This is a genomic window from Tsukamurella strandjordii (genome assembly GCF_039525985.1).
GTDB lineage: Bacteria > Actinomycetota > Actinomycetes > Mycobacteriales > Mycobacteriaceae > Tsukamurella > Tsukamurella strandjordii.
The window spans coordinates 641,075-750,718 of record NZ_BAAAII010000002.1 but is presented as its reverse complement, the minus strand read 5'-3'; the positions used below and the strand labels follow the sequence as shown (position 1 = coordinate 750,718).

At 69.9% G+C, this 109,644-nt stretch carries 118 protein-coding genes and 4 tRNA genes (2 of these 122 only partly in view); 76 read left to right on the top strand and 46 right to left on the bottom strand.

Annotation, left to right across the window (positions count from 1 at the left end):
• On the bottom strand, positions 1-306 hold the beginning of the coding sequence (locus tag ABD108_RS04435; RefSeq protein WP_220656569.1) for a saccharopine dehydrogenase family protein. 960 nt of this gene lie to the left of the window's left edge; the window shows 306 of its 1,266 coding nt (coding positions 1-306); its start codon is at positions 304-306; its stop codon lies off the left edge, out of view.
• A gap of 84 nt (positions 307-390) precedes the next feature.
• On the opposite strand from ABD108_RS04435, the gene menD reads away from it, so the two are divergent.
• The 7 genes from menD to ABD108_RS04400 all read left to right on the top strand — a co-directional run bounded on the left by menD (position 391) and on the right by ABD108_RS04400 (position 7,406).
• Entirely contained in the window at positions 391-2,037 is a 1,647-nt protein-coding gene (menD, locus tag ABD108_RS04430) for a 2-succinyl-5-enolpyruvyl-6-hydroxy-3-cyclohexene-1-carboxylic-acid synthase (RefSeq protein WP_305110143.1), read from the top strand.
• Positions 2,034-2,516, top strand: coding sequence for a DUF3592 domain-containing protein (locus ABD108_RS04425; protein WP_220656567.1), 483 nt, complete (start codon positions 2,034-2,036; stop codon positions 2,514-2,516). The genes menD and ABD108_RS04425 overlap by 4 nt, the downstream gene beginning before the upstream one ends.
• Positions 2,517-2,553: 37 nt before the next feature.
• Entirely contained in the window at positions 2,554-3,705 is a 1,152-nt protein-coding gene (locus ABD108_RS04420) for a glycosyltransferase family 4 protein (RefSeq protein WP_343929512.1), read from the top strand.
• A 20-nt stretch (positions 3,706-3,725) separates the two neighbouring features.
• Positions 3,726-4,415 carry a demethylmenaquinone methyltransferase gene (locus ABD108_RS04415; RefSeq protein ID WP_343929510.1) on the top strand — a complete coding sequence of 230 codons (690 nt, stop codon included), beginning with the start codon at positions 3,726-3,728 and terminating at the stop codon, positions 4,413-4,415.
• A gap of 4 nt (positions 4,416-4,419) precedes the next feature.
• Positions 4,420-5,412 (top strand): polyprenyl synthetase family protein, encoded by a 993-nt coding sequence (locus ABD108_RS04410; protein ID WP_220656564.1) that lies wholly within the window; start codon positions 4,420-4,422, stop codon positions 5,410-5,412.
• A 55-nt stretch (positions 5,413-5,467) separates the two neighbouring features.
• Positions 5,468-6,277: a M48 family metalloprotease gene (locus tag ABD108_RS04405; protein WP_255585722.1), complete on the top strand. Its 810-nt coding sequence runs from the start codon at positions 5,468-5,470 to the stop codon at positions 6,275-6,277.
• 214 nt (positions 6,278-6,491) lie between these two features.
• Complete coding sequence (locus ABD108_RS04400) at positions 6,492-7,406, top strand: type IV toxin-antitoxin system AbiEi family antitoxin domain-containing protein (RefSeq protein WP_220656562.1); 915 nt, start codon at positions 6,492-6,494, stop codon at positions 7,404-7,406.
• 123 nt (positions 7,407-7,529) lie between these two features.
• Here ABD108_RS04400 and ABD108_RS04395 read toward each other — a convergent pair whose 3' ends face one another.
• The gene (locus ABD108_RS04395) at positions 7,530-8,021 is read right to left on the bottom strand and encodes a YajQ family cyclic di-GMP-binding protein (RefSeq protein ID WP_220656561.1); all 492 of its coding nucleotides are present in this window, start codon (positions 8,019-8,021) and stop codon (positions 7,530-7,532) included.
• 93 nt (positions 8,022-8,114) lie between these two features.
• Between ABD108_RS04395 and ABD108_RS04390 the strand changes: the two genes are divergently transcribed.
• The 11 genes from ABD108_RS04390 to rplA all read left to right on the top strand — a co-directional run bounded on the left by ABD108_RS04390 (position 8,115) and on the right by rplA (position 12,596).
• Positions 8,115-8,197 (top strand) — tRNA-Tyr (locus tag ABD108_RS04390).
• 135 nt (positions 8,198-8,332) lie between these two features.
• Positions 8,333-8,405: transfer RNA gene (locus tag ABD108_RS04385), tRNA-Thr, on the top strand.
• Between the two features lie 32 nt (positions 8,406-8,437).
• Positions 8,438-8,511 (top strand) — tRNA-Met (locus ABD108_RS04380).
• A 32-nt stretch (positions 8,512-8,543) separates the two neighbouring features.
• Positions 8,544-8,711: a 50S ribosomal protein L33 gene (gene rpmG, locus ABD108_RS04375; protein WP_013125415.1), complete on the top strand. Its 168-nt coding sequence runs from the start codon at positions 8,544-8,546 to the stop codon at positions 8,709-8,711.
• Between the two features lie 89 nt (positions 8,712-8,800).
• Positions 8,801-9,367, top strand: a complete 567-nt coding sequence (gene hadA, locus ABD108_RS04370) for a (3R)-hydroxyacyl-ACP dehydratase subunit HadA (protein ID WP_220656560.1) — start codon at positions 8,801-8,803, stop codon at positions 9,365-9,367.
• Positions 9,354-9,779, top strand: a complete 426-nt coding sequence (gene hadB, locus ABD108_RS04365; protein ID WP_220656559.1) for a (3R)-hydroxyacyl-ACP dehydratase subunit HadB — start codon at positions 9,354-9,356, stop codon at positions 9,777-9,779. The genes hadA and hadB overlap by 14 nt, the downstream gene beginning before the upstream one ends.
• A 115-nt stretch (positions 9,780-9,894) precedes the next feature.
• Positions 9,895-9,967 (top strand) — tRNA-Trp (locus ABD108_RS04360).
• Between the two features lie 47 nt (positions 9,968-10,014).
• Positions 10,015-10,392 carry a preprotein translocase subunit SecE gene (gene secE / locus ABD108_RS04355; protein ID WP_220656558.1) on the top strand — a complete coding sequence of 126 codons (378 nt, stop codon included), beginning with the start codon at positions 10,015-10,017 and terminating at the stop codon, positions 10,390-10,392.
• Between the two features lie 43 nt (positions 10,393-10,435).
• Positions 10,436-11,293 (top strand): transcription termination/antitermination protein NusG, encoded by an 858-nt coding sequence (gene nusG / locus ABD108_RS04350; RefSeq protein ID WP_343929508.1) that lies wholly within the window; start codon positions 10,436-10,438, stop codon positions 11,291-11,293.
• A 61-nt stretch (positions 11,294-11,354) separates the two neighbouring features.
• Complete coding sequence (rplK, locus tag ABD108_RS04345) at positions 11,355-11,786, top strand: 50S ribosomal protein L11 (protein ID WP_068523954.1); 432 nt, start codon at positions 11,355-11,357, stop codon at positions 11,784-11,786.
• Between the two features lie 96 nt (positions 11,787-11,882).
• Positions 11,883-12,596, top strand: coding sequence for a 50S ribosomal protein L1 (gene rplA, locus ABD108_RS04340; RefSeq protein WP_220656556.1), 714 nt, complete (start codon positions 11,883-11,885; stop codon positions 12,594-12,596).
• Between the two features lie 93 nt (positions 12,597-12,689).
• Here rplA and ABD108_RS04335 read toward each other — a convergent pair whose 3' ends face one another.
• Positions 12,690-13,028: a DUF4190 domain-containing protein gene (locus ABD108_RS04335; protein WP_220656555.1), complete on the bottom strand. Its 339-nt coding sequence runs from the start codon at positions 13,026-13,028 to the stop codon at positions 12,690-12,692.
• Between the two features lie 130 nt (positions 13,029-13,158).
• On the opposite strand from ABD108_RS04335, the gene ABD108_RS04330 reads away from it, so the two are divergent.
• The 9 genes from ABD108_RS04330 to ABD108_RS04290 all read left to right on the top strand — a co-directional run bounded on the left by ABD108_RS04330 (position 13,159) and on the right by ABD108_RS04290 (position 26,824).
• Positions 13,159-13,980 (top strand): DUF2786 domain-containing protein, encoded by an 822-nt coding sequence (locus tag ABD108_RS04330; protein WP_220656554.1) that lies wholly within the window; start codon positions 13,159-13,161, stop codon positions 13,978-13,980.
• Positions 13,977-14,804: a hypothetical protein gene (locus ABD108_RS04325; protein ID WP_343929506.1), complete on the top strand. Its 828-nt coding sequence runs from the start codon at positions 13,977-13,979 to the stop codon at positions 14,802-14,804. Before ABD108_RS04330 ends, ABD108_RS04325 begins: the two co-directional genes overlap by 4 nt.
• The gene (locus ABD108_RS04320; RefSeq protein ID WP_220656552.1) at positions 14,801-15,706 is read left to right on the top strand and encodes a hypothetical protein; all 906 of its coding nucleotides are present in this window, start codon (positions 14,801-14,803) and stop codon (positions 15,704-15,706) included. Before ABD108_RS04325 ends, ABD108_RS04320 begins: the two co-directional genes overlap by 4 nt.
• On the top strand, positions 15,703-16,185 hold the full coding sequence (locus tag ABD108_RS04315; RefSeq protein ID WP_343929504.1) for a TIGR04338 family metallohydrolase: 483 nt from the start codon (positions 15,703-15,705) through the stop codon (positions 16,183-16,185). The genes ABD108_RS04320 and ABD108_RS04315 overlap by 4 nt, the downstream gene beginning before the upstream one ends.
• Before the next feature lie 272 nt (positions 16,186-16,457).
• Positions 16,458-16,988: a 50S ribosomal protein L10 gene (gene rplJ / locus ABD108_RS04310; protein ID WP_220656550.1), complete on the top strand. Its 531-nt coding sequence runs from the start codon at positions 16,458-16,460 to the stop codon at positions 16,986-16,988.
• Between the two features lie 96 nt (positions 16,989-17,084).
• Positions 17,085-17,480 (top strand): 50S ribosomal protein L7/L12, encoded by a 396-nt coding sequence (gene rplL / locus ABD108_RS04305; RefSeq protein ID WP_220656549.1) that lies wholly within the window; start codon positions 17,085-17,087, stop codon positions 17,478-17,480.
• Between the two features lie 226 nt (positions 17,481-17,706).
• On the top strand, positions 17,707-18,897 hold the full coding sequence (locus ABD108_RS04300) for an ABC transporter ATP-binding protein (RefSeq protein WP_220656548.1): 1,191 nt from the start codon (positions 17,707-17,709) through the stop codon (positions 18,895-18,897).
• 427 nt (positions 18,898-19,324) lie between these two features.
• Positions 19,325-22,837, top strand: a complete 3,513-nt coding sequence (gene rpoB / locus ABD108_RS04295; protein WP_220656547.1) for a DNA-directed RNA polymerase subunit beta — start codon at positions 19,325-19,327, stop codon at positions 22,835-22,837.
• Positions 22,838-22,867: 30 nt separating this feature from the next.
• The gene (locus tag ABD108_RS04290; RefSeq protein WP_343929503.1) at positions 22,868-26,824 is read left to right on the top strand and encodes a DNA-directed RNA polymerase subunit beta'; all 3,957 of its coding nucleotides are present in this window, start codon (positions 22,868-22,870) and stop codon (positions 26,822-26,824) included.
• 421 nt (positions 26,825-27,245) lie between these two features.
• Here ABD108_RS04290 and ABD108_RS04285 read toward each other — a convergent pair whose 3' ends face one another.
• Complete coding sequence (locus tag ABD108_RS04285) at positions 27,246-27,839, bottom strand: DJ-1/PfpI family protein (protein ID WP_343929501.1); 594 nt, start codon at positions 27,837-27,839, stop codon at positions 27,246-27,248.
• A 183-nt stretch (positions 27,840-28,022) separates the two neighbouring features.
• Between ABD108_RS04285 and ABD108_RS04280 the strand changes: the two genes are divergently transcribed.
• Positions 28,023-28,448: a DoxX family protein gene (locus tag ABD108_RS04280; RefSeq protein WP_220656544.1), complete on the top strand. Its 426-nt coding sequence runs from the start codon at positions 28,023-28,025 to the stop codon at positions 28,446-28,448.
• An 84-nt stretch (positions 28,449-28,532) separates the two neighbouring features.
• Here the strand turns inward: ABD108_RS04280 and ABD108_RS04275 are convergent, their stop codons facing one another.
• From ABD108_RS04275 to ABD108_RS04265, 3 genes are read right to left on the bottom strand one after another with little or no spacing between them, the layout of a single operon-like run.
• Entirely contained in the window at positions 28,533-29,351 is an 819-nt protein-coding gene (locus ABD108_RS04275) for an amidohydrolase family protein (RefSeq protein ID WP_343929499.1), read from the bottom strand.
• The gene (locus ABD108_RS04270; protein ID WP_343929497.1) at positions 29,348-29,671 is read right to left on the bottom strand and encodes an L-rhamnose mutarotase; all 324 of its coding nucleotides are present in this window, start codon (positions 29,669-29,671) and stop codon (positions 29,348-29,350) included. The genes ABD108_RS04275 and ABD108_RS04270 overlap by 4 nt, the downstream gene beginning before the upstream one ends.
• Entirely contained in the window at positions 29,668-30,945 is a 1,278-nt protein-coding gene (locus ABD108_RS04265) for an alpha-hydroxy acid oxidase (protein ID WP_343929495.1), read from the bottom strand. The genes ABD108_RS04270 and ABD108_RS04265 overlap by 4 nt, the downstream gene beginning before the upstream one ends.
• 104 nt (positions 30,946-31,049) lie before the next feature.
• Between ABD108_RS04265 and ABD108_RS04260 the strand changes: the two genes are divergently transcribed.
• From ABD108_RS04260 to ABD108_RS04235, 6 genes are read left to right on the top strand one after another with little or no spacing between them, the layout of a single operon-like run.
• Positions 31,050-32,423, top strand: coding sequence for a sugar porter family MFS transporter (locus ABD108_RS04260; RefSeq protein WP_343929493.1), 1,374 nt, complete (start codon positions 31,050-31,052; stop codon positions 32,421-32,423).
• On the top strand, positions 32,420-33,271 hold the full coding sequence (locus ABD108_RS04255; protein ID WP_220656539.1) for a fumarylacetoacetate hydrolase family protein: 852 nt from the start codon (positions 32,420-32,422) through the stop codon (positions 33,269-33,271). Before ABD108_RS04260 ends, ABD108_RS04255 begins: the two co-directional genes overlap by 4 nt.
• A 1-nt stretch (position 33,272) precedes the next feature.
• Positions 33,273-34,577 (top strand): enolase C-terminal domain-like protein, encoded by a 1,305-nt coding sequence (locus ABD108_RS04250; protein WP_343929491.1) that lies wholly within the window; start codon positions 33,273-33,275, stop codon positions 34,575-34,577.
• Positions 34,577-35,338, top strand: a complete 762-nt coding sequence (locus ABD108_RS04245) for an SDR family NAD(P)-dependent oxidoreductase (protein ID WP_343929489.1) — start codon at positions 34,577-34,579, stop codon at positions 35,336-35,338. Before ABD108_RS04250 ends, ABD108_RS04245 begins: the two co-directional genes overlap by 1 nt.
• Positions 35,335-36,312 (top strand): aldo/keto reductase, encoded by a 978-nt coding sequence (locus tag ABD108_RS04240; RefSeq protein ID WP_343929487.1) that lies wholly within the window; start codon positions 35,335-35,337, stop codon positions 36,310-36,312. The genes ABD108_RS04245 and ABD108_RS04240 overlap by 4 nt, the downstream gene beginning before the upstream one ends.
• 35 nt (positions 36,313-36,347) lie before the next feature.
• Entirely contained in the window at positions 36,348-37,067 is a 720-nt protein-coding gene (locus tag ABD108_RS04235; protein ID WP_220656535.1) for a FadR/GntR family transcriptional regulator, read from the top strand.
• Here ABD108_RS04235 and ABD108_RS04230 read toward each other — a convergent pair.
• The gene (locus ABD108_RS04230; RefSeq protein WP_220656534.1) at positions 37,064-37,435 is read right to left on the bottom strand and encodes a YccF domain-containing protein; all 372 of its coding nucleotides are present in this window, start codon (positions 37,433-37,435) and stop codon (positions 37,064-37,066) included. The genes ABD108_RS04235 and ABD108_RS04230 overlap by 4 nt on opposite strands.
• Before the next feature lie 68 nt (positions 37,436-37,503).
• On the opposite strand from ABD108_RS04230, the gene ABD108_RS04225 reads away from it, so the two are divergent.
• Both ABD108_RS04225 and ABD108_RS04220 read left to right on the top strand, forming a co-directional pair.
• Positions 37,504-37,845 carry a PNPOx family protein gene (locus ABD108_RS04225; RefSeq protein ID WP_220656533.1) on the top strand — a complete coding sequence of 114 codons (342 nt, stop codon included), beginning with the start codon at positions 37,504-37,506 and terminating at the stop codon, positions 37,843-37,845.
• Between the two features lie 19 nt (positions 37,846-37,864).
• Positions 37,865-38,581 carry a hypothetical protein gene (locus ABD108_RS04220; RefSeq protein ID WP_343929485.1) on the top strand — a complete coding sequence of 239 codons (717 nt, stop codon included), beginning with the start codon at positions 37,865-37,867 and terminating at the stop codon, positions 38,579-38,581.
• Positions 38,582-38,584: 3 nt separating this feature from the next.
• Here the strand turns inward: ABD108_RS04220 and ABD108_RS04215 are convergent, their stop codons facing one another.
• Positions 38,585-39,496, bottom strand: a complete 912-nt coding sequence (locus ABD108_RS04215; RefSeq protein ID WP_343929483.1) for a helix-turn-helix transcriptional regulator — start codon at positions 39,494-39,496, stop codon at positions 38,585-38,587.
• Between the two features lie 62 nt (positions 39,497-39,558).
• Between ABD108_RS04215 and ABD108_RS04210 the strand changes: the two genes are divergently transcribed.
• The 3 genes from ABD108_RS04210 (at position 39,559) to ABD108_RS04200 (ending at position 41,218) form a co-directional block, all read left to right on the top strand.
• Positions 39,559-40,143, top strand: a complete 585-nt coding sequence (locus ABD108_RS04210) for a TIGR03086 family metal-binding protein (protein ID WP_220656530.1) — start codon at positions 39,559-39,561, stop codon at positions 40,141-40,143.
• Between the two features lie 67 nt (positions 40,144-40,210).
• Positions 40,211-40,810 carry a TIGR03086 family metal-binding protein gene (locus ABD108_RS04205; protein ID WP_343929481.1) on the top strand — a complete coding sequence of 200 codons (600 nt, stop codon included), beginning with the start codon at positions 40,211-40,213 and terminating at the stop codon, positions 40,808-40,810.
• Between the two features lie 33 nt (positions 40,811-40,843).
• Positions 40,844-41,218, top strand: coding sequence for a VOC family protein (locus tag ABD108_RS04200; protein ID WP_343929479.1), 375 nt, complete (start codon positions 40,844-40,846; stop codon positions 41,216-41,218).
• A gap of 134 nt (positions 41,219-41,352) precedes the next feature.
• Here the strand turns inward: ABD108_RS04200 and ABD108_RS04195 are convergent, their stop codons facing one another.
• Positions 41,353-44,595 (bottom strand): DEAD/DEAH box helicase, encoded by a 3,243-nt coding sequence (locus tag ABD108_RS04195; protein WP_343929477.1) that lies wholly within the window; start codon positions 44,593-44,595, stop codon positions 41,353-41,355.
• A 133-nt stretch (positions 44,596-44,728) separates the two neighbouring features.
• A complete protein-coding gene (locus ABD108_RS04190) occupies positions 44,729-45,628 on the bottom strand; it encodes a LysR family transcriptional regulator (protein WP_255585510.1) in 900 nt (299 codons plus the stop codon).
• A 138-nt stretch (positions 45,629-45,766) separates the two neighbouring features.
• On the opposite strand from ABD108_RS04190, the gene ABD108_RS04185 reads away from it, so the two are divergent.
• From ABD108_RS04185 to ABD108_RS04175, 3 genes are all read left to right on the top strand, one after another.
• A complete protein-coding gene (locus tag ABD108_RS04185) occupies positions 45,767-47,128 on the top strand; it encodes an MFS transporter (protein WP_305110120.1) in 1,362 nt (453 codons plus the stop codon).
• Positions 47,129-47,133: 5 nt separating this feature from the next.
• Positions 47,134-47,853 (top strand): SDR family oxidoreductase, encoded by a 720-nt coding sequence (locus ABD108_RS04180; protein WP_343929703.1) that lies wholly within the window; start codon positions 47,134-47,136, stop codon positions 47,851-47,853.
• Between the two features lie 138 nt (positions 47,854-47,991).
• A complete protein-coding gene (locus tag ABD108_RS04175) occupies positions 47,992-49,419 on the top strand; it encodes an acyltransferase (protein WP_220656524.1) in 1,428 nt (475 codons plus the stop codon).
• Positions 49,420-49,491: 72 nt separating this feature from the next.
• On the opposite strand, the gene ABD108_RS04170 is transcribed toward ABD108_RS04175, so the two are convergent.
• The 7 genes from ABD108_RS04170 to ABD108_RS04140 all read right to left on the bottom strand — a co-directional run bounded on the left by ABD108_RS04170 (position 49,492) and on the right by ABD108_RS04140 (position 55,526).
• Positions 49,492-50,670 (bottom strand): thiolase family protein, encoded by a 1,179-nt coding sequence (locus ABD108_RS04170; RefSeq protein WP_220656523.1) that lies wholly within the window; start codon positions 50,668-50,670, stop codon positions 49,492-49,494.
• A 143-nt stretch (positions 50,671-50,813) separates the two neighbouring features.
• Positions 50,814-52,454: a dihydroxyacetone kinase family protein gene (locus ABD108_RS04165; protein WP_220656522.1), complete on the bottom strand. Its 1,641-nt coding sequence runs from the start codon at positions 52,452-52,454 to the stop codon at positions 50,814-50,816.
• Between the two features lie 31 nt (positions 52,455-52,485).
• Positions 52,486-52,944 (bottom strand): Rv0361 family membrane protein, encoded by a 459-nt coding sequence (locus ABD108_RS04160; protein ID WP_220656521.1) that lies wholly within the window; start codon positions 52,942-52,944, stop codon positions 52,486-52,488.
• Entirely contained in the window at positions 52,944-53,639 is a 696-nt protein-coding gene (locus ABD108_RS04155; protein WP_220656520.1) for a hypothetical protein, read from the bottom strand. Before ABD108_RS04155 ends, ABD108_RS04160 begins: the two co-directional genes overlap by 1 nt.
• Before the next feature lie 4 nt (positions 53,640-53,643).
• A complete protein-coding gene (locus ABD108_RS04150) occupies positions 53,644-54,525 on the bottom strand; it encodes a hypothetical protein (protein ID WP_220656519.1) in 882 nt (293 codons plus the stop codon).
• 106 nt (positions 54,526-54,631) lie between these two features.
• Positions 54,632-55,063 (bottom strand): SixA phosphatase family protein, encoded by a 432-nt coding sequence (locus ABD108_RS04145; RefSeq protein WP_220656518.1) that lies wholly within the window; start codon positions 55,061-55,063, stop codon positions 54,632-54,634.
• Between the two features lie 10 nt (positions 55,064-55,073).
• Positions 55,074-55,526: a SixA phosphatase family protein gene (locus ABD108_RS04140; RefSeq protein WP_220656517.1), complete on the bottom strand. Its 453-nt coding sequence runs from the start codon at positions 55,524-55,526 to the stop codon at positions 55,074-55,076.
• Between the two features lie 39 nt (positions 55,527-55,565).
• On the opposite strand from ABD108_RS04140, the gene ABD108_RS04135 reads away from it, so the two are divergent.
• The 4 genes from ABD108_RS04135 to ABD108_RS04120 all read left to right on the top strand — a co-directional run bounded on the left by ABD108_RS04135 (position 55,566) and on the right by ABD108_RS04120 (position 57,816).
• A complete protein-coding gene (locus tag ABD108_RS04135) occupies positions 55,566-55,775 on the top strand; it encodes a hypothetical protein (protein WP_220656516.1) in 210 nt (69 codons plus the stop codon).
• 4 nt (positions 55,776-55,779) lie between these two features.
• Complete coding sequence (locus tag ABD108_RS04130) at positions 55,780-56,133, top strand: RNA-binding S4 domain-containing protein (RefSeq protein ID WP_305110118.1); 354 nt, start codon at positions 55,780-55,782, stop codon at positions 56,131-56,133.
• A 73-nt stretch (positions 56,134-56,206) separates the two neighbouring features.
• Positions 56,207-57,235, top strand: coding sequence for an MBL fold metallo-hydrolase (locus ABD108_RS04125; RefSeq protein WP_343929475.1), 1,029 nt, complete (start codon positions 56,207-56,209; stop codon positions 57,233-57,235).
• A 50-nt stretch (positions 57,236-57,285) separates the two neighbouring features.
• Entirely contained in the window at positions 57,286-57,816 is a 531-nt protein-coding gene (locus ABD108_RS04120; protein WP_220656513.1) for a GNAT family N-acetyltransferase, read from the top strand.
• Here ABD108_RS04120 and ABD108_RS04115 read toward each other — a convergent pair.
• The 3 genes from ABD108_RS04115 to ABD108_RS04105 are packed head-to-tail and all read right to left on the bottom strand — an operon-like array spanning position 57,717 to position 60,242.
• Positions 57,717-59,336: an adenylate/guanylate cyclase domain-containing protein gene (locus tag ABD108_RS04115; RefSeq protein WP_220656512.1), complete on the bottom strand. Its 1,620-nt coding sequence runs from the start codon at positions 59,334-59,336 to the stop codon at positions 57,717-57,719. The genes ABD108_RS04120 and ABD108_RS04115 overlap by 100 nt on opposite strands.
• Before the next feature lie 10 nt (positions 59,337-59,346).
• Complete coding sequence (locus tag ABD108_RS04110) at positions 59,347-59,844, bottom strand: SRPBCC family protein (protein WP_220656511.1); 498 nt, start codon at positions 59,842-59,844, stop codon at positions 59,347-59,349.
• Positions 59,841-60,242 carry an ArsR/SmtB family transcription factor gene (locus ABD108_RS04105; RefSeq protein WP_255585509.1) on the bottom strand — a complete coding sequence of 134 codons (402 nt, stop codon included), beginning with the start codon at positions 60,240-60,242 and terminating at the stop codon, positions 59,841-59,843. Before ABD108_RS04105 ends, ABD108_RS04110 begins: the two co-directional genes overlap by 4 nt.
• 101 nt (positions 60,243-60,343) lie before the next feature.
• On the opposite strand from ABD108_RS04105, the gene ABD108_RS04100 reads away from it, so the two are divergent.
• The 5 genes from ABD108_RS04100 to ABD108_RS04080 are packed head-to-tail and all read left to right on the top strand — an operon-like array spanning position 60,344 to position 65,461.
• On the top strand, positions 60,344-61,747 hold the full coding sequence (locus ABD108_RS04100; RefSeq protein ID WP_220656510.1) for an amidase: 1,404 nt from the start codon (positions 60,344-60,346) through the stop codon (positions 61,745-61,747).
• A 2-nt stretch (positions 61,748-61,749) separates the two neighbouring features.
• Complete coding sequence (locus tag ABD108_RS04095; protein ID WP_220656509.1) at positions 61,750-63,198, top strand: ABC transporter substrate-binding protein/permease; 1,449 nt, start codon at positions 61,750-61,752, stop codon at positions 63,196-63,198.
• Complete coding sequence (locus ABD108_RS04090) at positions 63,195-63,950, top strand: amino acid ABC transporter ATP-binding protein (RefSeq protein ID WP_220656508.1); 756 nt, start codon at positions 63,195-63,197, stop codon at positions 63,948-63,950. The genes ABD108_RS04095 and ABD108_RS04090 overlap by 4 nt, the downstream gene beginning before the upstream one ends.
• Before the next feature lie 43 nt (positions 63,951-63,993).
• Positions 63,994-64,629, top strand: a complete 636-nt coding sequence (locus tag ABD108_RS04085) for an MSMEG_1061 family FMN-dependent PPOX-type flavoprotein (protein ID WP_305110111.1) — start codon at positions 63,994-63,996, stop codon at positions 64,627-64,629.
• A gap of 1 nt (position 64,630) precedes the next feature.
• On the top strand, positions 64,631-65,461 hold the full coding sequence (locus ABD108_RS04080) for a PhzF family phenazine biosynthesis protein (RefSeq protein WP_343929473.1): 831 nt from the start codon (positions 64,631-64,633) through the stop codon (positions 65,459-65,461).
• Positions 65,462-65,505: 44 nt separating this feature from the next.
• On the opposite strand, the gene ABD108_RS04075 is transcribed toward ABD108_RS04080, so the two are convergent.
• Both ABD108_RS04075 and ABD108_RS04070 read right to left on the bottom strand, forming a co-directional pair.
• Positions 65,506-66,654 carry an N-acetylglucosamine-6-phosphate deacetylase gene (locus tag ABD108_RS04075; protein ID WP_425579766.1) on the bottom strand — a complete coding sequence of 383 codons (1,149 nt, stop codon included), beginning with the start codon at positions 66,652-66,654 and terminating at the stop codon, positions 65,506-65,508.
• 5 nt (positions 66,655-66,659) lie between these two features.
• Complete coding sequence (locus tag ABD108_RS04070; RefSeq protein ID WP_343929469.1) at positions 66,660-67,892, bottom strand: PTS transporter subunit EIIC; 1,233 nt, start codon at positions 67,890-67,892, stop codon at positions 66,660-66,662.
• A gap of 106 nt (positions 67,893-67,998) precedes the next feature.
• Between ABD108_RS04070 and ABD108_RS04065 the strand changes: the two genes are divergently transcribed.
• The 4 genes from ABD108_RS04065 (at position 67,999) to ABD108_RS04050 (ending at position 70,993) form a co-directional block, all read left to right on the top strand.
• Positions 67,999-68,226, top strand: coding sequence for a PTS sugar transporter subunit IIB (locus ABD108_RS04065; protein ID WP_304941241.1), 228 nt, complete (start codon positions 67,999-68,001; stop codon positions 68,224-68,226).
• A complete protein-coding gene (locus ABD108_RS04060) occupies positions 68,223-68,675 on the top strand; it encodes a PTS sugar transporter subunit IIA (protein ID WP_343929467.1) in 453 nt (150 codons plus the stop codon). The genes ABD108_RS04065 and ABD108_RS04060 overlap by 4 nt, the downstream gene beginning before the upstream one ends.
• Positions 68,676-68,909: 234 nt before the next feature.
• A complete protein-coding gene (locus tag ABD108_RS04055) occupies positions 68,910-70,184 on the top strand; it encodes a DUF445 domain-containing protein (protein ID WP_220656503.1) in 1,275 nt (424 codons plus the stop codon).
• Positions 70,185-70,189: 5 nt separating this feature from the next.
• Positions 70,190-70,993 (top strand): Abi-alpha family protein, encoded by an 804-nt coding sequence (locus tag ABD108_RS04050; RefSeq protein ID WP_343929465.1) that lies wholly within the window; start codon positions 70,190-70,192, stop codon positions 70,991-70,993.
• Between the two features lie 3 nt (positions 70,994-70,996).
• On the opposite strand, the gene ABD108_RS04045 is transcribed toward ABD108_RS04050, so the two are convergent.
• The gene (locus tag ABD108_RS04045) at positions 70,997-71,743 is read right to left on the bottom strand and encodes a GntR family transcriptional regulator (RefSeq protein ID WP_305110106.1); all 747 of its coding nucleotides are present in this window, start codon (positions 71,741-71,743) and stop codon (positions 70,997-70,999) included.
• A 55-nt stretch (positions 71,744-71,798) separates the two neighbouring features.
• On the bottom strand, positions 71,799-72,380 hold the full coding sequence (locus ABD108_RS04040) for an alpha-ketoglutarate-dependent dioxygenase AlkB (protein WP_343929463.1): 582 nt from the start codon (positions 72,378-72,380) through the stop codon (positions 71,799-71,801).
• Between the two features lie 58 nt (positions 72,381-72,438).
• Between ABD108_RS04040 and ABD108_RS04035 the strand changes: the two genes are divergently transcribed.
• A complete protein-coding gene (locus tag ABD108_RS04035) occupies positions 72,439-73,425 on the top strand; it encodes an LLM class F420-dependent oxidoreductase (RefSeq protein WP_305110104.1) in 987 nt (328 codons plus the stop codon).
• On the opposite strand, the gene ABD108_RS04030 is transcribed toward ABD108_RS04035, so the two are convergent.
• Positions 73,418-74,587, bottom strand: coding sequence for a pyridoxal phosphate-dependent aminotransferase (locus ABD108_RS04030; RefSeq protein WP_343929461.1), 1,170 nt, complete (start codon positions 74,585-74,587; stop codon positions 73,418-73,420). The two genes, ABD108_RS04035 and ABD108_RS04030, sit on opposite strands and share 8 nt — an antisense overlap.
• 37 nt (positions 74,588-74,624) lie before the next feature.
• On the opposite strand from ABD108_RS04030, the gene ABD108_RS04025 reads away from it, so the two are divergent.
• Positions 74,625-75,923: a phytoene desaturase family protein gene (locus tag ABD108_RS04025; protein ID WP_343929459.1), complete on the top strand. Its 1,299-nt coding sequence runs from the start codon at positions 74,625-74,627 to the stop codon at positions 75,921-75,923.
• Positions 75,924-75,927: 4 nt separating this feature from the next.
• On the opposite strand, the gene ABD108_RS04020 is transcribed toward ABD108_RS04025, so the two are convergent.
• Together ABD108_RS04020 and ABD108_RS04015 are read right to left on the bottom strand one after the other, a co-directional pair.
• Complete coding sequence (locus tag ABD108_RS04020; RefSeq protein ID WP_343929457.1) at positions 75,928-76,992, bottom strand: tartrate dehydrogenase; 1,065 nt, start codon at positions 76,990-76,992, stop codon at positions 75,928-75,930.
• Positions 76,993-77,065: 73 nt separating this feature from the next.
• Positions 77,066-78,073 carry a LacI family DNA-binding transcriptional regulator gene (locus tag ABD108_RS04015; RefSeq protein WP_305110402.1) on the bottom strand — a complete coding sequence of 336 codons (1,008 nt, stop codon included), beginning with the start codon at positions 78,071-78,073 and terminating at the stop codon, positions 77,066-77,068.
• 166 nt (positions 78,074-78,239) lie between these two features.
• Between ABD108_RS04015 and ABD108_RS04010 the strand changes: the two genes are divergently transcribed.
• From ABD108_RS04010 to ABD108_RS03985, 6 genes are read left to right on the top strand one after another with little or no spacing between them, the layout of a single operon-like run.
• Positions 78,240-79,244: an asparaginase gene (locus tag ABD108_RS04010; RefSeq protein ID WP_220656495.1), complete on the top strand. Its 1,005-nt coding sequence runs from the start codon at positions 78,240-78,242 to the stop codon at positions 79,242-79,244.
• A gap of 3 nt (positions 79,245-79,247) precedes the next feature.
• The gene (locus tag ABD108_RS04005) at positions 79,248-80,126 is read left to right on the top strand and encodes a polysaccharide deacetylase family protein (protein WP_343929455.1); all 879 of its coding nucleotides are present in this window, start codon (positions 79,248-79,250) and stop codon (positions 80,124-80,126) included.
• A 60-nt stretch (positions 80,127-80,186) separates the two neighbouring features.
• Entirely contained in the window at positions 80,187-81,566 is a 1,380-nt protein-coding gene (locus tag ABD108_RS04000) for an MFS transporter (protein WP_343929453.1), read from the top strand.
• A complete protein-coding gene (locus tag ABD108_RS03995) occupies positions 81,563-82,327 on the top strand; it encodes an SDR family NAD(P)-dependent oxidoreductase (RefSeq protein ID WP_220656492.1) in 765 nt (254 codons plus the stop codon). The genes ABD108_RS04000 and ABD108_RS03995 overlap by 4 nt, the downstream gene beginning before the upstream one ends.
• 13 nt (positions 82,328-82,340) lie before the next feature.
• A complete protein-coding gene (locus ABD108_RS03990) occupies positions 82,341-83,078 on the top strand; it encodes an SDR family NAD(P)-dependent oxidoreductase (RefSeq protein ID WP_343929451.1) in 738 nt (245 codons plus the stop codon).
• Complete coding sequence (locus ABD108_RS03985; RefSeq protein WP_305110099.1) at positions 83,078-83,344, top strand: hypothetical protein; 267 nt, start codon at positions 83,078-83,080, stop codon at positions 83,342-83,344. The genes ABD108_RS03990 and ABD108_RS03985 overlap by 1 nt, the downstream gene beginning before the upstream one ends.
• A gap of 27 nt (positions 83,345-83,371) precedes the next feature.
• Here ABD108_RS03985 and ABD108_RS03980 read toward each other — a convergent pair whose 3' ends face one another.
• The 3 genes from ABD108_RS03980 to ABD108_RS03970 form a co-directional block, all read right to left on the bottom strand.
• Positions 83,372-84,151, bottom strand: a complete 780-nt coding sequence (locus ABD108_RS03980; RefSeq protein ID WP_343929449.1) for a carbon-nitrogen hydrolase family protein — start codon at positions 84,149-84,151, stop codon at positions 83,372-83,374.
• A gap of 12 nt (positions 84,152-84,163) precedes the next feature.
• The gene (locus tag ABD108_RS03975) at positions 84,164-85,606 is read right to left on the bottom strand and encodes an APC family permease (RefSeq protein ID WP_343929447.1); all 1,443 of its coding nucleotides are present in this window, start codon (positions 85,604-85,606) and stop codon (positions 84,164-84,166) included.
• Between the two features lie 95 nt (positions 85,607-85,701).
• A complete protein-coding gene (locus tag ABD108_RS03970; protein WP_343929445.1) occupies positions 85,702-87,351 on the bottom strand; it encodes an HNH endonuclease signature motif containing protein in 1,650 nt (549 codons plus the stop codon).
• Between the two features lie 191 nt (positions 87,352-87,542).
• Here ABD108_RS03970 and ABD108_RS03965 point away from each other — a divergent pair, with 191 nt between their 5' ends.
• Positions 87,543-87,845: a hypothetical protein gene (locus ABD108_RS03965; RefSeq protein ID WP_220656488.1), complete on the top strand. Its 303-nt coding sequence runs from the start codon at positions 87,543-87,545 to the stop codon at positions 87,843-87,845.
• A gap of 23 nt (positions 87,846-87,868) precedes the next feature.
• Here the strand turns inward: ABD108_RS03965 and ABD108_RS03960 are convergent, their stop codons facing one another.
• From ABD108_RS03960 to ABD108_RS03940, 5 genes are all read right to left on the bottom strand, one after another.
• Complete coding sequence (locus ABD108_RS03960) at positions 87,869-89,539, bottom strand: DNA repair helicase XPB (protein ID WP_220656487.1); 1,671 nt, start codon at positions 89,537-89,539, stop codon at positions 87,869-87,871.
• A gap of 70 nt (positions 89,540-89,609) precedes the next feature.
• Complete coding sequence (locus ABD108_RS03955; protein WP_343929443.1) at positions 89,610-90,239, bottom strand: hypothetical protein; 630 nt, start codon at positions 90,237-90,239, stop codon at positions 89,610-89,612.
• Entirely contained in the window at positions 90,240-90,944 is a 705-nt protein-coding gene (locus ABD108_RS03950) for a YqeB family protein (RefSeq protein WP_305110094.1), read from the bottom strand. It abuts the gene before it with no gap.
• The gene (locus ABD108_RS03945) at positions 90,941-91,525 is read right to left on the bottom strand and encodes a TetR/AcrR family transcriptional regulator (protein ID WP_343929441.1); all 585 of its coding nucleotides are present in this window, start codon (positions 91,523-91,525) and stop codon (positions 90,941-90,943) included. The genes ABD108_RS03950 and ABD108_RS03945 overlap by 4 nt, the downstream gene beginning before the upstream one ends.
• Before the next feature lie 27 nt (positions 91,526-91,552).
• Positions 91,553-93,733 (bottom strand): helicase-associated domain-containing protein, encoded by a 2,181-nt coding sequence (locus ABD108_RS03940; protein WP_343929439.1) that lies wholly within the window; start codon positions 93,731-93,733, stop codon positions 91,553-91,555.
• Positions 93,734-93,772: 39 nt separating this feature from the next.
• On the opposite strand from ABD108_RS03940, the gene ABD108_RS03935 reads away from it, so the two are divergent.
• The 5 genes from ABD108_RS03935 to ABD108_RS03915 are packed head-to-tail and all read left to right on the top strand — an operon-like array spanning position 93,773 to position 96,551.
• Complete coding sequence (locus ABD108_RS03935) at positions 93,773-93,961, top strand: hypothetical protein (protein ID WP_220656484.1); 189 nt, start codon at positions 93,773-93,775, stop codon at positions 93,959-93,961.
• Position 93,962: 1 nt separating this feature from the next.
• Entirely contained in the window at positions 93,963-94,433 is a 471-nt protein-coding gene (gene moaC / locus ABD108_RS03930; RefSeq protein ID WP_220656483.1) for a cyclic pyranopterin monophosphate synthase MoaC, read from the top strand.
• Positions 94,426-94,905, top strand: coding sequence for a MogA/MoaB family molybdenum cofactor biosynthesis protein (locus ABD108_RS03925; RefSeq protein WP_343929437.1), 480 nt, complete (start codon positions 94,426-94,428; stop codon positions 94,903-94,905). The genes moaC and ABD108_RS03925 overlap by 8 nt, the downstream gene beginning before the upstream one ends.
• Positions 94,898-95,323: a molybdenum cofactor biosynthesis protein MoaE gene (locus tag ABD108_RS03920; RefSeq protein WP_220656481.1), complete on the top strand. Its 426-nt coding sequence runs from the start codon at positions 94,898-94,900 to the stop codon at positions 95,321-95,323. The genes ABD108_RS03925 and ABD108_RS03920 overlap by 8 nt, the downstream gene beginning before the upstream one ends.
• Before the next feature lie 37 nt (positions 95,324-95,360).
• Complete coding sequence (locus ABD108_RS03915) at positions 95,361-96,551, top strand: glycosyltransferase (protein WP_343929435.1); 1,191 nt, start codon at positions 95,361-95,363, stop codon at positions 96,549-96,551.
• Here ABD108_RS03915 and ABD108_RS03910 read toward each other — a convergent pair.
• The 5 genes from ABD108_RS03910 to ABD108_RS03890 form a co-directional block, all read right to left on the bottom strand.
• Positions 96,548-97,162 carry a hypothetical protein gene (locus ABD108_RS03910; protein ID WP_343929433.1) on the bottom strand — a complete coding sequence of 205 codons (615 nt, stop codon included), beginning with the start codon at positions 97,160-97,162 and terminating at the stop codon, positions 96,548-96,550. The genes ABD108_RS03915 and ABD108_RS03910 overlap by 4 nt on opposite strands.
• A gap of 191 nt (positions 97,163-97,353) precedes the next feature.
• Positions 97,354-98,016: a transglycosylase family protein gene (locus tag ABD108_RS03905; protein ID WP_220658456.1), complete on the bottom strand. Its 663-nt coding sequence runs from the start codon at positions 98,014-98,016 to the stop codon at positions 97,354-97,356.
• A gap of 186 nt (positions 98,017-98,202) precedes the next feature.
• A complete protein-coding gene (locus ABD108_RS03900) occupies positions 98,203-98,442 on the bottom strand; it encodes a MoaD/ThiS family protein (protein ID WP_220656478.1) in 240 nt (79 codons plus the stop codon).
• Positions 98,443-98,445: 3 nt separating this feature from the next.
• On the bottom strand, positions 98,446-99,459 hold the full coding sequence (gene moaA / locus ABD108_RS03895; RefSeq protein WP_343929431.1) for a GTP 3',8-cyclase MoaA: 1,014 nt from the start codon (positions 99,457-99,459) through the stop codon (positions 98,446-98,448).
• Between the two features lie 7 nt (positions 99,460-99,466).
• Positions 99,467-99,673, bottom strand: a complete 207-nt coding sequence (locus ABD108_RS03890; RefSeq protein WP_220656476.1) for a hypothetical protein — start codon at positions 99,671-99,673, stop codon at positions 99,467-99,469.
• A gap of 76 nt (positions 99,674-99,749) precedes the next feature.
• Between ABD108_RS03890 and ABD108_RS03885 the strand changes: the two genes are divergently transcribed.
• Positions 99,750-100,166, top strand: a complete 417-nt coding sequence (locus ABD108_RS03885; protein ID WP_220656475.1) for a cold-shock protein — start codon at positions 99,750-99,752, stop codon at positions 100,164-100,166.
• Here ABD108_RS03885 and ABD108_RS03880 read toward each other — a convergent pair.
• The 3 genes from ABD108_RS03880 to ABD108_RS03870 are packed head-to-tail and all read right to left on the bottom strand — an operon-like array spanning position 100,163 to position 102,606.
• Complete coding sequence (locus ABD108_RS03880; protein WP_220656474.1) at positions 100,163-100,378, bottom strand: hypothetical protein; 216 nt, start codon at positions 100,376-100,378, stop codon at positions 100,163-100,165. The two genes, ABD108_RS03885 and ABD108_RS03880, sit on opposite strands and share 4 nt — an antisense overlap.
• A 2-nt stretch (positions 100,379-100,380) precedes the next feature.
• Complete coding sequence (locus ABD108_RS03875; protein WP_343929429.1) at positions 100,381-100,911, bottom strand: DUF2771 family protein; 531 nt, start codon at positions 100,909-100,911, stop codon at positions 100,381-100,383.
• Positions 100,912-102,606, bottom strand: a complete 1,695-nt coding sequence (locus ABD108_RS03870; protein WP_220656472.1) for an MFS transporter — start codon at positions 102,604-102,606, stop codon at positions 100,912-100,914.
• 83 nt (positions 102,607-102,689) lie between these two features.
• On the opposite strand from ABD108_RS03870, the gene ABD108_RS03865 reads away from it, so the two are divergent.
• The 3 genes from ABD108_RS03865 to ABD108_RS03855 are packed head-to-tail and all read left to right on the top strand — an operon-like array spanning position 102,690 to position 106,568.
• Complete coding sequence (locus ABD108_RS03865) at positions 102,690-103,418, top strand: DUF3027 domain-containing protein (protein WP_220656471.1); 729 nt, start codon at positions 102,690-102,692, stop codon at positions 103,416-103,418.
• Position 103,419: 1 nt separating this feature from the next.
• On the top strand, positions 103,420-105,957 hold the full coding sequence (locus ABD108_RS03860; RefSeq protein WP_343929427.1) for a sacsin N-terminal ATP-binding-like domain-containing protein: 2,538 nt from the start codon (positions 103,420-103,422) through the stop codon (positions 105,955-105,957).
• Complete coding sequence (locus tag ABD108_RS03855; RefSeq protein ID WP_343929425.1) at positions 105,954-106,568, top strand: phosphatase PAP2 family protein; 615 nt, start codon at positions 105,954-105,956, stop codon at positions 106,566-106,568. Before ABD108_RS03860 ends, ABD108_RS03855 begins: the two co-directional genes overlap by 4 nt.
• On the opposite strand, the gene ABD108_RS03850 is transcribed toward ABD108_RS03855, so the two are convergent.
• Entirely contained in the window at positions 106,507-106,776 is a 270-nt protein-coding gene (locus ABD108_RS03850; protein ID WP_305110083.1) for a DUF2530 domain-containing protein, read from the bottom strand. The genes ABD108_RS03855 and ABD108_RS03850 overlap by 62 nt on opposite strands.
• A 42-nt stretch (positions 106,777-106,818) precedes the next feature.
• Between ABD108_RS03850 and ABD108_RS03845 the strand changes: the two genes are divergently transcribed.
• Entirely contained in the window at positions 106,819-107,274 is a 456-nt protein-coding gene (locus tag ABD108_RS03845; RefSeq protein WP_343929423.1) for a MarR family winged helix-turn-helix transcriptional regulator, read from the top strand.
• A gap of 129 nt (positions 107,275-107,403) precedes the next feature.
• Here the strand turns inward: ABD108_RS03845 and ABD108_RS03840 are convergent, their stop codons facing one another.
• On the bottom strand, positions 107,404-108,555 hold the full coding sequence (locus ABD108_RS03840; RefSeq protein WP_220656466.1) for a GNAT family N-acetyltransferase: 1,152 nt from the start codon (positions 108,553-108,555) through the stop codon (positions 107,404-107,406).
• Between the two features lie 24 nt (positions 108,556-108,579).
• Between ABD108_RS03840 and ABD108_RS03835 the strand changes: the two genes are divergently transcribed.
• Entirely contained in the window at positions 108,580-109,386 is an 807-nt protein-coding gene (locus ABD108_RS03835; protein WP_343929421.1) for a TrmH family RNA methyltransferase, read from the top strand.
• A 4-nt stretch (positions 109,387-109,390) separates the two neighbouring features.
• Positions 109,391-109,644: the 5' portion of a DUF2537 domain-containing protein gene (locus ABD108_RS03830; RefSeq protein WP_305110081.1), read on the top strand. 22 nt of this gene lie beyond the right edge of the window; 254 of the gene's 276 nt are visible here — the first part of the coding sequence; the start codon lies at positions 109,391-109,393; the stop codon falls past the right edge of the window.

The following is a 109,644-nucleotide window of genomic DNA, read 5'->3' as shown; positions in this document are numbered from 1 at the left end:
GCACGCACCCACCACGATCTCGCCGTACTTCGCGTACGGGCCCACCGTGGTGCACAGCACCGTGGTGCGCGCGACCATCGCATCCACCGTGGACGGGGCATCGACATCGGCGGTCACGATGCCCCAGCCGGCGGCGTCGCCACCCAGGCGATCGCGCAGCCTCTCCAGCTTCTCCTGCGAACGCCCGGCCAGGGCCACCTTCACCCCCGCGGGTGCGTGCCAGGCCAGATGCCGGGCCGTGAGCTCACCGACGAAGCCGGTGGCGCCGAAAACGATGATGTCGAATTCCCTGGTACCCGCAGTCATGGCGCCATGTTAGCAGTGTTCGCGCGGCGCCGCGGGGGCGTTCGCGGTGCACCGCCACCGCTGGTCGGTCGTAAGGTGGTCGCCATGCACAACGCCGCACCCAACCCGTCCACGCTGCAGGCGCGCGTGATCGTGGACGAGCTGGTGCGCGGCGGCGTCACCGACATCGTGCTCTGCCCCGGCTCCCGCAATGCACCGCTCGCCTTCGCCGTGCACGCCGCCGACATCCGCGGCGACCTGCGGCTGCACGTGCGCATCGACGAACGCACCGCCGGCTTCCTCGCCGTCGGCATCGCCTCCGCCACCCGCCGACCGGTGGCCGTGATCATGACCTCCGGCACCGCCGTCGCCAACCTCAGCCCCGCCGTCTACGAGGCCAACTACGCCCGCGTCCCGCTCCTGGTGATCAGCGCCAACCGCCCGTACGAGCTGCTCGGCTCCGGCGCCAACCAGACCGTGGAACAGTTCGGCATCTTCGGCACCCAGGTGCGCGCCAGCCTCTCCCTCGGCCTCGCCGAACCCGGCCTCGACCGGAACTCCCAGTGGCGCAGCGCCGTCTGCCGCGCGCTCGCCGCCGCCCGCGGCGCCCGCACCGGCAACGCCGGCCCCGTCCAATTCGACATCCCGCTGCGCGAACCCCTCGTGCCCGACGACCCGTCGCCCGCCCTCGCCCAGGGCCGCCCCGACGGCGGCCCCTGGACCGTGGCCCCCGTCGCCACCCTCGACGTACCGCTGCCCATCGACCTGAGCCCCGACACCGTGGTCATCTCCGGACACGGCGCCGGCGAGAACCCCGCGCTGCGGCACCTGCCCACCGTCGCCGAACCCACCGCGCCCCGCGCCGAGAACCCGCTGCACCCCTGGGCGCTCCCGCTGCTGCGCCCCCGGCAGGCCATCATCTGCGGGCGGCCCACCCTGCACCGCGAGGTGAGCGCACTGCTCGCCGACCCCGACGTCACCGTCTACGCCGTCACCACCGGCCCCCGCTGGCCCGACGTCTCCGGCAACGTCGCCGCCACCGGCACCCGCGTGGTCCCCGTCGGCGACCCCGACGAGGCCTGGCTCGCCCGCTGCGCCGAAGCGGACCGTCTGGCCCGGGCGGCCGTCGCCGACGGACTCGACGCCGAACCCGTCACCGGACTGCACGTGGCCCGCGCCGTGTGCGCCGCCCTGCACCCCGGCGACCAACTCGTGGTGGGCGCCTCCAACCCCGTGCGCGATGTGGCCCTCGCCGGCGACCTCCCCGCCGGCGTCACGGTGCTCTCCAACCGCGGCGTCGCCGGCATCGACGGCACCGTGAGCACCGCGGTCGGCGCCGCCCTCGCCCTGCCCGACCGCCGCACCGTGGCCCTCATGGGCGACCTCACCTTCGTGCACGACGCCTCCGGCCTGCTCATCGGCCCCGACGAGCCCCGGCCCCGCGACCTCACCATCGTGGTCGCCAACGACAACGGCGGCGGCATCTTCAACCTGCTCGAACAGGGGGAGGAGCGGTACTCCGGCGCCGAATACGACGGTGCCGCCGCCCGCGTCTTCGGTACCCCGCACGGCACCGACCTCGCCGCCCTCTGCACCGCCTACGGCATCGAATACCGGCTCGCCGAGATCGACGAACTGGCCGCCATCGCCGCCGAACCCGGCCTGCGGGTGGTGGAGGTGCGCACCCGACGCACCGGCCTGCGCGCCCTGCACGCCGGGATGCGCGCCCGCATCACGGGGGAGGGCCGGTGAGCCGTACCGCCCTGCGGCGCGTGCAGCTCGTGCTGCTGTGGACCGCCATCCTCATCACCGGCCTGTGCGTGGTGCTCGTGCTCGCCGCCTGGCGCGACGACCGCACCATCGAGAAGAACCTCGGCGCCGCCACCGCGGAGGTGCTCTCCGCCGGACCCCGCCGCTCGACCATCAGCTTCTACACACCCGACGGCGTCAACCACAATCCGCCGCTCGGCGTGCTCTACCCCAGCGGACTCACCGTCGGCGACCGGATCCAGGTCGAATACAGCCGCGACGACCCCGAACTCGTGCGCGTCGCCGGACGCGACGCCCACGTCGCGATCCTCCCCGCCGCGTCCGTCGCCGGCGTCACCTGGCTCGTGGTCGGATCGATCATGACGCTCATCGCCGTGACCTACCGGCGCACCGCCGACGCGGAACCGGCCGCCCCGGTGACCGACAGTTCACCCGACGTTCCGACGACCGACAACCGATAGGCCACGTCGCGGCACCGGGTCCGGCCACACTGACCTCGTGCGTATCGCCATCGTCGCGGAATCCTTCCTCCCGAACGTCAACGGAGTGACCAACTCGGTGCTGCGGGTGCTCGAACACTGCCGGCGCACCGGCACCGAGGCCATCGTGATCGCGCCCGACTCCGTCGCCGGCTCGGACCCCGCCCCACTGGAGCACCTCGGCTTCCCCGTGTACCGGGTGCCCGCGCGCATGCTGCCCGGCATCTCATCGCTGCCCATCGGACAGCCCGGCATGCTCATGGTGGACGTGCTGCGCGACTTCCGCCCCGACGTGGTGCACCTCGCCTCGCCGTACTTCCTCGGCGCCGGCGGCCTCGCCGCCGCCAAGCGACTCGGCATCCCGACCGTCGCGATCTTCCAGACCGACGTCGCGGGCTTCGCCGGCTCCTACGGGTTCGGCCCGCTCCAGCGCGCCGCCTGGTGGTGGACCCGGCAACTGCACAAGCAGTGCGACCTCACCCTGGCACCGTCGTCCGCATCGATCCGCGACCTGCGCGACCACCGCATCCCCCGCGTGAAGACCTGGGCCCGCGGCGTGGACGCCGAACGCTTCGCACCGTCGCACCGCAGCGCCGAGCTGCGCGCCCGATGGCTCGGCGAACACCCCGATCGGATGATCGTCGGCTTCGTCGGCCGCCTCGCCGCCGAGAAGCACGTCGAACGCCTCGCCGGACTGTCCGGCCGGGACGACGTGCAGCTCGTTATCGTCGGCGACGGTCCCGAACGCGCGCGCCTCGGCGAACTCGTGCCCGACGCCGTCTTCACCGGACAGCTCGGCGGGGCCGACCTCGGCGCCGCCTACGCCTCCCTCGACGTCTTCGTGCACCCCGGCGAGCACGAGACCTTCTGCCAGGCCGTGCAGGAGGCCCTCGCCTCCGGCGTCCCGTCCATCGCGCCCGACCAGGGCGGACCCCGCGACCTGGTCGCGCACTGCCGCAACGGCTACCTGCTGCCCACCGCCGAATTCGCCGATCTGCTGCCCGGCGTGATCGACACCCTCGCCGATCCCGCCCTGCGCGCCCGGTTCGGCGAGGCCGCCCGCCGATCGGTGCTCGCCCGCACCTGGCCGGCGCTGTGCGATCAGCTGTTCGCGCACTACGAGAGCGTGATCACCGGAGCCCCCGACGTCGCCGTCGGGCGGGCCGTCTGACTTCGTGTAGCTTTCGGGGCATGGGACGAGCATCGCTGGAAAAGCAGGCCGGCGAGGTGGCGTCGATGTTCGACGGTGTCGCCCGTCGATACGACCGCACCAACACCTTGATGACCGGCGGCCTGGACCGCTACTGGCGCCGCCGCACCCGGCAGACGCTCGAGCTCAAGGCGGGGGAGAAGGTGCTCGACCTCGCCGCCGGCACCGGCGTCTCCACCGTCGAACTCGCCCGGTCCGGCGCCTGGGCCGCGGCCTGCGACTTCTCCACCGGCATGCTGCACGCCGGCTCCTTCCGGCCCGTGCCGATGGTGGCCGGCGACGCGATGGCACTGCCCTTCGCCGACGACTCCTTCGACGCCGCCACCATCTCCTTCGGCCTGCGCAATGTGCAGGACACCGCCGCCGGCCTGCGGGAAATGGCCCGCGTCGTGCGGCCCGGCGGCCGGCTCGTGGTGTGCGAGTTCTCCACCCCCACCAACGGCGCCTTCCGCGCCCTTTACGAAAACGTCGCACTCCAGGCCATCCAACTGGTCGCCCGCGGCTCGTCCAACCCCGAGGCCTACTCCTACCTGGCCGAATCCATCAAGAGCTGGCCCGACCAGGCCGCCCTCGCCGACATCATCCGGGAGTCCGGATGGGGCGACGTGCGCTGGACGAACCTCACCGGCGGCATCGTCGCGCTGCACAGCGCCGTGCGCCCGCTAGGCTGAACTCGTGGAGAAGACGGTGACCGGAGTCGACCTCGGGTCCGAGGAGTTCGCGGCGGGGGTCCGTGCCGATCTGGCCCGGGTCGAGCAAGTGATCGCCGACGGCATCGCCGAGGCGAACGGATGCGTGATCGAGGAGGCACTGCACCTCTTCGAGGCCGGCGGCAAGCGGTTCCGGCCCATGTTCACCCTGCTGTCCGGGCGCATCGCGGGCAGCCCGTCCGACCAGGTGATCACCGCCGCAGCAGCGATGGAACTCACCCACCTCGCCACCCTGTACCACGACGACGTGATGGACGAGGCCGACGCGCGCCGCGGCGCACCGTCGGCCAACGCCCGGTGGGGCAACTCGATCGCGATCCTCGCCGGCGACTTCCTGTTCGCCAAGGCCTCCGGATTCGGCGCCGACCTCGGCCCCCGCGCCGTCGGCGTGATCGCCAAGTGCTTCGGCGAACTCGTCACCGGCCAGATGCTCGAACTCAAGGGCGCTGGTGATTCCGACCCGGTGCAGCACTACCTCGACACCATCTGGGGCAAGACCGCCAGCCTCATCGCCACCTGCGGCCTGCTCGGCGCGCTGCACGGCGGGGCGTCCGAGGAGCTGGCGCAGCGCATGTACCGCATCGGCGACGCCATCGGCATGGCCTTCCAGATCAGCGACGACATCATCGACATCAGCTCGGTGGCGCAGCAGTCCGGCAAGACTCCGGGCACCGACCTGCGCGAGGGCGTCTGGACGCTGCCGGTGCTGCACGCCCTGCGCGACCCGGGCCCCGACGGTGACCGGCTCCGCGAGATCCTCGTGGGCCCCGTCACCGACGATGCGCTCGTCGCCGAGGCCATCGAACTCCTCGGCCGGTCCGAGGGCATGAAGCAGGCCCGCGTCACGCTGGAGGGCTACGCCGACACCGCGCGCTCCGAGCTCGCGCAGCTGCCCGAATCGGAGGCGCGTCGCGCGCTCGAGTCGCTGGTCACCTTCACGGTCGCCCGCCTGGGCTGACCCGGCACCACCCCCAGTGCACGCCCACGCCAACCAGATCCGCACCGCGCTGCTCATGGCGCTGGTCGCCGGGTTCGTGCTGGCCACCGGCGCCGTTTTCGGGCAGGAGGGGTTCATCGTCGCGATCGTCGGCGCGGCGGGCCTGTGCACCTACCTCTACACGTCGGGACCGTCGCTGCCGCTGCGCGCGATGCACGCCCGCCGCGTCTCCGAACTGGAACACCCGCTGCTGTTCCGGCTGGTCCGCGAACTGTCCACCGCGGCCCGGCAGCCGATGCCCGCGATCTACGTCTCGCCGACCGACGCCCCCAACTCCTTCGCCACCGGCCACAACCCCGCGCACGCCGCGGTCTGCTGCACGCAGGGGCTGCTCGACCGGCTCGACGAACGCGAGCTGCGCGCCGTGCTCGGCCACGAACTCGCGCACATCCACTCCCGCGACACCCTCGTCTCCTCGGTGGCCGGCGCCGTCGGCGCGGTGATCGTGGGGCTCGCCGGGTTCGGCTACCTCCTCGGCTTCGGCGACGGCGGGTCGCGCCGCAGCCGGGTGGTCGACGCCATGCTCTCCGTGCTCGCCCCCATCGCCGGCGGCATCATCCGGCTGGGCGTCTCGCGGACCGCCGAGTACCGCGCCGACCACGACGGTGCCCTGCTCACCGGCGACCCACCGTCGCTCATCCGGGCGCTCCGCAAAACCGCCGCCGGTGTGGTCACCGCGCCCCTGCCCCCCGATCCCGACATCGCCGTCCACGCCCACGCCATGGTGGTCAGCCCCTTCCGCGAGGGCGAGCGCTACGCCCGCGCCTTCCGCATCCATCCGCCGTTGGAGGAGCGGGTCCGGCGGTTGGAGAGTCTCACGGACTAGGCACCCGGCCGCGGTCGTCCCCCGCGCGGCACCGTCGGGCGTGCTCAAGGTGTGGTCCCCCACCTGACGACGTTCCTGCAGTGGGGGACGAAGCCGGATGCGCGCGGATCGGCGCGGCGAGGGGGACGAACAGGGCTGTGGAAACAGCTCCGGCCTGTGGATAACCCCGCAGTCGCGGGACGGCCGCCCAGTTCCGCCGGGGTTGAATTCACGCATGGGGGAGATTCTGTCGAGGGCGTACCTGCTGGCCACCGGGTGGAACAGCGCGGAGATCAGCCGCGCGGTGACGCGCGGCGAACTGCTCAGGCTGGCGACCGGGGCCTACGCCCGCGCGGGGGACTACCCGCCGTGGGCGCTGTACCGCATGCGGGTGCTCGCGGCCGCGCGGTCGTGCAGCGGTGTCATCAGCCACGAGAGCGCCGCGGCGTTGCACGACATCCCGGTCCTGCAGCCGGCCCGCAAGGACGTTCACTTCACGGTCGACCGGCGACACGGCGGCGGCCGCAGGCCGGGTATCCACGTGCACCCGCGGCCGCTGGCGGAGACCGAGATCACGCTGGTCGACGGTGCGCGGGTCACCACGCGCGCCCGCACGGCGCTCGATGTGGCCATGTCGGGCGACCTGGTGCGCGCGGTCGCGGCGCTCGACAGTGTGCGATTGGTCCGCCGATTCCCGACCGCCACGGACCCGGTGCCCGTGAGCATCGGCGAGCTGAGGGCCACGCTCGACGGACTCGGCCGGCGGCGCGGCTCCGCAGTGGCGAGACGCGCGCTGCACCTGTCCGTCGACTGCAGCGAGTCAGCAGGTGAGTCCTGGTCCCGGATGCTGATGCACGCCTGGCGGATGCCGGTACCCCGGCTGCAGACCGGGTACGAATTCGGCGGCCGCACGCACTACGCGGACTTCGAGTGGGGAGCGCTGGTCGGAGAGTTCGACGGCCGGGGGAAGTACGGCGAGTCGGCCGATCGCCGCGCGGCCACACTCGAGGCGGAGAAGGAGCGGCACGCAGCCTTCACCGCGCACGGGATCGAGATCGTCCGATGGGGGTGGCAGGACTTGATCGATGACACCTTGCTCCGCCGCAAGCTCGTCGCGGCGTTCGCCCGCCACGGTCTCGCCGCCGCGTGACGTCCCCCACGCGGCACCGTCGGGCGACTCAAACGTTTCGTCCCCCACCGGACGATGTTCCTGCGGCGGGGGACGAAACGTAGAGCTCGCGGGCTGGCGCAGCGTGGGGGACGAACCCCGCAGCTAGCGGTAGTTGACGAACTGGACGGCGATGTCGAGGTCGGCGTTCTTCAGCAGCGACTGGACGGCCTGCAGGTCGTCGCGCGACTTACTGGAGACACGGAGCTCGTCGCCCTGGATCTGCGGCTTGACGGACTTGGGGCCCTCATCGCGGATCAGCTTGCTGATCTTCTTGGCGTTCTCGCTGGTGATGCCCTCCACCAGGGTGCCGGTGATCTTGTAGGTCTTGCCCGAGGCGACCGGATCGCCGGCGTCGAAGGCCTTGAGCGAGATGCCGCGCTTGATCAGCTTCTCCTGGAACACCTCGAGGCCCGCCTTGGCGCGCTCCTCGGCGTCGGAGGTGATCACGATCTTGTCCTCGCCGGAGCTCTCGACCGTGGTGTTGGTGCCGCGGAAGTCGTACCGCTGGCTCAGTTCCTTCGACGCCTGATTGAGGGCGTTGGCGACCTCCTGGCGGTCGATCTTGCTCACCACGTCGAACGACGAATCGGCCATGGGGCTGAAGCTCCTTATCAATTGACCTGCGGGTTTGATCGCCCCAGTGGGGGCGTTGTAGTGTATCGTCCGCTGCCCTTCGGGGAAGCGAAAGGCACGTTGCCCGAGCGGCCAATGGGAGCGGACTGTAAATCCGTCGGCTTATGCCTACGTAGGTTCGAATCCTACACGTGCCACCTGCTCCGGCCCTCGACGATCGGCTCGTCGAGGGCCGGAGCGATAACGGGAGTGACCAGCGGATTTGTTCAAACTCTTCCGCGGTGTGTAGTCTCGTTGAGGCTCTGGAACGCTGTCACGGCGAGCCGGAACCCGCCCCCTTAGCTCAGTCGGTAGAGCGTTTCCATGGTAAGGAAAAGGTCGACGGTTCGATTCCGTCAGGGGGCTCGCTAGACCAGTGCGAAGTGCTGATAGCTCAGGGCGGTGTAGCTCAGCTGGTTAGAGCGCACGACTCATAATCGTGAGGTCGGGGGATCGAGCCCCCCCACCGCTACAACTGATATCGATCGTGAAAGAGGAACCGACGTGGCTTCATCGACAGATGTTCGCCCCAAGATCACCTTGGCGTGCGAGGTGTGCAAGCACCGCAACTACATCACCAAGAAGAACCGTCGCAACGATCCCGATCGTCTCGAGCTGAAGAAGTTCTGCCCGAACTGCGGCTCGCACCAGGCGCACCGCGAATCGCGCTAAGACCAACGACGAAGGGGAGGGCGTCCGCGAGGATGCCCTCCCCTTTGGCATACTGCCTTCAGCCCCAGTACGTTAGGTAGGTTCGACACGTGAGCCATGAGATCGATGTTCCGGGTGGTCCGGTCACCGAGCAGCTCAGCCCGGAGGAAGTGGCGGCCCGTACCGCCGCCGCCGTCGGCTACAACTACGAGTACAAGGACAAGTACTTCGTCAGCCGCGAGAAGGTCCGCGAGTTCGCACAGGCCAGCCAGGCGCACGACCCCATCCACCACGATGTGGAGGCGGCCCGCGCCGCCGGGTACGCCGATCTGGTCGCGCCGCCCATCATGTTCTCGCTGATCGGCATCATCGCGCACCGCCCCCTGTTCGAGGAGGCGATCGTCGGGTACGGCCGCCGGCCCGTGGTGCAGTCCGAGCAGAAGGCGCACTTCCACGCCCCGGTCGTGGCCGGTATGACCCTCACGACGCACGTCCACTTCGACGCTTTCCGGCAGGCCGCCGGCGTCGATCTCATCGTGACGCGCAACGTGATCACGGATCAGGACGGCAACCTGCTGGTCACGTCCTGGACCACCCTGGCCGGACGCTCCGGCGAGGGCGAAGACCCGGCGTTCATGGATGCCATGGAAAAGGTGATGATGTATGGCACTTCGTAACTTCGCAGACGTGACCGTGGGCGAGGAGCTCCCCGAGCGGACCTTCGAGCTGACCCGCGGCGACCTCGTCAACTACGCCGGTGTCACGGGCGACCCGAACCCCATCCACTGGTCGGATCACATCGTGAAGATCGCCGGCATGGACGACGTGGTCGCGCAGGGCATGCTCACCATGAGCCTCGGTTCGAACTACGTCACCGAGTGGCTGGGCGATCCGGGCGCGCTCAAGGAGTACAGCGTGCGCTTCACCGCGCCGGTGTACGTCCCCGCCGACCAGAAGGCCGAGCTGCAGTACGCGGGCAAGATCAAGTCGCTCGATCCGGAGACCAAGACCGGCGTCGTGCTGCTCACCGTGAAGCAGGGCGACCGCAAGATCTTCGGCAAGCCGATCGCCACGGTCCAGTTCGCCTGACCGCCCGTTTTGAGGTGCGGCGCGTCTGTGCCGTACACTGAACTGTCCGCAACTTTGACGGGTGCTTGAACGCGCCCCGAGACAGTCGCGGGTGCAGAACCTCCTGGTTCTGCAAAGGGGTGTAGCTCAATTGGCAGAGCAGCGGTCTCCAAAACCGCAGGTTGCAGGTTCAAGTCCTGTCACCCCTGCAGAGGCGGGCTCCTCGGTTCGCCGGACGACCAGTGGAGGGATTTGCGTGAGCGACGAGCACGACGACGCGACCACCGGCACCGCCGGCGACAGCGCCGCCGAGGACGGCGCCAAGCAGGCCCGCCCCACGGGCAAGCGCGGCGGTCGTCGCGGTGGCACCGCGCTGGCCGAGCAGGTCAGCAAGGACGTCACGCAGTACACGTCCCGCAACGAGCCGGAGAAGCCGCCGCGGCGGAACCCCTTCGCCGCCATCTGGCTGTTCCTGCGGCAGGTGGTCGCCGAGCTGCGCAAGGTCATCTGGCCGACCCGTAGCCAGATGATCAACTACACGATCATCGTGCTCATCTTCGTGGTGGTCCTCACCGCGTTCGTGAGCCTGCTGGACCTCGGCTTCGCCAAGCTGATGCTCTGGGCGTTCGGCTGATATTCCAGGCACGAGAAGACGAGACGGAAGGAACTTCGGCGCTGTGAGCACCCCGGAGCACAACGAGGCAGACCAGAACTCCCCTGAGGACGTGCTGGTCGATGACGCCGCCGCGGCCACCGAGGTCGAGCAGGCCGAGGACGCCGTCGATCAGGCCGACGAGGCCCTGATCGAGGTCGAGGAGAGCGTCTTCGGCACCCCCGAGGAGGACGCGGCCGCCGGTGACGGCGCCGAACTCGTCGAGGAGGAGGCCGAGGCCGAGGAGATCGACCCCGTCGAGGAGCTGAAGGCGCAGCTGCGCACCGCCCCCGGCGACTGGTACGTGATCCACACCTACGCGGGCTACGAGAACAAGGTCAAGGCCAACCTCGAGACCCGTGTGCAGAACCTCGACGTCGGCGACTACATCTTCCAGGTGGAGGTCCCCACCGAGGAGGTCACCGAGATCAAGAACGGCCAGCAGAAGCGGGTCAACCGCAAGGTGCTGCCGGGCTACATCCTGGTGCGCATGGACCTCAACGACGAGTCCTGGGGCGCCGTGCGCAACACCCCCGGTGTCACCGGCTTCGTCGGCCTGACCAGTAAGCCCTCGCCGCTCACGATGAACGAGGTCGTGAAGTTCCTGCTCCCCGAGAGCGCGCGTCGCAAGCCCGCCAAGGACAAGGCCGGTGCCGAGGGTGCCGCCGCCACGTCGGGCGGTGCGGTCTCGCAGGGTCCCGCGGTCGAGGTCGACTTCGAGGTCGGCGAGTCGGTCACCGTCATGGACGGCCCGTTCGCCACCCTGCCCGCGTCGATCAGCGAGATCAACGCCGAGCAGCGCAAGCTCAAGGTGCTCGTCTCGATCTTCGGTCGTGAGACGCCGGTTGAACTCGCGTTCAACCAGGTCGAGAAGATCATCTAGCGAGAAACAGACTTCCCGCGCCGGTGCAACGGCGTGGGGTGATGAAAAAAGGAAACTGAGGATGCCCCCGAAGAAGAAGAAGGTCGCCGGGCTCATCAAGCTGCAGATCCAGGCCGGGCAGGCCAACCCTGCTCCGCCCGTGGGTCCCGCGCTTGGTCAGCACGGCGTCAACATCATGGAGTTCTGCAAGGCGTACAACGCCGCGACCGAGTCGCAGCGTGGCAACGTCATCCCGGTCGAGATCACGGTCTACGAGGACCGTTCTTTCGACTTCAAGCTGAAGACTCCTCCGGCCGCCAAGCTGCTGCTCAAGGCAGCGGGTGTGCAGAAGGGCTCGGGCGAGCCGCACAAGACCAAGGTCGCCAAGGTGACCTGGGATCAGGTGCGCGAGATCGCCGAGACCAAGAAGGAAGACCTGAACGCGAACGACATTGATCAGGCCGCGAAGATCATCGCCGGCACTGCTCGCTCGATGGGTATCACCGTCGAGTAAGTCGCCGGGACGCCCTGGTGCGTCCCGTGGGAGGGCCGGCTCGGCCCGCAGAACCACTCACTGCCCACTAGCCGGGCAAGAAACGAAAGAGTTTTCATGAGCAAGAACAGCAAGGCCTACAAGGCCGCTGCCGAGAAGGTCGACAAGGACAAGCTGTACAGCCCGCTCGAGGCTGTCACGCTGGCCAAGGAGACCTCCTCCACCAAGCAGGACGCCACCGTCGAGGTCGCCATGCGACTCGGCGTCGACCCCCGCAAGGCCGATCAGATGGTGCGCGGCACCGTCAACCTGCCGAACGGCACCGGTAAGACGGCCCGCGTGATCGTCTTCGCCGTCGGCGACAAGGCCGAAGAGGCCAAGGCCGCGGGTGCCGACGAGGTGGGCGCCGAGGACCTGATCGAGAAGATCCAGGGCGGCTGGCTCGAGTTCGACGCCGCGATCGCCACCCCGGATCAGATGGCCAAGGTCGGTCGCATCGCTCGCGTGCTGGGCCCCCGTGGCCTGATGCCGAACCCGAAGACCGGCACCGTGACGCCCGACGTCACCAAGGCCGTCGGCGACATCAAGGGCGGCAAGATCAACTTCCGCGTCGACAAGGCGTCGAACCTGCACTTCGTGATCGGCAAGGCTTCGTTCACGGAGAAGCAGCTGGTGGAGAACTACGGCGCCGCGCTGGACGAGATCCTGCGCGCGAAGCCGTCGGCGGCCAAGGGCCGGTACCTGAAGAAGGTCACCGTCTCGACGACCACCGGACCGGGCATCCAGGTGGATCCGTCGCGAGTGAGCAACCTCGCGGAGGAGGAGGCCTAGCCTCCGTCCCCATTCAGGGCCTGTAACCACGACAGCCCCCGACCTCACCGGTCGGGGGCTGTCGCGTTTTCCGGACCGGGTCGACGGTGCGCCTCAGGCCACGAGCAGCAGCACCAGGAAGCCGAGGTAGACGAGCGGCAGCAGGGTGCCGACACCGCCGATGATCGCGCCGACCAGGGCGATGGTGTTGCGGTAGCCGCGCCGCTTGGAGTTGTTGAGCGCGATCAGCGAGACGATCAGCCCCGGCAGCCCGCAGAACAGTGCGAGCACCAGGCCGACGATGCCCAGAGTGGACTCGGGATCGTCGAACCGCTCACCGTTCGGCCCGGTGCCGGGCGTGCTCGGACCCGCCGGATACCGGGGGATCGGGTACGGGGAGACCGCCGGGTCGAGGTCGTAGACCGGTGGGTACGGGCCGTGCGGTGTCGACATGTTTCCCCTCTCCGGCGGTGGATCCGCGATTGCCGCCCAGGCTACGAGCGGCGGCCTGCCGGGCACTTTTCGTTCGCTTGGCGCCGCGGCCTGCCGTCTCGTGTCGGTGCGGGTGGGTAATCTCGCGTCCATGGACGACGACAAGCTGCTCGCCCGGATCGGCGCGCTGCTGCGGCAGGCGGAGGGCACCGACAACGAGCACGAGGCGGCCACCTTCACCGAGGCGGCGCAGCGGCTGGCGACGTCGGCCTCGATCGATCTCGCGCTGGCGCGTGCGCATCAGCGCGGCCGGGAGCGGGCCCGCGCCACGCCGGAGCAGCGCACCGTCCGGATCGGGGAGGCGGGGCGGCGCGGGCTGCGCACCTTCGTCGAGCTGTTCGTGGCCATCGCCGGGTCGAACGATGTGCGCTGCGATATCGCGTCCAACTCCACGTTCGTCTTCGCCTACGGCTTCGCCGAGGACATCGATGCGTGCGAGGCGCTGTACGCCTCGCTGGTGATCCAGATGGTGCGCGCCTCGGACGCGTACATCCGGTCGGGCGCCTACAAGTCGGAGACGGTGCAGCAGCTCTACGAGGATCGGCGCACCCGGCGCCGGTGGGTCGAGACCAAGCCCGTCGCGGGGGTCACGGCGCGGATCAACTTCCAGTCGGCGTTCGCGGCGCGGATCGGCGTGCGCCTCGCGGAGGCGCGGGCGGAGGAGACCAAGGAGCACACCCGGCGCGACGAGCCGGGAACCACGATCGCGTTGCGCGACAAGGAACTCGAGCTGGTGTCCTTCTACGAGGCCGAGTCCACGGCGCGGGGGAGTTGGCGGGGCGCGGCCGCCTCGGCGGGCTACTCCGACGGTGCGCGGCGCGCCGGCGACCGGGCCGGTCGGTCGGCGCGGTTGGGTGCGCACCAGGAACTGCCGGGGGCGCGGGGCGCGCTCCGTCCGGGGGCCGGCCGATGACGGGGCCGTACCCGGGGCCGACGGGGCCGCAGTACCCCGGCCCGCAGAATCAGGGCCCGCAGAATCAGGGCCCGCAGTATCACGGCGCGCAACCGCCGAATCCCTACGCGCAGTACAGCGCGCCCGCCGCCGGTCCTCCGCCGCAGAAGCCGAACCGCACCGTGTGGTGGGTGGCGGGCGCGGCGGTCGTGCTGGTGCTGGTGGTCGCCGTGGCCGCGGTGGCCGTGGTGCTCACGCGGGACACGAAGGGCGGGACCGACGCGGCACCGTCGACCGTCACGACGGAGGCGTCCTGCGGCCTGCCCGGGGAGAGCCCCACCGTGCCGATCACCGACCGCGTGGTGGCCGGCCCGCTGTCCTTCCCCGTGTCGGCCGCGCCCACCTGGATCCCGCAGGACTACACCGCCTATGCGCAGAGCGCCCTGGCCCAGGGGCTGCGGGATTCGATCCCCGGGCAGTCCTGGCAGGCGCACGCCGAGATCGGGCTCACCACCTTCACCTCGAAGATCACCAGCGCGGAAGCCGCGCGGCGCATGGTGCCGTGCATCGCCGCCGGCGCGGGCTACGCCCGGTATTCGCCGCGGGTGGAGGGCCTCACCGAACCGCAGGCGGTCACCGTGGACGGGGTGGCGGCGTCCCGCGTCACCGCACGGGTGCTGGTGCAGAAAGAGGGCCTGAATTTCCCGGGCGACATCGTGACTGTGGTGGTCATCGACTCGGCTCCGCAGGCATACTTCATGTCGGATACACCGATCGGCGACGAGGCGCGCGCAGCGGTGGCCCAGCAGATCTTCGACCAGCTGAAGGTGGCGCGAGACGTATGAGCAACCCGCAGGATCCGTACGGGCAGAACCCGTCTCAGGACGGCTACCAGCAGTACCCGCAGCAGCAACCGTACGGCGGCCAGCAGCCCTACCAGCCCTACGGACAGCAACCCGGTTACGGCCAGCAGCCGGGATACTCGCAGCAACCCGGCTACGGTCAGCCCGCGTACGGCTACCAGCAGTACCCGGGGCAGCCCCCGCAGAAGCCGAACCGCACCCCGCTGTACATCGCGATCGGCGTCGCGGTGGTGCTGGTGATCGCGGTGGTCGTGGCGGCGGTCGTGCTCCTCACCGGACCGTCGGGCTCGTCGGATTCGTCTGCGAACCCGAGCGCCGGTGCCGCCACGTCCGCGCCGTCGGGGGAGATCGACTGCGGCCTGCCCGGCACGGGTAAGGCGTCCGACGTGAGCGACCGGGTGGTCTCCGGTCCCCTGTCCTTCCCGATCTCGGCGGCGCCCGGCTGGGTCAAGGAGACGTACACGGTCTACGCGCAGAGCAAGGCCGCCGCGGGACTGCAGCAGGCGATCCCCGGCCAGAACTGGCAGGCGGGCGCCGAGGTGGGGCAGACCAACTTCAGCTCCAAGCTCGACCCGAAGGACGCGGCATCGCGGATGATGCCGTGCATCGCCGCCGGCGCCGGTTACAACTCGACGAACCCGCGGATCACCGATCTGTCGCAGCCCGAGGCGGTCACGGTCGACGGGGTGCCGGCCGCGAAGGTCTCGGCGAAGATCCTCGTCTCCACGCAGGGCGTCACCACCCCGGGCGACATCGTCACCGTGATCGTGGTGGCGTCGGCGCCGCAGACCTACGCCCTGCTGGTGGAGCCGATCGGCTTCCCCGACATCTCGGCCGTCCTCAAGTCGGTCACCGAGCAGCTCAAGGTCGCGAAGGACGTGTGACGGAGAGGGACTCGCAGCGGGCCGCGGTCTACGCGGCCGAGGAACTGATCCGCGGTCTGTTCGAGCACGCGGCCGGCGGGCGCACCGTCGACGTTCTCGGCGTGCCGCTCACGCTGCCGCCCGAGGCTCGGTTCGGCTCGACCGCCTCGGTGCAGGCCTACGTCGACCGGGTGGTGCCGCCGGGTCAGGTGCGGGTGCGCTCCCGGGCGGGCGCCGCCGGGGCGCACTACGAGCGGGGCGCGGGCCGGGTGCCCACCATCGCCGTCCCGGACGGGCGCGACGGTGCCTGGGCCCTGCGTGAGCTGGTGATCCTGCACGAGCTCGCGCATCACCTGGTGGCCGAGAGCGACGGTGACGCTGCGGCGCACGGTGGCGTCTTCACCGCCGCGTTCGTGGACCTGGCCGCGCGGGTGATGGGGCCGGAGGCGGGCCTGGCCCTGCGGATCGTCTACACCGAGTCCGGGGTGGCCGTGGGGTAGGTCCAGCCTCGATTTTGTGGCGTGCCACTTTCCGAGTACTCTGGACTCTCGGAATCCGGTGCCAACCGGATCGTTCCACCACAGACCGTCGGTCATCGGGCGCGAGCCCGATCGAAGGTTCGGCCCCGAGCCGGCGACCCACGCAGGAGGACGAGGCTTCCGCCACATGCCCCGGCATGTGTCATACGAACCCCGTGCGCCCTGCGCCGGGGTTCTCGTCGTTTCGGGCCCGAACCTTCTCCGTCGGAAGACACGTAGAGAGGAGGCGAAGTATGGCAAACGCCGAAAAGGTCGCAGCAGTCGCTGAGATCGCCGAGCAGTTCTCCAAGTCCACGGCCACCGTGGTCACCGAGTACCGCGGGCTGTCGGTCGGTTCCATCACTGAGCTGCGTCGTTCGCTCGGGGCGGGGACCACCTACTCCGTCGCCAAGAACACCCTGGTCAAGCGCGCCGCGGCTGACGCCGGCGTCGTGGGCCTGGACGAGCTGTTCGAGGGCCCGACCGCGATCGCCTTCATCGAGGGTGAGCCGGTCGACGCCGCTAAGGCGATCAAGAAGTTCGCCAAGGACAACAAGGCCCTGGTCATCAAGGGCGGCTACATGGACGGCAAGGCGCTGTCCGTGGCCGAGGTCGAGCGCATCGCCGATCTCGAGTCGCGTGAGGTGCTCCTGGCCAAGCTCGCCGGTGCCATGAAGGGCAACTTGGCGAAGGCCGCAGGCCTGTTCAACGCTCCCGCCTCGCAGGTGGCCCGTCTGGCCGCCGCGCTGCAGGAAAAGAAGGCCGCCGAAGAGGCTGCCCAGTAATACCGCTGATCCAGCGAACCCCCGGACGTTCCGCGCCCGGGACCACATCCCTTGCCTCGCGGATCAGCGAGCAAGACTTAACGGAAGGACGCCACCATGGCGAAGCTCACCACCGACGAGCTGCTTGACCAGTTCAAGGAGCTCACCCTGCTCGAGCTCTCCGAGTTCGTGAAGGCTTTCGAGGAGACCTTCGAGGTCACCGCTGCTGCTCCGGTCGCCGTCGCGGCTGCCGGTGCTGCCCCGGCTGCCGGCGGCGACGCCGGTGCCGCTGCCGACCAGGACGAGTTCGACGTCATCCTGGACAGCGCTGGCGACAAGAAGATCCAGGTCATCAAGGTCGTCCGCGAGCTGGTTTCGGGCCTCGGCCTGAAGGAGGCCAAGGACCTCGTCGAGGGCGCGCCCAAGGCGATCCTGGAGAAGGTCGACAAGGAGCAGGCCGACGCTGCGAAGGCCAAGCTCGAAGAGGCCGGCGCCACCGTCTCGGTCAAGTAAGACCGTACGCGTACGCCTGAACGGCCCCGTCGCCTCGTGCGACGGGGTCGTTCTGCGTTTTCTGCGGGAGAACGCCCGCGAACCTTTGCGGTAGCGAAACGCAGGTCAGATACCACGGCGCTGTACCACTGAGGTACTGTCGTCGAGAATGTCCGTGTGGCGCGAGCCACACCTTCGGTGCGACGGCGTGGACCGTCGACGGGGTGCGTGAAGAAAGGGCTCGACAGTGGGTGTCGAAGTTACAACCAGGAACCTGACCAAGTCGTTCGGCTCCCAGAACATCTGGACCGATGTCTCGCTCACCCTGCCCGCCGGCGAGGTCTCCGTGCTCCTGGGACCGTCGGGTACCGGTAAGTCGGTGTTCCTGAAGTCCCTGATCGGTCTGCTGCGTCCCGAGGAGGGCGAGATCATCATCGACGGGACCGACATCCTCACGTGCTCCAGCTCCGAGCTGTACGAGATCCGGAAGATGTTCGGCGTGCTGTTCCAGGACGGCGCCCTCTTCGGCTCGATGAACCTCTACGACAACACCGCCTTCCCGCTTCGTGAGCACACGAAGAAGAAGGAGAGCGAGATCCGTCAGATCACGATGGAGAAGCTCGAGATGGTCGGTCTGATCGGCGCCGAGGACAAGCTCCCGGGTGAGATCTCCGGTGGTATGCGCAAGCGCGCCGGTCTGGCCCGCGCCCTCGTGCTGGACCCGAAGATCATGCTGGTCGACGAGCCGGACTCCGGTCTGGACCCGGTGCGTACCACCTACACCAGCCAGCTGCTCATGGACATCAACGCGCAGATCGACTGCACCACGCTGATCGTGACGCACAACATCAACATCGCCCGCACGGTGCCCGACAACATGGGCATGCTCTTCCTCAAGCGGCTCGTCATGTTCGGCCCGCGCGAGGTGCTGCTGACCTCGGAGGAGCCCGTGGTCAAGCAGTTCCTCACCGGTTCGATGATCGGCCCGATCGGCATGTCGGAGGAGAAGGACCAGGCGCAGATGGAGGCCGAGGCCGAGCGCGTCGCGGCCGGCCACTCGCACGGTGGTGTGGAGCTGATCGAGGAGATCGCCCCGCAGATGCAGCCGACGCCGGGTATGCCGGTGCGGCAGGGCGTGGCGCGGCGCAAGGCACGCGTGCGCGAGATGCTGCCGTCGCTGCCCCCGAAGGCGCAGGCGGCCATCCTCAAGGACCTCGGCGACGAGGATGTGCAGGACGCGCAGAACACGGTGCAGGCGCACATCGTCGCGGCGGGACAGGGCGCGGGCGATACCGCCACCGTCCCGATCCAGACGCAGCAGGCGCAGGTCGCGGAGTACCCCGCGGGCACCGAGTCCACGGGCTACGAGGTGATCGTCCCGCTCGATTCGGATGAGAACCCCACCGATCACCTGCCGAAGGTCGATCCCCAGAACTGACGCCCGTCCCGAACGCCGAGCGCACCCGATGCGGGTGCGCTCGGCGTTCGACTGTCCGGCGCCGTCGAACACGGGTCCGCTCTCACGTGATTTTCGAAGAGAACGGCGGTTTCGCTTGACGTTCGCCAGAATCCGGGTCACAGTTATCGGCAGGACGTGCACCGCGACGTCGGATCTCCATGGCGGCCAGCCCGGAGATCCGATGCATCGGATGTTCGATGGAATCTCGCGCACGGTCCTTGCGTCAGGCCCCATCGGGGCCTAGTGTGGACTGCCCCTTGCAGCCCCAGTCTCTCTCTGCTAATGTTGGACGTTGCGCTGGCTGCCTCCTGCCCATCTGAATATCTGTTCCTCTACGAGGGCGTTTTCTCTGCGGGTTGCCGTCAGCCTTGTTGGCAACGTAACTAGGCACAGCAGAGGACGCATCTTGGCAGTCTCCGTCTCCAGCCAGACTCAGAACGATCAGAACGCCGTGGTCCCGGGGGCCCCGAAGCGCGTCTCGTTCGCGAAGCTCTCCGAGCCCCTCCCGGTTCCCGGCCTGCTCGACGTGCAGACCGATTCCTTCGAGTGGCTCGTGGGCTCCCCGGAATGGCGTGAGAAGGCCGCGTCGCGTGGCGAGGCCAACCCGACCGGCGGTCTCGAGGACATCCTCGCGGAGCTCTCCCCGATCGAGGACTTCTCCGGCTCGATGTCGCTCTCCTTCTCCGACCCGCGCTTCGATGAGGTCAAGGCCTCCATCGAGGAGTGCAAGGACAAGGACATGACGTACGCGGCGCCGCTGTTCGTCACCGCTGAGTTCATCAACAACAACACCGGCGAGATCAAGTCGCAGACCGTCTTCATGGGTGATTTCCCGATGATGACGGACAAGGGCACGTTCATCATCAACGGCACCGAGCGCGTGGTCGTCTCGCAGCTGGTCCGTTCGCCCGGTGTGTACTTCGACGAGACGATCGACAAGTCCACCGAGAAGCCGCTGCACAGCGTCAAGGTGATCCCGGCCCGCGGTGCGTGGCTGGAGTTCGACGTCGACAAGCGCGACACCGTGGGTGTGCGCATCGACCGCAAGCGCCGTCAGCCGGTCACCGTGCTGCTCAAGGCGCTCGGTTGGACCAGCGAGCAGATCCTCGAGCGCTTCGGCTTCTCGGAGATCATGCGCTCCACCCTGGAGAAGGACGCCACCGCCGGTACCGACGAGGCGCTCCTGGACATCTACCGCAAGCTGCGTCCGGGCGAGCCGCCCACCAAGGAGTCGGCGCAGACCCTGCTGGAGAACCTGTTCTTCAAGGAGAAGCGCTACGACCTGGCCCGCGTGGGTCGGTACAAGCTGAACAAGAAGCTGGGCCTGCCCGCGAACCCGGACGGCACCCAGTCCTACGTGCTCAACGAGGACGACATCGTCGCCATCGTCGAGTACCTGGTGCGTCTGCACGACGCTCCGGCGGAGCAGCTGACCTACATGACGGTGCCGGGCGGCGTCGAGGTGCCGGTCGAGGTCGACGACATCGACCACTTCGGCAACCGTCGTATCCGCACCGTGGGCGAGCTGATCCAGAACCAGCTCCGCGTGGGCCTGTCCCGCATGGAGCGCGTGGTGCGCGAGCGCATGACCACGCAGGACGTCGAGGCGATCACCCCGCAGACCCTGATCAACATCCGCCCGGTTTCGGCGGCGATCAAGGAGTTCTTCGGCACCTCGCAGCTCTCGCAGTTCATGGATCAGAACAACCCGCTCTCGGGCCTGACCCACAAGCGTCGTCTCAACGCGCTCGGCCCCGGTGGCCTCTCGCGTGAGCGCGCCGGCCTCGAGGTGCGCGACGTGCACCCCAGCCACTACGGCCGCATGTGCCCGATCGAGACCCCTGAGGGCCCGAACATCGGCCTGATCGGTTCGCTGTCGGTGTACGCGCGGGTCAACCCGTTCGGCTTCATCGAGACCCCGTACCGCAAGGTCACCGACGGTGTCGCCACCGACGAGATCACCTACATGACCGCCGATGAGGAGGACCGTTTCTTCATCGCGCAGGCCAACGCCGCGACCGACGACAAGGGTCGTCTCACCGACGAGAAGGTGCTCGTGCGTAAGCGCGGCTCCGAGGTGGAGTTCGTCCCGGTCTCCGCGGTGGAGTACATGGACATCTCGCCGCGTCAGATGGTCTCCGTCGCGACCGCGATGATCCCGTTCCTCGAGCACGACGACGCCAACCGTGCCCTCATGGGCGCGAACATGCAGCGTCAGGCCGTGCCGCTGGTCCGTTCCGAGTCGCCGCTGGTCGGCACCGGTATGGAGCTGCGCGCCGCGGTCGATGCCGGCGACGTGATCATCACCGAGAAGGCGGGCGCGGTCGAGGAGGTGTCGGCCGACTTCATCACCGTGATGGCGGACGACGGCACCCGCAAGACGCACCGTCTGCGCAAGTTCGCGCGCTCGAACCAGGGCACCTGCGCGAACCAGCGTCCGATCGTCTCCGCGGGTCAGCGGGTCGAGATCGGCCAGGTCCTGGCCGACGGCCCCTGCACCGACAACGGTGAGATGGCGCTGGGCAAGAACCTGCTCGTGGCGATCATGCCGTGGGAGGGCCACAACTACGAGGACGCGATCATCCTCTCGCAGCGCCTGGTGGAGGAGGACGTGCTCACGTCCATCCACATCGAGGAGCACGAGATCGATGCCCGCGACACGAAGCTGGGCGCCGAGGAGATCACCCGGGACATCCCGAACGTCTCCGATGAGGTGCTGGCCGATCTCGACGAGCGCGGCATCATCCGCATCGGCGCCGAGGTCCGCGACGGCGACATCCTGGTCGGCAAGGTCACCCCGAAGGGCGAGACCGAGCTGACCCCGGAGGAGCGCCTGCTCCGCGCGATCTTCGGTGAGAAGGCGCGCGAGGTGCGCGACACCTCGCTGAAGGTGCCCCACGGCGAGACCGGCAAGGTCATCGGCGTCCGCGTGTTCTCGCGCGAGGACGACGACGAGCTGGCTCCCGGCGTGAACGAGCTGGTCCGCGTGTACGTGGCCCAGAAGCGCAAGGTGCAGGACGGCGACAAGCTGGCCGGCCGCCACGGCAATAAGGGCGTCATCGGCAAGATCCTGCCCGCCGAGGACATGCCCTTCCTGCCCGACGGCACCCCGGTCGACATCATCCTCAACACCCACGGTGTGCCCCGTCGTATGAACATCGGCCAGATCCTGGAGACGCACCTCGGGTGGGTCGCCAAGACCGGCTGGGACGTGCGCGACGAGAAGGGGAACATCCCGGACTGGGCTTCGGCGCTGCCGGAGGAGATGTACAGCCAGCCCAAGGACACCAACACCGCCACCCCGGTGTTCGACGGTGCCCGCGACGAGGAGCTGGCCGGCCTGCTCGGCTCGACGCTGCCCAACCGTGACGGCGACGTCATGGTCGGCGCCGACGGCAAGGCGACCCTGTTCGACGGTCGCTCGGGCGAGCCCTTCCCGTACCCGGTCGCGATCGGCTACATGTACATCCTCAAGCTGCACCACCTGGTCGACGAGAAGATCCACGCTCGTTCCACCGGCCCGTACTCGATGATCACGCAGCAGCCGCTGGGTGGTAAGGCGCAGTTCGGTGGTCAGCGCTTCGGTGAGATGGAGTGCTGGGCGATGCAGGCGTACGGCGCCGCCTACACCCTGCAGGAGCTGCTCACCATCAAGTCGGACGACGTGGTCGGCCGCGTGAAGGTGTACGAGGCGATCGTCAAGGGCGAGAACATCCCCGAGCCGGGTATCCCGGAGTCGTTCAAGGTGCTTCTCAAGGAGCTGCAGTCGCTCTGCCTGAACGTCGAGGTGCTGTCGAGCGACGGTGCCGCGATCGAGATGGCCGACAGCGACGACGAGGATCTCGAGCGCGCTGCTGCCAACCTCGGCATCAACCTCTCGCGCAACGAGAACGCCTCCGCTGAAGACCTCGCGAACTAGCCCACGCCAACCGAACGAATAAGGAGAGAAGTGCTCGACGTTAACTTCTTCGACGAACTGAAGATCGGTCTGGCGACCGCCGATGACATCCGTAACTGGAGCTACGGCGAGGTCAAGAAGCCCGAGACCATCAACTACCGCACGCTCAAGCCCGAGAAGGACGGCCTGTTCTGCGAGAAGATCTTCGGACCTACTCGCGACTGGGAGTGCTACTGCGGCAAGTACAAGCGTGTCCGCTTCAAGGGCATCATCTGCGAGCGTTGCGGCGTCGAGGTCACTCGCGCCAAGGTGCGTCGTGAGCGGATGGGCCACATCGAGCTCGCGGCTCCGGTCACCCACATCTGGTACTTCAAGGGCGTTCCCTCGCGCTTGGGCTACCTGCTGGACCTGGCGCCGAAGGATCTCGAGAAGATCATCTACTTCGCCGCCTACGTGATCACGGAGGTCGACGAGGAGCAGCGGCACAACGAGCAGTCCACGCTCGAGGCCGAGATCGAGTCCGAGAAGAAGGTCCTCGCGGACCAGCGGGACGTCGATCTGGAGAACCGCGCCAAGAAGCTGGAGGACGACCTGGCCGTCCTCGAGGCCGAGGGTGCCAAGGCCGACCAGCGCCGCAAGGTCAAGGACGGCGGCGAGCGGGAGATGCGGCAGATCCGCGACCGCGCGCAGCGTGCCATCGACGAGCTCGACGAGATCTGGACGACCTTCGTCAAGCTCGCGCCGAAGGACATGATCGTCGACGAGAAGCTCTACCGTGAGCTGCAGGACCGCTACGGCGAGTACTTCAAGGGCGCCATGGGTGCCGAGGCGATCAAGAAGCTCATCGAGAACTTCGACATCGACGCCGAGGCCGAGATCCTGCGCGAGGTCATCCGCAGCGGCAAGGGCCAGAAGAAGCTGCGCGCGCTCAAGCGACTCAAGGTCGTGGCGGCGTTCCAGCAGTCGGGCAACTCGCCGCTGGGCATGGTCCTGGACGCGGTGCCGGTGATCCCGCCGGAGCTGCGCCCGATGGTCCAGCTCGACGGTGGCCGGTTCGCCACGTCCGACCTGAACGACCTGTACCGCCGCGTGATCAACCGCAACAACCGCCTCAAGCGACTGATCGATCTGGGTGCGCCCGAGATCATCGTCAACAACGAGAAGCGGATGCTGCAGGAGTCGGTCGACGCGCTGTTCGACAACGGCCGCCGCGGCCGTCCGGTCACCGGACCGGGCAACCGCCCGCTCAAGTCGCTGTCCGATCTGCTCAAGGGCAAGCAGAGCCGGTTCCGTCAGAACCTGCTCGGTAAGCGCGTGGACTACTCGGGCCGTTCGGTGATCGTCGTGGGCCCGCAGCTCAAGCTGCACCAGTGCGGTCTGCCGAAGCTGATGGCGCTCGAGCTGTTCAAGCCCTTCGTGATGAAGCGCCTGGTGGATCTGAACCACGCGCAGAACATCAAGTCGGCCAAGCGCATGGTCGAGCGGCAGCGTCCGCAGGTGTGGGACGTCCTCGAAGAGGTCATCGCCGAGCACCCGGTGCTGCTCAACCGTGCTCCCACGCTGCACCGTCTGGGCATCCAGGCGTTCGAGCCGCAGCTCGTGGAGGGCAAGGCCATCCAGCTGCACCCGCTCGTCTGTGAGGCCTTCAACGCCGACTTCGACGGTGACCAGATGGCCGTGCACCTCCCGCTGTCCGCGGAGGCGCAGGCCGAGGCCCGCATCCTGATGCTGTCCTCGAACAACATCCTGTCGCCGGCGTCGGGTCGTCCGCTCGCCATGCCCCGTCTGGACATGGTGACCGGTCTGTACCACCTGACCACCGAGAAGGCCGATGCGAAGGGCGCCTACACGGCGGCCAAGAAGGATCAGCCGGAGACGGGTGTCTACTCGAGCCCGGCCGAGGCGATCATGGCGGTCGATCTGGGCGAGCTGTCGATCCAGGCGCCGATCAAGGTGCGGCTCACGCAGCAGCGTCCGCCGGCCGAGGTCGAGGCCGAGCAGTTCGACGGTGCCTGGGAGCGCGGTCAGGCCTGGACGGCCGAGACCACGCTGGGCCGGGTGCTCTTCAACGAGCTGCTGCCGATCGACTACCCGTTCGTCGACGAGCAGATGCCGAAGAAGCGTCAGGCCGTGATCATCAACGATCTGGCCGAGCGGTACCCGATGATCGTGGTGGCGCAGACCGTCGACAAGCTCAAGGACGCCGGCTTCTACTGGGCCACGCGTTCGGGTGTCACGGTGTCGATGTCCGACGTGCTCGTTCCGCCGAGCAAGAAGGAGATCCTCGACCGCTACGAGGAGCGTGCCGACGGTATCGAGCGCAAGTACGCCCGCGGTGCCCTCACCTCCGGTGAGCGTCGCGACGCACTGGTCGAGATCTGGAAGCAGGCCACCGACGAGGTCGGTAAGGCGATCGACGATTACTACCCCGAAGACAACCCGATCACGATGATCCCGAAGTCGGGTGCCACGGGCAACATGACCCAGGTGCGGAACCTGGCCGGCATGAAGGGCCTGGTGACGAACCCGAAGGGTGAGTTCATCCCGCGTCCGATCAAGTCGTCCTTCCGTGAGGGCCTGACGGTGTTGGAGTACTTCATCAACACCCACGGTGCTCGTAAGGGTCTGGCCGATACCGCGCTCCGTACCGCCGACTCGGGTTACCTGACCCGTCGTCTGGTGGACGTCTCGCAGGACGTCATCGTCCGCGAGACCGACTGCAACACCACCCGCGGCATCATCGTGCCGCTGGCGGAGGTGCAGGCCGACGGTTCGCTGATCCGCGATGCGCACGTCGAGACCTCGGCGTACGCCCGCACCCTGGCCGAGGACGCCAAGGACGCCAAGGGCAATGTCATCGTCGAGCGTGGCCACGATCTGGGTGACCCGCAGATCGAGGCGCTGCTCGAGGCCGGCGTCGCCGAGGTGAAGGTGCGCTCCGTGCTCACCTGCACCACCGGTACCGGCGTCTGCGCCACCTGCTACGGCCGCTCGATGGCCACCGGCAAGCTCGTCGACATTGGCGAGGCCGTCGGTATCGTCGCCGCGCAGTCGATCGGTGAGCCCGGCACGCAGCTGACCATGCGTACCTTCCACCAGGGTGGCGTCGGTGACGACATCACCGGCGGTCTGCCGCGAGTCACCGAGCTGTTCGAGGCCCGTGTCCCCAAGGGCAAGGCCCCGATCGCCGAGGTCTCCGGCCGCATCCGCCTGGAGGACGACGATCGGTTCTACACGATCACCATCACGCCGGACGACGGCAGTGAAGAGGTCGTGTACGACAAGATCAGCAAGCGTCAGCGCCTGCGCGTCTTCAAGCACGACGACGGCACCGAGCGGCTCCTGGCCGACGGTGACCACGTGCAGGTCGGTCAGCAGCTCCTCGAGGGCGCTGCCGATCCGCACGAGGTGCTCCGCGTCATGGGGCCGCGTCAGGTGCAGGTGCACCTGGTCAACGAGGTCCAGGAGGTGTACCGGTCGCAGGGTGTGTCCATCCACGACAAGCACATCGAGACCATCGTGCGCCAGATGCTGCGTCGCGTGACGATCATCGATTCGGGTTCCACGGAGTTCCTGCCCGGTTCGCTCACCGAGCGTGCCGAGTTCGAGGCCGCGAACCGTCGGGTCGTGGCCGAGGGCGGCGAGCCCGCGGCCGGTCGTCCGGTGCTCATGGGCATCACGAAGGCGTCGCTCGCGACGGATTCGTGGCTGTCGGCGGCCTCCTTCCAGGAGACCACCCGCGTGCTCACCGACGCCGCGATCAACACCCGCTCCGACAAGCTGGTGGGCCTCAAGGAGAACGTGATCATCGGTAAGCTCATCCCGGCCGGTACGGGCATCGCCAAGTACCGGAACATCCAGGTGCAGCCGACCGAGGAGGCCCGTGCGGCCGCGTACTCGGTGCCGACCTTCGACGATCAGTACTACGGTCCGGAGGGTGCGTTCGGCGCCCCGTCCGGTGCCGCGGTGCCGCTCGACGATTACGGCTTCTCCGACGGTTACCGGTGAAGTAGCTAGCTGAATGCGGCCCCCGACCCTTGCGGTCGGGGGCCGTTTCATGTCCGACGGTGCGGGGGCTCGCGCTGGTCTGGGGCGTCGCCGTTCGCTGGGCTTCGCCCACTTCGCTAGCGCTTCGGGGGCTGCAGAATCGTTCGCGGCGACGCCCCAGCCCTTGTCCCCGCTGCCGGTAGTGCTATCCGCGGCCGGTAGCCGGCAGCGGATGAGGCCGGCGGAGGGGAGTGGCCGCGGGTGAGGTGCGGCGACATTGTGCAGCTTTCTGCGGCCGGGGACCGGCTGCCGCCGCAGCAAGCTGCAAAAGATCTGGGCCGGACGACGGTTCGCGGGGTTCCCGCTGCCGCCAGTGCCATCCGCGGCCGGTTACCGGCGGCGGATGAGGCCGGCGGAGGGGAGAACCCTGCTGCTGTCCCGGTTAGGGGACGCCTCGCCATTCGTAGTCCATCTGCTTGGCCACCCGTGCTGGCAGATCAGGGGCGATCAAGCCGACGAGGTGGAGCGCGAGGTCCAATCCGGCAGAAATCCCGGCGGACGTGTAGATGTTCTGCGCTCGCACCCAGCGTGGGCCAGCCACCACGGTGAGCCGGGGATAGCGAGCGGCTAAGCCTGTTTGGTCTTCCCAGTGGGTCGTCACTGTCTGATCGATGAGGATTTCGGCCGCCGCCAGGAGGAAGGCGCCAGTGCACACGGACGCGATGACCGGCGTCGAGGCGCGTTCAGATATCCAGGCGATCGTGGCGGGATCGTTCTCGACGGCGGTCGTCACGCCGCCGGGAACGATCAGCACATCGAATTCAGGAGCGTCGGCGATGGTCGCGTCAGCGGTGAAGCGCAGGCCCCCGCGCGCCACGACCTGTGAGCGGTCCGGGTAGGCGGACACCAGGCAGATCGCGATCGGCTCGCCTTCGACTCGGTGCGCATGGAGACGTCTGGCGACCGAGAGAACTTCGAACGGTCCGAACACGTCCAGAACTTCGACCTCGTCGAATACCAGGATGCCGAATCTCATCCGGCCACACTATTGCCCATTCTAGACGTTGTGCAGATCGCTGCGGTGCCTCGGCTGCTCCTGCCGCACTGGCTGCAGAAGGTCGGCTCTGTGGGGGAAGGGGCTTGTTCTCGACGACGATCATGTCTACGGTGTGAACATGCAGATGTTCACACCGTGAACACGCGAGGTGAGGAGCCGACGATGGCAACCGGGACCGCTACTGACACCACCGCCGCCAAGCCCTGGGAGGGGCGCTCGAAGTCCTGGATCGCGGGCATGGTGCTCACGGTGCTGATCTGGGCGTTCCTGGTCTTCGACGTGATCGGCAAGCTCACCAAGCCGCAGGCGGTGATCGACGGGACGCTGAAGCTGGGATTCCAGGAGAAGCACATCGTGGTGATCGGCCTGGTGCTGCTGGTGGGCGTGATCCTGTGGACCATCCCGCGCACGGCGGTGATCGGCGCCATCTACCTCACCGGCTACCTGGGCGGCGCGGTGGCGATCAACCTGCGCGCCGAGCAGCCGATCGCCGGTTACGTGCTCTCCGGCGTCTACGTGGGCGTGCTCATCTGGATCGCGATGTTCCTGCGCCGGCCGGACCTGCGCACGGCGGTCCTCGGCTCCTAGGCCTGGCCGCCCACGGGGCGGCTTCCTCGCTCTCCCCTTCGTCGCGCGTCCTCCCCCCACCCGCGGCGGAGGGGAGAGCCCGTTCTACAGGCGGTAGACGCGCGCCGCGGTGCCGCCCAGCACCGCGTCCCGTTCGGCGTCGGACGCACCGTCGAGCAGGTCGACGGTGAGCTTCCGCACCTGCTGGTACGACGCCTCCAGGAGGCACACCGGCCAGTCGGAGCCGAACAGCACCCGGTCGGCGCCGAAGGATTCCAGCACGTGCCGGGCGTAGGGCGCGATCAGCTCGCGGCTCCACGGCCGCGGCGGACACTCGGTCACCAGTCCGGAGAGCTTGCAGGCGACATTGGGCAGGGCGGCGAGGTCGAGGATCCATGCGGCCCACGAGTCCCATTCGCCCGCACCGATATCCGGCTTACCCGCGTGATCGACCACGAACGAGGTTCCCGGCAGGGCGCGCGCCAGGTCCAGCGCCGCGGCGCGCTGCGGTCCGCGTACCAGCAGATCGAAGGCGAGGCCGCGGTCGGTGGCGGCGGACAGTCCGCGGGCGACGTCGGTGCGCGTCAGCCAGCGCGGATCGGGCTCGTCCTGCGCGAGATGCCGCAGCCCGCGCAGCTTCTCGCCCCCCGGGGCGGCGGCGAGGGCGTCGAGCTCGTCGCCGCATGCCTCCGACGTCAGGTCCGCCCACCCGACCACGGCGGCCACCGGGCCACCCGCGGCGAGGAGGTCGCGGGTCTCGGCGGCGGAGTTCAGGGCCTGCACGGCGACCGTCGTCGCAGTGGTCTCCGCGGCGAGGTCGGCCGGCGTGAAGTCGCGCCGGATCGCCTCCAGGCCCGGTGAATCGAGCCAGCCGTGATCGTGCCGGTTCCGGTCCCAGAGGTGGTGGTGCGCGTCGACGATCATCGATCCAGGGGGAGCGCCCACACCAGCGGGATGCCGCGGTCGTCGCCGGAGTAGTCGTCCTCCACCTCGAGCAGTTCGGCCATGCGGGCCTGCCAGGGCACGTTGGCGGGGTGCTCGGCGAGGTGCAGCCGCATGGCGCGGTAGTCGTCGACCTCCACGAGATGGAACAGGTCGCGGCCGTCGCGCCAGATCCGCCACGAGCGCACGCCGGCTTCGCGCAGCGCACCGTCGAGCTCGGTGGGGATCACCGCGTGCACCCGGTCGTACTCCGCCTCGGCACCGGGCTTGAGCCGGGTGTGCAGGGCGATGGTCTCGGTCACGACCGCACCGCCTGTCCGGGGCGGGGGAGCGGCTGCACCCGCGTGAGCTGGGTGACGTGCTCGGGGCCGAGCTCGTCGAGCGAGTTGGCGCCCAGCAGGCGCATGGTGCGGCGCACCTCGTCGCCGAGGATGGTGATGGCGCGGTCCACGCCGGCCTCGCCGCCCGCCATGAGGCCGTAGAGGTAGGCCCGCCCGACCAGCGTGCTGCGGGCGCCGAGCGCGATGGCGGCCACGATGTCGGCGCCCGACATGATGCCGGTGTCCAGCAGGATCTCCGTCGTATCGCCGAGTTCAGCCGCGGCACTGGGCAGCAGGTGGAACGGAACGGGGGCGCGATCGAGCTGGCGGCCACCGTGATTGGACAGGATGATGCCGTCCACGCCGAGTTCGGCGCAGCGTCGGGCATCGTCGAGGGTCTGCACGCCCTTGACCACCACCTTGCCGGGCCACTGCTCCTTGATCCACGCCAGATCGGTGTAATCGACGGTCGGGTCGAACATCGAGTCCAGGAGCTCGCCGACGGTGCCCGACCAGCGGTCGAGCGAGGCGAAGGACAGCGGCTCGGTGGTGAGGAAGTCGATCCACCAGTGCGGTCGCGGTACGGCGTCGAGGATGGTGCGCAGGGTGAGCGCGGGCGGGATGGTCATGCCGTTGCGCTTGTCCCGCAGGCGCGCCCCGGCCACCGGCACGTCGACGGTCACGAGCAGTGTGTCGTATCCCGCCTTCGCGGCGCGGTCCACGAGGGCCATCGACCGGTCGCGGTCGCGCCACATGTACAGCTGGAACCACTGCCGGCCGCGCGCTCCGCCGGGTTGCGCGGCCGCCGCCGAGGCGTCCGCGACTTCCTCGATCGATGCGGTGCCCATGGTGGACAAGGAGAACGGGATGCCGGCGCGGGTCGCGGCGCGGACGCCGGCGAGTTCGCCCTCGGTCTGCATCATGCGGGTGAAGCCGGTGGGGGCGATCGCGAAGGGCAGGGCCGACGGTCCGCCGAGCACGGTGCGTGCGGTGTCCACCTCGGCCACATCGCGCAGGATCTGCGGATGGAACTCGATGTCGGCGAAGGCCTGCCGCGCGCGGGCGAGCGAGAGTTCGGCCTCGGCGGCGCCGTCGGTGTAGTCGAAGGCGGCGCGCGGGGTGCGGCGTTGCGCGATGCGGCGCAGGTCTGCGATGGTCTGGGCGTCGTCCAATCGGGCCGATCGACGATTCAGCCGGGGTGCCTTGACGCGCATGAGGGGCGCGAGGTCCCGCACCTTGGGTACCTGACGGCGCATGATTCCTCCGATCACTGTGAATGCTTGTTCCCGACTGTACGGCCACCACGCCGAGTCGCGCAGCCGGTTGACCAACAGACCTCCGATGTTTAAGGTCTTGGTTTGTGACTCAAGCCACAACACCGCCGATTCCGAAGGCGGTCTATGCGATCGCCGTGCTGGGCGGCATGTCGGGCATCCTGTACGGCTACGATTCCGGCTCGATGTCGGGTGCGCTCCCGCTGATCACCGAGCAGTTCGGGCTCGATGCCGACGGCCAGGGCATGTTGACCAGTATGTTGTTGTTCGGCGCGCTGCCCGCCATCGTGGCCGCGACGCTGGCCGCCCGTCGCTACGACCGCCGGCACCTCCTCATCCTGTGCGGGGCGTTGTTCATCGTCGGTTCGGTCGGATGCGCCTTCGCGCCCGATCTGACCACGCTCACGGTGTCTCGATTCATCCTAGGATTCGCGTGCGGCATCGCCAATCAATTCGGCCTGATCTACCTCAGTGAGCTGGCACCGAAACGGGTGCGCGGCATGCTCACCGCGCTGTACCAGCTGTCGGTCAACATCGGCATCCTCACCGCCTACGTCGTGGGCAGCGCGTTCACCGCGTCCGGGCAGTGGCGGTGGATACTGGGGCTCGGCGCGGTGCCGGCGCTGATCTTCATGGTGGGCATGGTGATCGCGCCGTCCAGCCCGCGCTGGCTGATCATGCGCGGCGAGACCGAGCGCGCCGAGCGGATCCTCGAACGTCTCCGCGGCGGCCCCGGTGAGGCGGGCCGGGAGGCGCGGGAGATCGGCGACAGCCTGCGCGAGCAGTCGGCGGGGTTCCGCGAACTGTTCAGCGGCACCTATCGTCCCGCGCTGGTGATCGCACTCACGCTCACCTTCTTCCAGGTGTTCACGGGCATCAACTCGGTGGTCTACTACGCGCCGATCATCTTCGAGCACACCGGCAACGGCTCGGCCGGAACGGTGGCCAACTACATGGTGGGCATCGCACTGGTGGTGTCGACGGCGCTGTCGCTGCCCCTGGTCGAGCGGATGGGGCGCAAACCGCTGCTCATCATCAGTCTGCTCGGGCAGGTGCTTCCCACGGTGGGCATCGCCCTCTTCCCGGACGCGCAGGCCTTCGCGATCGCGTGCGTCTTCCTCTACACCTTCGCCTTCGGATTCGGTCTGGGGCCGGTGTTCTGGCTGATCTGCCCGGAGCTCCTCCCGCTGCGCGCGCGGGCGCTCGGCATGGGCATCATCACCTTCAGTCAGTATCTGCTCAACGCCGTCTCCTCCCGGTGGTTCCCCAACTTCCTGGAGGCGGCCGGCACCAAGTCCTTCCTCTTGTTCGCGGCGCTCTCCCTCCTCGGCGCCGCCTATGTCTGGCGCTGTGTGCCGGAGACGCGGGGTAAGTCCCTCGAGGAGATCGAAGATTACTGGCGCGAGAAGGAATCGGCGACCGCCGATTCGGGCGCCATCAGCACGAAAGGACGTCGATGAGACTGCGACGAGTCGGTGAGGCGGGGCACGAACGCCCGATCGTCTCCACCGGAGATGGACGATGGTTCGACGCCTCGGGCGTGGTCCGCGATTACGATCCGAGCACGATCGCGACGGCGCGAACCCTCCTGCAGGAGGCGCTGTCCGGTGGTCGGCTCCCGGAGGTCGACCCGACGGGGCTGCGCGTCGGCGCACCGGTGTCGCGACCCGGCAAGGTGGTCTGCATCGGTGTCAACTACCTGGCGCACGCGCAGGAGACGGCGCACGAGACGCCGGCCGAGCCGGTGATGTTCCTCAAGACCTCGGGCACGATCGTGGGGCCCGAGGACGAGGTGCTGATCCCGCGCGGCTCGGTGGCCACCGACTACGAGGTGGAGCTGGCCGCCGTGATCGGTAGCACGGCAAGGTATCTCGACGATGCCGCACAGGGTCTGGCCTGCGTGGCCGGGTACACGGTGTCCGACGACGTCTCCGAGCGCGATTTCCAGATGAACCGCGGCGGCACCTGGGACAAGGGCAAGAACTGCGAGACCTTCAACCCGCTCGGTCCCGAGCTGGTGACCGCCGACGAGATCCCGGATCCGCAGGTGCTCGACATCCGGCTCACGGTGAACGGCGAGGTGCGCCAGGAGGCGAACACCGCGCAGATGATCTTCGGTGTGGGTGAGATCATCCGGTACCTGAGCCAGTTCATGGTCCTGGAGCCGGGTGATGTGGTGAACACGGGCACCCCTGCCGGCGTCGCCTTCGGCTACCCGGACCCCAAGCCCTACCTGCGCCGCGGCGATGTGATCGAGACGCACATCGACGGCCTGGGTGGTCACCGTTCCGTTCTCGGGGAGGCCTGAGATGTCCGCGGTGTTCACCGATTTCCGCACGCTGGACGTGCGTTTCCCCACCTCCGTCGATCTCGACGGTTCGGACGCGATGAACCTCGATCCGGACTACTCGGCGGCGTACCTGATCCTGGGCACCGACGCCGGTGACGGCCACGAGGGCCACGGCTTCGTCTTCACCATCGGCCGCGGCAACGACGTGCAGCGTGCCGCGATCGAGGCGCTGGCGCCGTACGTGCTGGGCCGCGATGTGGAGGCGACCCTCGCCGATCTCGGCGGCATGTGGCGCGATCTCGTGTACGACGCCCAGCTCCGCTGGCTGGGGCCCGAGAAGGGCGTCATGCACATGGCGATCGGCGCGGTGATCAATGCGCTGTGGGACCTGCGGGCCAAGCGCGAGGGCCTGCCGCTGTGGCAGCTGCTGGGCGAACTGAGCCCGGAGGCGATCGTCGACCTGGTCGACTTCCGCTATCTTACCGATGCGCTCACCCGCGACGAGGCCCTGGCCATGCTGCGGGACGCGGAGCCGGGACGGGCCGAGCGCATGGCCGCGCTGCGGGCGAAGGGCTATCCCGCGTACACCACCTCGCCGGGGTGGCTCGGCTATTCGGACGAGAAGCTCGAGCGCCTCGCGAAGGAGGCGGTGGCCGAGGGCTTCACGCAGATCAAGCTCAAGGTGGGCGCCGACATCGACGACGATGTGCGCCGCTTCGCGCTGGCCCGTTCGGTGGTGGGCGACGACATCCGGATCGCGGTCGACGCCAACCAGCGGTGGGACGTCTACGAGGCGGTCGCCGCGATCGAGCGGCTCGCCCCCTTCAATCCGTGGTGGGTCGAGGAGCCCACGGCGCCCGACGATGTGCTCGCGCACGCCGCGATCCGGCAGCGGGTGTCGCCGGTGCGGATCGCCACCGGCGAGCACGCGCACAGCCGCGTGCTGGTCAAGCAGTTGCTGCAGGCGAAGGCGATCGACGTCCTGCAGCTCGATTCCACGCGCGTCGCCGGCGTCAACGAGAACATCGCGATCCTGCTGCTGGCGGCCAAGTTCGGCATCCCGGTGTGCCCGCACGCCGGCGGTGTGGGACTGTGCGAGCTGGTGCAGCACCTCGCCATGTTCGACTTCATCGCGGTCTCGGCCACCATGGCCGACCGCAATATCGAGTACGTCGACCACCTGCACGAGCACTTCCTCGATCCGGTGCGCATCGTCGACGGTGCGTACGCGGCGCCCGTGAAACCCGGTTTCTCGGCGCAGATCTTCCCGGAGACACTCGAGCGGTACGGCTTTCCCGACGGACAAGCGTGGAAGGAAGCATAATGAGCGGCGGAGGCGAATTCGCGGGGTTCCGGGCGATCGTGACCGGCGGTGCCTCGGGTATCGGTCGGCGGACGGCGGAGGAACTCATGGCGCGCGGAGCGGCGGTGGCGATCCTGGACCTGCAGCCCGACGGTGCGCCGTCCGGATCGCAGGGCTTCGCCTGCGATGTGGCCGATGACGATTCGGTGGTGGCGGCGGTGGCCGCCGCGGCGGAGGCGCTGGGCGGGCTGGACGGCCTGGTGAACAACGCCGGCATCGGTGCGCAGGGCTCGGTCGAAGCCGGCACGCTCGATGATTGGCGGCGGGTGCTGGACGTGAACGTGCTCGGCACGGTGCGGGTCACCCGCGCGGCGCTCGCGCACCTGCGGGGATCGGCGAATCCGGCCGTGGTGAACACCTGCTCGATCGCCGCCACCGCGGGGCTGCCCGGCCGCGCCCTGTACAGCGCGTCGAAGGGCGCCGTGGAGGCGATGACGCGGGCCATGGCCGCCGATCATGTGCGCGAGGGGATCCGGTTCAACTGCGTGAACCCCGGCACCGTCGACACGCCGTGGGTGCGGCGCCTGCTGGACGCGGCGGCCGATCCGGAGGCCGAGGCACGGGCCCTGCAGCAGCGGCAGCCCACCGGCCGTCTGGTCACGGATGCCGAAGTGGCGGGGGCGATCTGCTACCTGCTGAGCCCCGCTTCGAGCGCCACTACGGGCACCTCGCTCGCCGTGGACGGCGGCATGAGCGGCCTTCGACTCCCGGCTCCGCGGTGACGGCGCCCGGCGGCGCCGTGCTCGCGGCGGATCGCGCCTTCGGGCGCGGCGGGCTCAGCGTGGCGCCGCTGGCCTTCGGGGCGGCGGCGATCGGGAACCTGTACGCGGAGGTCGACGATGCCGCGGCGGCGGAGGCGGTGCAGACGGCCGCCGACGCCGGGGTCCGCTACTTCGACACCGCCCCCCACTACGGTCTGGGGCTCTCCGAGCGCAGACTCGGAGCGGCACTGGGTGATCGGGCCGATGTGGTGATCTCCACGAAGGTGGGCCGCGTGCTGCGTCCGGCGGTGTCCGGCGGTTCTGCTGATTCGGAGGGCTTCGCGGTGTCCGCCGATGTCGAGCGGGTGTGGGACTTCAGCCGCGACGGTGTGCTGCGTTCGATCGAGGCGAGCCTGGAACGGCTGGGCCGGGACCGGATCGACGTGGTGTACGTGCACGATCCCGATGATCACTTCGCGGAGGCGATGGATGGTGCCTTCCCCGCCCTGGACGAGCTGCGCCGCCAGGGCGTGATCACCTCCTACGGCGCGGGGATGAACCAGTCGGAGATGCTCACCCGATTCGTCCGGGAGACGGATCTGGACGCCGTGCTCGTCGCGGGCCGGTACACCGTGCTCGATCGCAGCGCCGAGGAGGATCTGCTGCCGGCGTGCCTCGAGCGCGAGGTCTCGGTGGCGGCGGGTGGCGTCTTCAACTCCGGGATCAGCGCCTCGGCCGATCCGCGACCGGGGGCGATGTACGACTACGCCCCGGCCACGCTGGGCGTGCTCGACAGGGCCCGCCGGATCGCGGGGATCTGCCGCGATCACGGCACCACGTTGCCGCACGCGGCGGTGCACTTCCCGCTGCGGCACCCGGCGGTGCGCACGGTGCTGCTCGGCATGCGTTCGGCGCAGGAGGTGCGCGACGATCTCGATCTGCTCCGCAATCCTCCGCCCGAGGCGCTGTGGGCCGATCTGGAAGCCGCGTCGTGAGTCCGCGCAGGCGGCCACGCCGGTACCATTGACCGATGTCGACCAACGAGGGTGCCGGGCGGATCTCGCGGACGGACGACGCGATCCTCAAGCTCAAGGCGATGATCACGGACGGCGAGCTGCCCGCCGGGAGTCGCCTGCCGCGTGAGGCGGATCTGGCCGCTCGCCTGGGGTTGTCGCGGAACTCGCTGCGCGAGGCGATCCGCGCGCTCGCCATGCTCCGCATCCTGGACGTGCGCCAGGGCGACGGCACCTACGTCACCAGCCTGGAACCCACGCTGCTGCTGGACACGATGGGCTTCGTGGTCGATTTCCAGCAGGAGGATTCGGTCCTGCACTTCTTCGAGGTGCGGCGCATTCTGGAGCCGGCGGCCACGGCCCTGGCCACGCACAAGATCACGGACGAGAAGCTGGCCGTCCTGGAGGAGACCCTGTCTCTCGGTGGCCCGGACGCCTCGGTGGAAACTCTGGTGCAGCAGGACATCCTGTTCCACCAGACGATCGCCGACGCATCGGGTAATCCGGTGCTGCGGGCCCTGATCTCGGGGCTCTCGGCCCCCACGCTGCGGGCCCGGATCTGGCGCGGCTACGACGAATCGGATGCGCGGGCGCGCACCATCGCCGAGCATCGTCAGATCTTCGACGCCCTGGTGGCGCGGCAGGCGGATGTGGCGTGCGCCTGTGCGACGGTGCACATCTCGGGTGTGGAGAACTTCGTGCGCAAGGCCATGGAGGACGAGGCCGCGAACCGCTAGACCGGCACGATCTCCGAGCCGAGCGGCAGCAGCGACAGCCGGATCATCTTGAAGTTGGCCACTGCCATCGGGATTCCGATGATGGTCAGGCACAGGGCGATCCCCGTCACGATGTGCCCGATCGCCAGCCAGATCCCCGCCACCAGCAGCCAGATCACGTTGCCCAGCACCGAGGCCGCGCCCGCGCCCGGGCGGTCGACCACCTTCCGGCCGAAGGGCCACAGGGCGTAGTTGGCGATGCGGAACGAGGCGAGGCCGAACGGGATGGTCACGATCAGCAGGCAGCAGATGATGCCGGCCACGGCGTAGCCCACGGCCATCCAGAAGCCGCAGAAGACCAGCCAGATGATGTTCAGGATCACCTTCATGGGTCCAGTATGCCCAGTGCGGTGAAAATTCCTTCGGTACCTGCGTCGCCGCTGCGTAGCCTGGGTGCATGAACCTCTTCCAGCGCACCGCCAAGGTCTTCAACACCGCCTTCACGCCGCTGCTGTCGCTGCCGGTGATCGGCCCGGCCCTGGGCAAGAGCATGGTCACCGTGAGCTACACCGGCCGGAAGTCCGGCAAGCAGTTCTCGCTGCCCGTCGCCTACCAGCGGCGGGGCGACGATCAGGTGGTGATCGGTGTGGCGATGCCCGATCAGAAGCAGTGGTGGCGCAACTTCGTCGGCGAGGGCGCCGATCTCACGCTGCGCTTTCCCGACGGTGACCGCACCGGTCACGCCGTCGCCACCCGCGCCGACGACGGCTCCGTCGCGCTGAAGGTCGCGCTCCGCTGACCCCGTAGAATCCGTGTTCATGAAGCGCGGGTTCATAGGGGCGATCTTGGTGGTGGCCGGCGTGGTCGTGCTGGTGCTCTGGGCTCGCGCGGCGATCGACTCGGGTATCCCCGAGGAGTGGCCGCCGTCGCTGGTGTCGGGGCAACTGCTCGCGATCGGGGCGTGGCTCGCGCTCATCGGCGTGGGCTCGTCGGTGCTGTACTCCGCGGTGAGGTACACGAAGCTCTTCCGGACCGGTGACCGGCTGCACGCCCGGGCGTCGGTGTTTCCCGTCGCCGGATACTCCGCTGCGGCGATCGGCATGACCGCGGTCGCGTGGTCGGCCGTCTTCGACCTCTTCTGGGGCGACGGTGACCGGGCCCTGGTGCCCGCACTCGCTGCGCCGGTGCTCATCGCGATCTGGGTACTCGTCTCGATCAGCGCACTCGCGGGGCGCATCTGGTGGCCCGCGATCGAGGCGGACGCCGAGCGGGTCGTCGTATCGACGGTCTTCGAGCGCACCACCTTCCGTCGAGGGCTGGCACAGTTCGATACTGACCGCGGCACCACCGTCGTCCACGGACCGCCTCGGCAGCGGGACCGGTCTCCGCTCTCGGTGTTGTTGCGGTATCGCGGAAATTCCGTCCACGTGCCCACCATCCGCCTGCGTGCTGAGGCGCTCGCTGCACTCAACGAGGGCTCCGCGCCCGGCGAGTCGCGGCGGTGGGATCCGGGGATCGCAGTCCCTCCCCGCTGACCGTCAGGCGTGGAGAGCGTGTGCCGCGTCGTTGACCCGAGCGCGTAGGGCGTCGACGATCTCGGGAGGGCCGAGCACAGCGACACCGGGGAGCGCCGCCCACAGCACGGCCGCCGCTTGATCGAGGTCCCGGAAGGCGATGGTGCCGGCACCGTCGGGCCCAGATTCGATGTGAGAGGTGAACTGCCGGAATCGCTCCCAGATCTCGTCGGTCGCCCGGATGGTGACGACGAACTCGGCGTGCGCACCCCGGAACGACGCGCGGGAGGCTTCGAACTCGGCCGCGAGATCGACGTCCACGGGGCGTTGTGCGTGCTCGGGCAGTACGGTCACGGCGGAGAATCGGGACGTGCGGTAGGTGCGGCGTTCGCCGTCGCGGAGCGCCAGCAGGTACCAGGTGCGGCCGGCGTGCACCAGGCCGATCGGGTCGAGCATGCGTTCCGACGGTGTCCCGCCGCGCGGTTGGTACACGGCCCGGATGCGCAGTCCGTCGATCACGGCGTGCTGGAGATCGCCGAGGAAGGGATCGGGTTCCGGTGCGCGGACGAAACCGTCGGGGCGCACGTGGATTCGCTGCGCGGCGGCCGCCGCCTCCCGACGGTGCGCCTCCGGCAGCGCCGCGGCCACCTTGCGCATCGCGCTGGCGAAGGCGGGGGACACGGGTGCGCCCGAGAGGAGTGCCTTCGCCTCGTCGAGGGTCAGTCCGGTGAGGTCCGTGCGGTAGCCGGGGAGCAGGCTGATGCCGCCGCCGCGGCCCCGGTCGGTGTACACGGGGATGCCGGCGGTGGACAGGGCCTCGACATCACGGAGCACCGTGCGGGTGGACACCTCCAACTCGTCGGCGATCTGCGCGGCCGTCATTGTGCCGCGGTGGCGCAGCAACATGAGGAGCGAGAGCAGGCGGTCGGCGCGCATGGACGAACTCTCTCAAACAAACATGACAGGAGGTGTCATGTTCAGCCTGTTGACTGCATTCCATGACCAACACAGCCACAGACCCGCGCCCCTCCTACGCCGCCGTATCCGCCTGGATGCAGTCCCTGCTCGCCGGTATCGCGGACGAGCAACTCGCCCTGCCCACGCCCTGCGACGAGTTCGACGTCCGCACCCTCGCGCAGCACATCAACGCCGTCGGGCTCCGCGCCGTCGCCCTCGCCGAGACCGCCACCGTCGAGGGACAGCCCTTCCTCGCCGCCGATGCCAGTGCCGACGCCTATGCCGCCACCCGCGAGCGCGCTCTCGCCGCGTGGGACGCCGCCCCGCTCGACCGCGAGGTCACCGTGCCGTGGGGCGTGGTCCCCGGTTTCGCCGCGCTCGGCATGTACGTCAACGAGACCCTGGTGCACGGCTGGGACCTGGCGGTCGCCACCGGCCAGTCGGCGGAGTTCCCGGACTCTGCGCTGCCCGAAGGGGTGCTCGCGGTGGTGAAGCAGGTGCTGCCCGCCGATTTCCGAGGCGGCGAGGTGCCCTTCGGCCCCGTCGTCGAACCCCGGGAGGGCGCCGGCGCCACCGAGCGCCTGGCGAACTGGAACGGCCGCAGCTCCACCAACTGGATCGCCTAGCCCGACCGTCGGCAGCCGACGGTAATCAGGACGGAAACTGTCACTAGTGCCGGGTTGACTCATCGCCATGACCAACGCCGCCACCGATCCCCGTTCTCACTACGCCGCCGCCGCCCGCTGGGTGCACGCCCTCCTCGGGCACGTCACCGCCGATCAGCTCGATCGCCCCACCCCGTGCGGCGACCTGGACGTGGGCACCCTCGCGCGGCACCTCGTCGCCCTCGGTCTCCAATCCGTCGCGCTGGCCGAGGCGGCCACCGCGGAGGGGCAGCCGGTACAGGCGGACGAGGGCACCGCGGAAGCCTTCGCCGCGGCCCACCAGCGCGCCGCCGCCGCGTGGGCCGCGGCGTCGCTCGATCGGGAGGTCATCGCGCCGTGGGGTCCGGCGACCGGCGCCGTCGCGCTCGGGATGTACGCCAACGAGTTGCTGGTGCACGGCTGGGATCTGGCGGTCGCCACCGGTCAACCCGCCGAGGTGCCCGACGGTGCGGTCGCCGCAGCGACCGAGACCGTCGCCCGGGTGGCGCTGCCCGCGGAGCTCCGCGCTATCCCGGGGTTCCCGTTCGGCCCCGTCGTCGAGCCGCGCGACGGTGCCGGCCCCACCGAACGCCTCGCGAACTGGAACGGCCGTGATGCAGCCGCCTGGGTTCGAACCGCGAACCGTTGACATGAAGGGATGTTGAGGTCCTAGCGTCGAGGCATGAGCATCGAACTGAACCACACCATCGTCGCCGCCACCGACAACCTCGAGACCGCGCGGTTCCTCACCGAAATGCTCGGTCTCGAGGGTCCGGTCGATGTGGGCGGTGGCCACTTCCAGCAGGTGCGCCTCGCGAACAGCGTGGTGCTCGACGTGATGACCAGGCCCGCGCCGATCCACCCGCAGCACTACGCCTTCCTGGTCTCGGAGACCGAGTTCGACGAGATCCTCGCGCGGATAAAGCAGCGCGGCCTCGCCTTCCACGCCGAGCCCGACGGTTCCGGTGTGGGCGAGATCAATCACCGCTTCGGTGGCCGCGGCGTCTACTTCCCCTCGCCCGACGGACACGCCCTGGAAGCTCTCACCGCAGCCTGACGAGACCGGGGCATGCGCCGCACGCATGGGCGACGACGCAGAAATGCCGCTGACCTGGTCGTTCGGGGATATGCGTCGCACGCATGACCATTCGCAACGACCATCCGCCGACCGGCCCGGGGCTCGGCCCGCCCTCAGTTCTCGAACAGCGCGCGAATGTCCGAGGCCGCGAGCCGGGCATCGAAACCGCCCTCGCCGCCGACGACCGACTCGAAGAGCGCGGCCTTGCGCTCCTTGAGCTCCATCACCTTGTCCTCGATCGTGCCCGCGGAGACGAGGCGGTACACCATCACGCTGCGGGTCTGCCCGATCCGGTGCGCGCGGTCGATGGCCTGCGCCTCGGCCGCGGGGTTCCACCACGGATCCAGCAGGAAGCAGTAGTCCGCCTGCACCAGGTTCAGGCCGAATCCGCCCGCCTTCAAAGAGATCAGGAAGACCTGCACCTCGCCGGAGGTGAACTTCTCGATCGCCGCGGCCCGGTCGGTGGTGGACCCATCGAGGTAGGCGTACTCCACGCCCTCCTCGTCGAGCCGCTCGGCCGCCTTGCGCAGGAACCCGGTGAACTGGCTGAACACCAGCACCGCGTGCTTCTCCTCCAGCAGCTCGTCCAGCTTCTCCGCCAGGTAGTCGAGCTTCGCCACGTCCTCGACGGCGAGCTCCTCGTCCACCAGCGACGGATCGAGCGCAAGGCGCCGCAGCATCGTCAGCGACCGCAGGATCTCGAACCGGTTGCCGTCGAAATCATCCAGCAGCCCCAGCAGCTTGGCTCGCTGATCGGCCAGGATCCGGTCGTAGGTGTGCCGGTGCTCGTCGCTGAGCTGTACCTGCACCACCGATTCGGTCTTCGCCGGCAAGTCCTTGGCCACCAGATCCTTGGTACGCCGCAACATGAACGGCCGCACGCGCCGACGCAGCCGGGACAGGCGATCGTCGTCGCCGCCGCGCTCGATGGGGCGGCGGTACTCCTCCGCGAACCACGTGCGGCCGGGGAACAGACCGGGCACCGTGAGCGCCGTGAGCGCCCACAGCTCCTCGAGATGATTCTCCATCGGGGTGCCGGTCACCGCGAGCGTGAACTTGCGGTCCAGCACCGAGACAGCGGCGAAAGCCTTGGAGCGCGGATTCTTCACGAACTGCGCCTCATCGAGGATCACCCCGGCCCACGAGACGGCCGCGTACTCCTCGGCGTCCAACCGCAGCAGCGTGTACGAGGTGAGCACCACATCGGCACCGGCCACCACGGACCGGATCGACGCACCGGACTTGCGTGAGGTCTCGGTCACCGTGGCCACCGTCAGATGCGGTGCGAACCGGCGGCACTCGGCCGCCCAGTTGCCCACCACCGAGGTGGGGGCCACCACCAGGAACGGACCCGGTGAACCCAGTAGATCGGGCTCGGCGTTCTCGTGCGCGCGACAGATCAGCGCCAGCGTCTGCACCGTCTTGCCCAGACCCATGTCGTCGGCCAAGATGCCGCCGAAATCGTTGTCCCACAGGAAGGAGAGCCAGTCCAGGCCGTCCCGCTGATACGGGCGCAGCTCGGCCCGCAGTGTCGACGGTGTCTCCTGCCGCACCAGATCGCCCGCCGTCAGCGCGCCCACCCGGCGGCTCCAGTCACCGTCGAAATCGGTGGCGTCGGCAAGGTCCGCCAGATCGTCCACCAGGCCCGCCTGGAATCGGCTGATGCGCAACCCGTCCCGGTCGCCCGCGGCACCACGCGGGGTGCGGCGACCGCCACGGCTGGGCAGATCGCGCGCCTCGCCGATCAGCTCGCGCAGCCGGTCGAACCGCTCACCGTCGATCCGGGCCAGCACGCCGCCCGGCGTCACGATGGTGTCGAGACCGCCTGCGACGGCGGTGAAGACGTCCCGGAAGGGAACCTCCTCGCCGTCCACCTCCACGGCCACCTCGAGGTCGAACCAGTCCATCGACGGGGAGTCGGAATCCTCGCCGCGCACCCGGACCGACACCGTGGCCGCCGATTCGGCCCAGCGGAAACCGGGATCGTCGGTGACCTCGACGATCAACCCGGGCACGGTCCGCAGCACGGGTGCGGCCTCGGCGAGCCACACCGCGGCCTCCGTGCCGCGGTAGAAGCCCTGCGAATGGTCCACGCCCACCTGAGCCTCACGCAGCGCGCCCGCCATGGACCGGGTGATCCGCTGCTGGCCCACCGTGTCGGCGATCCCGGCGGGCTCCGTGCCCACCGCGTAATCGCGGGCCTCACCGCCCACGCTGTAGCGCCACTTCCAATCGACCTCGAGCTCGCCGGCCTCGGGGTAATACCGTGCGGTGCACACGAGTTCGGGTCCCAGGACCTCGATCTCACCCACCAGCTGCTCGGGATCGCGCACCGGGGCCACCGCCGCCAGGTACGGAAGGTACTTCTCCCGCAGCTGCGGCACCGCCTCCTCGGGCACCCGCACCGGGGTGAACCGCCGCAGTGCGGCCGTGTGTGCGGTGGACAGCGGGGGATCGAGCGGGGCGATCCGCAGCTCGTCGCCGTCCTGCTGGAAGAGGCCCAGCGCGCGGTGCGCGCCGAGCAGCCCGCCGGTGAAGCGCCGCGGACCGTCGCCGAAGTCCACCTCCCGGTCCAGCTCCACTCCGCCGGATTCGGGCCGGGCCACGAGACCCAGGCGCGTGGGGGCGGCCAGGATGACGGTGCCGCGCGGCCGCTTGGTGAGCAGCGGGACACCGGCGTCGCGCACGGCGCGCAGCTGGTCCCACAGCAGCGGAGTGTCGATCATCCCGAGGTCGGCCCACGCGTCCACGCCGTACAGGTTCCACAGCACGAGCTGCGCCAGGGGAGTGAGCGCCTCGCGCTGCGCCGGGGAGACCCGCGGGGCCGAGGCGATGGTGCGCCACCGCACATCGCCCGCCACCCAGGTGCCGTCGCGCATGCCGGGCGTGGCCAGCCGCACCTGCAGTCGCTGGCCGGAGGTCACGCCGCGCTCATCGACGTCGAACTGCAGGGCCACCGGCAGGGTGGCCACGGTGCGCGGAGTCTCGGGCAGCAGCGCCTCGAGTTGCCGCTCCCACGGATCGGGCTGTTCGACGGAGGCCTCTTCGACGTCCTCCGCGGTGAGTTCGAGCAGCAGCGCCGCGCCGTGTTTGCAGTTCAACGCCACGGGGCAGCTGCACAGGCTGCGCACGGGGCGCCAGCCGCCGCCGACGGGCTCGATCCACACCCGCGCGTCGTACTCGCGGGTGCCCGCCACCACGCCGGTCACCAGGCGCTTCTCGTCGTCCCACTCCAGGTCGCCGATCAGGCCGGTGCCCACGTACTCGCCGGCACGCCGCACCGTCGGTGCGCCGAAGAATCCGGTCAGGTCCTCGGGCGTGAACGAGGGACCGCCGTTGGTAGTCGATGCGCTCATGGTCAAGCGGACAGTCTACCGCCAAACGGAATGGGCCGGCAGCCGCGAAGGCTGCCGGCCCGGCCGTCGGGTGCGGGTCACAGGTTGAGGGGGACCGGCGACCCACCCGTCCGCGGTTGCGCACCGCCCAGCCTCAGCGCAGACCCAGTAGTTCGCCCCGCATCGCATCCACGCGCTCGCGCAGCGCCCCGGCCACGGCGGCAACCTCACGCCGCCGAGCGGCCTCGGGGCGCACCACCATCCAGTACTCCAGGTCCACCGCCACCTCCTCGGGGAGCACGCGGACGAGATCGGGGTGGGTATCGGCCAGGAAGCACGGGAGCAGGCCCAGTCCGGTGCCGGCGCGGGTCGCCTCCACGTGCACCAGTACGTTGGTCGAACTGAGCCGGTCGGCCATCTCGGGGACCACCACCCGCGCCTGGTCGAGATCGTCCACGGTGAGCATCGACTCGATGAAGTAGACCAGCGGCCGGCCGCCGAGATCGGCGCGGGTCCGGGGTATGCCGGTGGCGGCCAGGAAGTCCTCGGATCCGTAGAGCCCCAACCGATACGGCGCCAGCAGGGTGGGTTCGACCCGGTAGGTCCCGGGCCGTCCGACCACCACCTCGATGTCGACGCCGGATCGGGTCGACGGTGCCCGGCGGGTCACCGTCAGCAGGTCCACCGACAGCCGCGGGTGGGCGCGGCCCAGCCGCGCGATGGCAGGCGCCACCACCCGGGCGCTGAAGCCGTCGGTGGCGGCGATGCGGACCTTGCCGTGCAGATCGTCGTCGGTGTCGGCGTGCAGCCCGAGGAGCGTGGCCTCGATCCGCTCGGCCGCGCCCACCGCGGTGCGGCCGAGGTCGGTGAGTTCCCAGCCGCCGGCCCCGCGGGCCAGCAGCGGCCCGCCGAGCGCGTGCTCCAGGGCGGCCACCCGACGTGATGCGGTGGTGTGGTTGATGCCCAGCAGATCGGCGGCGGCGGTGTACCGGCCGGTGCGGGCCACGGCGAGCAGCGTGAGCAGGCCGTCGGCGCTGGCCTCAGGACTGTGCACCTCAGGACTGTGCATCGATGCAGATCGGATGGGCGTGAGTGGTCATTGTGTCTGCAATTCTATGCATCCATACTTCCTTCGGTCATGACCTGCATCACATCAGGTGCTCGATCGTGACCTGAGACACGAGGAGTGGGTATGGCGGAGTCCGACCTGGAGAAGCCCAGCGGCTTGCGGAAGATTGTCGCGGCGTCGATGGCGGGCACCGTCGTCGAGTGGTACGAGTTCTTCCTCTACGGCATCGCCGCCACGGTGGTCTTCAACAAGATCTTCTTCAAGGCCGGCGCCAGCGAGTACGACGCGATCATCGCGGCCTTCGTCACCTACGCCGTGGGCTTCGCGGCCCGCCCGGTCGGCGGCATCGTCTTCGGCCACCTGGGCGACAAGCTCGGCCGCAAGAAGCTCCTCCAGGTCTCGATCCTCATGGTCGGCGTCGCCACCTTCCTCATGGGCTGCCTGCCCACCTTCGATCAGATCGGCTACTGGGCGCCCTTCCTGCTGGTGGTGCTGCGCTTCATCCAGGGCTTCGCCGTGGGCGGGGAGTGGGGCGGCGCGGTGCTGCTCGTGGCCGAGCACAGCCCGAACAAGACCCGCGGCTTCTGGGCGTCATGGCCGCAGGCCGGCGTGCCGGGCGGCAACCTGGCCGCCACCGTCGTGCTGCTGATCCTCACCAACGCGCTGTCCGAGGCGGACTTCCTCGCGTGGGGCTGGCGCATCGCCTTCTGGCTCTCGGCCGTGATCGTGCTGGTGGGCTACTACATCCGCACCCAGGTCGACGAGTCGCCGATCTTCAAGGAGGCCCAGCAGCAGATCGCGGAGGAGAAGGCCGTCTCCTACGGCGTCGTCGAGGTCGTCAAGCGCTACCCCCGCGGCGTGCTCTCGGCGATGGGTCTGCGGTTCGGCGAGAACATCTTCTACTACCTCGTCGTGACCTTCTCGATCACGTACCTCAAGACGGTCGTGAAGATGGACACCTCGGACATCCTGATGTGGCTGCTCATCGCGCACGCGGTGCACTTCGCCGTCATGCCGCTGGCGGGCGCGCTCACCGACCGCGTCGGCCGCCGCCCGGTGTACTGGGTCGGGGCCGCCCTCGCCGCGACCTGGGGCTTCTTCGCCTTCCCGATGTTCGACACCGGCCACGGCGTGGTGGTGGTCGCGGCGGTCACGATCGGCCTGATGTTCCACGCGCTGATGTACGCGCCGCAGCCCGCGATCATGGCCGAATCCTTCCCGACCCGGATGCGCTACTCGGGTGTCTCGGTCGCCGCGCAGGTCACCTCGGTCGTCGCCGGCTCGCTGGCGCCGATCATCGCGACCAAGCTGCTCAAGGACTTCGGCTCGTCGGTGCCGGTCGCGGTGTACCTCGCGATCGCGTGCGGCATCACCTTCCTCGCGGTCTTCTTCGTCCGCGAGACCAAGGGGATCGACCTCGCCACGATCGACGAGGAGGACCGGGCGGCCCTGCAGGCCGAGCAGGCCGCCGGGGCCCGCGCGTGAGGGCGATGGTGACCGGCGGCGCCGCCGGGATCGGGGCGGCCGTCTGCCGCCGGCTCGCGGCCGACGGTGCGCAGGTCACCGTCGTCGATCGCGACGGTGCCGCCGCGCGCGCCCTGGCCGAGGAGATCGACGGGCGGGCGCTGGAGCTCGACCTCACCGATACGGGGGCCCTGGCCGGTCTGGCGCTCGATGTGGACATCCTGGTCAACAACGCGGGGGTGCAGCACGTGGCGCCCATCGAGGACTTCGATCCCGCGTGGTTCCGGCGGATCACCACGCTCATGCTGGAGGCGCCCTTCCTGCTCACCCGCGCGGCGCTGCCCGCGATGTACGAGCGCGGCTTCGGCCGGATCGTGCACGTCTCCTCGGTGCACGGGCTGCGGGCGTCGAAGTACAAGGCCGCCTACGTGGCCGCCAAGCACGGCGTGGAGGGGCTGTCGAAGGTGACGGCGCTGGAGGGCGGCGAGCACGGCGTCACCAGCAACTGCGTCAACCCGGGCTACGTGCGCACCGCGCTGGTGGCGAAACAGATCGCCGAGCAGGCGGCCGCGCACGGCATCACCGAACAGCAGGTGACCGACGAGGTCTTCCTCGCGCGCCCCGCGATCAAGCGGCTCATCGAGCCCGACGAGGTCGCGGGCCTGGTGTCCTGGTTGTGCAGCCCGGCGGCCGCGATGGTCACGGGTTCGTCGTACACGATGGACGGCGGCTGGACCGCGAACTGACCCGCATCGTGTCGATCGGCGGGAGGCACGCGCGCCGAGTTGGACCCTTGCAGACCCACCGGTTACGGTACCTAGGACCTGTGACCAGGTATTAACTGGCTGTATAAGGGATTCAACTCAGTGAGCGTGGACCGAACCATGAGCGATGGCGTCGAACCGGAGACGGAGGCGCAGAAGCCGCGACGCAAGCGTGGTTACGTCCCCAGCAAGACCAAGGGCGGGCACCTCTACCAGCTCGACATCGTGCGCATCGTCACCTTCGCGGGCGTGATCTTCGACCACTGCGTCTCGGGCACCACGTTCCCGTTCAGCGTCGCGTCGAACGCCGTGCAGACGGTGTTCCACTACACCCGCAACGCCTTCTTCGCGCTCACCGGTTTCGTGCTGGTGTACCAGTACAAGGATCGGCAGCTCAAGCCGTTCGAGTTCTGGCGCAAGCGCTACAAGGCGGTCGGACTGCCCTTCGTGGTGTGGACCGTTTTCTACTGGCTGTACCACATGTACATCATGTGGCCGCCCTCGTTCTCCAACGTCTGGCGCACGTTCGAGACCTGGGAATCGACGAAGACCGCGTTCAAGGTGCTCGGGTACGACCTGCTCACCGGCGACGCCTGGTACCACCTCTACTTCGTCTTCGTGACGCTGCAGGTGTACCTGCTGTTCCCGTTCCTGCTGAAGTTCCTCCGCTGGACCTGGGGCTATCACAAGTACCTGCTCGCGGTGAGCCTGGCCTTCCACCTCGTGCTGCTCCAGTACATGACCGAGGTGCGCCCCGAGATCTTCAACTACGGGCTGCTGGCGAAGCTGTGGAACCACCTGCCCGCCACGTTCATCCCGTACCAGTTCTTCACGCTGCTCGGCTGTGTGGCGGCCATGCACCTGGACGGCGTCAAGAAGTTCATGTCGCGGTTCCGCGGCTGGGTGATCGTGCTCGCCGGCATCAGCATCGCCGTCTCGATCATGTACTACCTGGGTCTGGTGGACGACGGCATGTTCCCGGTGACCGCCGCGAACGTCTTCCGCCCCTTCTACGCCGCGATGTTCGTCCTGATCATCATGGCCCTGTACGCCGCGGGCACCATCTGGTCCGAGCGCCGCACCCCCGGTTCGTTCTGGGACCGGTTCCTCAAGACCGCCTCCGATCGCTCCTTCGGCATCTTCCTGGTGCACGGCTTCGCCCTGCAGGAGTTGGCGCCCACCATCCAGCGGTTCCGGTTCGAGGTGTACGCGCCGATCGTCACCGCGATCACCTTCGTCGTGACCTGCTTCCTCACCGTGGGCATCGCGGAGGTGCTGCGCCGCACCCCGGCCAGCCTGTACACGACGGGGCGCGCGATGATCCCGATGGCGCAGCAGAGTGGGCGCAATTCGCTGCTGATCGGCGGCGCCATGGTCGTGGTGGGTGCGATCGCCTTCTGGCCGCTGGACGTTCCGGCGGGCGCCTCGTCGATGATCTTCGGCGCGATCCTGCTGATCTGGCAGCCGCTGGGCCGCACCGTCTTCGCCGGGCCCGCCGGTGCCCGTCCCGCTGCGGCGGCCGAGCCGAGCAGCCCCGAGGCGAAGTAGCCCGAGACCGCAGAGCCCGAGACGACGGAACCGGGGCCGGCATCGCGCCGGCCCCGGTTCTCGTTTCCGCGTCTAGATCCGTTCGATGACGGTGGCGTTGGCCATGCCGTTGCCCTCGCACATCGTCTGCAGTCCGTACCGCCCGCCGGTGGCCTCCAGATGGTTGACCAGGGTGGTGAGCAGGCGGGTGCCGGAGGCGCCCAGCGGGTGCCCGAGCGCGATGGCGCCGCCCCGCGGGTTGAGCTTCGCGGGGTCGACGTCGAATTCGGCCGACCACGCCAGCGGGACCGAGGCGAAGGCCTCGTTGACCTCGAAGGCGTCGATGTCCGCGATGCTCAGGCCCGCGCGCTGCAAAACCTTGTGGGTGGCGGGGATCGGGCCACTCAGCATGATCTCGGGATCGGAGCCGACCACCGCGAAGCTGTGGAACCGCGCACGGGGCGTCAGGCCCAGGGCCGCCGCCTTCTCGGCGCTCATGATGAGCGCGGCCGAGGCGCCGTCGGTGAGCGGCGAGGAGTTGCCCGGCGTGATCGACCACGACGTGATCTCCGGGTAGCGCTCCGCCCACTTCTGCTCCTCGAAGGCGGGACGCAGGCCGGCGAGCCCCTCGGCGGTGGTGCTCGCGCGGACGGTCTCGTCGACGGTGTGCGTGGCACCGTCCGGCAGAGTGACGGGCACGATCTCGGCATCGAAGCCGCCGGATTCGCGGGTGGCCACGGCGCGGGCGTGCGAATCCGCCGCGTACCGGTCCAGGCTCTCGCGGTCGAGCTTCCAGCGGGCGGCCATCAGCTCGGCGCCGATGCCCTGATGCGGCAGGCTGGGGAAGCGGGTCTCGAGCGTGGCCATCGGGGCACCGCCCACCGAGGTCGAGCCCATGGGCACGCGGCTCATCGATTCGACGCCGCCCGCGATCACGATGTCGTAGGCGCCCGCGATCACGCCCTGCGCCGCGAAGTGCGCGGCCTGCTGCGACGATCCGCACTGCCGGTCGATCGTGGTGCCGGGCACCTCCACCGGCAGGCCCGCGGTGAGCGCCGCGATCCGCGCGATGTTGAGGGCCTGGTCGCCCACCTGGTGCACGCAGCCCGCGATCACGTCGTCGACCAGCGCGGGGTCGAGGTCGTTGCGCTCGACGAGCGAGCGGATCACGCCCGCCAGCAGGTCGGCCGGGTGCACTCCGTGCAGGGCGCCGCCGGGCTTGCCCTTGCCGGATGCGGTCCGGACGATGTCGACGATCACTGCTTCGGTCATGGACTTTCCTCTCGACGGGCTCGGTGCGGCCGATGCCCTGACAGAGGTGTCGGCCGCCGGGCGTCGTCACCCGTGGTGACGACGCCCCTCAACCGACTATAAGTTAGTGACCGTTCTTGGTGGGGGGAACCCCGGAACTGCCGTTACAGGTGCTGCGCGGCCGCCTCGAACAGCCAGGACATCACCAGTGCGCCGGGATCGGGAACGCCCTTGACGGTGTCACCGAGGTAGGAGGCGCGCCCCCGCGAGGCCGCGCTGTCTGCCGTGGCCGCCACGCCCTGCGCCGCAGCCTCTGCGGCCTCGGTGAGGGAACCGCCGCCGTCGAGCACATCGGCGGCGGGGGAGAGGGCGTCCACCACGGTCTTATCGCCCACCTGTGCGCCGCCCAGCTCTTGCACCGCATCGAGTCCCGCGCGCACGCCGGTCACGAATCCGGGCTTGCCGGGCGCGGCCTCCAGGGCTCGGCCGAGCTCGGTGAAGAAGGTGCCGAAGACGGCACCCGAGGTGCCGCCGGCGCGCACCAGGTACGAGGTGGCGACCGCTTCGAGGACGTCACCGTCGGTGCCGCGCAAGGGGATCGGGTAATGGCCGAGCGCGGCCTCCATGTTGGTGCCGAAGTCGCCGTCGCCGGCCTTGCGGTCCAGTTCGGTCAGCTCGTCGACGGCGCCCTGCACCCGCTCCACGAAGGCCGAGATCCAGGCGTTCGGCGCACCGTCGTCGGCGGAGTCGTCGGGCCGCGCGGTGGTGAGCTCGGGCACGGCCGACGGTGCGGTGGCCGCGTGCGGCCAGCCGGGGGCGGCGGTCGGCGCGTCCCACAGGCGGATCCGCTCGTCGTCGAGCGGCACCACGGTGATCGAGGCGCCCGCCATGTCGAGGGCGGTCACGAACCGCCCGACCAGCGAGCGGGCCACCTCGATGCCGCGGTCGGCGAGCTGCTGCACGGCCTCGCCGAACAGCACGCCCAGTTCGAGATCGGTGACGCCGCCGAGGTTGTTCACCACCACCAGGGCCCGGCCGCCGGACTGCAGGCCGGTGCCCGGCAGGATCCGGTCGAGCAGGTGCGCCACCAGCTCCTTCGCCGGCACCGCGTCGCGCTCGTCGCGGGCGCGCTCGCCGTGGATGCCCACACCCACCGCCATCTGGCCGGGGGCCAGCTCGAACGACGGCTCGGTGGCGCCGGGCACCGTGCAGGCGGAGAAGGACACGGCCATCGACCGCGCGGTCTCGGCCACACCGCGTCCCAGATCGGCGACCTCCGTCAGGGAATGTCCTTCATCCGCTGCTGCGCCGCAGAGCTTTTCGACCACGATGGTGGCGCCGGTGCCGCGGCGGCCCGGCCCCTTGGTGTCTTCGGTGGCCACATCGTCGGCCACCAGCACCACATCGGTCCGCACCGCGGGACGACCCTCGTCCTCGGCGCCCACCAGGCGTCGGGCCACGGCGAAGTTCATCACGTCGCCGGTGTAGTTCTTCACGATGTGCAGCACGCCCGCGCCGGTGTCCACCGCGCGCGTGGCCGCCGCGATCTGCACCGCGTTGGGGGAGGTGAACACCAGCCCGGGGCACGCCGCGTCGAGCATGCCCGCGCCCACGAAACCGGCGTGCATCGGCTCGTGCCCCGAGCCGCCGCCGGAGACGAGCGCCACCCCGCCGGTGCGCGGCGTGCGCCGCGCGACGAATCCCTCGGGGTGCCACGCGGCGTCGGGATGGGCGGCGAGGAGGCCCCGCAGCCCGTCGGTGAAGAGTGTCTGCGATGAATTCTCGAACTGCGCGCGTACGGTCACGGCTCCCAGAGTAGGCGTCGCAATCGGTGCGCTACTCGAAACGTGTCTTCGCGACGTCACAGACCTTCCACGTGTCGTCTTCCTTCGTGAGGTACAAGGTCCCTCTACTGACCGGTTCCGACCGAGAGAATTCGACGGCGGCAACGTCGTTGAGGACTTGGACAGACTGGACTTGGAACGGACGAGGGATGAGGCCGACTTCGGCCGACGAGTTGTCGGGGTCGTAATCGTCGTCACTTGTTACTTGGTCTGCTTCCTCGCGGCAGAGCAGCTTGAGCATCGTCGTTTGATCTCGGGTGTCGACAGCGTGAGCGAAACTGCGAGCGGTCGATGCGATCTGAGCTTCCGCGCTCGGACCGAGAAGGCTGCCCCCACGCCAGATGGCCACCGCCATGAGCGACACGGTCACGAGCGTGATGACGGCGATCCCACACAGCAGAAGGCGCCAGCGGCGGCGATTCTGCTCCGGTGTGAGGCTTGGTGGGGTCATTAGGCCTCCCACGCTTGGATCATGAGTCGGTCGAGATGAGGAAGGTACGGAGCGGCAGTATCGAAGTTTCCCTCAGATTCTAGGATTCCTTCCCCGGTTGCGGGTGCCAAGCACAGGAAGAGTGCACCGGAATACTTCGCCGTAACGAGTAGGTCTCCGGTGTTCATCGTTCGGCCGTCGTCGAGGACGACATCGTCGTCGTCTGGAATCCGTGATTCAAATCTGAGTTCGTCGTACTGCTCAGGCGGAAGTATCCCGTTCGACATCCAATCTTCGGCTGTGAACTCGGAGTGGGTGCTCTCAAAGAAGGCTCGTAGTGGTTCGAGCGCCTCAGGTAGATCCTGCTCGCCGGTCGTCGGAATTCTTCCGATCCACACAATAGGGAAGTTCGAGCTAGTTCGACCACAGATGTAGATGAGCGCAGAAATGTTTTCGTTGTCCAGAGTGAGTGTGAAAAGTCGAACGTCGTCGAGGCGGGTTTCAAGATTGTCGAAGTACTGTGGAATTGCTTGCCGGATGGCGGGCCCCCACAGATCCAGAGCGAGTTCGGTTCTGCGTCGGGGATCGTGACTCTCGTGAATCAAGACCCATTGGTCAGGCATGTTGCTATGGAGGACTTCTGAGTCGGTAGCGACTCGGGCGGTTACTGCCTCTGTCGAAAGTGCGTCTTCGATCTCTTCGATACGGTAGGGCATTCCGTCATCCATTCGCTATCACCAGCTTGTCGATTGCATCCTGCAATGCAGCTCGAACGCGATCTTCGAGTGCGACTTGAGCGCGTATCCACCCCGGATCTGGTGGCGGGTTGACGGAAGCGGCACTTCCGGATTGTTTTGATTGGTTGGGCCCAGTGGGTAGCCATTGAAAGTTGATGGGAGTGGTGGAAAGTAGATACATCTGATCAGGGGTGAGCCTCCAGAAATTGTTGAGTTGGACCAGTTCGGCTAGTGAAACGATGTGGTCGGGAGACACGGCGGGAAGACCTGATCTATTGCGACCAATAGTCTGCCCTGGGTAGGCGGGGTTCGGGTCGCCGATCTTGGGCTTCGGTTCGTTTTGGAGAATGACATTTCCGAATTCCTTCGGCTTCTTAGGTGAGGCGCCGCGAAGGGAGTCATAGATCGATCTGAGTGGCGATGTCTTCGGAACCTCGGGTTTTCCTGAGGGCTTCCGACTGATCGGTGGGGTCTGCCAGTTCGGCGGTATTGCTCTCTTACCCGCGTCAAGTTTGTCGCGGATGGCATCTGGTGCCCGTGTCTCCACCGGTGCGCCGCCGGGAACCGTCTTCGCGACCGAGGCTGTAGCTTCTGTGCATGCGATCACCCTCGATTTGAGGGCTGCTTGCTCGGTGTCGAGCTGGGCCTTCTCTGCGTTGTACGCGTTGTACTGCGCCATCTGATCGGGGAGAAGGAACTGGTGTGGCGCCGCATTGTGTGCGGCGATCCTATCGCCCAGCGACCGCATCGCCGCTTCTACGCCTGGGCAGACATCGCCCGGGCCTGCATTGGCAACCGTTGTTGGAAAGACGCTCAGCAGAACCAGGCAGAGCATTCCTGCCACCGCTGCCAGCACACGTTTCACTCGATACACGACATCCCCCAATGTCTTGACCGATGATTCTGCGGCACACTATATGCGAACGATTGCTCGGGCGCGCGGGGTCGGGTGTGTGCCCGGAGCTGCCTGGTCAGCGAGGGATGTGAAGTTCCGCGTGACCATCCTCGACAACCGCGAAGGCGGATGTGGGGAACTTGGTCAGAGTGAAGGTGGGATCGAGCAGCTGCGCCGCATCGGCGACGCCCGGCTCGTGCCCCACCACCAGCACGGTCTCCGCCTCGCCGCGCTCGGCGTCGACGATCGCGAGGATCTCCTCGCCCGACGCGCCGTACAACTCGCCCAGGTACCGCACCGGCGCGTCGACCTCGGTCTGCGCCAGCGTGGCGCGGGCGCGTTCGGCGGTCGAGCACAGCACCAGATCCACGGTGTGCCCGTAGCGGCGGATCGCCGTGCCCGCGAGCTTGGCCTGGCGCAGCCCGCGCGGCGCGAGCGGCCGGTCGTGATCCTTCACCTTGTCGGGGTAGGCGGACTTTCCGTGCCGCAGCAGGATCAGGGAGGCCATATCGGGCATCCTACGGGGTGAAGGCGTCGCGCAACCGGCCCGAACCGGGCGTCACGGGACCGTCGTCCAGGTCGAGTAGCACCACGGTGCCCGGCGCGAACCCGGGCAGCTCGGCACCCGGGTCCAGCAGCGCCGCGGCCTCGGGGAGCCCGGGGAAGTGGCCCACCACGAGCAGCACGGGCACATCGCCCGGCACGCCGTTGATCTCGTCGAGCACGGTCTGCCCGCGGCACTCGTACAGCGCCTCGGTCGCGGTCATCGGACAGTCCAGTTCCGTGGCCCGGAAGGTCTCGACGGTGCGCCGCGCGGCCGAGACGAGCGCCTGCGCCGGGACCAGCCCCTGATCGCGCAGCCAATTCGCCGAGCGGAGGGCCTGCTCGTGGCCGGTCGCGGTGATCGGGCGGGCCTCGTCGGGCACCGACATCCCGGCCTCGCCGTGTCGCATCAGCGCCAGCACCGTCATGCCCCCATCCTGCCCGATATGTGCCGGTACATTGGTGTCATGGCAGGAAAACAGCTGGACCCGGCGCGCAAGCAGGCCGCACTGGAGGTCGTGAAGCAGCACCCCGGCATGGTGGCCGCGATCGCGGCGCCGGCGGCGATCATCGTGGTGATTGGATTCGTCGTCAACCCCGCGATCGGCCTGCTGCTGCTCGTCGCGTTCGGCGTGCTCGGAGCGGTCGGCGTCTCGCGGCTGCTGCGTAAGCGCTAGGCCCGTGCGCGTCGACGCCTGGCTGTGGGCGGTGCGGCTGACCAAAACGCGGTCGGCCGCCGCCACCGCGTGCCGGGGCGGCCACGTGCGGGTCAACGGCGCCACGGCGAAACCCGCCCAACACATCGTGGTGGGAGACGAGGTGCGGCTGCGGCTCGGCGGCCGCGAACGGATCGTGGAGGTGGCCACCCTCATTCCCAAGCGGGTGGGCGCCCCCGTGGCCGCCACCTGCTACCTCGACCACAGCCCGCCCCCGCCGCCGCGGGAGATCGTGTTGTCGATGCCGCAGCGCGAGCGCGGCGCGGGCAGGCCCACGAAGCGCGAACGCCGCGAGACCGACCGCCTGCTCGGCCGATAGGCCCGATTTCTCCACCGACGTCCGAATCTGGTAGAGCTGAGAAGATCTACTGATACGGAATGTGGTGGCGCGGATGACCGAACTGGCGAGCTGGACCGAGGCGGGCCCGCACGAGGTGGCCCCCGGTCTGTACCGGATTCCGCTGCCGCTGCCCATCACGGGGCTGGTCGCCGTGAACGCCTATCTCGCCGCCGGACCCGACGGTGTGGTGCTCGTCGACCCCGGGTGGGCCACCGACGAGAACGAGCGCGCGCTGACGCAGGCGCTCGGCGAGCTCGGCTTCGGGCTCGACGACATCGCGCTCACCGTGGCCACCCACCACCACGGCGATCACTACTCGCAGGGATGCCTGTGGAGCGACACCCGCGGCACCCCGGTGCTGATCGGGCGGGGTGAGGCGCCGAGCATCCTCGACTACTCGCGGGATGCGCCGGTGCGCTTCCCCGTTCAAGTCGGGCAGCTGCGGGAGGAGGGCGCGCACGAGCTCGCCGACGGGATCGCGGGCAGCGGCGTGCCGAACGTCGAATCCAACGCCCGGATGGCCGCCCCCGACGGCTGGCTCGACCACGGTGACCGCATCGACCTCGCCGACGGCACCCTCGACGTGATCGCCACACCGGGACACACCCGCGGCCACGTGATCCTGCGGCACACCGCATCCGGCGCCCTCATCACGGGCGATCACGTGCTGCCGCGGATCACCCCGTCGATCGGTTTCGAGTGGTCGCCCGAGGAGTCCCCGCTGAGCTCGTTCCTGGCCTCGCTCGACGCCACGCTGGGCCTGGCCGACGGCGTCATGCTCCCTGCGCACGGTCCGGTGCTGCCGGGCACGCACGAGCGGGTGCGGGAGCTGATCCTGCATCACGAGGAACGGCTGGCCGAGGTGCTGGACCAGCTGGGCGACGGCCGGGACACCGCGTTCGCGATCGCCGGGGCGATGCACTGGACCCGTCGCAAGCTCGCCCTCGACGAGCTGCCGGTGGAACACCGGATGATCGCGGTCGGCGAGATCCGCGCCCACCTGGAGGTGTTGCGCGAACGCGGCGATGTCGCCGTGGTCACCGACGACGGCGTGCGCCGGTACGTGGTGGCTCGTCGATAGGCTCCATCGCGTCGCGGGTCCGCGACGCTCGCCGTACAGGAGGAACGCCCATGTCGCCGACGGTCCGCACCGCGACCCCCGCGGACGCCGCCGCGGTCGCATCGCTCGCCGCGCGCACCTTCCCGCTGGCCTGCCCGCCCGAGCTGGAGCGCGAGCACATCGACGCGTTCATCGCCGCACACCTGGGCCCGGATCGATTCGCCGAGCACCTCGCGAACGCGGATCACCGGGTGCTCGTGATCGACGGTGCGCGGGGCCCGCTCGGCTACGCCCTGGTGCTGCACGGCACGCACCCGGAGGGGCCGGAGCAGTGGCGCGAGCGGCCCTCGTCGTACCTGTCCAAGCTGTACGTCGACCCGGAGCAGCACGGCGGCGGCGCCGCGCGGGCGCTCCTCGACGCGGTCCGTGCCGATGCCGAGGCGATGAGAACGGCGGGCGTCTGGTTGAACGTGAACCGGGACAACCTGCGCGCCAAGCGGTTCTACGCCAAATCCGGATTCGTGCGCGCGGGGGAGAAGCCCTTCACCGTGGGATCGACCACCTTCGTCGACGACATGCTGGTGCTCGCGCCGGGAGCGTAGAGCCGGGTGGGCACCTCGCGCCCGCGGAGCGTGACCGCGTCGGTGAAGGCCCAGTGCTGCGATTCGGATTCGCGGGCCGCGGTGATCGCGGCCTCCGCCGCCACCGGCAGTGTGGTGTCGCGCTTGGCCACCTCGGACAGCCGGGCGGATTCGTTGACCGGATCGCCGATCACCGTGTACTCGTAGCGTTCGATCGCGCCCACGTTGCCCGCGACCACCGTCCCGAAGGAGACGCCGATGCCCGCCGTCAGGTCGGGGACCGCGGAGGGCAGCCGGGCGGCGATACCGCGCGCCGCACGCAGCGCTCCGCCGGCCGGATCGGGATGGGGGAGTGGGGCGCCGAAGACGGCGAGCACGGCATCGCCCTCGAACTTGTTGACCAGCCCGTCGTTCGCTTCCACCTCGGTGACGATCACCTCGAAGAAGCGGTTGAGCAGTTCGACCACCTCGGTGGCGGGCTTCTGCCGGGCCAGGGTGGTGGACCCGACCACGTCCACGAAGATCACGGCCACCACCTGCTCGGAACCGCCGAGCTGGACGCCCAGGCCGAGTGCCGCATCGGCCACATCGCGCCCCACGTGCCGGCCGAACAGGTCCCGGAGTCGTTCGCGCTCGGCCAGTCCCGCGGTCATGGCGTTGAAGCCGGCCTGCAGTTCGCCCATGTCGGAGCCGTCGAAGATGCGTACGGAGACGTCGGTGTGGCCGTCGCGCACCTGCCGGATGGCGTTGCCCAGCACGCGCAGTGGCGCCACCAGTGTGTCGGTGTTGAGCAACGTGAGCAGCGGTCCGGTGAGCAGTGCCACGCCGCCGAGGGCGGCGACGGCGATGAAGATGTCGAGCTTGGAGGTGTCGTCGCGGAAGGTGCCGAAGGCGGCAACCAACACGATGCCCAGGATGGGGACGCCCGAGCCGATGGCCCACGCCGTGGCCGCGCGCATGCGCAGCCGGCCGCGGCGCGGTGCACGGAACCCCGCCTCGAGCGCCTGGGCGGCCGCGGGGCGCAGCGCGAATTCGGTGATCTGATAGGAGATCGCGCAGACGACCACACCGCTGAGTCCGGTCACCAGCGCGATCTTGGGGATGAGCTCGGGGTCGATGGAGCCGTACCCGACGGTCATGACCACGGTGCCAACGGCCCACAGCGCGGCCTGCAGCGCGGTGAGCCGCCAGGGCGCGGTGAGTGCGGCCTTGGCCTGGGCGGCGGTGGGCTCTTCGCGCCGGATGGACCAACGCAGCGATTGCACGATCTTGACGGTGCCGATCGTGGCGCCGAGCACGAAGGCGATACCGATGTAGAGCGGCACCACCAGGAAGTTCATCCACCACGCGTCCCACGGGATGGGCGGCTGGGGGATGCCGACCACGGACAGCGTGATCGCCAGGCCCACCCCGATGAGGTTGGCCACGATCACGCCGACCGTGATCACCAGTTGCACGCGCAACCGCGTCAGACGCGAGCTCTCCTCGGTGGAGCCCAGGAGGATCGACCCGTAGTCGGCGCGCAGCCGCGGCAACTTCATAGACCAGAAACTACAGGTCTCCGGCCTCGAGGAGGTCGTCCAACTTGGCGTAGCCGTCGACGATGCCCACCTCCATGCCGCTGGCGAGCATGCCGTCGCGGCTCTCGAAGCTGTCGAGCAGCGAGGTGGAGCGCAGCCGGGTGCGGCCGTCGCCCAGGTCCTCGAAGGTCATGGTCTCCAGGGAGACCGACTCGGGCATCCCGTCGTAGGTGAAGGTCTGCACGATCCGGTCGGGCGTCACGTCGTGGAAGCTGCCGTGGAAGCAGAACTCCTCGCCGTCCTTCTGACCGTGGCGCACGCTGCGGTACGCGTAGCTGCCGCCGGTGCGCGCGTCCCAGTGCACGATCTCGGTATCGATGTCGGACGGGCCGACCCACTTGGTGTAGACGTCCGGATCGGTGTGTGCGCGATGCAGCTGCGCCGGGGTGGCGCGGAAGTCGCGGGTGATGGTGATCGACGGGACGGTGGTCGAGGCCTCGATGCCGGTCTCGGCGTTGGTGGTGGTCATGATGCTGCTCCTCGTTGTTCGGTAGTGGTGGTGGGGTTCTCTTCGTCGTTCATGTCGGCCAGCACGGCGTCGAGGCGCTGGTAGCGCTCCTCGGCGCGGCGCCGGTACCGCTCGATCCACCCGTTCATCAGGTCGAAGACCTCCGCTTCCAGGTGGGCGGGGCGCGCCTGTGCGCGCCGGGTCCTGCTGATCAACCGGGCGTTCTCCAGCACGGTGAGGTGCTTGGACACGGCCTGGATGCTCACGTCGTAGTGTTCGGCGATCTCCGTCAGGGTGGCGTCGCCGTCGGCGAGCCGGGCCACGATGTCGCGCCGGGTGGGGTCCGCCAGGGCGGCGAACGCCTTGGACAGGTCGTCGATGTCGTCGTTCGTGGTCCCGCCTCCTTCGTATTCAACCAATCTGTTGAATACGACGGTACGCCCGCCTCGCGCCTAATTCAACCCCTTGGTTGAAAAAGGTTCGTTGTCCGGGACGGACCCCGCGGTGCTAAGAACAACGCATGCGTGTCACCGCTTACACCGACGATGCCCTCACCGGATTCGACGCCCTCGGGGCCGCGGAGGCGGTGCGCAGCGGGGCGGTGGACCCGCGCGAACTCACCGCCGCGGCGATCGCCCGGGCCCGCGCGGTGGAGGAGCTCGGCGCGGTGGCGTACGCCGCCTACGACGATGCCGAGCAGGCGACGCCCCGCGGCGGGCTCTTCGGCGGCGTTCCCACCTTCGTCAAGGACAACGTGGACGTCGCGGGCATGCCCACCTGCTTCGGGTCGGCGGCCTTCACCCCGAAACCGGTGAAGCGCTCCTCGCCGCCCGCGAAACAGTTCCTGGCACAGGGATTCACGGCCCTCGGCAAATCCCAGATGCCCGAGTTCGGGCTCACCGCCAGCACCGAGTTCGCCGGCGGGCGGCCGCCCGCGCGCAACCCCTGGGACACCGACCGGTCCGTCGGCGGATCGTCCGGCGGCACCGCCGCGTTGGTTGCCGCGGGCGTGGTTCCGATCGGGCACGGCAACGACGGTGGCGGCAGCATCCGCATCCCGGCCGCCTGTGCCGGGCTGGTGGGGCTCAAGCCCTCCCGCGGCCGGATGGAGGATCAGCCCGGTGTGCGCCAGCTGCCCGTGAACCTGGTGACCGAGGGCGTGCTGACCCGGACGGTGCGCGATACCGCGCACTACCTCGCCGCCGCGGAGGCCTACGCCCCCGCGGCGGGCCTGCCCCCGATCGGGCTGGTGCGCGGACCGTCGGACCGGCGGCTGCGGATCGGCGTGATCACCCGCGACATCCGCGGGCGGGAGGTGCATCCCGAGGTCCTCGACGTGGTGCTCTCCGCGGCACGGGTGCTCAGCGACGCCGGGCACACCGTGGAACCGCACGCGCTGTCCATCGACGAGCGGTTCATCGACGATTTCACGCTGTACTGGTCCGCCATGGCCGGCGCCGAGGTGGGGATCTCCAAGGCCGCCAACGGCCGCGGCTTCCGGCCCGCCGAACTCGACCCGATGACCACGGGCCTGCTGGCGATGCTCAAATCGTCGGCGCTGCGGCTCGGTCCCGCGATCGCCCGGCTGCGCCGCACCTCCGAGCTGTACGCCCGCCAGCTCGACACCTACGATCTGTTGCTCAGTCCGGTGCTGGCGACCCCGGCCCCGCTGCTCGGCGAGATGTCGCCCGATCAGCCCTTCGAGGAGCTGATGGCGAAACTGGTGGACTACGTGGGCTTCACCCCGGTAAACAACATCGCCGGCGCGCCGGCGATCGCCGTCCCGCACACCCTGATGCCCTGCGGACTGCCCGGATCGGTGCAAGTGTGGGGCGCGGGCCCCGGCGACGAGGCCACCCTGCTCGACGTGGCCTATCAACTGGAGGGCCTCTCGCCCTTCCCGACTCTCGATCCGAGGACCTGACGATGCCGATGCTCCGGCGCGTGCTCGCCGCGCTGTTCGCCCTGCTGGTGGTGGCGGGCCCGCTGCCCGCGAACGCCGAACCGGCGCTTCCCGATCCGGGTGTGCTGCGGGTGGGCACCGAGGGTGTGTACCAGGTGTACAGCTACCACGATCAGGACGACAAGCTCACCGGCTACGACGTGGAGATGATCACCGCCATCGCCCAGAAGATCGGGTGGCGGGTGGAATTCGTCGAGACCCCGTGGGATTCGATGATGGCCGCGCTGGAGGCGAACCGCTTCGATCTGGTGGCCAACCAGGTGACCTACAGCGACGAACGCGCGGCCAAATACGCCCTGTCCGATCCGTACCTGCAGACCGGCGGCTCGATCCTGGTCCGCAAGGACGACACCTCCATCACCTCGCTCGCCGATCTCAAGGGCAAGACCACCGCCCAGAGCGTCACCAGCAGCTGGTCCGGCGTGGCCGAGAAGGCCGGCGCGAAGATCGAGGCGGTCAACAGTTTCACCGACGCCGTCAACGTGCTGGCCCAGGGCCGGGTGGACGCGGTGGTCAACGACACCGGCGTGGTGCGCAACTACCTCGCCGTGAACCCCGGTGCCCCGGTGAAGATCGCCGCCGAGACCCCCGACAAGTCGCAATCGGTGTTCGCCGCCCGCAAAGGGTCGGCGATCATGACCGAGGTCAACCGCGGACTCGCGGAGATCCGCGCCGACGGCACCGCCGAGCGGATCTCGCAGAAGTACTTCGGCGCGCAGGCCGAGAGCCGCGCCGCTGCGGGCGGATCGTCGAGCACCTGGGACATGGTGCGCCGCAACCTGGTCCCGCTGGCCGAGGCCACGGTCACCAAGACCATTCCGCTCACCGCGATCAGCTTCGTGATCGGGCTCGCGATCGCCCTCGGGGTGGCGCTGGCGCGGATGTCCAAGCGCCGCGCGGTGAGTGGTCTCGCCCGCGCCTACATCTCGATCATCCGCGGTACCCCGCTGCTGGTGCAGCTGGTGATCATCTTCTTCGGCCTGCCCCTCGCGGGGATCTCGATCGATCCGTTCCTCGCCGCGGTGGTGGCCTTCTCGCTCAACGTGGGCGGCTACGCCGCCGAGATCATCCGTGCCGCGATCGGCGCGGTGCCGCGCGGCCAGTGGGAGGCGGCCACCACCATCGGCATGGATTACCGCACCTCACTGCGGCGCATCATCTTGCCGCAGGCCTCCCGGGTCGCGACGCCGCCGTTGGCGAACACGCTGATCTCCCTGGTCAAGGACACCTCGCTGGCCTCGACCATCCTGGTCACCGAACTGTTCCGCACCGCGCAGATCGCCGCCGCGCCCACCTACGACTTCTTCGTCATGTACGTGGTGGCGGCCTGCTACTACTGGGTGATCTGCCAGGTGCTCAGCTTCGTCCAGTCCTCGCTGGAGACCCGATTCGAAAGGTACGTGGCGCGATGACCGACCTGATCTCGGTATCCGGCCTCACCAAGTCCTTCGGCGATGCGCAGGTGCTGCGCGGGGTCGACTTCACCGTGCCGGAGGGCACCGTGACGGTGATCATCGGACCGTCCGGTTCCGGCAAGACCACGGTGCTCCGGTCGCTCAACGCGCTCGAGATGCCCGACGGGGGCACCGTCACCGTCGGATCCGAGACCGTGGACTTCGACGCCGGCGCACCCGATAAGGCGTCCCTCGCGCGGTACCGCGCGCAGAGCGCCATGGTCTTCCAATCGCACAACCTGTTCCCGCACAAGACCGCGCTGCAGAACGTCACCGAGGGCCCCGTCGTGGTGCAGAAGCGTCCGGCCGGTGAGGCGGACGCCGAGGCCCGCGAGCTGCTCGCCCGGGTGGGCCTGGCAGACCACGCCGACAAGTACCCGCACCAGCTCTCCGGCGGGCAGCAGCAGCGCGTGGGCATCGCCCGGGCCCTGGCGCTGCGGCCGAAGGTCGTGCTGTTCGACGAGCCGACGTCCGCGCTCGACCCCGAGCTCGTGGGCGATGTGCTGTCCGTGATGCGCGATCTCGCCACCGAGGGCCGCACCATGGTGGTGGTGACCCACGAGATGGCCTTCGCGCGCGATGTGGCCGACCAGGTGCTGTTCGTCGACCGCGGCGTGGTGCTGGAATCCGGACGGCCCGCGGACGTGATCGGGGCGCCCACCCAAGAGCGCACCCGCGAATTCCTCGACCGCATCCTCAACCCGCTCTGAAAGGCGTTTCCGTCGCGGGGGCCGCGCCGCCTATCGTGGACGCATGGAGCACGCCCGTAGGCAGGTGACCACGGAGGTCGAGCTGCGCGAGCTGATCCCGCAGCCGATCGACCGGGTGCGCGACAAGGTCCGCACGGAGCTCACCGATGTGCATCGCGCCTTCCTCGCCGCATCGCGGCTGTACTTCGTGGGCACCTGCGACGCCGGCGGCAACCTCGACGTCTCACCCAAGGGCGATCCGGCGGGGTCGGTGTTGGTGCTCGACGAGCGCACCGTCGCGCTGCCGGACCGGCCGGGGAACCGGCGCGTGGACGGCCTGAAGAATCTGCTGCAGGACCCGCACATCGCGGTGGAATTCGTGGTGCCCGGGCGCGGCGACACGCTGCGGATCAACGGCACCGGGGTGGTGCTCGCGGACGCCGAGTACGCCCCGCTGATGGCGGTGCAGGGCAAGCTGCCGCTGATGATCACCGAGGTGGCGATCGACGAGGTCTTCTTCCACTGCAGCAAGGCCTTCCTGCGCTCGGAGGCCTGGGACCCGTCGAGCTGGCCCACCGAGGACGACGATCACGGGGTGCCCCGCCGCGCCGTGATCGCCAAGAAGCTGGAGCGTCCGGAGGAGCCGATGGAGGAACTCGACCGCTACTACGGGGCCGGGTACGGACGGGACCTGTACTGACATGCACCGCTTCCGACAGGTCGACGTCTTCTCCGCCGAGCCGCTGCTCGGCAACCCCGTGGCGGTGGTGCACGACGCCGACGATCTCACCGACGCGCAGATGGCGGCCTTCGCGCGCTGGACCAACCTGAGCGAGACCACCTTCCTGTTGCGCCCCACCGATTCCGGTGCCGACTACCGGTTGCGGATCTTCACCCCCGGCGGCGAGCTCCCCTTCGCCGGGCATCCCACGCTCGGCAGCGCGCACGCCTGGCTGGAGGCCGGGGGACACCCGGCCGGGGCCGGCACCGTCGTACAGGAATGTGCGGCCGGGCTCGTCCGGCTGCGCCTCGGGGACACCCTGGCCTTCGCGGCACCGCCCCTGCGGCGCAGCGGATCCGTCGATGCCGCGACGGTGGCGCGGATCGCCGCCGGCCTGCGGGTGCGGCCTGACGAGGTGCGCGCCGCCCAGTGGGTGGACAACGGCCCCGGCTGGGTGGCGGCCCTGCTGCCCGACGCCGATGCGGTGCTGGCCCTCGAACCGGACTTCGCCGCGATGGGCGACCTGAAGATCGGCGCCGTGGGCCGGTACCCGGGCGGAGCGGACTGCGCCGTGGAGGTGCGTGCCTTCTGCCCCGGCCTCGCCGTCCCCGAGGACCCGGTGACCGGCTCCCTCAACGCGGGCCTGGCGCAGTGGCTGATCGGTGCCGGCGCGCTGCCGGAGTGCTACATCGCCTCGCAGGGAACCGTTCTCGGACGCCGCGGACGGGTGCACGTGGAGCGGATCGACGGCGACATCTGGATCGGCGGCGCCACCCGCACCACGATCACCGGCGACCTCGACCTCGCCTGAGTTCAGCCGACCCTCCACAGGGGTGGCGTGTCCCTAGGGAGGCGTCAGACGATCTCGATGCCGGCGCGCAGCACGCGGCGCAGCGCGAGATCGGAGCCGAGCTCCAGCACGTCCGCGCGCAGGCCCGGGGCCAGCTCGCCGCGATCGGTGAGGCCCAGCAGCCGGGCCGGCGTGGTGGCACCGGCGCGCGCCGCATCGGCGAGGGGGACACCGGAATCGCGGACCGCGCGCACGGCGACGTCGAGCACGGAGGCGGTGCCGCCCGCGATGGCGCCGGGCGTGCCGTCGGTGGTGGTCAGGCGCGCGACCCCGCCGCCCACGGTCACATCGAGCGGACCGAGCGTGTACTGCCCGTCGGGCATCCCGGCCGCCTGCATGGCGTCGGAGATCAGGGCGATGTGGTCGGCGCCCACGGTCGCGAAGACCATGGCCACCGTGCCCGCCGCCAGGTGCACGCCGTCGCCGATCACCTCGGCCACGGCCCGGCCCTCGCCCGCCACGGCGAGCGCGGCGCCCACCGCGCCCGGATGCCGGTGATGCATCGGGTGCATGCCGTTGAACAGGTGGGTGATGCTCACCGGACCCTGCGGCGCGGTGAGCGCGGAGGCCACGGTGTCGTAATCGCCGGCGGTGTGCCCCACCGAGACCACGGCGCCGCGCTCGGACAGCAGCCGAGCCAGCTCCGCGAAGTGCGGGGTCTCGGCGGCCACCGTCATCGAGGCGATCCGGCCGTCGGCCGCGTCCAGCAGGCGGCGCAGCAGGTCCGGATCGCCGTCGATGATGTACCGCGGATCCTGTGCGCCGCACACCTCCTGCGCGAGGAAGGGGCCCTCCAGGTGCAGGCCGGCCACGGTGCCCTCGTCCACGAGCGGCGCCAGCACGGCGATCCGCTCCAGCAGCTTCTCGGGCGCGGCCGAGACGAGCGAGGCAAGCAGCGTGGTGGTCCCGCGCAGCAGGTGGTGCCGTGCGGCCGACCGTGCGCCGTCGGCATCGGAGTCCGGGAAGCCGAAGCCTCCGCCGCCGTGGCAGTGCACGTCGATCATCCCGGGCAGGTACACCAGATCCGACGGTGCGGGGAGGTCGGCGGCGGGGAAGGCCGAGGCCGGTCCGACCTCGGTGATCGTCGGGCCGGTCAGGGCCACGACACCGTCGTCGATGGTCCCGGACGGGGTCACGACGGTGCCGCGCAGCAGCTCGGTCAAGCGGTCACCTCGGCCTCGTCGTCGTCCTCGCGGCCGGGGGTCTTCAGATTCCGCCGCTTGATGATGAAACTGAACGAGAAGTAGTAGATCACGGCGTAGATCAGGCCCATCGGGATGATCCACAGCGGGTTGGTCGCCTTGCCGAAATTCAGGACGTAGTCGATGAATCCGGCCGAGAAGGTGAAACCGTGATGGATGTCGAGCCAGTTCGAGATCAGCAGGGAGCTGCCGGTGAGCAGCGCGTGGATCAGCAGCAGCGGCCAGGCGACGAAGATGAAGGAGAACTCCAGCGGCTCGGTGATGCCGGTGAGGAAGCTGGTGAGCGCGACGGAGACCATGATGCCGCCCACCGTCTTGCGGTTCTCCGGCTTGGCGCAGCGGTAGATGGCGAACGCCGCGGCGGGCAGGCCGAACATCATGATCGGGAAGAACCCGGTCATGAACGTGCCGGCGGTGGGATCGCCCTGGAGGAACCGCGAGATGTCGCCGTGCACCACTTCACCGGTCGACGTCGTGTAGTCGCCCAGCACGAACCAGACCACGGAGTTGATGATGTGGTGCAGGCCGAGCGGGAGCAGCAGCCGGTTGACCGCGCCGAAGACGCCGCCGCCCACCACCGAGTTCTCGGCCACCCAGGTGCCCAGGCCGGTGAGCGCCCAGTTGAACACCGGGTAGGCGAAGGACATGATCACGCCCACAACGATGGCGCCGGACGCGGTGAGGATCGGCACCAGGCGGCGGCCCGAGAAGAAGCCGATGTAATCGGGCAGCTTGGTGCGGTAGTACCGCTGCCACAGCACCGCCGACATGATGCCGATGACGATGCCGCCGAGCACTCCGTAGTCGACCACGGCGGGATCGCCGGCCTTGTCGACCTTGCCGGCGAGCACCACCGGCGACATGGCCTTCTCGACCGCCTGGAAGGAGAGGTACCCGACCAGCGCGGCGAGCGCGGTGGAACCGTCGGCCTTCTTGGCCCAGCCGATCGCGATGCCCACCGCGAACAGGATCGGCAGGTTCGAGATGAGGGCGTTGCCCGCGCCGCCGATCACCGCCGCGACGGTCTTCATCGAATCGAAGCGGCCCAGCATGTCGTCCTGGCCGAGGCGCAGGAGCAGTCCGGCCGCGGGGAGGACCGCGATCGGCAGCATCAGGCTGCGGCCGAGTTTCTGCAGACCGCTCAGATCGAGCCGCCGTGCTGATATACCGGATCCGGATGAGGAACTCATTTTTCGCTCCTGTCGCGTGCAGGCCCACTAGGATGACGACAGGTTATAACCAGTTGGGGCTGCGCGAGTCGCTTTCCCCACAACTCTCGATCAGGAGGCGGCGATCATGGCCACAGCGCAGGACATCGTGGACGGGCTCGGCGGTGCGGACAACATCGAAGAGGTGGAGGGCTGCATCACCCGCCTGCGGTGCGAGGTGAAGGACACCTCCAAGGTCGACCAGGCCGCCCTGAAGAAGCTCTCGCACGGCGTGATGGTCGCGGGGTCCGCGGTCCAGGTGGTGGTGGGACCGACCGCCGACGCACTCGCCGAGGACATCCAGGACCTGCTGTGACGGACGTGCTCGCCCCGGTGACCGGGCGGCTCGTCCCCCTCTCGGCCGTGCCCGACCAGGTGTTCGCGGGCCAGATGGTGGGCTCCGGCGTCGCGATCGAGCCGACCGACGGTGCCGACGGTGCCGACGTGGTGGTGGTCTCGCCGATCGCCGGAACCGTGCTCAAGCTGCATCCGCACGCGGCCATCGTGCTCGGCGCCGGTGCCGGAATCCTGGTGCACGTCGGGATCGACACCGTGAATCTGCAGGGCGAGGGATTCACTCTGCTCGCCGCCGAGAAGGCGACCGTGGCCGCCGGGGATCCGCTGATCTCGTTCTCGCCCGCACTGATCCGCGAACGCGGACTCAGTGCGATCTGCCCCGTGGTGCTCATGGATTCGAAGCCGGACACGATCGCCGCTCCGGCGGAGCGCGATGTGGCCGCCGGAGATGTGATCTTCTCGGTCTGAACCCGAAAATGCCTGCCGGGGAATCGATCTCCACGTCGACAGCGTCGAAACCGACGATGTGTGATCGACAGACGGTCCAAACCTCTCACTTCATTGAGTACAGTTGCCCGCGAAGTGTGGTGATTGGCGGTCGGGAATGATTCGTGGGACGGATTGTTTCGCGGTCCGGCGGCGGTACGGAGGATATGTGGTGAGCGGGGCGAAAGCGGTCTACGGACCGATCGGGTGCGCGTGGTGAATTGGCACCTGATCGAGCAGTTGATCACCATTCCGCTGTTCACCGGCATCATCGGTTACATCACCAACTGGACCGGCATTCTCATGCTGTTCGAGCCGAAACGTTTTTACGGCGTCAAGGTTCCCGGGGTGGCCACCCTCTATCCGTTCCTGCCCCGCCGGGTGCAGGTGATCCCGGCCATCCGGGCCGACGGCAGGGTGGGCTGGCAGGGCATCGTCCCCTCGCGCGCCGAGAAGATGGCGAGCATCGCCGTGGACAAGTCGTTGTCCAAGGTCGGAAGCATTGCGCAGTTCTACGAGGTGATGGATCCGGAGTACATCTCCGAGCAACTCACCCGCGCCGCGCTGCCCGAGATCCCGTCCATCGTCGAGGGGATCATGCGGCGCGAGAATCCGCGGCTGTGGTACTCGCTTCCCGAGGACGTGCGCCTTCTCGTGTACCGCCGGGTGGCGGCCTCGTTGCCCACCGACGTCCGAAAGATCACCTCCACCATCGGCGAGAACATCGACGATTACATCGACGCGAAACTGATGGTGATCCGCTACCTCTCGGCGAATCCGAAGGTGCTCAAGGACATCTTCTACAACGTCGGCCGCAAAGAATTGTTGTTCATGCAGAACTTCGGATTCTATTTCGGATATCCGATGGGTTTCGTTCTGGTTGGTCTACTCCATTTCTTTCCCTACTGGTGGCTGCTGCCGGTGGGCGGGATCGTGATCGGCTACGTGGTGAACTACGTGGGCCTGACGATGATCTTCGAACCGCTGCATTCGAACCGCTGGGTGCCGTGGCGCCAGGGACTGTTCCTCAAGCGCCGCCAGGAGATCGCCGAGCAGTACGCCACCGTCATGGCCGATCAGGTGGTCACCGTGGAGAACATCTGCGACGAGTTGCTCCACGGCCCTCGCTCGGACCGCACCCGCGCCACCGTCGAATCCGTGCTCCGCGATTCGGTCGACAAGGCCTCGGGCTGGGCGCGCGGCGTGGTCAAGCTCTCGGTGGGTTACGACACCTACGAGCGGGTGCCGCAGCTGGCCGGAGCGGAGGCCATCAAGGTGGCCGAGCAGACCGTGAGCGATCCCGAGTTCGCCGCCCAGCAGCAGACCAAGGTCCGCGAGTTCGTGGTCGCACGGATGAGCATCCTGCGGCCCGAGGACCTCAGTGAGCTGCTGCGCTCGGCCATCAAACAGGACGAGTGGCTGTTGTTCCTGCACGGCGCGGTGCTGGGCTCGGCGGCCGGGTTCCTCCATCTAGCGATTTTCGGAGTGTGACAGACGTGAGCGAGAAGTCCCGGTCGACCACGACCCCCGCGGCCGACGCCGAGGGGCGCGAACTGGTGGCGCGCGATGCGCAGGTCCCCGAGACCGCGGATCGGCCGGAGGAATCCGGCGGGCTGCTCGGCCTCGTGGGCCGGGCGTCGAACTCGGCGTTCAGCTTCGGCCGCGAGGTAGGCGGCTCCGCGCAGCGCCTCACCCGGCACTTCGTCTCCGAGGCCGAACATCTGGTGGACGTGGCGCGCACCGTCGAGCAGGTGCCGCACGTGGTGGTGCACGGCGAGGTGGTCGACGACGACGATCCCGACGACGAGCCCACCGGCCCGAGCCGGGACGAGCTGCGGCGCGCCGGCGACCGACTGCTCGCACGCTCGGCGGCGAAGGCGTGCACCGAGGGGCCGCACCCGGCGTACGCCCACATCCTCGAGCAGATCGCGCCCGACGAGGCCCGCATCCTGCGACTGCTGCACCGCGAGGGCCCGCAGCCCGCCGTGGACGTGCGCACCAACCGGCCCTTCGGGGTGGGCTCGGAGACCGTGGCCGCGGGCCTGTCGATGATCGCCGAGGTGGCCGGCTGCCGGCACCAGGACCACATCGCCGTGTACCTCGGCAACCTGCACCGGCTGGGCCTGATCTGGTTCTCCAAGGAGCAGGTGCAGGTGCAGCGCTACGAGCTGCTGCAGGTGCAGTCGATGGTGGTGGAGGCGATCGGCAACGCCGGACGGTACGCCAAGACCGTGCGGCGCCGGATCGAGATCACCCCGCTGGGAACCGATTTCTGCGCGAACTGCTTCAGCTTCGCCTAGCCGCTACTGGGCCGGATCGGTCACCGTCATCTGCACCCGGTACCGGTCGGATCGGTACCAGGAGTACGAATGCTCCACCCGCACCGCGCCGGAGAACGAGACGCGGTCGAAGGCCAGCAGGGGAGCGCCGGCGGGCACGTCGAGCAGGCGCGCCAGCTCGCCCTTCGCCGCGATCGCGCCGATCGACTGCTCGGCGTGGTCGATCGGGCGGCCGTACTCGATCCGCAGCAGTTCGTAGATCGACTGCGTCAGTTCGTGTTCCGTCAGGTCCGGCGCCACGAACTCGGGGTACCAGGCGTCGTCCACGGACATCGGCACCCCGTCGGCGATCCGCAGCCGCTTGACGTGGAAGGCGCGGTCGGCCGCGCGCAGGCCGAGGGCCGAGGTGGTCGACGGTGGCGGCACCCGCAGCTCGGTCTGCAGCACCGTGGTGGTGGGGACGCGGCCGAGCCGGCGCATGTCCTCGTGGAAGGACGCGAGGTGCAGGTGCGAGCGCGCGGGGTGATCGGCCACGAAGGTGCCCTTGCCGCGGATCCGCACCAGGGTCCCCTCCGCGACGAGCTGGCGCAGCGCCTCCCGCACCGTGATCCGCGAGACCCCGTACTCCTCGCACAGTTGCCGCTCACTGGGGAGCGCGGACCCCGGAGCCAGCTCCGCGGCGCAGCGCTTCTCGATGAGCGCGCGCAACTGCTCGTGTTTGGGGACCGGGCCGTCCGAGATCGCGACCGTCCGGGCATCGTTCGCGGACATAACCACATCTTGGCACACGAGGTAATGACCAGTATGCGATTGGTGGGGTTGCCCGTCAGCGCACCCCGGCCACCCGGAACTGCACGCTGATCCGGGGCCCCGCATCGGGCACCTTCGGGACGGCGTGCTCCCACGTGCGCTGCGCCGAACCGCCCATCGCGAGCAGATCGCCGTGCCCCACCGTGAGCCGCTTGCTGGCCCCGCCGCCCCGCGGGCGCATCAGGAACGGGCGGGTGGAGCCGAGCGAGACGATCGCGACCACGGTGTCGTGCGTGGCGCCGCGACCGATGGTGTCGCCGTGCCAGGCCACCGAATCGGACCCGTCCCGGTACAGGCACAGGCCCACCGAGGTGAAGGGCTCGCGCAGATCGTCCCAGTACATCTCGGTGAGCCGGTCCCTCGCCGCGCCGAGCGCGGGATGCGGCAGCGCCGCCCCGGTGTCGTAGTAGCGCAGCAGCCGCGGCACCGGGAGCGTGCGGTCGTACATGCGGCGGCGCTCCTCGACCCACGGCACATCGCGGGCGAGCGCGGCGAACAACTCGTCCGGCTCCGGCTGCCAGCCGGTGCGCACGTCCAGCCACGCCCCGTCCTTCAGTTCCCGGCGCTGCGCAGCCACCTCGAACAGACCGTCCTGCATGCCGCCGACGGTACGCCGACCCACTGACAGGTCCGAGCGACATCCGTAGGGTGGACCCGTGCGCTTCGGACTCTTCATCCCGCAAGGCTGGCGACTCGATCTCGTCGGCATCGACCCCGCAGACCAGTGGTCCACCATGAACGGCCTCGCGCAGCACGCCGACGCCGGCCCGTGGGACTCCGTCTGGGTCTACGACCACTTCCACACCGTGCCGGTGCCCACCCGCGAGGCCACCCACGAGGCGTGGAGCCTGATGGCCGCGTTCGCGGCCACCACGAACCGGGTGAAGCTCGGCCAGATGTGCACCGCCATGAGCTACCGCAACCCGGCCTACCTCGCCAAGGTGGCCGCCACCGTGGACCTGATCTCCGGCGGCCGCACCCAGATGGGCATCGGCGGCGGCTGGTACGAGCACGAGTGGCGGGCCTACGGCTACGGTTTCCCCTCCGCGGGCGAGCGGCTCGGCCGCCTCGACGAGGGCGTGCAGATCATGCGCCAGGCCTGGACCGAGGGGTCGGCCACGCTGGACGGCAAGTACTACCAGGTGGACGGTGCGATCTGCGAGCCCCGCCCGCTGCAGGACGGCGGCATCCCGCTGTGGATCGCCGGCGGCGGCGAGAAGAAGACGCTGCGGATCGCCGCGCAGTACGCGCAGTACACCAACTTCGACGGCACCTACGAGGGCTTCGCCCACAAGTCCGAGATCCTGCGGCAGCACTGCGCCGAGGTGGGCACCGATTTCGATGCCATCACCCGCTCGGCGAACTACAACATCGCGATCGCCGAGAACGCCACCGATGTGCAGGCCCGGCTCGACGAGGTGCGCCGCCGCTACTCCGAGTACGCGCCCATCGAGGCCGCCGACGCCTCGATGGGGGCCTTCGCCGGTATGCCCGGCGTGGGTACCCCCGGTGAGATCGTGGACAACCTGCGCAAGCTCGAGGCGCAGGGGATGACCTATGCGATCTGCTACTTCCCCGAGATCGCCTACGACCGTTCGGGTCTGGAGCTCTTCGAACGCGAGGTGATCCCCGCGCTCAGCTGATCCGGTGGGGGAGCGTCGCCAGCCGGCGCACCCCTTCGGCCAGCACATCGGCCTGCTTGCTGAAGGCGAACCGGATCAGGTGCCCCCAGCGGTCGTGGTCGTCGGCGAGCGCACTCACCGGTACCGCGGCCACGCCGATCTGTTCGGGCATCGCGCGGCACAGGTCGCCGGCATCGTCGTAGCCCAGGCCGCGCGCATCGGCGCACACGAAGTACGTGCCCTCGGCCGGGTGCACGGTGAATCCGTTGTCGCGCAGGGCCGTGGTGAGCAGGTCCCGCTTGGACTGCAGATCCGGTGCGAGCTGCTCCAGCCAGGCGCCCTCGGTGTCGAGGGCGTACGCCACCGCGTGCTGCAGCGGGGCGGCACCGGTGAAGGTGAGCCACTGCTTCGCGGCCCGGCAGGCGTCCGCCAGCTCCCGCGGCGCCGTGATCCAGCCGACCTTCCAGCCGGTCACGTTGAAGGACTTGGCCGCTCCCGAGATCCGGACGGTGCGCTCGCGCATGCCCTCGAAGGCCGCCAGCGGGCGGTGCACGCGGCCGTCGAACAACAGGTGCTCGTACACCTCATCGGTGAAGCACAGCAGATCGCGCTCCACGCAGAGCGCGGCGACGGCGGCCAGATCCTCGTCGGAGAGCACGGTGCCGGTGGGGTTGTGCGGGGAGTTGATGATGATCGCGGCGGTCTTGTCGGTGACCGCGGCCCGCAGCAGTTCGGGGTCGAGGCGGTACCGGTCGCCGTCCTCGATCAGCGGCACCACCACGCGGTGCGCACCGGCCAGCGCCACCGTGGCGGCGTAGGAGTCGTAGAAGGGCTCGATGAGGATCACCTCGCGGCCGGGCTCCACGAGGCCGAGGACGGCCGCGGCGATCCCCTCCGAGGCGCCCACGGTCACCAGCACCTCGCCGTTCGGGTCGTAGCTCAGTCCGTAATCCCGCTCCACCTGCGCGGCGACGGCGCGGCGCAGCTCCGGCAGGCCGTCGCCCGGCGGGTACTGGTTGAGGCCGCCGTCGATCGCGTCCTTCGCGGCGCGCAGCATGCCCGCGGGACCGTCGGTGTCCGGGAAGCCCTGCCCCAGGTTCACCGCATCGTGCTCGGTGGCGAGTGTCGAGATCTCGGCGAAGATCGTGGACATGAAAGGCTGGAGCCGGTGCACGGTGCGCATGCCCTCACGGTATCGCCGCGCTGGATAGTGTGGGGGCATGACCTCCGCCGTCGTCGTCGGATCCGGACCCAACGGGCTCACCGCGGCCGCCGTCCTGGCCCGCGAGGGCCTGGACGTGACGGTGCTGGAGGCCGCGACCACCCTCGGCGGCGCCTGCCGGTCCGACACGCTGCACGGCACCGTGATCGATCGCTTCTCCACCGGTCACCCGCTCGCCTACGCCTCGCCCGCGCTGCGCGACGTGGGGCTGGACATTCAGTGGGCGACCGCCCCGATCGACGTGGCGCACCCGCTGGTCGATGCGGTGGGCACTCTGGCCGATGTCCCCGACTGCGGCCCCGAGGTGATGCCGGCGTTCTTCGGCCCGCTCCCCGAGGTGCCGCAGCACCCCGCGGCGGCGCTGCGCTGGGGCCCGCGGTTCGCGCTGCCCGCATCGGTCACGGCGCGCGCCCTCGGCCGGGTCGGCGGCGCCGTCTTCGCCGGGGTGGCGGCGCATTCGATCACCCCGCAGCACCTCCCGATGACCAGCTCGATCGGCTACCTGCTGTCCGGGGTGCGCCCCTGGCCGGTGCCGGTCGGCGGATCGCAGATGATCTCGGACGGTCTGGCCCGGATCGTGGAGGGGCACGGCGGCACCATCCGTACCGGCGAGCGCGTGGACCGGTTGCCGGATGCCGATCTCGTGGTGCTAGACACCGGGCTGCCCGCCGCGCGGGAGCTCTTGGGCTCGCGCGCGCCCGGGTGGCTGCGCCGCCGCGCCCGACGGTGGCGGTTCGGCCCCGCCGCGTTCAAGGTGGACCTGGTGTTGGAGGACGGGATCCCCTGGGCACAGGAGGAATTGCACGCCGCGGCCTTCGTGCATCTGGGCGGGACCGCGTCCGAGATCGCGCACAAGGAGCTCATGGTCAACCGCGGGCGGATGCCCGAGCGGCCCGTGATGATCCTGTCCCAGCAGTACCTCGCCGATCCGTCGCGGTGCTCGGGGGCACTGGTGCCGGTGTCGATGTACGTGCACTGTCCCAACGGTTTCCCCGGCGATCTCACCGAGTCGATCATCGCCGAGGTGGAGCGGCACGCCCTCGGGGTGCGGGAGCGGATCATCGAGGTCCGGTCCGTGGGTCCGGCACAGCTGCAGGCCTCGAACGCCAACCTGGTGGGCGGCGATATCGCCGCCGGCGCAGCGATACCCACGCAGCTGGTACGGCGGCCGAGGCTCTTCGATCCCTACCGGCTCACCGACCGGGTGTACCTGTGTTCCTCCGCCGCCGGCGCACCCGGCGTGCACGGCATGGTGGGCTGGCACGCGGCCCGCGCCGCCCTCCGCGCACTGGGGTAGCGGACTACCGCCGGAGCTGGTCGATCACGGCCTTGCTGAACTCGTCGGTGCCCGCGGTTCCGCCGAGGTCGCGGGTGCGGGTACCCGACGCGAGAACCGCTTCCACGCCCGTCATCAACGCGGCCGAGGCGGCGTTCTCCCCGAAGTGGTCGAGCATCATCGCCGCTGCCCACATCTGGCCGACGGGATTGGCCAGGTTGCGGCCCGCGATATCGGGTGCGGACCCGTGCACGGGCTCGAACATCGACGGGTACCGCCGCGCGGGGTTGAGATTGCCGCTGGGGGCGATGCCGATCGAGCCGGCGATGGCGGCCACGAGGTCGGACAGGATGTCGCCGAAGAGATTCGATGCGACGATCACATCCACGCTGTGCGGCTTGAGCACCAGGCGGGCGGCGAGCGCATCGATGAGCACCTTCTCGACGCTCACCCCGGGAGTGGCGGCGACGACCTCGGCCACCACCTCGTCCCAGAAGGGCATGGTGTGGATGATCCCGTTGGACTTCGTCGCCGAGACCAGCTTCCCGCTGCGTGCGAGGGCTTGTGCCGCGGCGTATTCCGCGACCCGAGTGACGCCGGCGCGGGTGAACACCGCCTCCTGGATCGCGGTCTCCTCGGGACGGCCCCGGTGGAACCGGCCGCCGATCTCCGAGTACTCGCCCTCCACGTTCTCGCGGACCACCACGATATCGAGTTCCTCGACACCGGCGAGCGGCGAATCGACGCCCGGCAGGATCCGGATCGGTCGCAGATTGATGTACTGGTCGAATTCGCGCCGGATCGGGATGAGCAGGCCCCACAGCGTGACATCGTCCGGGATGTCCTCGGCCCCCACGGCTCCCAGCAGCGTGGCATCGCCGCTGGCGAGCTGGTCGATCCCGTCGACGGGCATCATGCGTCCGTGGGCGCGGTAGTAGTCCGAGCCCCACTCGCGGTGTCGCCAGGTGACCTGGAAGTCGAACCGGGACGCGAGGGTGTCCACACAGTCGATGGCCGCGGGCATGACCTCCAGGCCGATGCCGTCGCCGGCGATGACATCGACGGTGTACGAAATGGGTGCGGTGCTCATGGACTGGTCTCCTGATCGATTCGGTGAGGGACGGTGCGCCGGCTGCATCCGGCGGCCGGAGGATCTGCTGGTCTCAGACGGTGCCGCGCCGCGCGGCATCGGGATCGCTACTGCGGCGGACCACGAGTTCGGGTTCCATCAAGACCGATTCGGGGGTGCCGCCCGACAGCACCTCGGTGAGCAATCGCATCGCTTGGCGGCCCATCTCGTGCATGGGTGAGCGCACGGTGGTCAGAGCGACGGCGCCGCCGTCCGCGAGCGGGGTGTCGTTGTAGCCCACGAGCGCCACATCGTCGGGAACGCGGATACCGCGATCGCGGAGCGCGCCGAAGGCGCCCAGGGCGGCGAAGTCGTTGGTCGCGAAGACCGCATCCGGAACCGGGCCGTTCGCCAGGATGCGCTCCATCCCCGCGCGGCCACCGGCGGGATCGAAACTCGAGTACACGACGCGATCGTCGGGAACGTGGATTCCGTGTTCGGACAGTGCCTGCCGTGCTCCCGAGGTCCGGTCCTGTGCGGTGGACGCGAATTCGAGTCCGGCGAGGATCGCGATATCGCGACGGCCGGTCGAGGCCAGGTGTTCGCCCACGAGGCGTCCGCCCTTGACGTCATCGACGGTGGCCGCCGGGTAGTCCCCGGAGTGCCGGGATGTGAGGACGAAGGGGAGCCCGTGCCGGTGCACCTCGTCGAGGAAGGCGTGGTCCAGATGCGCGTCGCCGAAGATCATCCCGTCGACCCGTCGGTCGATCATCATCTGCGTCCGGGCGCGCTGGTTGTCGATGAGATCGAGCGAGTTGGTGACGAAGGTCGACTGCCCGGATTCGCTGGCGGCCTCTTCGATGCCCTCGTAGATGGTGGCGAGCACGTAGTCCTGCAGGCGGGGAACGAGCACGCCGATGAGCCCGGAGCGGCGGGTGCGCAGGCTGGAGGCCTGCGGATTGGGGGAGTAGCCCTGCTCCTGTGCGAGGGCGCGGATGCGGGCCACGGTATCGGTCGATGCCCAGCGCAACGCATCGTCGCCGTCGGCGTTCAGCACCCGGGACACCGTCGACGGGCTCACACCGAGCTCGTCGGCGAGCATCCGGAGGGTCAGCGTGCCTCGCCGTGCTGCTTTCACGGGTGCTCCTCCCTGGTCATGGACGCCAACACTACAGACGCACCGCTGGGCGCGAGGCGTTACACAAACGTTTGAGCAAATTTACACAAACGATTGCCGCAATCGTTTGTGACGTGGTTCACTCGTCGTCATGCAAGCACGAGTAGCGGTCATTGCGACCGGCGGGACGATCGCGTCGACGGCCACCGAGGGCGGTGTGGTCGCCAATCGAACCGGCGCGACCCTCCTGGCCGACGCCGGTGTCCGGGACGTCCGCACCGACACCATCGACCTGATGACGGTGGGCTCCTACCGGCTCACTCTCGGGCACATGCGCGAGATCAGCGATGCCGTTGCCGAGGTCTTGGCCCGGGGTGGGGAGGACCGCGTGGACGGCGTCGTGATCACGCACGGCACCGACACCCTGGAGGAGACCGCGATCCTGCTCGACCTGGTGCACGACGATCCGCGGCCGGTGGTGCTGACCGGCGCACAGCGACCGCAGGATGCCGCCGACGGCGACGGCCGGCGCAACCTCGCGGACGCGGTGCGCGTCGCGGCGTCCCCGGACGCTCGTGACCTGGGGGTCCTGATCGTCTTCGCGGGTCGCGTCCTGCCGGCCCGCGGAACTCGCAAGATCCACACAACGGCCCTCGCGGCCTTCGATTCGGTGCTCGGCGCGGGAGTCGGCGAGATCCGCGGCGACACCGTGGTCATCGCCTCGGCGCCGCGCCGGCCCAAGCCCCTGCCGCGCCCCACCAGCGACTTCGATCGCACCCGGGTCGACCTCGTCGAGATGTATCCGGGCGCGGACGACGCACTGCTGCGCGCCGCCGTGGCCGTGGGCGCCACCGGTGTGGTGATCGCCGGCACCGGCATCGGCAACGCGAACCCCGATGTGGTCTCCGCGGCCACCGACCTCCTGGCGGCGGGCACCGCGCTGGTGCTGTCCACCCGGGTGCCCGAGGGGCCGGTGGCGGGCGTCTACGGCAACGGCGGCGGGGCCGATCTCGTGGCCGCCGGCATACCCGCCGCATCCGGACTGCCGGCCACCCAGGTCCGGATACTGCTGGCGCTCTTGCTCTCCCATCACATGCTCCGGGCGGACAACGCCACTTCCCTGATCGACGTCTACGCGAACAACCAGGAGGACTGATTCATGACCAAGGAGATCTTCGTCGCCTTCGGCATCGATGTCGATGCCGTCGGCGGATGGCTCGGCTCGTACGGTGGAGAGAACTCACCGGGCGACATCTCGCGCGGCATCTTCGCCGGCGAAGTCGGTGTGCCCCGGCTCAACTCGCTGCTCGCCAAATACGAGCTCCCCGCCACCTGGTTCTGGCCGGGCCACTCGATCGAGACCTTCCCCGAGCAGTTCGACGCGGTGGTGGCCGCCGGCCACGAGATCGGGCTGCACGGATACAGCCACGAGAACCCCATCGCGATGACCCGCGAGCAGGAATCCGAGATCCTCGACCACTGCATCGATCTCATCCAGACCCGCACCGGCAAGCGGCCCACCGGGTACGTCGCGCCGTGGTGGGAATTCAGCAAGGTGACCAACGAACTGCTCATCGAGCGCGGCATCGCCTACGACCACTCCCTCATGCACCGCGACTTCGAGCCGTACTACGTGCGCGTCGGCGACACGTGGACCCCGATCGACTACGACAAGCCCGCCGCCGCCTGGATGAAACCCCTCGTCCGCGGCGAGGAGACCGATCTGATCGAGATCCCGGCGAGCTGGTACCTCGACGATCTGCCGCCGATGATGTTCATCAAGGGCAGCCCGAACAGCCACGGCTTCGTGAACCCGCGCGATATCGAGCAGATGTGGCGGGACCAGTTCGACTGGGTCTACCGCGAGAGTGACTACGCCGTCTTCACCTTCACCATCCACCCGGATGTGGCGGGCCGCCCGCAGGTGCTCCTCATGCTGGAGCGCCTGATCGACCACATCAGCTCCCACGAGGGCGTCCGTTGGTCCACCTTCGACGCCATCGCCCAGGACTTCCGGACCCGCCGACCCCGCGTCTGAGCGAGCACCCCGTGCCGGCATCCGGCGCACCCCCCTCCCACCTCATCAGAGAGCACGACTATGTCTGAATCAGCCAACCCCCCGGTTCCGGGCCTGCGTCGGGTGACCGGTGCGGAGACCCGGCGTGCGTCGGGAATCGCCTTCTTCGCGTGGACCATCGCGGTGTACGACTTCATCCTCTTCGGCACGCTGCTGCCGCGGATCGAGGCGTCCTTCGGGTGGAGTACCAGCTACGCCCTGCTCATCTCCACCTTCGTCAGCATCGGCACCGCCATCGTCGTGCTGCTCGTCGGCCCGATGGTCGACAAGCTGGGCCGGCGCAAGGGAATGATCATCTCGGTCGGCGGTACCGCGGCATCGTCGCTGGCCACGGCGGCGGCGTTCAACGCGGCCTCCCTGGTCGGCGTGCGGTCCGTGAGCGGGCTCGGTCTCGCCGAACAGTCCGTCAACGCCACCTATCTCAACGAGCTCTACGAGGTGACCGAGGACGAGCAGATCAAGAAGCGCCGGGGCTTCGTGTACTCGATGGTCCAGACCGGCTGGCCCGCGGGCGCCTTGCTGGCGGCGGGATTCGTCGCCCTCGTGACCGCGGTCTTCGGCGTGGACTCCTGGCGGATCGCCTTCCTGCTCGCCGCGATTCCCGCCGTGATCGTGGCCCTGGTGTGCCGGACCCTCAAGGAGAGCCCGCAGTTCGAGGCGCAGCAGAACGTCCGGCAGCTGCGGAAGGCCGGCAAGAACGACGAGGCCGACGCGCTCGCCGCGGCCACCGGCACCGTCGAGCAGACCGCCGCACCGCTCAAGCGGATCTTCACCGGTAAGCACCTGAGGAACACCGTGGTGCTCTCGCTCGCGTGGATGCTGAACTGGTTCGCCATCCAGACCTTCTCGGTCCTGGGAACCACGGTGCTCGAGAAGGGCAAGGGCATCGACGCCTCGAGCACACTGCTGCTGGTCGTGCTGTCGAACGTGGTGGCCGTGGCGGGGTACCTCGCCCACGGCTGGGCGGGCGATCGGTTCGGGCGTCGCAACACGATCGCCGTCGGCTGGTCGCTCGCCGGCCTGTTCTTCGCCGCGATGATGCTCGGTCCATCCGACCAGGCCTTCGTGCTCGTGACCTACATGATGGGCCTGTTCTTCCTGCTCGGGCCGTATGCGGCGATCATGTTCTTCCAGGCGGAGTGCTTCGATACCGATTGCCGCGCAACGGGGAGTTCGTTCATCGGAGCCATGTCGCAGCCCGGCGCGATCATCGCCGGCATCCTGCTGACCGCTCTCACGGCCGCCTCGGTCGACTACTCCACGGCGGCACTGTGGGTGGGCGCGGCCGGAGCCCTCGCATCGGCGCTGATGGTTCTCGGTGCACGCAAGGTGACAGATCCGCCGGCTCCGGGCGGGACGCGCACGCAGGGCCCTTCCGACGGCGTCGAGGTGGCGGCATGACCGAGCGGCCCGTCGCGATGATCACCGGTGCGGCGTCCGGAATCGGTGCCGCGACCGCGGTGTGCCTCGCCGAACAGGGTGTCCGCGTGGGAATCGGCACGTTCAGTGGTGATCCGCACGATCCCGAGATCACCCTGCGCGCTGTCCGGGAGGCCGGGGGAGAGGGCCTGATCGTCGAGGTCGACGTGTCCTCGACCGAGTCGGTGGACCGATTCGCCCGGACCCTGATGTCGGAGTGGGGCCGGATCGACCACGCGGTCGCGAACGCGGGAATCCTCCGCGAAGCGGCATTCGACTCGCTGACCGACGAGCAGTGGCACGCGATGATGGATGTGGACCTGCACGGGGTGATGCGCACGGCACGAGCAGGACTGCGGCACATGGGTAGTGGTGGCTCGGTTACCGCCATCTCATCGATCGCCGGTGGCGTGTACGGCTGGCAGGAACACGCCCACTACGCGACGGCCAAGGCCGGCGTGATCGGGCTGATCCGCAGCCTGGCCGTCGAATACGGCCCGCGCGGCATCCGCGCCAACGCGGTGATCCCGGGTCTGATCCGCACGCCGCAGTCGAGCGATGCCGTCAATTCTCTGGGGCCCGAGGGGCTCGACCGCGCCGGCGGCTACATCCCGTGGGGACGCGTGGGCCATCCGCGCGAGGTCGGCGAGGTCATCGCCTTCCTGTCCAGTGCCCGGGCGTCGTACGTGAGCGGTCAGGCGATCGTGGTCGACGGCGCACTCACCACCGCCATGCGGGATTGACGAGGAGAACGAGATGACCGATGTCTTGCAGGGGCGTAGTGCCATCGTCACCGGTGCCGCGTCGGGGATCGGCCGCGCCATCGCGGAGGCCTTCGTCGCCGCCGGGGCGGCCGTCACCGTGGTCGATCGCGACGAACGGGTGGTCGCGGTGCGCGACGAGGTCGGTGCGCTGCGGAGCGAGGTGCTCGACGCCACGTCCGAGGCCGATGTGGAGCGGGCGGTGTCCACCGTTGCGACCGCCGACGGCGGCCTCGACATCCTGGTGTGCGCGCACGGCATCCTCACCCAATCGCCGGCGTCCGAGATGACGGCGACACAGTGGCGCGAGACCCTCGACGTCGATCTGACCAGTGTCTTCCTGTTGAATCGGTCGGCGCTGCGCCCGATGCTTGCGCAGCGACGCGGCCGGATCATCAACATCGCCTCGCAGCTCGCGATCAAGGGCGGGGCCTCGCTCGCGCACTACGCGGCGGCCAAGGCGGGGGTCATCGCGATGACGAAGTCGATCGCGCTGGAGGCGGCACCGCACGGCGTCCTGGTCAACGCGATCGCGCCCGGACCCATCGACACCCCGATGGTGGCCGGCATCGACGACGACTGGAAGCGCGCAAAACGCGCCGAACTCCCGCTCGGCAGGTTCGGAACGCCCGCGGAGGTCGCGCCGACCGCCGTACTGCTGGCATCCGATCCGGGAGGCAATCTCTACGTCGGACAGGTGCTCGGCCCCAACTCCGGCGACGTGATGCCCTGATGTGCGGCGGATGCGGTGGAGCCCCGCCGGAGTGGGCCGCCGATCGGGTGACCGGACCGCGCAACCGGGCCGCCGTGGCCCGCAGGCTCTCGGGTGTCCTGCACCGGGACGTGGTCCGGCCCATCACGATGGGCTGGGTGGTCAGCGGTCCCACCGGCGTGACCAGCGTGTGCCGCACCTTCGATTCCCTGGTCCACGAGGTGAGCATCCGCTCGGGGCTGCCGACGGCCGACATCGTGAACGCCGGACTCGCCGAATCGGACTGAGCCGCTCGGCGAGTGGCGCCCGCGAGGTTAGTACAGGTCGCGGCGGCGATCGGTCAGATACGGATTGGCCGCCTGCGCCGCGCTGACCGCCTCCGTATCGACGGTGGCGGTGATCAGCCGGGTTCCGCGCCCGGCCGAGGCGAGCACCTCGCCGTCGGGCCCGACGATACTGCTGCGCCCCACGTAGGTCAGGTCCTGGTCGTGGCCCTCGTGGTTGACGTACGCCAGGTACACCTGGTTCTCCCACGCCCGGGTGCGGACGACCACGTCGGCGACGATGGCGAAGGGCTCCATCTGTGCGGTGGGGACCGCCACCAGGTGTGCGCCGGCATCCGCGGCGAGCCGCACGTTCTCGGGGAACTCCACGTCGTAGCAGATGAACATGGCGATGCGAACCCCCTGGAAGTCAACGGGGTTCACCGCCGTCTCGCCGGGAGCGAACATCGACCGGTCGAGGTCGCCGAACAGGTGCGTCTTGCGGTGCCTCGCCAGGATCTCGCCCTCGGGTGAGAACAGGAAGGCCGTGTTGTAGACGGCGTCGCCGTCGGCCTCGGGGAGCACCGCGATCACCCCGATCCCCACGCCGCCGGCGATCCCCGCGACGCGGTCCGCGAGACCGACGTGGGCGAAACCGCGCATCGGCTCGGGACCCAGAACGTAGCCCGTGGTGAACAACTCGGGCGTGATCAGCAGCTCGCAGCCCGCTTCCCGCGCCTCCTCGGCGGCCCGGGCGATCACGGCGAGGTTCTCCTCCGGGCTTCCGGGAACCGATTCCGCCTGCAATGCGGCGATCTTCACGCTGCTCATTCGATCATCCTGTCAGTTCTCGCCCGCGGAGTCGACGGCCAGGCGGCGCGACGACCGCGTCGCGAATCCGATCACGAAGGCCACCACCGGCACCGCGGCGAGCACCGCGCTCAGCCCCGCGGACTGGCCGGTGACGAGGGTGAAGTTGTCGAGCACGATCACCAGACAGGCGAGCAGTGCCACCACCGCGATCACCGGAAGGACGTAGGTCTGCAGGACCCGGCCCGCTCGATCGTGCGGATGCCGGAAGAAGTAGGCGGGCACGGCGATCGAGGTGAGCAGGAGCAACAGGATCATCCCGACGGTCGACACGCCCGCCATCGATCCGAAGACCCCCACCAGGGGGCTCACCCCGGACACCGCGAAGGCGGCGACGCAGGCCGCTGCGGTCACCGTTTGGACTCCCGACGACAGGTGCGGCGAACCGTGCCGCCCGTGCACCCGGGCGAGCGGGGCGGGGAAAACGGTCTTCCCGGCGAGGACGAACTGGTAGCGGGCGATGATGTTGTGGAAGGACAGTGCACACGCGAACAGACTCGTGACCAGGAGCACCTGCGTCACATCGTGCAGGATCGGCCCGAGATAGTCGCGCACCGTGGTGAGCAGCATGCTGTCCCCGCTCGCCAGGGAGGCGTTGGCGACGTCGCGTACCTTCGACGGCCCCCACGCCTCGACGACGGCCCACGCCGAGATCGCGTAGAAGACACCGATGATGGTGACCGCCGCGTAGGTGGCCCGGGGAATGGTGCGCGCGGGATCGCGTGCCTCGTCGCGGAACACGGCCGTGGCCTCGAAGCCGATGAATCCGGTGAGGGCGAACAGGACCGCGATTCCCAGTGGGCCCGAGGTGATCGCGGACGGCGAGAAGGAGCTCGCGCTGATGCCCTCGGCGCCGCCGCGCGCGACGACCACCACGTCGAGCACCACGACCACCGCGATCTCCAGCACCAGCGCGACCCCGAGGACCTTCGCGCTGAGATCGATCTGGCGGTAGCCGAGCGCTCCGACCACGAGGATCAGCCCGGCGGCCCACAGCCACCAGGGCAGTTCCGGCCCGCCGTAGTACCGCATGAGATTGTCGGCCGCCCAGCCGAAATAGCCGTAGATCCCCACCTGGATGGCGGTGTAGGCGACGAGCGCGGTGTAGGCGGAGCCCAGCCCGGGACGCGGGCCGAGGCCCGCGGTGACGTACGAGAAGAATGCGCCGGCCTCGGCGACGAACGGGGTCATCGCGACGAAACCCACCGAGAAGACCAGCAGCACCGCGGCGGCGATGAGGAAGCCGACCGGCGCACCCGCGCCGGGGCCGAGGCCGATCGCGATCGGGACGTTGCCGGCGATCACGGTGAGCGGCGCCGCGGCCGCGATCACCATGAAGACGATCCCCGTCACCCCCAAGGTGCCGTTGAGGCGAGCACTCGGGCGGGTGGAGTCCGTGGTGTCTGGTGATGGCATCGGTGCAGCCCTCCGGTACGGACCGGTCGTGGATTCCGGTGCGCGGTGGCGCTCATTGTGCCCGACGATGCTCTGGTCCGCTTGCCGATTCATCCTCAGAACGGCGGCGCCCGCGGCGGCTCCGGCGGTGGAATCCCGAGCCGCTGGGCCGTGCGCTGTGCCGCTTCGTGGCTCGCCTCCTCGCGCTGGGCCGCGCGCTCGCTCCGGCGGGCGTGGCGGAGGCGACGATGCAGCGCGCGGAGGCGACGGCGCTGTGCGGCCCGGCGGCGGGCGTGGTTCTCGAAACCGTTCGGCGCGGACGATGCTCGCCCGGTGGTGCGCGCAGGCGTGTCCCAGACCAGGGAGCCGAGCCCCGGGATCAGATCCGTCGCGGAGCCCGGCGGCACCACCCACACGGCGCCCGTGGGATGGCGCCACTCGACGCCACCGCCGGGCAGCACATCGGAGATCCACCCGCCCTCCGTCTTGATCCTGTGGTGGAAGCCGCAGAGCGGCACCAGGTTCCCGATCTCCGTCTGCCCGCCCACGGCCGGCGCGCGGTGGTCGTACTCGGTGACGTGGTCGATCTGGCAGGCCGACGACGGCACCGAACACCCCGGGAAGACGCAGGTGGGGTAGGTGAGACGCAGCACGAGGAGCTGGTACTGCGTGGGCCGGTACCCGGTGGCGCCGGTGGCGTGGATCTTCCCGGTGGTGGGATCGCGGCGGCCGAGCACCCGCACCGAGGTATCGCAGGTACCGATCAACGCCCGCGCCTGATCGGCGGTGACGGGGCCGGAGAGCCCCGGATCGTCGGTGACGACGACGGCGCCTCCGGGCGCGGCCGGGGCAGCCGGTGTCGGCCGCCCGCCGGGCGTGATCGCGGCGGACTCGTTCAGCACGATGACGGCGAGAGCCTTGAGGTTCTGCGCGACCGCGCCGGTGCGGGGGCGCGCCTCGCGGTGGGTGCACTCCTCGTTCCCGCATCGGCAGCCCAGCGTCTCGTAGCCCTCGGCGAGTGCGACCAGCGCGTCGACCTGTCGCTCGGCGAGGGTCCGGCCGTCCCGGCGGCACACCGTTCGGGCGACGTCGTTGATCGGCTTCGACAGCCGGATCGCCTGCGCCCTGTCCAGCACCACCTCCAGGTCGACCGCTCCGTCGCTCCGGGCGTGGAAGTCCAGCCGGGCCGACGGGGCGGTGGGTGGCCGCTCGGGAACCGCATCTCGATCGAGCTCGACCAGGATCTGCGTGGCGGCCTGTTCCACCGCCGGGCCCGTCACCGTGGTGCCCTCGCGCGCGAGGAGCCAGGCGGCGAGCCGCGTGTCGAGTGCCGCGGCCACCTCGTCTTCCAGCACCGCGACCGCCGCGCGGAGCGCCGCCCGCACCTGCACCATGCCGATCGCGCCGCGCGCGAACAGTGCGAACACCCGCGGGAACCGTTCACGCAGGTCCAGGCTGCGATGGAGGGCGGCGGAGGCCGCACCGCGACCAGTTCCCAGGGCGGCACCCGCCTCGGCGACCAACTCGTCCCAATCGTCGACGAACCGACGATCGGACTCCACCCGCACGGCGCGGGCCTCCTCCCGCAGGGCGTAGAGCTGAGAGAGCACCGCGTGCCGTTCGGCCTCCAGACGATTGACCTCGGCGGTGATCCGGCGGAGGCGGGCCAGCGCCGAGGACGGAGTGTGATCCGATGCGCCGGCGATCTCGGCGGGCACGGGGCGTGTGACCCGCCGTCCGAGATCGAAAGCGTCATCGTAGCTCATATGTTCGATATTACCCCCGATGAGCCTGCATTGCAATGGCATTCGCGAGGCTCTCTCGCTGGTCGCGGCGCTCGCGGCGATTGTTAAGCGAACACACCGAATGGCGGTAGAAATACTCGATGGACCTATCGATTCGAATGTCCGAAGATCGATTCGGATCACGCGGTGCGCATCGGAAAGGGGCGAGTGTCATGGGATTCCAGGACTGGATCACGAGCGCGGGCGAACTGCTGCGCGCCGCGGCACGCAGCTTCGGCGAGTACCGGCGCACGCACGTCGAGATGCTCGAACGGCATCACATCCTGATGGAGCCCTGGACGCACGACGTCCTGCACTGGGGCGCCGACGGCACTCTGCACGGCACCGTGCTCGCCGACCGTGCGCGCACGCCCGTCACCCGCGGCGGCTGGTGCCCGTGCCGGCCCTTCGACGCTGCGGTGCACCCCGTCCGGATCGATCCGGAGAACCCCGACCTCGCCGATCGCGGGCTCTAACGCGGAGCCGCCGATCCGCCTGGTCAGTCGGCGGTCTCGCCGATCGCGGGGCCGAGCAGATCGTCGGCGTCCACGATGCGGTAGGCGTAGCCCTGCTCGGCCAGGAAGCGCTGACGGTGCGCGGCGTACTCGGCGTCCAGGGTGTCACGCGAGACCACCGAGTAGAAGTGGGCGGTGCCACCGTCGTGCTTGGGTCGCAGCAGCCGGCCGAGGCGCTGCGCCTCCTCCTGGCGGGAACCGAACGTGCCCGAGACCTGCACGGCCACCGACGCCTCCGGCAGATCGATCGAGAAGTTCGCCACCTTGCTCACCACCAGCGTGGAGATCTCGCCGCGCCGGAAGGCGTCGAAGAGCGCCTCGCGCTCGCGGGTCTTCGTGGAACCCTGGATCACCGGCGCGTCCAGTGCGGCGCCCAGCTCCTCCAGCTGATCGATGTACGCGCCGATCACCAGCGTCTGAGCGCCCTTGTGGCGCTCCAGGATCGACTTCACCACGGCCGATTTGGCGGGCGCCGTCGAGGCCAGCTTGTACCGCTCTTCGGGCTCGGCGGTGGCGTACTGCATGCGCTGGTTCTCGGTGAGCGTCACGCGCACCTCCACGCAATCGGCCGGGGCGATCCAGCCCTGCGCCTCGATGTCCTTCCACGGCGCGTCGTAACGCTTCGGCCCGATCAGGGAGAAGACATCGCCCTCGCGGCCGTCCTCGCGCACCAGCGTGGCGGTCAGGCCCAGTCGGCGCCGGGACTGCAGATCCGCCGTCATCCGGAAGACCGGTGCGGGCAGGAGGTGCACCTCGTCGTAGATCATCAGGCCCCAGTCCCGGGAATCGAACAGGTCGAGGTTCTTGTACTCGCCCTTCGACTTCCGGGTGAGCACCTGATAGGTGGCGATGGTGACGGGGCGGATCTCCTTCTTCTCGCCCGAGTACTCGCCGATCTCCTCCTCGGTGAGGGACGTGCGCGCCAGGAGCTCGCGCTTCCACTGCCGCCCGGCCACGGTGTTGGTCACCAGGATCAGCGTGGTGGCCTGCGCACGGGCCATCGCGGCGGCGCCCACCATCGTCTTGCCCGCACCGCAGGGCAGCACCACGACACCGGAACCGCCCAGCCAGAACGAATCCGCGGCGATCTTCTGGTAATCGCGCAGCTCCCACGGGTCGGTCTCCGTGTCCAGCGCGATCGGATGCGATTCGCCGTCCACGTAACCCGCGAGATCCTCCGCCGGCCAGCCCACCTTGAGCAGCAACTGCTTGAGGTGGCCGCGCTCCGACGGGTGCACCACCACGGTGTCGTCGTCGATCCGGGCACCCACCATGGGCGCGATCTTCTTGTGCCGCAGCACCTCCTCCAGCACTGCGCGGTCCAGCGAGACCAGGGTGAGCCCGTGCACCGGGCTCTTCACCAGCTGCAGCCGCCCGTATCGGCTCATGGTGTCGACCACGTCCACCAGCAGCGGCTGCGGCACCGGATACCGCGAGAAGGTGACCAGGGCGTCCACCACCTGCTCGGCATCGTGCCCCGCGGCCCGCGCGTTCCACAGCGCCAGCGGCGTCACCCGGTAGGTGTGCACGTGCTCCGGAGCGCGCTCCAACTCGGCGAAGGGCGCGATCGCGGCCCGCGCCGCATCGGCCTGCTCGTGGTCCACCTCCAGCAGGAGGGTCTTATCGGACTGGACGATGAGGGGTCCGTCGGTCATCTATCCATTGTGCCGCGCGAGACGGAACTCCTGCTTATCGCCGCGGCCATGCGGGTCGCCGCACCATCGACTAGCGAGGGCCGAACAAGCGCCTAATCGAGTCTTCGCAGGTCTTGCGGTCCGCTATATGGGTCTCCACGATCTCATCGAGATCGGCGACTGCCTTGTCGTAGTTTGCTTGGGTGCCAGAACGAAGCGCCGCTACTACCTCTGCCATCGCATCCCGGACATGTTCGGCGGACTCCTCGAGCGAAACGAGCTTGGACAGGAACTCGCCAGCGAAGAATGAGTTCTTCCACGTGCCCGCAGCGTTCCCGGCCCGCGACCACGCCAACTTGAACTCGTCGATGGCTTTAGCGTGCTCCGCTCGGAAGGTCGTGTTCACTGGGAGGTTGTTGGGCAGGTGTGCCCGGCGAAGACGGTTGAATGACGACTCGTGCAGAGCGATTTCGACGATCGCCTCGCTTCCCTTCTTCAGGCGCGTTTCGTCTGCAGCACGGCGATTGGTTTCGAACGTGCCCAGAAGCGCGACCCCTACCGCCAGTGCAGTAGCGAAGGATGATGCCCAGGCCGGCTCAATGCAAAGCGCGCTCGCGCCGAACAGGATTAGGGCTACCGCACAGGCATAGACCGCCAGGATTACCAGGAACAGTGCTACGCGGCTGCGGCCAATCGCTTGCCGATTCCGTCCGTCGGTCATCTATCCATTGTGCCGCGCGAGACGGAACTCCTGCTCATCGCCGCGGTCGCGCACCACCACGCCCCGCTCACCGAGCCGCAGCCGCAGGTCGCGGGCGGTGGGTCCGCGCTTCTCCGCGCGGGCCACCGCCCGCTCGCGCAGCAATTCCTCGACCTCGGGCTCCGCATCGCCGCGGCCCTGCACGAAGCGCACGTACTCGGATTCGTACGGGTCGGCGTCGCCGCGCCACGGATAGCCCGCCTCGGTGAGGGCCTGCGCGATCCGGGCCCTCGGCACCCCGTCGGTGCTCGCCGCCGCGAGCAGGCCGCCCCCTCGGTCCAGGATCGTGAGCTCGCCGCCCCGGCCGAGGAAGGCCTCACCCACCTCGCCGGATTCGATCCATCGGCGGTGCCCACCGGCCTCGACCTCCAGGTGGTCCCGGGCCACCGTGAGCCGCGCGACCTCGTGCTGCCACATGCCGACGAGCACGACACCGCCGATCAGGCCGAGCACCGCGAGCGCGCCGACGGCGACGCCGGTGGGGAGCTGCGCGGCGATCCGCAGCGGGCCGGGCGAACCGTCGACGGTGCGCTCCAGCCAGCCGACCAGCCCGCGCACCACCAGGCCGAGGGCGGCTCCGGCCGCGGTGGTGGTGACGACGACCGCTGCCTGCAGGGTGCGCGGTAGCCCGATGCGGATGCCGGCGGGGGAGGCGGTCGTGGTCATGACGATCCTTCCGGTGCGAGGTAGGCGAAGGCGGCCCGCCGCACGTCCGGCCGGACATCGCCGTCGGCGAGGTGCGCACCGTCGGTGAGGGAGATCAGGAACATCGCCGCGTGCGCCGGATCGAGTGCGGGATCGACGACGCCGGACTCCTGACCGCGGGCGATCAGCTCGGCGAGCGTGCCGCGGGCGATCCCGTCCGAGGTGGCCACGATCTCGGCCAGCTCGGGGTCGGCGGCGATGCGGCGGATCAGCTCGGCCATGAGCCCGGGCGCCACCGGATCGGTGGCCGTGGCGGCGAGGGTGTCGAGCACGAGGCGCACGCCCTCGGCCGGGTCGGATGCCGCGAGGGCGCGATCGCGCAGTTCCTCGTTCCGCTCGATATCGGTGCCGAACAGGGCGCGGAAGAGTGTGGCCTTATCGGTGAAGTAGTAGAAGACGGTGCCCGAGCTGACCCCGGCGCGGGCCGCGATATCGGTGGCGCGGGCGCGCTCGAAGCCGGCGGCGGCGAATTCCGCGGCCGCGGCCTCCAGGATCGCGGCACGGCGGCGAGCGGTGAGTTCGGGGTCGACGGTGCGGGCCATGCCCCAGGTTAACCAATAACTGATTGGTCAGTCAATGAATTCGGCGGTGGTCACGCGATGCAGGGCGAACCGGCGCGGCGCGTCACCGTCGAGCGCGGCGAGCTGCCCGTGCCGCACCGACTCGGGCACCACCACGTGCCGGGTGTACACCCCGTTCGCATCCACGTACCCCAGCCGCACCGGCCGGCCCTCGCCCGCGGCGGACTGCAACAACGCCATCAACTCGGGCCCCGTGGTCCGCGGCTCACCCGCGGGGGAGTCCTGCCGGCGGATCTGCTCCGCCGCCTCCGCCAACTGCTCCAGCGTGGCCTGCGCCGCCGGCGGTCGCGGCCGCGGCATCGGCAACCGGATCGCGCTCGGCCGCAGGTCCACCACCACGCCCCGCGAATCCTCCGCCGCCGCAGCGAAACCCGCCGCCGACAGGCCCGCCACCAACTCCGCCAGCGGGGCCTGGCACACCAGCACCGTCGGGGCCACCGACCGCAGCGCCAGGGCCTGCGCCGCCGGCGAGGCCAGCACGGCCGCGATCAGCGCCGGATCGTCCGACCGCAGGAACGACGCCGCCATCCCCGCCCGCAGCGCACCGTGCCGCCGCGCCACATCGTCGACCAGATAGGTCAGGCCCTGCGGCACCGGCGTCACCGAATGCGCCACGAAGAAGGCGTGCACCTCCGCCGCAGTCCGCCCCGCATCGAGCGCCCGGCGCACCGAGGCATCCGTCACCCGGTACACCGCCGCCCCGCCCGCCGACTCCAGATCCGCCACCAGCGCCACCGACTCCGCGAAACCGTGCGTCGTGGGCCCCGGGATGGTGAGTGTCAGATCGGCCTGCAACAGGAACTCCTCGACCGGCGCCGGAAGCGCCGCCGCCATCGCCGACTCCAGCTCCGATTCCGCGAGCGCCGCCCGGCCCGCCGCCGTCAGCGCACCACCCGCCACCAGGCCCACCGTCTGCGCCTGCTCGACGATCCCCGCGATCGCCTCCAGCGTGAGCCGCCGGTACCAGGACGGATGCGCGTACCGCGCCGCCGCGTGCAGCTCCGGCAGGGGAGGGGCCACCCCCGCGGGCGCGGTCGCCAACGCCTCCAACACCGCCCGGCGGTCCTGCGGGGCCACCGAACTGCGCGCCGCCCGGTGCAGCGGCCCCACGATCCCGTCCTCGCCCCGGGAGCCGATCAGGGCCGGCTGCCGCCGCAGCTCCAGCCAGGTGCGCGCCAACACCGCCCAGCGGTCCGCCGGCTCCGCCCGCGACCACTCGTCCACGGTCACCGTGGGCGCGAACACCGAATCCTCACTGTCCGCCAGCTCGCCCTCCGCGATCAGTCCCGCGGCCGCCAGCACCTCCAACAGCAACGCCGCCCGCTCCTCGGGCAGATCGGCGGCCTTCGCCACCCGCCGCAACTCCCGGATCCCGATGCCGCCCGCCTTCACCCGCGCCGCCGGGGCCTGTCCCAACACCGCCAAGAGATCGTCGGCGTGCCGCAGCAGCTCCAGCGCCGCGACCGCCCCGGCACCGTCGAGCCCGGGGACCGGCGCACCGTCCGGCACGGGCCGCTTGAGCGAATCACCCAGCGGCAGCTCGCCCCGCAACCGCGCCCGCACCTCCCAGGGCAGCTCGACCGTCTGATGATCGACCCGCGTGAGCAGACCCGCGGCCAACAATCGCTGCACGGGATGCTCGGGCGAGGTGCCGGGCGCCGCCGCCGCGGTCCGGCCCAGCGGCGACCCCTCGGCCAGCCGATCGAGCAGCCCGCGCTCCTCGCTCCCGGGCTCGGGGAGCTCCGCCCGGTCCGGCGCGTCGACGGTGAGCTGCGGCATCCGCCAGGGCATCGCCTCGCGCACCGCGGAAACCGTGCGCAGGTCGGACTCGCCCCAGACCAGCGCGAGGTCGATGAGTGCGGCGACCGACGCACTGACCTGCTTCTTCAGGGCCCGGCCGCGCAGCGCCCGCGCCACCGAATCGACGGTGCCGCCGTCCGCGAGCACCAGCTCCAGCACGGCCAGATCGAGCAGGGTCAGCCGCTCGGCCACCCGGCCGAGCGAGGCGGGACTGAGGAGGCGGGTGGCCAGCACCCCGAAACCCGCCGGAATCGGCGTCGCGACATCGCGCCGCGCATCCAGAAGTGCCGCGATCCACGCATCGTCGCGGCTGCGCAGCCACTCCGCGAGGACGGCCGCCGGGGCCGCCCCGGACGCTTTACTGCTCACCGATACAGCCTAGAGGCCGGGGCATGTCAGAATAGCGACGTGTCTGAGACCACGAACGACAAGAAGAAGGCCGGCTACGTCGACAACGGCTGGCCCGCCGCAGAAGGCGACCACGCGGTGTCCGAGTTCGCCGCCCCGCTGGTCGGCGCGCTCTCGCCCTTCGGTGATGTGCAGTTCCCCGAGGCGCACATCCCCTACGTGCACCCGAACACCCGCATCAATCGCTGACGTGGACCTGACGCACGTCGATCACACGGGCGCCGCCCGGATGGTCGATGTGACCGGCAAGGACGTCACCGCGCGCACCGCGGTGGCGGCCGGCGTCTTCCGCACCACCGCCGAGGTGATCGAGAAGATCGCCGCGAACGCGGTGGCCAAGGGCGATGTGCTCGCCACCGCCCGCATCGCGGGCATCATGGGCGTCAAGCGCACCCCCGACCTGGTGCCGCTGTGCCATCCGCTGCCCGTCTCCGGAGTGCAGGTGGACCTCGAACCGGGCGACGCCGAGATCGCCATCACCGCCACCGTCCGGTGCACCGGGCGCACCGGCGTCGAGATGGAGGCGCTGACCGCCGTCGCCGTCGCCGGACTCACCCTGCACGACATGGTCAAGGCGATCGACCCCGCCGCCGTCCTCACCGACATCCGCGTCCTCACCAAGGAGGGCGGCAAGACCGGCCCGTGGTCGCGCGATGACTGACCGCGCCGCGACCGTCGTGGTGGCCTCCACCCGCTCGGCCGCCGGCGAGCGCGAGGACCGCACCGGACCGCTCATCGCCGCCTGGCTCACCGACCGCGGCTTCACCGTGACCGGCCCCGTCGTGGTGCCCGACGGCCGCGAGGTGGGCTCCGCGATCCGCTCCGCCATCCGGCGCCGCGACGCCGTGATCCTCACCACCGGCGGCACCGGACTCACCCCCACCGACCGCACCCCCGAGCAGACCCGCCCCGAACTGGACCGCGAAATCCCCGGCCTCGCCGACGCGATCCGCAACGCCGGGCTCCCGGACGTTCCCACCGCGGTGCTCAGCCGCGGCCTCGCGGGCATCGCCGGGGCCTCGCTCGTGGTGAACCTGCCCGGATCCACCGGCGGCGTCCGCGACGGGCTCGGCGTGCTCGACGGTGTGCTCGACCACGCGCTCGACCAGATCCGTGGCGGCGACCATGGCTGATGTGGTGCTCGCGCAGGTCACCGAGGAACCGATCGACCTGGCCGCGCACGAGGCCGCCGTGATCCGCGCCGAAGCCGGCGCGGTCGTCGGCTTCATCGGCGCCGTCCGCGATCACGACGGCGGGCGCGGCGTCACCCGGCTCGAATACTCCGCGCACCCCACCGCCGCCCGCGTCCTCGCCGAGGTCGTGGCCCGCGAGGCCGCCGCCGCACAGGGAGTGCGCGCCGTCGCCGTTTCGCACCGCGTGGGCCCGCTGGCCATCGGCGACGCCGCCCTCGTGGTGGCCGTTTCCGCCGATCACCGCGGCGCAGCCTTCGCCACCTGCGCGCGCCTGGTGGACGCGGTCAAGGAGGCGCTGCCCGTGTGGAAGCACCAGATCTTCGCCGACGGCACCGACGAATGGGTGGGCAGCGCCTGACGGACCCGGCCGACCGATCTCACCTATAGTTAGCAATGTGAAGATACTGGTCACGGGAATCGCCGGATACTCCCACCTCGTCCCGTTCGTCCTCCCCGCGGCCGCCGCGCTGCGCGCCGCCGGACACGAGATGACGGTGGCCGTCCCCGCCGACGGCGCCGACCTCGTCACCGGCTACGGCCTCGACGTCCTCCCGCTCGACGGCGTCCCGACGATGGCGCAGATCGCCACCGATCCCGCGCTGCGGGCCGAGGAGTTCTCGGTGGCGGACTACCGGCCCCCGGTCACCCCGTACCCGTTCCAGGGCTTCAGCGCCGCGCCACAGGGCGCCGCGCGCGCCTTCGTCGGGGTCCTGGGGCACCGTCTGGCCACCGTCCTCCTGGAGGAAGTCGATGGTGCCGTCCCCGACCTCATCGTGCGCGACAACACCGAGTTCGGCGGCTACCTCGTGGCGGAGCGACTCGGATGCCCCCGCCTGGACCTGGACGTGGCACCGATGTTCGAGTCCGACGCGCCCGAGGTGATGGCGGTCGTGAACGAGGTGCGCGGACTGCACGGTCTGCCGCCCGTCGAGTCCGTGACGGACGGGAACCGGATCGCCCAGACCCCGCTCGACTTCTACCCGCCGAGCCACCGCGTGCCCGGACTGCACTGCTTCCGGCCGGGCCCCCGGAGCCACGCCCCGCTCGACCCGCGGATCGCCGACCTCCCCGCGGATCGTCCGCTGGTGCTGGCGAGCCTCGGCTCGGTCGCGCCCGCGCTCGGGGTGAACGGCGGCCTGCTCGGCAGCATCGTCACCGGGCTGGGCACGCTGGACGTCTCCGCGATCGTCGCCACCGGCGGCGCCGAGATCCCGGACCCGCCCGCGAACGTGATCCTCACCGATTTCGTCGACCAGCAGACCGTCCTGCCCACCTGCGACGTCTTCGTGACCCACGGCGGCTTCAACAGCGTGCGGGAATCGCTGCAGGCGGGCGTGCCGATGGTGCTACTGCCGCTGTTCGGCGATCACCCGCCCAACAGCGCGCAGGCCGAAGCGCTGGGCGCGGGCATCACCCTCGACCCGCAGACGGTGACCGCGGGCGAGGTGGCCGCCGCCGTCGAGAAGGTGCTCGCCGACCCGGGGTACGGCCGCAACGCCCGCCGGTTCGCCCGCCGCAGCCGGGCGCTGCCCGACCTCACGACCTTCCCCGAGCAGCTCCCGCAGATCCTCGGCCGGAGCGACTAGCGGCGGGTGTCCGCGGGCTTGGTGTCCGGGCACGTGGTCACGCGCGCCGGATCGCACGGCCGCGGCGTGAACAGGGGCACCCCGAGATGTCCGGGGATCACCGGGATGCCGAGCGCACCGTCCGGCACGGTGGGGCCGGGGTTCGACGGGCGGGCCGGCACGTTCGCCTGCGGGTTCTCCACGCGCGGGTTCGACGGTGCCGGGGTGCCCGCGCCGGGGACGCCCGCGATGCCGGGCACGCCCACGCCGGGGAGGCCGGCGGCGCCGATGCCGAGCCCACCGGGCACGGCGACCGCGCCGAGGCCGGGGACCTCGACGGTGCCGCCCGGTGCGGCCGGGCGGGCGGGTGCGCCGGGGGCCGCCGGACGGGCCGGTGCCACACCGGGGGCGGCGGGACGGTTCGCCGACGGCGGGTTCACGCCGGGGGCGAGCTTCTTGATGTCGTTCTCATCGATGCCGGGGACGCCCGGGACCGGGGCCGGCTTCGCGGGTGTGCTGGGCACCGGCGAGGTGGTGGGCGAGGCCGACGCGGCGGGCGCGACGAGGGCCATGCCGAGGCCCCCGAGGAGGGCGCCGAGCGCGGCGAGTCCGGTGGCGGAGCGAGCGATCATCGGGAGGTCTCTTCTCGTGCAGGTCGAACGGCCGCGAGTGCGGCCGTTGGCACGGTAGCAGACCGTGTGGGATCGCAAAGGATGTACCGGTATGTCCGGCTCGGTCCGAGGCGGATCGTCCCGGCCCCGAAACGCCGAACGGGCCGACGGCCGAAGCCGTCGACCCGTTCGGATCGTGGAGTGCGTGGGGGTCAGTAACCCTTGGCCGCAGCCTGCTGCAGCATCGCCAGCACGGCGGGATCGACCTGCTGGCCACCGCTCTGCGCCTGCGAGATGACCTGCTGGATGTACTGCGAGTTCACCGACTGGCCGGGCTTGACGGCCGGCTTCTGGGCGGCGGGGGCCTGTGCGGCGGGCTTCTGCGCGGCCGGCTTCTGCTCGACGGGCTGCGCCGGCTTCTGCGCGGGCTTGCCGAGGGCGGGCTTCGCGACGGCGGGCTTCTGCGCGGCGGGCTTGGTGGGCACCTCGGTCGGGACGGTGCGCGGCGTCGAGGCGCCGAGGCCACGGCCGCAGGACGGCCAAGCGCCCTTGCCCTGGCCGGCGAGGACCTTCTCGGCGATCGCGATCTGCTGAGCCTTGCTGGCCTGGTTCGCGGTGGGCGCGTACTGCTGGCCGCCGTAGGAGTTCCAGGTGGAGGGGCTGAACTGCAGGCCGCCGTGGTAGCCGTTGCCGGTGTTGATCGACCAGTTGCCGCCCGACTCGCACTTGGCGACCTGATCCCACTGGGAATCGGGCGCGGCGTTCGCCGCGGGCGCCGAGAAGGCGAGGGTGGCACCGCCCAGGAGGGCGCCGGTAGCGGCGACCTTGGCTGCGGTACGGCCGGTGGTGGACTGCTTACGGTGGCGACCGGACATGCTGAGGGGTTTTCCCATCTCTCGTGCCTGCAAAGGATCTGTTCGGTACGAACGCGGGATGAAACCGTGGAGCTTCATCCGGTCCGAGCTGCTGCTATGACCGTCCGCGACGCTAGCAGAATCCTGCCCGTTGCCCAACCGTTACCGCTTCGTGATTTATGAGTGTGATCGAAGTCACTCGGGCTGTCAGCCGCCCGCGAACGGGGGGAGTACGTCGAGCATCACGCCGTTCGCCAGCGCATTCACATCCCGCACCGCGATCTCGTCGAGCAGGAAGCTGCACCGGGTGAGCACCGCCGCCAGATCCGGATGCCGGTTGCCCAACAGAGCGGCCACCTCGGCCACCGACGCCCCCTCGGGAACGTCCACGATCTCCTCGTCGAGGCCCGTCGCCGCGCGGGCGGCGGCGAAGTACCGGATCTGCACGCTCTAGCCCCCGATCGCGCTCATCGGGCGCGGGGGTTGCAGGAAGGTCGGATCGTCGATGCCGTGCCCGGCCTGCTTGCCCAGCATCGCCGTGCGCCACGCGTCGGCGATCTCGGCGTCCGAGCCGCCCCCGCGCAGCAGCGGCCGCAGATCGGTCTCCTCCGTCGCGAACAGGCAGGTGCGGATCTGCCCGTCGGCCGTGAGCCGCACCCGGTCGCAATCGCCGCAGAAGGGCCGCGTGACCGAGGCGATGATCCCGACGGTGGCGGGACCGCCGTTCACCAGGTACCGCTCCGCGGGCGCGCTGCCGCGGGGCGCACCGTCGGGCGTCAGCGTGAACTCGCGGCCGAGCTCGCCCAGCAGGTCCTCCGCCGTGATCATCGACGAGCGCTCCCAGGTGTGCCCGGCGTCGAGCGGCATCTGCTCGATGATCCGCAGCTCGTACCCGGCGTCCAGGCACAGCCGCAGCAGCGGCACCGCATCGCCGATGCGGCCGGGACCGAGCACCGCGTTCACCTTCACCGGGGTGAGTCCGGCGTCGGCCGCGGCGCGCAGTCCGGCGAGCGCATCGTCGAGGCGGTCGCGACGGGTCACCTGGGCGTAGGTATCGCGGTCGACGGTGTCGAGCGAGACGTTCACCCGGTCCAGACCGGCCTCGGCGAGCCGCTGCGCGTGCCGCGCCAGGGAGAGCCCGTTGGTGGTGATCGACAGTTCCGGACGCGGCGCCAGGGCCGCGGCGTGCGCGACGATCGCCGGGAGATCGGCGCGCAGCAGCGGCTCACCGCCGGTGAACCGGATCTCGGTGATGCCCAGATCGCGCACGGCGATGCCGATGAGGCGCTGGATCTCCTCGGTGCTCAGCACGTGCGCGGAGGCGAGCCAGTCCAGGCCCTCGGCCGGCATGCAGTAGGTGCAGCGCAGATTGCACCGGTCGGTGAGCGAGACCCGCAGGTCCCGCGCGACGCGGCCGTACCGGTCGACGAGGTCGCCGGCCCCCGGGGAGGTGGATGCCGTCATCGCGACCTCAGTCCTTCCCGATGTTGCCGAGGACCACGCCGACGATCCCGATGATGAAGCCGATCGGCGCCAGCGGAGTGAGCGCGTACACCCATGTCGGGGCGGTCACGCCGCCGTCGATCATCGGTGTGAGGAACAGGGCGGCCAGCGCGATCAGGCCGACCGCGAAGAGGATCGCCGCCACCGTCACCACAACCGATTCCCACTTGCCCACACAGCTAGACTAGAACAGTTGCGCCTCGCCCTCGCGGGGCGCGTTTGTTGTTCAGTACGCAGGAGCAGGTGACAAAGTGCCTACCGGCAAGGTCAAGTGGTACGACGCGGAGAAGGGTTTCGGCTTCCTGTCGCAGGAGGGCGGCGAGGACGTGTACGTCCGTTCGTCCGCGCTGCCCGACGGGACCGGGGAACTCAAGCAGGGTCAGCGCGTCGAGTTCAGCATGGCCGCGGGTCGCCGCGGCCCGCAGGCGCTGACCGTCACGGTGCTCGAACCCGCCCCGAGCGTGGCTCGCGGCGCAGCGCAGCGCACCCGTCGCCCGGCGGCGAACCGTCGTCCGGCCGACGAGCTGCACGGCATGATCGAGGACATGATCCAGCTGCTGGACGGCAGCGTGCAGCAGGAGCTGCGCAAGGGCCGCTACCCGGACCGCAAGGCCTCGGAGCAGATCGCCAAGGTGCTGCGCGAGATCGCGCGGGAGCTCGACTCCTAGAGCTCGTCGATCCGCCGCACGTTCGCCCGGTCGGGTGAGGGCGGCGGCGGGTCGTTGAACTGCCGGGCCGGGTTGTTCGGGTCCTGGAAGGGCTGGACGCCACCGCGCCACAGGCCCTTCTTCTTCCGGTAGACCACTACGGCCACGGCGATGATCGGGAGCAGGAAGAGCATCGCGGCGACCGCGACGGTGACCCACTCGGCCTCGTCCACGGCTACACGTTCTGCTTGCTGACGAGCCCGTCGGGCAGGGTGTCGATGCCCCACACGGCCTGCGCCACGAGGTTGCCGAAGGCGTCCTGCACCGTGGACGGAACCCGGATCTCGACGGCGCCGAGGATCAGCTGATCGGTCGACTTGAGCACCAGCGTGGCCTCGGTGGGCCGCACGTGCGTGCGGGTCTCCAGACTGGCCTTGCCGGTGGTGGTGTCGAAGCGCTGGATCGTCACGTCCCAGGGACGGTCGGTGATGTAGTCGGGCAACGAGATCACGAGGGCCTTGCCGGGCTCGACGGCGACCCGGGTGGGCCGGGCCGGGGCGTCGCACTTGGGCTGTGCCACCTCCTCGCAGTACTGCAGCGGGGCCACCTTGATCAGCGCGGTGCCCGAGGCCGCCGACAGCGCGGGGCGCGGCTTGGGTTCCTGGTTCTTCTTCACGGCCGCGTTGATCGTGAAGGCGAACAGCACCGCCACCGCCACGAGGAAGACGGCGCCGCCGATCACCAGGTTCCGGCTGGGCTTGATCATCTAGTCCCCGTTCGTCGTGGGTGGGATGTGCTCCGGACGCTTGCCGCCGAAGCCCGGGATCAGGGATCCGCCCCGGTAGGTCAGCACCGTCTGCGCCGTGCCGACGGCCATGATCGCCGCTACGGTTGCAAACCCGATCCACAGCGTAGGCGGTAGCAGCACGCCGAGCGCGGCACCGCCCACCCAACCGAGCTGCAGCGCGGTCTCGGACCGGCCGAAGGCCGAGGCCCGCGACTCGTCGGGCAGATCGTCCTGGATCGACGCATCGAGCGAGACCTTGCCGATCGCGGAGGCGCCGGAGGCGATGAACGTGATGACGGTGACCACCACGAGGTTGGACAGGACGGCCGCGACGACGGCGCCGATGGTGGCGGCGATCGTGGCCTGGACCACCACCCGGGCGGGCTTCGGCAGCTGCATGCGGGCGCCGATGCCGTTGCCGATGAAGTTGCCCACACCGGCGGCGGCGCCCACGGCACCGACCATCGCCAGCGCGGTGAAGGCCTGCGCACCGGCGGCCTGCTCGGCCTTGGAGTAGAAGGCGATGAACAGGGTGAGGAAGCCGGTGAGCACGCGGATCGTGGTGTTGCCCCAGATTCCGGTGACCACGTTGCGGCCCAGCGGCACGCGCAGGTTCTTGAAGGCCGCGCCCAGGCTGGCCCGGCGGCCGGCGTCGTCGCGGCGCATGGCGTCGGTGTACGACAGCGTGGTGGGCACCTCGCCCGCGGTGCTCTCGACCCACTTGGGGATGCGCATGCACATCACCGCGCCGCCGACCGCGAAGATCATCAGCACCACGATCGCGCCGGGGATGTGCAGCGAGCGGCCCAGCCCGAACTCGGCGGCCGCGGCGATGGCGCCGCCCACGCCGGAGCCCACGACCAGGCCGAACAGCGTGAGCCGGGAGTTCACCCGGGCCAGGTCGATCTGCGGTGGCAGCACGCGGGGGGTGACCGCGGATTTGAGCACCGAGAACGATTTGCTCATCACCATCATCCCGAGCGCGGCGGGATAGAGCACCCACGGATCGAAGTTCACCGTGTTCGCGACCGAGTCGTAGGTGCAGTTGGTGATCAGCAGCACCGCCAGGCCCACGCGGATGCCGAAGGAGGTGGCCAGTGCCACCCGGCGGCCGTGCTGGATGCGGTCGATGAGCGGGCCCATGAAGGGCGCGATGATCGCGAAGGGCGCGATGTTCACCAGCAGGTACAGCGCCACCTTGGACTTGGACTCGGCCTGCGCCGCGGCGAAGAACAGGGTGTTCGCCAGCGCCACCATGAGCGCCGCGTCGACCGCGTTGTTGAGGATCACGGGGTAGGTGAGTGCGGTGAGGCCGGACTTGTCGGCGCCGTCGGCCTTGGTGGCGCGGTGCCACTTGGCGATGCCGGCCTCGGTGATCTCGCGGCTGCGCATGGCCGCGACCCTGGTCACGGTGATCTTGCGCGGCATCTTGCGCCGCTCCTCGTCGGCGGCGCGCCGCTCACCGGGGCTCGGCGTCTCGTCGAGGGGCGGCAGGTGATGGTTGGCGCGGTACTGCGGGCGCGACGGTCCGCGCTCGCCGCCGGTACCGGTCCGGCCCTCGTCGGTGTCCGACGGTCCGCCGCCCACGTGGGCATGCGGAACCGGCCCCGGGCGTCGCCGGGGCTCGTCGGGGGGATAGTGCTGCTGCCCCGGATGACCGCTCACTCCACCCATTGTTCCGTATGCCGCCGACAGGTGTCGGCACCACCGCCCGCCCCCGGTGCCGATCGGGTGCATCGATACGGCACACTTGAGGTGTGACTTCCGCATTGCAGTCCGGCGCCGCGATCGATCTCGCACGCGCCGCGCTGGAGGCCGACGAGGGCGCCGCCGTGGGCGCGCACGTGGCGACCGTCGTCGAGGACGAGTTCGCCGTCGCCCATTACTTCGAGGCCGATCTGCCCGCGTACCGCGGCTGGCAGTGGTGCGCGGTGCTGGCCGGAACCCCCGGCGGCGAGCTCACGGTCTCCGAGACGGCGCTGCTGCCCGGCCCCGGTTCGCTGACCGCTCCCGAGTGGGTGCCGTGGGATCAGCGGGTCCGCGCGGGCGATCTGAGCCCCGGCGATGTGCTGCCCCCGCGGGAGAACGATCCGCGCATCGAGCCCGGCTACCTGCTCTCCGGTGATCCGGAGGCCGATGCGGTGGCGGGCGAGATCGGCGTGAACCTCGAGCGCGTGATGACGCGCGTCGGCCGCCTGGACGCCGCCGAGCGCTGGACCCTCGGCCCGTACGGCCCCGATTCCGAGATGGCGCGCTCCACCCGGTTCCACTGCGGCGACTGCGCCTTCTACCTGCCGCTGGCCGGGGCGCTGCGCGCCTCCTTCGGCGTGTGCGGCAACGAGTACTCGGCCGACGGGCACGTGGTGCACGCGCACTACGGCTGCGGCGCGCATTCGAGCGTGCCGGCACCGTCGGGCCAGGGCAGCCCCGCGTACGAGCCGTACGACGACGGCGCGGTCGAGAAGGTGCCCGCCGAGCGGGCCTAGCGTGCCCCTCGTCGCCGACCCCTTCGGCACCGCCGCGCTGCGGGACGCCGTGCTCGCCGCGTGGCGGGACTCGCCCACGCGCGCCGCCGAGGATCTCGCGGTCGAACGCGATCTGGTGACCGTCGGCTACCGGGACCGGGTGCCGGTGGAGCTGGCGCAGAACGCCGCCGATGCCGCCGCCGCTGCCGGAGTCCCCGGCGAGCTGGCGGTGTGGCTGGATGCGGACGGCGTGCACGTGGCGAACACGGGTGCCCCGCTCACGGTGGACGGTGTGCGGTCGCTGTCCGCGCTGCGCGTCTCGCCCAAGTCCGACGGTGCCGCTGTCGGACGGTTCGGGGTGGGTTTCGCCGCGGTCCTGACGGTGACCGACCACGTGCAGATCCGCTCCACCGCGGGCGGCATCGAGTTCTCCGCGGACCGTTCGCGCGCCGATGCCGGTGCGCCCGCGGTCGCGACGATGCGGCTGCCGTACCCGTGCGCGGTGCCGCCGCGGGAGGGTTTCGCCACCGAGGTGGTGCTGTTCGGCGCCGGACCGGAACTGGTGGCCGAGTTCGCCGCGGAGGCCGGGGATCTGCTGCTGGACCTGCCCGCGCTCACCGGGATCACGGTGGCGGGGGAGCGGATCACCGCGCCGGATCTGCCCACGGGCACCGGGCCGCACGCGCGCTGGGTCCGCGGCGCCGATGCGCGGTTCCTGCACTCGCCCACCCGCACCGATGAACCGCTCACCCTCCCGGTGCGGGTGATCGCCGACCTGCCCACCACTCCGGACCGCCGGCACCTGCATCCCGATGCCGAGATCGCCCGGGCCGCGCAGGGTTACGCCGAATTCGTGGCCGCTCAAGCCGATCCGATGGACCTGCTGCCGCCGCGCCGCCCGCCCGCCGGTGCGGTGGACGGTGCGCTCCGCGCGGCGATCGAGGAGCAGCTGCGGTCGTACCCGTGGCTGCCCGGCGGGTTGCGGCCCGATCGCGCCGCGGTGCTGCCGGGGCTCACGGACGAGCTGTACCGGCTGCTGTGCGAGTCGCTGCCGATGGTCCCGCCGGAGTTGTCGGCCGCGCCGGACGCCGCGCGGTTGGAGGCCCTGGGCGCCCGCGGGCTGACCGCCGCCGATCTCGCCGATGCCGTGCCCCGGGATCGCGAACCCGCCTGGTACGCGGAGCTGTACGCGGCGCTCGACGCGGCCCGGCTGCCCGCCGACGAGCTGGGCGCGCTGCCCGTGCCCCTCGCCGACGGCCGGGTGGTGACGGGGGCCCGCGGCGCCACCGTGGTGGCCGATCGCACCGATCCCGCGACGCTGGCGCGGATCGGCTGGGCCCGGGTGGTGCATCCCGAGGCCGCGCATCCGCTGCTCGATCGCGTGGGGGCGCGCCGCGCGACCGCCGCCGATCTGCTCGCCGATCCGGCGCTGCGTGCCGAGGTGGACCGGATCGACTGGGAATCCGGCGCCACCGACGACGATCTCGCGCTGACCGAGGCGGTGTTGGCGTGCGCGGGGGAGACGGGCGCCGTGGGTCCGGCGTGGCTGGGCGCGCTGCCGGTGCCCGACACCGCCGGTGAGCTCGTGCCCGCCGACGAGCTGCTGACGGCCGATGCGCCGCTGCGGGCGGTCCTCGGCGACGATCATCCCTACGGCACCGTCGATCCGGAGTTCGCGGCGCGGTATCCGGCGGCGGCGCTGCGCGCGATCGGCGTCGGCTGGACCTTCGGCGTGCTGCGCGAGGAGTACCCGGAGGGGCCCGATTCCACGCTCGACGGTGCCGAGGACTGGTGGGCGGCGCTGGGGTCCGAGCCGGACGAGCTGATCGCGGTGCGCGATCTCGACCTGGTGGAGCACTGGGAGCCCGCGCTGTCGTTGATCGCGGATCTGCCGGGGGTGCTCGACGATCCGGACGGGTACACGGCGTGGTGGCTGCGCACCCGCACCCCGCTGGGGCGGCTGCGCTCGCTCGACGATCCGACCTTCGCGGGTCTGCTGGATCCCTGCGAGCACCCCGATGCCGGACGTCTGCGCTCCGCCCTGTTCGCCGGGGTGCGAAGCGATTCCGACGCCCAGACGATGGCCGACGCCCTCGCCGATCCGCGGCGCACCCCCGCGCCCGGCGTGATCGCCGCGGCCTATCGCGCGCTCGCCGGACGGCACATCGAGGACCTGCCCGCGCGGGTCCGCACGGCCGACGGCGAGCTGGTCCCCGCCGAGGCGGTGACGGTGCTCGACCGGCCGCATCTGCGATTCCTGGGCACTCCCATCGTCTTCGGCGGCATCGAGGAGGCCGCGGCGCTCGCGGCCACCCTCGACCTGCCGTGCACCGGTGAGGTGCACACGGCGGCCGTGACGGGCCGCGGGGCACGGTTCGCGCGCGGTGCGCACCCGGGCGTGACGCTCGCGCAGCTGCTCGGCGCGCTGCCCGAGGCGCCCGAAACCGAAGTGCACGAACGACTGACCGTCCGGACGGATTCTGGCGAACGTGCCGTGCCGCACTGGGTCGACGACGCGGGCGTGCTGCACGTCGACGCCGCGGAGGCAGGGGAACGATGACCGATCAGTGGCCCAATCCGGTGGACTCCGGCGTTCTCGACGCCGTGGTGTCGATCCGCTCGGACGCGCTCACCGCGGTGGTCCGTGTGATCACCACGGTGGGAAACACGGTCTCGCTGATCGCGATCGCAACGATCGCGGTCCTGGTGTTGCTCCGGCTTCGTCACCGCGTCTGGGCGGCCTACTGCGCGGCGACCTCACTGCTCTCCTGGGGAGTGATGTTCGTCACCAAGATCGCTTTCGGTCGGGAGCGGCCGAGCATCCCGCCCCGGTTGGTGGAGATCGACTCGCTGAGTTTCCCGTCGGGGCACGCGCTCAACTCCGCGGTGGTGCTCGGGTGCATCGCGGTGTCCGCGTGGGCGATCACCGGTCGGCGGTGGCCGCTCGTGGTCGCGGTGATCGCCAGCGCGCTCATCGGACTGAGCCGGGTGTACCTCGCGGCGCATTGGCTCACCGACGTGCTGGCCGGCTGGTCGATCGGTGCGGCGATGGTGGCCCTGGGGCTGCTGGCCACGCGAAAGGCGGTCGCCGCGAAGGGTGCGGTACCGGTCAGGACAGACCGCGCTGCGCTCCGCGATCGCCCCGGCGGGCCGCCCGCCGCTGGGCGGTGAGCACCGCCGCGCCGAACAGTCCCACACCCACGCCGCAGGCGCACGTGATCCAGGCGTCGCCGAAGGTCTCACGGGCGGCGAGGGTCACGATGAGGGAAATGGCGAACAGCACCGTGCCGATGATCACCACGGGCCGCGGTTCGGTCAGAGAGCGCGGGAGTTCCGGCGGGGTGACCGCTTCTTCGGCGGGTCCCGGCGAAACAGACATGACATTCTCCTCGGGGTTCATGCGCGCAAAACATTCTCTCGGATGTACTCTAGCGCCGTGACTGACAATGACGACCGTCTCGCCGGTGACCTCTCTCTCGCCACCGTGCGATTCGCGCGCCATCTCCGCGGCCGGCGGCGCGACTCACTGGTCTCGCTGACCCAACTGTCCGCGCTCAACGCCCTCGCGAACGACGGGCCGCTGACGCCCGGCCAGCTCGCGGCGCGTGAACGGGTGCAACCGCCGTCGATGACGCGCGTGATCGCCACGCTGGCGGACCTCGGCCTCGTCCGGCGTGCGCCGCACCCCACGGACGGCCGCCAGGTGATCGTCAGTCTCTCCGAAGAGGGTGAACAGGTGATCACTGGAGAAGCGCGCGCCCGTGAGGCGTGGCTGCGGGGCAAGCTGGACGAGCTCACCCCCGCGGAGCGCCAGACCCTCGACGGTGCCGTGAACATCCTCAACCGGCTCATCGCCGGCGAAGAGTCGCAGTCCTGATTTCCTTCAGTGTGAAGATTTACGCACACCGTGTGAATTCATAGGACGAAAGAGAAATAGCATCGGCCCGAAAAAGCGGTACGCCGGTTACTGATGCGTACCCAATTCGGTGCTGATTGCCATTCCGGGTCAGAAAGCCGTGCCGAGTTCCGGCTGTCGCTCCGTGCGGAACACCGATAGCGCGCGGAAATCCCCGTCGATCCGGCCGGCCCGCGCCATCGTGCTCGGGGAGGTCGCGCCCAGATACAGGCCCGCCAGCGTGGCCCCTGAGAGCGCCACCACGGGTTCGGCGTCCACCGGCGTGCACCTGGCCGCCCCCGCGGTGATCTGCAGCCGGTACGGCGCACCGTCGACCGCGAGCACCAGATCCGCGTCCCGTTCGTAGGTGCGCGCCTCCAGCGCCGCGGGAACGTCGATGAACTTGAGCCACAGGCGATCCTTGTGCCCGGTCACCGTGACCGACCGGGAATCCACGAGCATCTCGCGGAGCGGGTGGTCGGTGGGCAGGTCCGCGGTGACCGCGTCGAAGATGTCCAGTCCCAGGACGGTCTGCCACAGGTCGGCCGCCGCCTCGTCGGTGAGTGCCTTGACGTCGTCGAGCTGGGCGCGGTCCTTCTCGTCCACCCGGTAGGTCACGTAGCCGTCCGGATGCAGCAGGTAGCGGCGGGCCGAGCCGCCCCACCGGCACCACTGCGGGTCGGCGTGGAAGAGCTCCCACTGCCACTGCGCCGACGCCGAACCGGGGGTGGCGGCGTGCCAGCGCTCGTACAGCTCCTCGATCCGCTGCTTCGCGGCCTCGGCTTCCACGGCGCGGGTCCGGGTGGGGCCGGGCATCGGCGCCCGTAGCCGCGCGGTCCGCCGGTTGATCGTCACCTCGTCGATGAACGTGGCTGTGCCGTAACCGAACCGCTCGTAGATGGTGCCCTCGCTCGCGGTGAGGATCGCCACTGCCGCGCCCTCGGCGGCGTACCGGGAGTGCAGCTCGTCGAGCATCATCCGCAGCACGCCGAGCCGGCGGTGGCTGGGCGCCACCGACACCCAGGTGACGCCCGGAGCGGCGAGCTGCGCGCCGCCCGGCACCGTCAGGGTGAGCGCGAAGGAGCCGGCCACGCCGGCGAGCGTGCCGTCCTCGGTGTCGCGGGCCACCACGAACCGGTCGAGGTCGAGGGTGCGGCGGATGAGGTCCGCGGCCTCCGCCTCGAAGGGGGAGCCGAAGGCGCGGACGTCGTGGGCGAACATCTCGGGCCAGTCGGCCTCGGTGGCGGTACGGATCTCGATCACGTGGATCGATACTAGGCTGGACCCGTGGCGGCGCAACCGAATTATCCCATTCACGATCCGGATGATCAGCGGCTCAATGATTTCCGTGATCTCTCGACGGCCGACAAGCGTCCCGACCTGGCGCGCGGGGTGGTGCTGGCCGAGGGGGTGCCGGTGGTGGAGCGGATGCTCGCTTCGCGGTTCCCACCGCACGCGATCATGGGGACCGCCGGGAAACTGGAACGCCTCGCGGACCGGTCGCCGCAGGTGCCGCGGTACGAGGTGACCGCCGATCTGATGGCCGAGGTGGTGGGCTTCCACCTCAACCGCGGGGTGCTCGCGGCCGCCGAACGCCCCGCTCCGCTCGACCCCGGCCGCCTCCTCGACGAGGCGCGCACCGTGGTCGTACTGGAGGGGGTCAACGATCACGAGAACCTGGGCTCGATCTTCCGCAACTGCGCCGCCCTCGACGCCGATGCGGTGCTGTTCGGGCCGCGCTGTTCGGATCCGCTGTACCGGCGGGCCGTGCGGGTCTCGATGGGGCACGTGCTGCTGGTGCCCTTCGCGCACCTGCCGGCGCAGAACTGGCCCGAGGCGGGGCTCGGACTGCTGGCCGAGCGGGGCTTCCGGGCCGTGGCGCTCACTCCGTCGGGGGAGGCGACGGTGGCGGGCGCGCTCGCCGGCGCACCCGAGCGGGTGGCGCTGATGGTGGGTGCGGAGGGCCCGGGGCTGAGCCCGGAGGCGCTCGCCGCCGCCGATGTCCGGGCCGCCATCCCGATGTCGCGCGGCACCGACTCGCTCAACGTCGCGACCGCCACGGCCGTCGCCTTGTACGAACGCATGTCACAGTGAACGGGTGCGATACACACCGGCCTTCACGGGCACCGCGGTGGCGGTGCTCGTCGCGATGCTCGGTGGCACGGTGCTCTCACTGCTGTTCGTGACGGTCATGCTGGTGAACATGTGGCTGGGGCTCGGGCTCCTGGCCCTCGGCACCGGCGGCGCGGCACCGGTGCTGTACGGCTACCGCCACCGGCCGGTCACGCGCTGGTTCTGCGCCGGCGGCGCCGTCGCGCTCCTGCTCACCTGGCTCTGCGCACTGGCGGCCAT

Coding starts and splice junctions, on each gene's coding strand:
- menD (WP_305110143.1), top strand. CDS start 391: ATGCACAACGCCGCACCCAACCCGTCCACGCTGCAGGCGCGCGTGATC.
- ABD108_RS04415 (WP_343929510.1), top strand. CDS start 3,726: ATGGGACGAGCATCGCTGGAAAAGCAGGCCGGCGAGGTGGCGTCGATG.
- ABD108_RS04405 (WP_255585722.1), top strand. CDS start 5,468: ATGGCGCTGGTCGCCGGGTTCGTGCTGGCCACCGGCGCCGTTTTCGGG.
- ABD108_RS04400 (WP_220656562.1), top strand. CDS start 6,492: ATGGGGGAGATTCTGTCGAGGGCGTACCTGCTGGCCACCGGGTGGAAC.
- ABD108_RS04395 (WP_220656561.1), bottom strand. CDS start 8,021: ATGGCCGATTCGTCGTTCGACGTGGTGAGCAAGATCGACCGCCAGGAG.
- hadB (WP_220656559.1), top strand. CDS start 9,354: ATGGCACTTCGTAACTTCGCAGACGTGACCGTGGGCGAGGAGCTCCCC.
- rplK (WP_068523954.1), top strand. CDS start 11,355: ATGCCCCCGAAGAAGAAGAAGGTCGCCGGGCTCATCAAGCTGCAGATC.
- rplA (WP_220656556.1), top strand. CDS start 11,883: ATGAGCAAGAACAGCAAGGCCTACAAGGCCGCTGCCGAGAAGGTCGAC.
- ABD108_RS04335 (WP_220656555.1), bottom strand. CDS start 13,028: ATGTCGACACCGCACGGCCCGTACCCACCGGTCTACGACCTCGACCCG.
- ABD108_RS04330 (WP_220656554.1), top strand. CDS start 13,159: ATGGACGACGACAAGCTGCTCGCCCGGATCGGCGCGCTGCTGCGGCAG.
- ABD108_RS04325 (WP_343929506.1), top strand. CDS start 13,977: ATGACGGGGCCGTACCCGGGGCCGACGGGGCCGCAGTACCCCGGCCCG.
- ABD108_RS04320 (WP_220656552.1), top strand. CDS start 14,801: ATGAGCAACCCGCAGGATCCGTACGGGCAGAACCCGTCTCAGGACGGC.
- rplJ (WP_220656550.1), top strand. CDS start 16,458: ATGGCAAACGCCGAAAAGGTCGCAGCAGTCGCTGAGATCGCCGAGCAG.
- rplL (WP_220656549.1), top strand. CDS start 17,085: ATGGCGAAGCTCACCACCGACGAGCTGCTTGACCAGTTCAAGGAGCTC.
- ABD108_RS04285 (WP_343929501.1), bottom strand. CDS start 27,839: ATGAGATTCGGCATCCTGGTATTCGACGAGGTCGAAGTTCTGGACGTG.
- ABD108_RS04280 (WP_220656544.1), top strand. CDS start 28,023: ATGGCAACCGGGACCGCTACTGACACCACCGCCGCCAAGCCCTGGGAG.
- ABD108_RS04275 (WP_343929499.1), bottom strand. CDS start 29,351: ATGATCGTCGACGCGCACCACCACCTCTGGGACCGGAACCGGCACGAT.
- ABD108_RS04265 (WP_343929495.1), bottom strand. CDS start 30,945: ATGCGCCGTCAGGTACCCAAGGTGCGGGACCTCGCGCCCCTCATGCGC.
- ABD108_RS04255 (WP_220656539.1), top strand. CDS start 32,420: ATGAGACTGCGACGAGTCGGTGAGGCGGGGCACGAACGCCCGATCGTC.
- ABD108_RS04250 (WP_343929491.1), top strand. CDS start 33,273: ATGTCCGCGGTGTTCACCGATTTCCGCACGCTGGACGTGCGTTTCCCC.
- ABD108_RS04245 (WP_343929489.1), top strand. CDS start 34,577: ATGAGCGGCGGAGGCGAATTCGCGGGGTTCCGGGCGATCGTGACCGGC.
- ABD108_RS04235 (WP_220656535.1), top strand. CDS start 36,348: ATGTCGACCAACGAGGGTGCCGGGCGGATCTCGCGGACGGACGACGCG.
- ABD108_RS04230 (WP_220656534.1), bottom strand. CDS start 37,435: ATGAAGGTGATCCTGAACATCATCTGGCTGGTCTTCTGCGGCTTCTGG.
- ABD108_RS04225 (WP_220656533.1), top strand. CDS start 37,504: ATGAACCTCTTCCAGCGCACCGCCAAGGTCTTCAACACCGCCTTCACG.
- ABD108_RS04220 (WP_343929485.1), top strand. CDS start 37,865: ATGAAGCGCGGGTTCATAGGGGCGATCTTGGTGGTGGCCGGCGTGGTC.
- ABD108_RS04215 (WP_343929483.1), bottom strand. CDS start 39,496: ATGCGCGCCGACCGCCTGCTCTCGCTCCTCATGTTGCTGCGCCACCGC.
- ABD108_RS04210 (WP_220656530.1), top strand. CDS start 39,559: ATGACCAACACAGCCACAGACCCGCGCCCCTCCTACGCCGCCGTATCC.
- ABD108_RS04205 (WP_343929481.1), top strand. CDS start 40,211: ATGACCAACGCCGCCACCGATCCCCGTTCTCACTACGCCGCCGCCGCC.
- ABD108_RS04200 (WP_343929479.1), top strand. CDS start 40,844: ATGAGCATCGAACTGAACCACACCATCGTCGCCGCCACCGACAACCTC.
- ABD108_RS04195 (WP_343929477.1), bottom strand. CDS start 44,595: ATGAGCGCATCGACTACCAACGGCGGTCCCTCGTTCACGCCCGAGGAC.
- ABD108_RS04185 (WP_305110120.1), top strand. CDS start 45,767: ATGGCGGAGTCCGACCTGGAGAAGCCCAGCGGCTTGCGGAAGATTGTC.
- ABD108_RS04180 (WP_343929703.1), top strand. CDS start 47,134: ATGGTGACCGGCGGCGCCGCCGGGATCGGGGCGGCCGTCTGCCGCCGG.
- ABD108_RS04175 (WP_220656524.1), top strand. CDS start 47,992: ATGAGCGATGGCGTCGAACCGGAGACGGAGGCGCAGAAGCCGCGACGC.
- ABD108_RS04170 (WP_220656523.1), bottom strand. CDS start 50,670: ATGACCGAAGCAGTGATCGTCGACATCGTCCGGACCGCATCCGGCAAG.
- ABD108_RS04160 (WP_220656521.1), bottom strand. CDS start 52,944: ATGACCCCACCAAGCCTCACACCGGAGCAGAATCGCCGCCGCTGGCGC.
- ABD108_RS04155 (WP_220656520.1), bottom strand. CDS start 53,639: ATGCCCTACCGTATCGAAGAGATCGAAGACGCACTTTCGACAGAGGCA.
- ABD108_RS04145 (WP_220656518.1), bottom strand. CDS start 55,063: ATGGCCTCCCTGATCCTGCTGCGGCACGGAAAGTCCGCCTACCCCGAC.
- ABD108_RS04140 (WP_220656517.1), bottom strand. CDS start 55,526: ATGACGGTGCTGGCGCTGATGCGACACGGCGAGGCCGGGATGTCGGTG.
- ABD108_RS04135 (WP_220656516.1), top strand. CDS start 55,566: ATGGCAGGAAAACAGCTGGACCCGGCGCGCAAGCAGGCCGCACTGGAG.
- ABD108_RS04125 (WP_343929475.1), top strand. CDS start 56,207: ATGACCGAACTGGCGAGCTGGACCGAGGCGGGCCCGCACGAGGTGGCC.
- ABD108_RS04120 (WP_220656513.1), top strand. CDS start 57,286: ATGTCGCCGACGGTCCGCACCGCGACCCCCGCGGACGCCGCCGCGGTC.
- ABD108_RS04115 (WP_220656512.1), bottom strand. CDS start 59,336: ATGAAGTTGCCGCGGCTGCGCGCCGACTACGGGTCGATCCTCCTGGGC.
- ABD108_RS04110 (WP_220656511.1), bottom strand. CDS start 59,844: ATGACCACCACCAACGCCGAGACCGGCATCGAGGCCTCGACCACCGTC.
- ABD108_RS04100 (WP_220656510.1), top strand. CDS start 60,344: ATGCGTGTCACCGCTTACACCGACGATGCCCTCACCGGATTCGACGCC.
- ABD108_RS04095 (WP_220656509.1), top strand. CDS start 61,750: ATGCCGATGCTCCGGCGCGTGCTCGCCGCGCTGTTCGCCCTGCTGGTG.
- ABD108_RS04090 (WP_220656508.1), top strand. CDS start 63,195: ATGACCGACCTGATCTCGGTATCCGGCCTCACCAAGTCCTTCGGCGAT.
- ABD108_RS04085 (WP_305110111.1), top strand. CDS start 63,994: ATGGAGCACGCCCGTAGGCAGGTGACCACGGAGGTCGAGCTGCGCGAG.
- ABD108_RS04080 (WP_343929473.1), top strand. CDS start 64,631: ATGCACCGCTTCCGACAGGTCGACGTCTTCTCCGCCGAGCCGCTGCTC.
- ABD108_RS04070 (WP_343929469.1), bottom strand. CDS start 67,892: ATGAGTTCCTCATCCGGATCCGGTATATCAGCACGGCGGCTCGATCTG.
- ABD108_RS04065 (WP_304941241.1), top strand. CDS start 67,999: ATGGCCACAGCGCAGGACATCGTGGACGGGCTCGGCGGTGCGGACAAC.
- ABD108_RS04045 (WP_305110106.1), bottom strand. CDS start 71,743: ATGTCCGCGAACGATGCCCGGACGGTCGCGATCTCGGACGGCCCGGTC.
- ABD108_RS04040 (WP_343929463.1), bottom strand. CDS start 72,380: ATGCAGGACGGTCTGTTCGAGGTGGCTGCGCAGCGCCGGGAACTGAAG.
- ABD108_RS04030 (WP_343929461.1), bottom strand. CDS start 74,587: ATGCGCACCGTGCACCGGCTCCAGCCTTTCATGTCCACGATCTTCGCC.
- ABD108_RS04025 (WP_343929459.1), top strand. CDS start 74,625: ATGACCTCCGCCGTCGTCGTCGGATCCGGACCCAACGGGCTCACCGCG.
- ABD108_RS04020 (WP_343929457.1), bottom strand. CDS start 76,992: ATGAGCACCGCACCCATTTCGTACACCGTCGATGTCATCGCCGGCGAC.
- ABD108_RS04015 (WP_305110402.1), bottom strand. CDS start 78,073: ATGCTCGCCGACGAGCTCGGTGTGAGCCCGTCGACGGTGTCCCGGGTG.
- ABD108_RS04010 (WP_220656495.1), top strand. CDS start 78,240: ATGCAAGCACGAGTAGCGGTCATTGCGACCGGCGGGACGATCGCGTCG.
- ABD108_RS04005 (WP_343929455.1), top strand. CDS start 79,248: ATGACCAAGGAGATCTTCGTCGCCTTCGGCATCGATGTCGATGCCGTC.
- ABD108_RS04000 (WP_343929453.1), top strand. CDS start 80,187: ATGTCTGAATCAGCCAACCCCCCGGTTCCGGGCCTGCGTCGGGTGACC.
- ABD108_RS03995 (WP_220656492.1), top strand. CDS start 81,563: ATGACCGAGCGGCCCGTCGCGATGATCACCGGTGCGGCGTCCGGAATC.
- ABD108_RS03990 (WP_343929451.1), top strand. CDS start 82,341: ATGACCGATGTCTTGCAGGGGCGTAGTGCCATCGTCACCGGTGCCGCG.
- ABD108_RS03985 (WP_305110099.1), top strand. CDS start 83,078: ATGTGCGGCGGATGCGGTGGAGCCCCGCCGGAGTGGGCCGCCGATCGG.
- ABD108_RS03980 (WP_343929449.1), bottom strand. CDS start 84,151: ATGAGCAGCGTGAAGATCGCCGCATTGCAGGCGGAATCGGTTCCCGGA.
- ABD108_RS03975 (WP_343929447.1), bottom strand. CDS start 85,606: ATGCCATCACCAGACACCACGGACTCCACCCGCCCGAGTGCTCGCCTC.
- ABD108_RS03970 (WP_343929445.1), bottom strand. CDS start 87,351: ATGAGCTACGATGACGCTTTCGATCTCGGACGGCGGGTCACACGCCCC.
- ABD108_RS03965 (WP_220656488.1), top strand. CDS start 87,543: ATGGGATTCCAGGACTGGATCACGAGCGCGGGCGAACTGCTGCGCGCC.
- ABD108_RS03960 (WP_220656487.1), bottom strand. CDS start 89,539: ATGACCGACGGACCCCTCATCGTCCAGTCCGATAAGACCCTCCTGCTG.
- ABD108_RS03955 (WP_343929443.1), bottom strand. CDS start 90,239: ATGACCGACGGACGGAATCGGCAAGCGATTGGCCGCAGCCGCGTAGCA.
- ABD108_RS03950 (WP_305110094.1), bottom strand. CDS start 90,944: ATGACCACGACCGCCTCCCCCGCCGGCATCCGCATCGGGCTACCGCGC.
- ABD108_RS03945 (WP_343929441.1), bottom strand. CDS start 91,525: ATGGCCCGCACCGTCGACCCCGAACTCACCGCTCGCCGCCGTGCCGCG.
- ABD108_RS03925 (WP_343929437.1), top strand. CDS start 94,426: ATGACTGACCGCGCCGCGACCGTCGTGGTGGCCTCCACCCGCTCGGCC.
- ABD108_RS03920 (WP_220656481.1), top strand. CDS start 94,898: ATGGCTGATGTGGTGCTCGCGCAGGTCACCGAGGAACCGATCGACCTG.
- ABD108_RS03910 (WP_343929433.1), bottom strand. CDS start 97,162: ATGATCGCTCGCTCCGCCACCGGACTCGCCGCGCTCGGCGCCCTCCTC.
- ABD108_RS03905 (WP_220658456.1), bottom strand. CDS start 98,016: ATGTCCGGTCGCCACCGTAAGCAGTCCACCACCGGCCGTACCGCAGCC.
- moaA (WP_343929431.1), bottom strand. CDS start 99,459: ATGACGGCATCCACCTCCCCGGGGGCCGGCGACCTCGTCGACCGGTAC.
- ABD108_RS03875 (WP_343929429.1), bottom strand. CDS start 100,911: ATGATCAAGCCCAGCCGGAACCTGGTGATCGGCGGCGCCGTCTTCCTC.
- ABD108_RS03870 (WP_220656472.1), bottom strand. CDS start 102,606: ATGGGTGGAGTGAGCGGTCATCCGGGGCAGCAGCACTATCCCCCCGAC.
- ABD108_RS03855 (WP_343929425.1), top strand. CDS start 105,954: ATGACCGATCAGTGGCCCAATCCGGTGGACTCCGGCGTTCTCGACGCC.
- ABD108_RS03850 (WP_305110083.1), bottom strand. CDS start 106,776: ATGTCTGTTTCGCCGGGACCCGCCGAAGAAGCGGTCACCCCGCCGGAA.
- ABD108_RS03845 (WP_343929423.1), top strand. CDS start 106,819: ATGTACTCTAGCGCCGTGACTGACAATGACGACCGTCTCGCCGGTGAC.